106 protein-coding genes (1 of these 106 only partly in view) are annotated in these 112,200 nt (G+C 65.2%); 47 read left to right on the top strand and 59 right to left on the bottom strand.

Annotation, left to right across the window (positions count from 1 at the left end):
- A protein-coding gene (ilvA, locus tag ACQ5BL_RS12805; RefSeq protein ID WP_243804018.1) for a threonine ammonia-lyase, biosynthetic crosses the window boundary here: on the bottom strand, positions 1–165 show its 5' portion. It extends 1,350 nt beyond the left edge of the window; only the first 165 of its 1,515 coding nucleotides appear in the window; the start codon lies at positions 163–165; its stop codon lies beyond the left edge, outside the window.
- Positions 166–369: 204 nt separating this feature from the next.
- Between ilvA and rpiA the strand changes: the two genes are divergently transcribed.
- Both rpiA and ACQ5BL_RS12795 read left to right on the top strand, forming a co-directional pair.
- Complete coding sequence (gene rpiA, locus ACQ5BL_RS12800; RefSeq protein WP_243804017.1) at positions 370–1,041, top strand: ribose-5-phosphate isomerase RpiA; 672 nt, start codon at positions 370–372, stop codon at positions 1,039–1,041.
- Between the two features lie 91 nt (positions 1,042–1,132).
- Positions 1,133–1,465, top strand: coding sequence for a YegP family protein (locus tag ACQ5BL_RS12795; RefSeq protein ID WP_207886382.1), 333 nt, complete (start codon positions 1,133–1,135; stop codon positions 1,463–1,465).
- A 40-nt stretch (positions 1,466–1,505) separates the two neighbouring features.
- On the opposite strand, the gene ACQ5BL_RS12790 is transcribed toward ACQ5BL_RS12795, so the two are convergent.
- On the bottom strand, positions 1,506–2,435 hold the full coding sequence (locus ACQ5BL_RS12790) for an SdiA-regulated domain-containing protein (protein WP_243804015.1): 930 nt from the start codon (positions 2,433–2,435) through the stop codon (positions 1,506–1,508).
- A 135-nt stretch (positions 2,436–2,570) separates the two neighbouring features.
- Here ACQ5BL_RS12790 and ACQ5BL_RS12785 point away from each other — a divergent pair, with 135 nt between their 5' ends.
- The 7 genes from ACQ5BL_RS12785 to ACQ5BL_RS12755 all read left to right on the top strand — a co-directional run bounded on the left by ACQ5BL_RS12785 (position 2,571) and on the right by ACQ5BL_RS12755 (position 10,626).
- A complete protein-coding gene (locus ACQ5BL_RS12785; protein WP_243804013.1) occupies positions 2,571–3,587 on the top strand; it encodes an AraC family transcriptional regulator in 1,017 nt (338 codons plus the stop codon).
- Positions 3,588–3,882: 295 nt separating this feature from the next.
- Complete coding sequence (locus tag ACQ5BL_RS12780) at positions 3,883–4,932, top strand: ABC transporter ATP-binding protein (protein WP_243804012.1); 1,050 nt, start codon at positions 3,883–3,885, stop codon at positions 4,930–4,932.
- Positions 4,929–5,843, top strand: a complete 915-nt coding sequence (locus tag ACQ5BL_RS12775) for an ABC transporter permease (protein ID WP_430293162.1) — start codon at positions 4,929–4,931, stop codon at positions 5,841–5,843. The genes ACQ5BL_RS12780 and ACQ5BL_RS12775 overlap by 4 nt, the downstream gene beginning before the upstream one ends.
- A complete protein-coding gene (locus ACQ5BL_RS12770) occupies positions 5,840–6,628 on the top strand; it encodes an ABC transporter permease (protein ID WP_207886387.1) in 789 nt (262 codons plus the stop codon). Before ACQ5BL_RS12775 ends, ACQ5BL_RS12770 begins: the two co-directional genes overlap by 4 nt.
- A gap of 44 nt (positions 6,629–6,672) precedes the next feature.
- A complete protein-coding gene (locus ACQ5BL_RS12765; protein WP_207886388.1) occupies positions 6,673–7,722 on the top strand; it encodes an extracellular solute-binding protein in 1,050 nt (349 codons plus the stop codon).
- 388 nt (positions 7,723–8,110) lie between these two features.
- On the top strand, positions 8,111–9,496 hold the full coding sequence (locus tag ACQ5BL_RS12760; protein ID WP_243804008.1) for an APC family permease: 1,386 nt from the start codon (positions 8,111–8,113) through the stop codon (positions 9,494–9,496).
- Between the two features lie 98 nt (positions 9,497–9,594).
- Complete coding sequence (locus tag ACQ5BL_RS12755; RefSeq protein ID WP_243804006.1) at positions 9,595–10,626, top strand: histone deacetylase family protein; 1,032 nt, start codon at positions 9,595–9,597, stop codon at positions 10,624–10,626.
- A 107-nt stretch (positions 10,627–10,733) separates the two neighbouring features.
- On the opposite strand, the gene ACQ5BL_RS12750 is transcribed toward ACQ5BL_RS12755, so the two are convergent.
- From ACQ5BL_RS12750 to ACQ5BL_RS12735, 4 genes are all read right to left on the bottom strand, one after another.
- Entirely contained in the window at positions 10,734–11,111 is a 378-nt protein-coding gene (locus ACQ5BL_RS12750; RefSeq protein WP_207886391.1) for a NirD/YgiW/YdeI family stress tolerance protein, read from the bottom strand.
- Positions 11,112–11,229: 118 nt separating this feature from the next.
- Complete coding sequence (locus ACQ5BL_RS12745; protein WP_243804005.1) at positions 11,230–12,150, bottom strand: SdiA-regulated domain-containing protein; 921 nt, start codon at positions 12,148–12,150, stop codon at positions 11,230–11,232.
- An 83-nt stretch (positions 12,151–12,233) separates the two neighbouring features.
- Positions 12,234–12,899 carry a fumarylacetoacetate hydrolase family protein gene (locus ACQ5BL_RS12740; protein ID WP_243804003.1) on the bottom strand — a complete coding sequence of 222 codons (666 nt, stop codon included), beginning with the start codon at positions 12,897–12,899 and terminating at the stop codon, positions 12,234–12,236.
- A 155-nt stretch (positions 12,900–13,054) separates the two neighbouring features.
- On the bottom strand, positions 13,055–14,449 hold the full coding sequence (locus ACQ5BL_RS12735; protein ID WP_207886394.1) for an FAD-binding oxidoreductase: 1,395 nt from the start codon (positions 14,447–14,449) through the stop codon (positions 13,055–13,057).
- Positions 14,450–14,643: 194 nt separating this feature from the next.
- On the opposite strand from ACQ5BL_RS12735, the gene serA reads away from it, so the two are divergent.
- Complete coding sequence (gene serA / locus ACQ5BL_RS12730) at positions 14,644–15,873, top strand: phosphoglycerate dehydrogenase (RefSeq protein ID WP_207886395.1); 1,230 nt, start codon at positions 14,644–14,646, stop codon at positions 15,871–15,873.
- Positions 15,874–16,055: 182 nt separating this feature from the next.
- Here the strand turns inward: serA and ACQ5BL_RS12725 are convergent, their stop codons facing one another.
- Positions 16,056–16,487 carry a DUF4399 domain-containing protein gene (locus tag ACQ5BL_RS12725; RefSeq protein ID WP_243804001.1) on the bottom strand — a complete coding sequence of 144 codons (432 nt, stop codon included), beginning with the start codon at positions 16,485–16,487 and terminating at the stop codon, positions 16,056–16,058.
- 138 nt (positions 16,488–16,625) lie between these two features.
- Positions 16,626–17,120 carry a DUF523 domain-containing protein gene (locus ACQ5BL_RS12720; RefSeq protein WP_243804000.1) on the bottom strand — a complete coding sequence of 165 codons (495 nt, stop codon included), beginning with the start codon at positions 17,118–17,120 and terminating at the stop codon, positions 16,626–16,628.
- A gap of 254 nt (positions 17,121–17,374) precedes the next feature.
- Between ACQ5BL_RS12720 and ACQ5BL_RS12715 the strand changes: the two genes are divergently transcribed.
- Positions 17,375–17,923 carry a DUF6160 family protein gene (locus tag ACQ5BL_RS12715; RefSeq protein ID WP_243803998.1) on the top strand — a complete coding sequence of 183 codons (549 nt, stop codon included), beginning with the start codon at positions 17,375–17,377 and terminating at the stop codon, positions 17,921–17,923.
- A 10-nt stretch (positions 17,924–17,933) separates the two neighbouring features.
- On the opposite strand, the gene ACQ5BL_RS12710 is transcribed toward ACQ5BL_RS12715, so the two are convergent.
- The gene (locus ACQ5BL_RS12710) at positions 17,934–18,545 is read right to left on the bottom strand and encodes a 2OG-Fe(II) oxygenase (protein WP_243803996.1); all 612 of its coding nucleotides are present in this window, start codon (positions 18,543–18,545) and stop codon (positions 17,934–17,936) included.
- 127 nt (positions 18,546–18,672) lie between these two features.
- Between ACQ5BL_RS12710 and ACQ5BL_RS12705 the strand changes: the two genes are divergently transcribed.
- A complete protein-coding gene (locus tag ACQ5BL_RS12705) occupies positions 18,673–19,413 on the top strand; it encodes a hypothetical protein (protein WP_243803994.1) in 741 nt (246 codons plus the stop codon).
- A gap of 139 nt (positions 19,414–19,552) precedes the next feature.
- Here the strand turns inward: ACQ5BL_RS12705 and ACQ5BL_RS12700 are convergent, their stop codons facing one another.
- Positions 19,553–20,491, bottom strand: coding sequence for an alpha/beta hydrolase (locus tag ACQ5BL_RS12700; protein WP_243803992.1), 939 nt, complete (start codon positions 20,489–20,491; stop codon positions 19,553–19,555).
- 124 nt (positions 20,492–20,615) lie between these two features.
- On the opposite strand from ACQ5BL_RS12700, the gene ACQ5BL_RS12695 reads away from it, so the two are divergent.
- Both ACQ5BL_RS12695 and ACQ5BL_RS12690 read left to right on the top strand, forming a co-directional pair.
- Complete coding sequence (locus ACQ5BL_RS12695) at positions 20,616–21,194, top strand: DUF6436 domain-containing protein (protein WP_430293161.1); 579 nt, start codon at positions 20,616–20,618, stop codon at positions 21,192–21,194.
- A gap of 85 nt (positions 21,195–21,279) precedes the next feature.
- A complete protein-coding gene (locus ACQ5BL_RS12690; protein WP_207886403.1) occupies positions 21,280–21,780 on the top strand; it encodes a transcriptional regulator in 501 nt (166 codons plus the stop codon).
- A gap of 197 nt (positions 21,781–21,977) precedes the next feature.
- Here ACQ5BL_RS12690 and ACQ5BL_RS12685 read toward each other — a convergent pair whose 3' ends face one another.
- Positions 21,978–23,030 carry an AraC family transcriptional regulator gene (locus ACQ5BL_RS12685; RefSeq protein WP_243803990.1) on the bottom strand — a complete coding sequence of 351 codons (1,053 nt, stop codon included), beginning with the start codon at positions 23,028–23,030 and terminating at the stop codon, positions 21,978–21,980.
- 120 nt (positions 23,031–23,150) lie between these two features.
- Here ACQ5BL_RS12685 and ACQ5BL_RS12680 point away from each other — a divergent pair, with 120 nt between their 5' ends.
- Positions 23,151–25,538 carry a penicillin acylase family protein gene (locus ACQ5BL_RS12680; protein WP_430293160.1) on the top strand — a complete coding sequence of 796 codons (2,388 nt, stop codon included), beginning with the start codon at positions 23,151–23,153 and terminating at the stop codon, positions 25,536–25,538.
- A gap of 398 nt (positions 25,539–25,936) precedes the next feature.
- On the opposite strand, the gene ACQ5BL_RS12675 is transcribed toward ACQ5BL_RS12680, so the two are convergent.
- From ACQ5BL_RS12675 to ACQ5BL_RS12640, 8 genes are all read right to left on the bottom strand, one after another.
- Positions 25,937–26,812: an ABC transporter permease subunit gene (locus ACQ5BL_RS12675; RefSeq protein ID WP_207886406.1), complete on the bottom strand. Its 876-nt coding sequence runs from the start codon at positions 26,810–26,812 to the stop codon at positions 25,937–25,939.
- Entirely contained in the window at positions 26,809–27,690 is an 882-nt protein-coding gene (locus ACQ5BL_RS12670; RefSeq protein WP_243804662.1) for an ABC transporter permease subunit, read from the bottom strand. Before ACQ5BL_RS12670 ends, ACQ5BL_RS12675 begins: the two co-directional genes overlap by 4 nt.
- Before the next feature lie 26 nt (positions 27,691–27,716).
- Positions 27,717–28,871 carry an ABC transporter ATP-binding protein gene (locus ACQ5BL_RS12665; protein WP_207886407.1) on the bottom strand — a complete coding sequence of 385 codons (1,155 nt, stop codon included), beginning with the start codon at positions 28,869–28,871 and terminating at the stop codon, positions 27,717–27,719.
- 151 nt (positions 28,872–29,022) lie between these two features.
- Positions 29,023–30,057, bottom strand: a complete 1,035-nt coding sequence (locus ACQ5BL_RS12660) for a polyamine ABC transporter substrate-binding protein (protein ID WP_243434711.1) — start codon at positions 30,055–30,057, stop codon at positions 29,023–29,025.
- 280 nt (positions 30,058–30,337) lie between these two features.
- Positions 30,338–31,438 carry a polyamine ABC transporter substrate-binding protein gene (locus tag ACQ5BL_RS12655; RefSeq protein WP_207886409.1) on the bottom strand — a complete coding sequence of 367 codons (1,101 nt, stop codon included), beginning with the start codon at positions 31,436–31,438 and terminating at the stop codon, positions 30,338–30,340.
- A 116-nt stretch (positions 31,439–31,554) separates the two neighbouring features.
- The gene (locus ACQ5BL_RS12650) at positions 31,555–32,919 is read right to left on the bottom strand and encodes an aspartate aminotransferase family protein (protein ID WP_207886410.1); all 1,365 of its coding nucleotides are present in this window, start codon (positions 32,917–32,919) and stop codon (positions 31,555–31,557) included.
- Between the two features lie 61 nt (positions 32,920–32,980).
- Positions 32,981–34,339 (bottom strand): glutamine synthetase family protein, encoded by a 1,359-nt coding sequence (locus ACQ5BL_RS12645; protein WP_243803987.1) that lies wholly within the window; start codon positions 34,337–34,339, stop codon positions 32,981–32,983.
- A gap of 39 nt (positions 34,340–34,378) precedes the next feature.
- On the bottom strand, positions 34,379–35,128 hold the full coding sequence (locus tag ACQ5BL_RS12640) for a gamma-glutamyl-gamma-aminobutyrate hydrolase family protein (protein ID WP_430293159.1): 750 nt from the start codon (positions 35,126–35,128) through the stop codon (positions 34,379–34,381).
- Between the two features lie 278 nt (positions 35,129–35,406).
- On the opposite strand from ACQ5BL_RS12640, the gene ACQ5BL_RS12635 reads away from it, so the two are divergent.
- The 4 genes from ACQ5BL_RS12635 to aguA all read left to right on the top strand — a co-directional run bounded on the left by ACQ5BL_RS12635 (position 35,407) and on the right by aguA (position 40,155).
- On the top strand, positions 35,407–36,786 hold the full coding sequence (locus tag ACQ5BL_RS12635; protein ID WP_243803983.1) for a glutamine synthetase family protein: 1,380 nt from the start codon (positions 35,407–35,409) through the stop codon (positions 36,784–36,786).
- Between the two features lie 239 nt (positions 36,787–37,025).
- The gene (locus ACQ5BL_RS12630) at positions 37,026–38,087 is read left to right on the top strand and encodes a polyamine ABC transporter substrate-binding protein (RefSeq protein WP_430293158.1); all 1,062 of its coding nucleotides are present in this window, start codon (positions 37,026–37,028) and stop codon (positions 38,085–38,087) included.
- A 55-nt stretch (positions 38,088–38,142) separates the two neighbouring features.
- On the top strand, positions 38,143–38,778 hold the full coding sequence (locus ACQ5BL_RS12625; protein WP_430293157.1) for a TetR/AcrR family transcriptional regulator: 636 nt from the start codon (positions 38,143–38,145) through the stop codon (positions 38,776–38,778).
- Between the two features lie 267 nt (positions 38,779–39,045).
- On the top strand, positions 39,046–40,155 hold the full coding sequence (gene aguA / locus ACQ5BL_RS12620) for an agmatine deiminase (protein WP_430293156.1): 1,110 nt from the start codon (positions 39,046–39,048) through the stop codon (positions 40,153–40,155).
- A 177-nt stretch (positions 40,156–40,332) separates the two neighbouring features.
- Here the strand turns inward: aguA and ACQ5BL_RS12615 are convergent, their stop codons facing one another.
- From ACQ5BL_RS12615 to ACQ5BL_RS12550, 14 genes are all read right to left on the bottom strand, one after another.
- The gene (locus tag ACQ5BL_RS12615) at positions 40,333–41,691 is read right to left on the bottom strand and encodes an OprD family porin (RefSeq protein WP_430293155.1); all 1,359 of its coding nucleotides are present in this window, start codon (positions 41,689–41,691) and stop codon (positions 40,333–40,335) included.
- Positions 41,692–42,521: 830 nt separating this feature from the next.
- The gene (locus tag ACQ5BL_RS12610) at positions 42,522–43,643 is read right to left on the bottom strand and encodes a polysaccharide biosynthesis/export family protein (RefSeq protein ID WP_430293154.1); all 1,122 of its coding nucleotides are present in this window, start codon (positions 43,641–43,643) and stop codon (positions 42,522–42,524) included.
- Between the two features lie 42 nt (positions 43,644–43,685).
- On the bottom strand, positions 43,686–45,086 hold the full coding sequence (locus ACQ5BL_RS12605; protein WP_207886694.1) for an undecaprenyl-phosphate glucose phosphotransferase: 1,401 nt from the start codon (positions 45,084–45,086) through the stop codon (positions 43,686–43,688).
- A 38-nt stretch (positions 45,087–45,124) separates the two neighbouring features.
- On the bottom strand, positions 45,125–46,000 hold the full coding sequence (rfbA, locus tag ACQ5BL_RS12600; RefSeq protein ID WP_430293153.1) for a glucose-1-phosphate thymidylyltransferase RfbA: 876 nt from the start codon (positions 45,998–46,000) through the stop codon (positions 45,125–45,127).
- A 37-nt stretch (positions 46,001–46,037) separates the two neighbouring features.
- A complete protein-coding gene (locus ACQ5BL_RS12595) occupies positions 46,038–47,129 on the bottom strand; it encodes a glycosyltransferase family 4 protein (RefSeq protein ID WP_430293152.1) in 1,092 nt (363 codons plus the stop codon).
- Between the two features lie 31 nt (positions 47,130–47,160).
- Positions 47,161–49,791, bottom strand: a complete 2,631-nt coding sequence (locus ACQ5BL_RS12590) for a GH39 family glycosyl hydrolase (protein ID WP_430293151.1) — start codon at positions 49,789–49,791, stop codon at positions 47,161–47,163.
- Positions 49,760–50,995 carry a glycosyltransferase family 4 protein gene (locus tag ACQ5BL_RS12585; RefSeq protein WP_430293150.1) on the bottom strand — a complete coding sequence of 412 codons (1,236 nt, stop codon included), beginning with the start codon at positions 50,993–50,995 and terminating at the stop codon, positions 49,760–49,762. Before ACQ5BL_RS12585 ends, ACQ5BL_RS12590 begins: the two co-directional genes overlap by 32 nt.
- A complete protein-coding gene (locus ACQ5BL_RS12580; RefSeq protein ID WP_430293149.1) occupies positions 50,992–51,990 on the bottom strand; it encodes a glycosyltransferase in 999 nt (332 codons plus the stop codon). Before ACQ5BL_RS12580 ends, ACQ5BL_RS12585 begins: the two co-directional genes overlap by 4 nt.
- A 22-nt stretch (positions 51,991–52,012) precedes the next feature.
- Positions 52,013–52,531: a transcription/translation regulatory transformer protein RfaH gene (rfaH, locus tag ACQ5BL_RS12575; RefSeq protein ID WP_207886700.1), complete on the bottom strand. Its 519-nt coding sequence runs from the start codon at positions 52,529–52,531 to the stop codon at positions 52,013–52,015.
- A 164-nt stretch (positions 52,532–52,695) separates the two neighbouring features.
- Entirely contained in the window at positions 52,696–54,909 is a 2,214-nt protein-coding gene (locus ACQ5BL_RS12570) for a polysaccharide biosynthesis tyrosine autokinase (protein ID WP_430293148.1), read from the bottom strand.
- 31 nt (positions 54,910–54,940) lie between these two features.
- Entirely contained in the window at positions 54,941–55,870 is a 930-nt protein-coding gene (locus ACQ5BL_RS12565) for a glycosyltransferase family 2 protein (protein ID WP_207886702.1), read from the bottom strand.
- A 2-nt stretch (positions 55,871–55,872) separates the two neighbouring features.
- Positions 55,873–57,393, bottom strand: a complete 1,521-nt coding sequence (locus ACQ5BL_RS12560; protein WP_430293147.1) for a lipopolysaccharide biosynthesis protein — start codon at positions 57,391–57,393, stop codon at positions 55,873–55,875.
- A gap of 10 nt (positions 57,394–57,403) precedes the next feature.
- Complete coding sequence (locus tag ACQ5BL_RS12555; RefSeq protein WP_243803969.1) at positions 57,404–58,498, bottom strand: DegT/DnrJ/EryC1/StrS family aminotransferase; 1,095 nt, start codon at positions 58,496–58,498, stop codon at positions 57,404–57,406.
- Positions 58,499–58,550: 52 nt separating this feature from the next.
- A complete protein-coding gene (locus ACQ5BL_RS12550) occupies positions 58,551–59,963 on the bottom strand; it encodes a hypothetical protein (protein WP_243803967.1) in 1,413 nt (470 codons plus the stop codon).
- 237 nt (positions 59,964–60,200) lie between these two features.
- On the opposite strand from ACQ5BL_RS12550, the gene ACQ5BL_RS12545 reads away from it, so the two are divergent.
- Positions 60,201–60,398, top strand: a complete 198-nt coding sequence (locus ACQ5BL_RS12545; RefSeq protein ID WP_243803965.1) for a hypothetical protein — start codon at positions 60,201–60,203, stop codon at positions 60,396–60,398.
- A gap of 608 nt (positions 60,399–61,006) precedes the next feature.
- Here the strand turns inward: ACQ5BL_RS12545 and ACQ5BL_RS12540 are convergent.
- Positions 61,007–61,978 (bottom strand): GGDEF domain-containing protein, encoded by a 972-nt coding sequence (locus tag ACQ5BL_RS12540; protein ID WP_243803964.1) that lies wholly within the window; start codon positions 61,976–61,978, stop codon positions 61,007–61,009.
- 136 nt (positions 61,979–62,114) lie between these two features.
- Positions 62,115–63,296, bottom strand: a complete 1,182-nt coding sequence (gene desA / locus ACQ5BL_RS12535) for a delta-9 fatty acid desaturase DesA (RefSeq protein ID WP_207886707.1) — start codon at positions 63,294–63,296, stop codon at positions 62,115–62,117.
- A 165-nt stretch (positions 63,297–63,461) separates the two neighbouring features.
- On the opposite strand from desA, the gene ACQ5BL_RS12530 reads away from it, so the two are divergent.
- The 6 genes from ACQ5BL_RS12530 (at position 63,462) to ACQ5BL_RS12505 (ending at position 70,056) form a co-directional block, all read left to right on the top strand.
- Positions 63,462–65,735, top strand: coding sequence for a sensor domain-containing protein (locus tag ACQ5BL_RS12530; RefSeq protein ID WP_243803962.1), 2,274 nt, complete (start codon positions 63,462–63,464; stop codon positions 65,733–65,735).
- A gap of 140 nt (positions 65,736–65,875) precedes the next feature.
- Positions 65,876–66,058, top strand: coding sequence for a sulfur starvation response protein OscA (oscA, locus tag ACQ5BL_RS12525; RefSeq protein ID WP_152227217.1), 183 nt, complete (start codon positions 65,876–65,878; stop codon positions 66,056–66,058).
- A gap of 175 nt (positions 66,059–66,233) precedes the next feature.
- Positions 66,234–67,232 carry a sulfate ABC transporter substrate-binding protein gene (locus ACQ5BL_RS12520; RefSeq protein ID WP_243803960.1) on the top strand — a complete coding sequence of 333 codons (999 nt, stop codon included), beginning with the start codon at positions 66,234–66,236 and terminating at the stop codon, positions 67,230–67,232.
- Positions 67,233–67,354: 122 nt separating this feature from the next.
- Positions 67,355–68,173, top strand: coding sequence for a sulfate ABC transporter permease subunit CysT (gene cysT / locus ACQ5BL_RS12515; RefSeq protein ID WP_430293146.1), 819 nt, complete (start codon positions 67,355–67,357; stop codon positions 68,171–68,173).
- A 10-nt stretch (positions 68,174–68,183) separates the two neighbouring features.
- Positions 68,184–69,056: a sulfate ABC transporter permease subunit CysW gene (gene cysW, locus ACQ5BL_RS12510; RefSeq protein WP_243803958.1), complete on the top strand. Its 873-nt coding sequence runs from the start codon at positions 68,184–68,186 to the stop codon at positions 69,054–69,056.
- A 10-nt stretch (positions 69,057–69,066) separates the two neighbouring features.
- Positions 69,067–70,056, top strand: coding sequence for a sulfate/molybdate ABC transporter ATP-binding protein (locus tag ACQ5BL_RS12505; protein ID WP_243803956.1), 990 nt, complete (start codon positions 69,067–69,069; stop codon positions 70,054–70,056).
- Positions 70,057–70,209: 153 nt separating this feature from the next.
- Here ACQ5BL_RS12505 and ACQ5BL_RS12500 read toward each other — a convergent pair whose 3' ends face one another.
- The gene (locus ACQ5BL_RS12500) at positions 70,210–70,782 is read right to left on the bottom strand and encodes a TetR/AcrR family transcriptional regulator (RefSeq protein WP_430293145.1); all 573 of its coding nucleotides are present in this window, start codon (positions 70,780–70,782) and stop codon (positions 70,210–70,212) included.
- Between the two features lie 92 nt (positions 70,783–70,874).
- Between ACQ5BL_RS12500 and ACQ5BL_RS12495 the strand changes: the two genes are divergently transcribed.
- Both ACQ5BL_RS12495 and ACQ5BL_RS12490 read left to right on the top strand, forming a co-directional pair.
- Positions 70,875–71,606 (top strand): SDR family oxidoreductase, encoded by a 732-nt coding sequence (locus ACQ5BL_RS12495; RefSeq protein ID WP_430293144.1) that lies wholly within the window; start codon positions 70,875–70,877, stop codon positions 71,604–71,606.
- Positions 71,607–71,641: 35 nt separating this feature from the next.
- Positions 71,642–72,232 carry a 2-hydroxychromene-2-carboxylate isomerase gene (locus tag ACQ5BL_RS12490; protein WP_243803950.1) on the top strand — a complete coding sequence of 197 codons (591 nt, stop codon included), beginning with the start codon at positions 71,642–71,644 and terminating at the stop codon, positions 72,230–72,232.
- A 164-nt stretch (positions 72,233–72,396) separates the two neighbouring features.
- On the opposite strand, the gene ACQ5BL_RS12485 is transcribed toward ACQ5BL_RS12490, so the two are convergent.
- Positions 72,397–72,798 carry a hypothetical protein gene (locus ACQ5BL_RS12485; protein ID WP_243803948.1) on the bottom strand — a complete coding sequence of 134 codons (402 nt, stop codon included), beginning with the start codon at positions 72,796–72,798 and terminating at the stop codon, positions 72,397–72,399.
- A gap of 128 nt (positions 72,799–72,926) precedes the next feature.
- Between ACQ5BL_RS12485 and ACQ5BL_RS12480 the strand changes: the two genes are divergently transcribed.
- Positions 72,927–73,730: a helix-turn-helix domain-containing protein gene (locus ACQ5BL_RS12480; protein WP_243803947.1), complete on the top strand. Its 804-nt coding sequence runs from the start codon at positions 72,927–72,929 to the stop codon at positions 73,728–73,730.
- A 6-nt stretch (positions 73,731–73,736) separates the two neighbouring features.
- On the opposite strand, the gene ACQ5BL_RS12475 is transcribed toward ACQ5BL_RS12480, so the two are convergent.
- Positions 73,737–74,261 (bottom strand): DUF962 domain-containing protein, encoded by a 525-nt coding sequence (locus ACQ5BL_RS12475; protein ID WP_243803945.1) that lies wholly within the window; start codon positions 74,259–74,261, stop codon positions 73,737–73,739.
- A gap of 75 nt (positions 74,262–74,336) precedes the next feature.
- Here ACQ5BL_RS12475 and ACQ5BL_RS12470 point away from each other — a divergent pair, with 75 nt between their 5' ends.
- Positions 74,337–75,026 (top strand): Crp/Fnr family transcriptional regulator, encoded by a 690-nt coding sequence (locus tag ACQ5BL_RS12470; protein WP_243803944.1) that lies wholly within the window; start codon positions 74,337–74,339, stop codon positions 75,024–75,026.
- A 141-nt stretch (positions 75,027–75,167) separates the two neighbouring features.
- Positions 75,168–75,935 (top strand): hypothetical protein, encoded by a 768-nt coding sequence (locus ACQ5BL_RS12465; RefSeq protein ID WP_243803942.1) that lies wholly within the window; start codon positions 75,168–75,170, stop codon positions 75,933–75,935.
- Between the two features lie 39 nt (positions 75,936–75,974).
- Here the strand turns inward: ACQ5BL_RS12465 and ACQ5BL_RS12460 are convergent, their stop codons facing one another.
- Positions 75,975–76,943, bottom strand: coding sequence for a magnesium transporter CorA family protein (locus ACQ5BL_RS12460; protein WP_207886721.1), 969 nt, complete (start codon positions 76,941–76,943; stop codon positions 75,975–75,977).
- Positions 76,944–77,031: 88 nt separating this feature from the next.
- Here ACQ5BL_RS12460 and ACQ5BL_RS12455 point away from each other — a divergent pair, with 88 nt between their 5' ends.
- The 3 genes from ACQ5BL_RS12455 to ACQ5BL_RS12445 all read left to right on the top strand — a co-directional run bounded on the left by ACQ5BL_RS12455 (position 77,032) and on the right by ACQ5BL_RS12445 (position 80,547).
- Positions 77,032–77,307, top strand: coding sequence for a hypothetical protein (locus ACQ5BL_RS12455; protein WP_207886722.1), 276 nt, complete (start codon positions 77,032–77,034; stop codon positions 77,305–77,307).
- 68 nt (positions 77,308–77,375) lie between these two features.
- Positions 77,376–77,609: a TIGR02647 family protein gene (locus tag ACQ5BL_RS12450; protein WP_207886723.1), complete on the top strand. Its 234-nt coding sequence runs from the start codon at positions 77,376–77,378 to the stop codon at positions 77,607–77,609.
- A gap of 91 nt (positions 77,610–77,700) precedes the next feature.
- Positions 77,701–80,547 carry a class I adenylate cyclase gene (locus tag ACQ5BL_RS12445; protein ID WP_243803940.1) on the top strand — a complete coding sequence of 949 codons (2,847 nt, stop codon included), beginning with the start codon at positions 77,701–77,703 and terminating at the stop codon, positions 80,545–80,547.
- A 46-nt stretch (positions 80,548–80,593) separates the two neighbouring features.
- Here the strand turns inward: ACQ5BL_RS12445 and rnk are convergent, their stop codons facing one another.
- The 4 genes from rnk to ACQ5BL_RS12425 form a co-directional block, all read right to left on the bottom strand.
- The gene (rnk, locus tag ACQ5BL_RS12440; protein WP_207886725.1) at positions 80,594–80,998 is read right to left on the bottom strand and encodes a nucleoside diphosphate kinase regulator; all 405 of its coding nucleotides are present in this window, start codon (positions 80,996–80,998) and stop codon (positions 80,594–80,596) included.
- 179 nt (positions 80,999–81,177) lie between these two features.
- On the bottom strand, positions 81,178–81,384 hold the full coding sequence (locus tag ACQ5BL_RS12435) for a DUF1289 domain-containing protein (protein ID WP_207886726.1): 207 nt from the start codon (positions 81,382–81,384) through the stop codon (positions 81,178–81,180).
- Positions 81,362–81,697 (bottom strand): iron donor protein CyaY, encoded by a 336-nt coding sequence (gene cyaY, locus ACQ5BL_RS12430; protein ID WP_015479506.1) that lies wholly within the window; start codon positions 81,695–81,697, stop codon positions 81,362–81,364. Before cyaY ends, ACQ5BL_RS12435 begins: the two co-directional genes overlap by 23 nt.
- Positions 81,694–82,755 carry an AraC family transcriptional regulator gene (locus ACQ5BL_RS12425; RefSeq protein WP_243803938.1) on the bottom strand — a complete coding sequence of 354 codons (1,062 nt, stop codon included), beginning with the start codon at positions 82,753–82,755 and terminating at the stop codon, positions 81,694–81,696. The genes cyaY and ACQ5BL_RS12425 overlap by 4 nt, the downstream gene beginning before the upstream one ends.
- A 153-nt stretch (positions 82,756–82,908) precedes the next feature.
- On the opposite strand from ACQ5BL_RS12425, the gene lptM reads away from it, so the two are divergent.
- From lptM to ACQ5BL_RS12395, 6 genes are all read left to right on the top strand, one after another.
- Positions 82,909–83,049, top strand: coding sequence for an LPS translocon maturation chaperone LptM (lptM, locus tag ACQ5BL_RS12420; RefSeq protein ID WP_015479508.1), 141 nt, complete (start codon positions 82,909–82,911; stop codon positions 83,047–83,049).
- Between the two features lie 11 nt (positions 83,050–83,060).
- Positions 83,061–84,308, top strand: a complete 1,248-nt coding sequence (lysA, locus tag ACQ5BL_RS12415) for a diaminopimelate decarboxylase (RefSeq protein WP_243803936.1) — start codon at positions 83,061–83,063, stop codon at positions 84,306–84,308.
- Positions 84,309–84,321: 13 nt separating this feature from the next.
- Positions 84,322–85,152 (top strand): diaminopimelate epimerase, encoded by an 831-nt coding sequence (dapF, locus tag ACQ5BL_RS12410; protein ID WP_243803934.1) that lies wholly within the window; start codon positions 84,322–84,324, stop codon positions 85,150–85,152.
- A 52-nt stretch (positions 85,153–85,204) separates the two neighbouring features.
- Positions 85,205–85,906, top strand: a complete 702-nt coding sequence (locus ACQ5BL_RS12405) for a DUF484 family protein (protein WP_207886730.1) — start codon at positions 85,205–85,207, stop codon at positions 85,904–85,906.
- Positions 85,907–85,970: 64 nt separating this feature from the next.
- Complete coding sequence (gene xerC, locus ACQ5BL_RS12400) at positions 85,971–86,888, top strand: tyrosine recombinase XerC (protein WP_430293143.1); 918 nt, start codon at positions 85,971–85,973, stop codon at positions 86,886–86,888.
- Entirely contained in the window at positions 86,885–87,577 is a 693-nt protein-coding gene (locus tag ACQ5BL_RS12395; protein ID WP_243803932.1) for an HAD family hydrolase, read from the top strand. The genes xerC and ACQ5BL_RS12395 overlap by 4 nt, the downstream gene beginning before the upstream one ends.
- Before the next feature lie 158 nt (positions 87,578–87,735).
- On the opposite strand, the gene sutA is transcribed toward ACQ5BL_RS12395, so the two are convergent.
- The 4 genes from sutA to glnK all read right to left on the bottom strand — a co-directional run bounded on the left by sutA (position 87,736) and on the right by glnK (position 90,388).
- A complete protein-coding gene (gene sutA, locus ACQ5BL_RS12390) occupies positions 87,736–88,062 on the bottom strand; it encodes a transcriptional regulator SutA (RefSeq protein ID WP_207886733.1) in 327 nt (108 codons plus the stop codon).
- A 78-nt stretch (positions 88,063–88,140) separates the two neighbouring features.
- Complete coding sequence (locus tag ACQ5BL_RS12385; RefSeq protein WP_243803930.1) at positions 88,141–88,566, bottom strand: secondary thiamine-phosphate synthase enzyme YjbQ; 426 nt, start codon at positions 88,564–88,566, stop codon at positions 88,141–88,143.
- A 106-nt stretch (positions 88,567–88,672) separates the two neighbouring features.
- Complete coding sequence (locus ACQ5BL_RS12380) at positions 88,673–90,007, bottom strand: ammonium transporter (protein WP_207886735.1); 1,335 nt, start codon at positions 90,005–90,007, stop codon at positions 88,673–88,675.
- 42 nt (positions 90,008–90,049) lie between these two features.
- Positions 90,050–90,388, bottom strand: a complete 339-nt coding sequence (glnK, locus tag ACQ5BL_RS12375) for a P-II family nitrogen regulator (protein WP_003457590.1) — start codon at positions 90,386–90,388, stop codon at positions 90,050–90,052.
- A 402-nt stretch (positions 90,389–90,790) separates the two neighbouring features.
- Here glnK and ACQ5BL_RS12370 point away from each other — a divergent pair, with 402 nt between their 5' ends.
- The gene (locus ACQ5BL_RS12370; protein WP_243803928.1) at positions 90,791–91,072 is read left to right on the top strand and encodes an accessory factor UbiK family protein; all 282 of its coding nucleotides are present in this window, start codon (positions 90,791–90,793) and stop codon (positions 91,070–91,072) included.
- A gap of 40 nt (positions 91,073–91,112) precedes the next feature.
- Positions 91,113–92,603 carry a YifB family Mg chelatase-like AAA ATPase gene (locus tag ACQ5BL_RS12365; protein ID WP_243803926.1) on the top strand — a complete coding sequence of 497 codons (1,491 nt, stop codon included), beginning with the start codon at positions 91,113–91,115 and terminating at the stop codon, positions 92,601–92,603.
- Here ACQ5BL_RS12365 and ACQ5BL_RS12360 read toward each other — a convergent pair.
- Positions 92,600–93,079 (bottom strand): RidA family protein, encoded by a 480-nt coding sequence (locus ACQ5BL_RS12360; protein WP_243803924.1) that lies wholly within the window; start codon positions 93,077–93,079, stop codon positions 92,600–92,602. The genes ACQ5BL_RS12365 and ACQ5BL_RS12360 overlap by 4 nt on opposite strands.
- A 28-nt stretch (positions 93,080–93,107) precedes the next feature.
- Complete coding sequence (locus ACQ5BL_RS12355) at positions 93,108–93,338, bottom strand: DUF1127 domain-containing protein (RefSeq protein WP_243803922.1); 231 nt, start codon at positions 93,336–93,338, stop codon at positions 93,108–93,110.
- A 186-nt stretch (positions 93,339–93,524) separates the two neighbouring features.
- On the opposite strand from ACQ5BL_RS12355, the gene ACQ5BL_RS12350 reads away from it, so the two are divergent.
- On the top strand, positions 93,525–94,973 hold the full coding sequence (locus tag ACQ5BL_RS12350) for a PLP-dependent aminotransferase family protein (protein WP_243803920.1): 1,449 nt from the start codon (positions 93,525–93,527) through the stop codon (positions 94,971–94,973).
- 97 nt (positions 94,974–95,070) lie between these two features.
- A complete protein-coding gene (locus ACQ5BL_RS12345; RefSeq protein WP_243803918.1) occupies positions 95,071–95,874 on the top strand; it encodes a TlpA disulfide reductase family protein in 804 nt (267 codons plus the stop codon).
- Positions 95,875–95,996: 122 nt separating this feature from the next.
- Here ACQ5BL_RS12345 and ACQ5BL_RS12340 read toward each other — a convergent pair whose 3' ends face one another.
- The 3 genes from ACQ5BL_RS12340 to ACQ5BL_RS12330 form a co-directional block, all read right to left on the bottom strand.
- Positions 95,997–96,473 (bottom strand): BRO-N domain-containing protein, encoded by a 477-nt coding sequence (locus ACQ5BL_RS12340; RefSeq protein WP_243803916.1) that lies wholly within the window; start codon positions 96,471–96,473, stop codon positions 95,997–95,999.
- Between the two features lie 791 nt (positions 96,474–97,264).
- Positions 97,265–98,323, bottom strand: a complete 1,059-nt coding sequence (locus tag ACQ5BL_RS12335) for a haloacid dehalogenase-like hydrolase (RefSeq protein ID WP_243803914.1) — start codon at positions 98,321–98,323, stop codon at positions 97,265–97,267.
- A 161-nt stretch (positions 98,324–98,484) separates the two neighbouring features.
- Positions 98,485–99,405: a LysR substrate-binding domain-containing protein gene (locus ACQ5BL_RS12330; RefSeq protein WP_207886797.1), complete on the bottom strand. Its 921-nt coding sequence runs from the start codon at positions 99,403–99,405 to the stop codon at positions 98,485–98,487.
- Between the two features lie 148 nt (positions 99,406–99,553).
- Here ACQ5BL_RS12330 and ACQ5BL_RS12325 point away from each other — a divergent pair, with 148 nt between their 5' ends.
- On the top strand, positions 99,554–100,945 hold the full coding sequence (locus ACQ5BL_RS12325; protein WP_430293142.1) for a NorM family multidrug efflux MATE transporter: 1,392 nt from the start codon (positions 99,554–99,556) through the stop codon (positions 100,943–100,945).
- Here the strand turns inward: ACQ5BL_RS12325 and ACQ5BL_RS12320 are convergent.
- The gene (locus tag ACQ5BL_RS12320; RefSeq protein ID WP_243803910.1) at positions 100,935–102,614 is read right to left on the bottom strand and encodes a putative bifunctional diguanylate cyclase/phosphodiesterase; all 1,680 of its coding nucleotides are present in this window, start codon (positions 102,612–102,614) and stop codon (positions 100,935–100,937) included. The genes ACQ5BL_RS12325 and ACQ5BL_RS12320 overlap by 11 nt on opposite strands.
- Positions 102,615–102,901: 287 nt before the next feature.
- Here ACQ5BL_RS12320 and rep point away from each other — a divergent pair, with 287 nt between their 5' ends.
- Positions 102,902–104,911, top strand: coding sequence for a DNA helicase Rep (gene rep / locus ACQ5BL_RS12315; RefSeq protein WP_207886747.1), 2,010 nt, complete (start codon positions 102,902–102,904; stop codon positions 104,909–104,911).
- 285 nt (positions 104,912–105,196) lie between these two features.
- Positions 105,197–105,772, top strand: coding sequence for a xanthine phosphoribosyltransferase (locus tag ACQ5BL_RS12310; protein WP_207886748.1), 576 nt, complete (start codon positions 105,197–105,199; stop codon positions 105,770–105,772).
- 133 nt (positions 105,773–105,905) lie between these two features.
- Here ACQ5BL_RS12310 and ACQ5BL_RS12305 read toward each other — a convergent pair whose 3' ends face one another.
- The 6 genes from ACQ5BL_RS12305 to dadA all read right to left on the bottom strand — a co-directional run bounded on the left by ACQ5BL_RS12305 (position 105,906) and on the right by dadA (position 112,176).
- Positions 105,906–107,747, bottom strand: coding sequence for an acetyl-CoA hydrolase/transferase C-terminal domain-containing protein (locus tag ACQ5BL_RS12305; protein WP_430293179.1), 1,842 nt, complete (start codon positions 107,745–107,747; stop codon positions 105,906–105,908).
- A gap of 182 nt (positions 107,748–107,929) precedes the next feature.
- Positions 107,930–108,358: a c-type cytochrome gene (locus ACQ5BL_RS12300; RefSeq protein ID WP_347881004.1), complete on the bottom strand. Its 429-nt coding sequence runs from the start codon at positions 108,356–108,358 to the stop codon at positions 107,930–107,932.
- 172 nt (positions 108,359–108,530) lie between these two features.
- The gene (locus ACQ5BL_RS12295; protein ID WP_207886750.1) at positions 108,531–109,079 is read right to left on the bottom strand and encodes a cupin domain-containing protein; all 549 of its coding nucleotides are present in this window, start codon (positions 109,077–109,079) and stop codon (positions 108,531–108,533) included.
- Positions 109,080–109,384: 305 nt separating this feature from the next.
- A complete protein-coding gene (gene alr, locus ACQ5BL_RS12290; protein ID WP_243803908.1) occupies positions 109,385–110,464 on the bottom strand; it encodes an alanine racemase in 1,080 nt (359 codons plus the stop codon).
- An 88-nt stretch (positions 110,465–110,552) separates the two neighbouring features.
- The gene (locus ACQ5BL_RS12285) at positions 110,553–110,906 is read right to left on the bottom strand and encodes a RidA family protein (RefSeq protein WP_243803906.1); all 354 of its coding nucleotides are present in this window, start codon (positions 110,904–110,906) and stop codon (positions 110,553–110,555) included.
- Positions 110,881–112,176: a D-amino acid dehydrogenase gene (dadA, locus tag ACQ5BL_RS12280; RefSeq protein ID WP_207886753.1), complete on the bottom strand. Its 1,296-nt coding sequence runs from the start codon at positions 112,174–112,176 to the stop codon at positions 110,881–110,883. Before dadA ends, ACQ5BL_RS12285 begins: the two co-directional genes overlap by 26 nt.
- Between the last annotated feature and the right edge of the window lie 24 nt (positions 112,177–112,200).

The raw sequence follows: 112,200 nt of genomic DNA, 5'->3' as shown, positions 1-112,200 counted from the left end.
GGCGCCGCGAATCTTGAAGGAGAACACCGGCTGCAGGTCTTCGCGCTTGAGCAGAATCTGGTTGCCCAGGCGCTCGGAGAGCTGGCGGGCGGGCTGCAGGGGCGTTTCCACGGCAACGTCGTAGACACGCGAGGTGAGGATCTTCTTGACGTATTGTTCGAGCATCGGAAGGGCACATTCGGCGGCATTTTCGAGGATTTGCGAGTCTACTCCAGCCGGCGCCGGGCGGGCCACCGAACAATCCGCGCGCAGATGACCGTAACAGTTGCCCGGCGGCGCAACACCGGCGCGCCATCGACCGCTATAATCCGCCCTCTCGAACATTCTCCGGCGCTTTCGCGTCCACCCCAGGTAAGAAGACCCTTCGCCATGAACCAGGATCAGCTCAAGCAGGCTGTGGCCCAGGCCGCCGTCGACCACATCCTTCCGCACCTCGACAGCAAGAGCATCGTCGGCGTGGGCACCGGCTCCACCGCCAACTTCTTCATCGACCTGCTGGCGAAACACAAGGCCGAGTTCGACGGCGCCGTGGCCAGCTCCGAAGCCACCGCCGCACGCCTGAAAGGCCACGGCATCCCGGTCTACGACCTGAACACCGTCAGCGAGCTGGAGTTCTACGTCGACGGCGCCGACGAGACCAACGAACGCCTGGAACTGATCAAGGGCGGCGGCGCCGCGCTGACCCGCGAGAAGATCGTCGCCGCGGTGGCCAAGCAGTTCATCTGCATCGCCGACGCCAGCAAGCTGGTGCCGATCCTTGGCGCCTTCCCGCTGCCGGTGGAAGTCATCCCCATGGCCCGCAGCCACGTGGCGCGCCAACTGGTGAAGCTGGGCGGCGACCCGGTGTACCGCGAGGGCGTGCTGACCGACAACGGCAACATCATCCTCGACGTGCACAACCTGCGCATCGACAGCCCGGTGCAGCTGGAAGAGGCGATCAACAACATCGTCGGCGTGGTCACCAACGGCCTGTTCGCCGTGCGGCCGGCTGACCTGCTGCTGCTCGGCACCGCCGAAGGCGTGAAATCGCTCAAGGTCTGAGCCCGCGGGGCGCCATCCACCCGCTGGCGCCCTCCGTCCCGCTCGCGGCCGTCTACGCTGGGGGATACCTTCCACCCAACGGAGAAACGGCATGGCCGGCAAGTACCATCTCAAGAAGGCCAGTGATGGCCAGTTCCACTTCAACCTGCACGCCAGCAACGGCGAGATCGTGCTGACCAGCGAGCTGTACAAGGCCAAGGCCTCGGCCCAGGACGGCATCGAGTCGGTACGCAAGAACTCCCAGCGCGAAGGCGCCTTCGAGGTGAAGACCGCCTCCAACGGCAAGCACTACTTCGTGCTCAAGGCCACCAACGGCCAGGTCATCGGCCAGAGCCAGATGTATGCCAGCCAGGCCAATGCCGAGGGCGGCGTGGCCGCGGTGAAGCGCTATGCGCCGGAGGCTACGGTCAGCGACGAGACCTGAAACCGCTGCTGTCGGGTTCCGAAGAACGGGGCGGAGGCATTCAGGGCGTCTCCGTCTCGCGCTTCCTGAACACGTAGAACAGATTGGGTTCGCTGACCAGGTACAACGTGCCCTGTTCGTCCATGGCGATACCCTCCGCCTGCGGCACGCCGCGCCGCAGTCCCTGCATGCCGCGCAGCAACGACAGCGTGCTGATCGGCTCGCCATCGGCGCTGAGCTCCTGCACCAGCCGGGACTCGTCGGATAGCGCCAGCAGGTGCCCGCTGCGCTCGTCGTACTGCAGGCTGGAGAGGTCGCGGACGAACAGGTTGCGGTTGTGCTCGAGGTCTTCCACCACATGCACTGCGAAGGGCTGCTGCGATTGCTCGTAGGGGAAGCCGCGCACCTCATAGATATGCACCGGATTGCGCTCCTTGGCGACGAACAGGCGCTTGCCCTGTGCGTCGTAGGCCAATCCCTCGAAGCCACTGTTGCCGCCGCGTCCCAGCGCCAGGGCGAGCTGCTGGGCGTCTTCGGCGCGCAGCTCCTTCGTCTCGTCGCGCAATTCGACGCGGAGCAGGCGCTGGTGGGTTTCGTCGGTGATCACATAGACATTGCGGCTGATGTATTCGATGGCCTCGGTATCGCCGAAGCCGTGCAGCGCAATCCTGCGCAGCACCTTGCCCTCCAGCGACAACTCGATCAGTTCATTGTGCTTGTTGGTAACGGTGAACAGGGTCTGCCGGTCCGGATCGTAGGTCAGCGCCGAGACGTTCTCCTCGAGCCCCTCGATCGGCTGCGCCTCCAGCACCACCCGGTAGTCGGGCAGCCAGATGGACTTGCCCTTCCACTGCGCCGCGTGACGCCATTCGTTGAGCTTGAACCAGGCGCGTTCATACACGCGGAAGCTCTGGCCCAATGCAAGCAGCGAGGCCAGGGCGAGCAGCGCCAGCAATGGGAGTAAACGGCGCGGTTTGAGCAGACGGCGCATGGAGAGCTCGGGGTTGGGTTGGCGTGGCAGATTGGCAGTGGCGCCTGAAGCCAAACTTAAAGGCCATCGGTGGCTGCGGGCAGGCTAGAGTCAGGTTAGCGCAAGACCGTCCGATCCTTCGCAAGAGGTATACAGATGGCCCAGCATCTGCTCCCCGAACAACGCCAGCAAGCCACCCTGCACACCGTGGTGCTGGCGACCGAGGTGCTGCATCACGCCGGTATTCCGCGCCAACGGCTGTTGGAAGGCAGCGGCATCGGCGAAGCGGACCTGCTGACCCCGCACAAGCTCATCACCCACGCGCAGGAACTGCGGGTCTTCGCCAACGCCCTGAGTTGCCACCACGATCCGGCGCTGGGTCTCTATCTCGGTCTGCGCATGCACGTTTCGGCCTACGGCATCCTCGGCTACAGCATGCTCGCCAGCCGCACCCTGCGCGACGCGCTGCAACTGGCGCTGTCCTTCCCCGATCTGCTCGGCACCTACTTCCGCCTGGCGCTGACCCCGCAGGGCGATGAAGTCCACCTGACCGCCGACGGCTACCGGTACGCGCCGGAGCTGACGGTGTTCAACACCGAGCTGTGCCTGACCTCGCTGCTCACGGTGATCCGCGACCTGCTCGGCGAGTCGGTGCGCCCGCGCCGCCTGCTGCTGGCCTACCGTCCGCCGCTGCACGCGGAGACCTACACCGAACGCCTGGGTTGCCCCGTGGAGTTCGGTGCGCCGACCAGCGCGCTGTGCTTCAGCCCGGCGCTGCTCGACCGCCCGCTGCCGCTGGCCGACCCGGTGAGCTGCCACAACGGCGTGCAGCAATGCCTGCGCATGAGCGCGACGCTCAGCAGCCGTGGCGACGTGATCGAGCAATTGCGCCAGCACCTGGCCAGTCACCTGCAGGACACCGCCAACCTGGACACCGTGGCGCGCCACCTGCACCGCTCCACCCGCACCCTGCGCCGTCACCTGCAGCAGCAGAACACCAGTTATCAGCAGGTGCTCGACGAGGTGCGCTTCGACCGCGCGCGGCAACTGCTCAAGGACACCGACCTGCCGATTTACCTGATCGCCGAGCAGCTCGGCTACAGCGAGACGGCGAGCTTCCGGCATGCGTTCCATCGCTGGAGCGGGTCGAGTCCGAGCCTGTATCGGGGCTGAAGCCACGACCGGAAACGTCACTGTAGGAGCGAGCTTGCTCGCGAACCCGGCCCCACGGCGCTTGTTCGCGAGCAAGCTCGCTCCTACGAAAAGCCCTCGGAACGCCATCCCGCTGACGCCTGAAATCCCGCGCTCCAGGGGCTATTTTCAACTTGGCCTGATTTATCCCTTATTGGCCTGATCTATCGTTCTGCGTACCGGGCTGCTTGGTCATTATCAATCCGCAGCTAGGTGAAACGGTCTCAGAAACCGTAAAACCTCAACAATAACAACTGCTTAACTGCATGGTACCAGCATGACCAGCGCGATCACCATCGAGCGGATATGCATGGAGTTCGGTACACCCGGACAAGGCCTCAAGGCTCTGGACGACGTGTCACTGGAAATCCGCGCCAACGAATTCTTCACCCTCCTCGGGCCTTCGGGCTGCGGCAAGACCACCTTGCTGCGACTGATCGCCGGCTTCGAACAACCCTCCTCCGGCAGCATCCGCCTCTACGGCGATGCGATGGAAGGCCTCCCGCCCTTCAAGCGCCCGGTCAACACCGTCTTCCAGAGCTACGCCCTGTTCCCCCACATGACGGTGGCGGAAAACATCGCCTTCGGCCTGGAAATGCAGGGCAAGAGTCGCAACGACATCGACGCCACCGTGCAGAAGATGCTCGACCTGGTGCGCCTGCCGGACGTCGGCAAGCGCCGCGCCGACCAGCTCTCCGGCGGCCAGCAGCAGCGCATCGCCCTGGCCCGCGCATTGGCCAGCCGGCCCAAGGTGCTGCTGCTCGACGAATCGCTCTCCGCGCTGGACCTCAAGCTGCGCAAGGAGATGCAGATCGAGCTCAAGCGCCTGCAGCACGAGACCGGCATCACCTTCATCTTCGTCACCCACGACCAGGAAGAAGCCCTGACCATGTCCGACCGCATCGCGGTGATGAGTCGCGGCAAGGTCATGCAGATCGGCACGCCGACGGAAATCTACGAGGCACCGGTCAACCGCCTGGTGGCCGACTTCATCGGCGAGACCAACTTCCTCGAAGGCGAATCCAGCGGCGACGGCGTGCGCCTGCCCGACGGCCAGGTGCTGCCGGCCGCGACCACCCTGCCCGGCAAGGTGACCCTGGCGATCCGCCCGGAACGCACCGAGCTCGCCCAGGACGGCCAGCTCGAAGGCGTGGTGGAGAACATCGTCTACGTCGGCACCGACACCGTGTACCACCTCAACGTCGCCGGTCAGGGCGGCTTCCGCGTACGTCAGCAGAACCGCGACGGCGCCCATTCCACCCACGCCCCGGGCGCACGGGTACGGGTCCGCGTACCCGCCACCGCCATCCGGGTACTGGCCGAATGAGTACGCTGCGCGCACAAGCCGAACGCAAATCGCTGTTCAATCGCCTGGCCCTGACCAGCCCGGCGATGATCATGCTGCTGGTGTTCCTCGTCCTGCCGCTGGGCATCATGTTCGCCGTGTCGATCCAGGCACCGGGAGACTACGGCGGCGTGAAATGGGGCCAGCACACCGTCGAGGCTTACATCAACTTCCTCTGGGAGCGCGACCTGGACGACAGCCTGTCGTTCAACGCCGACTACCTGGGCATCTTCCAGCGCTCGTTCTGGCTGTCGATCCTGACCACCCTGGGCTGCCTGCTGATCGGCTTCCCCACCGCGCTGTACCTGGCGCTGCAGGACGAACGCCGGCGCAACCTGCTGCTGTTCCTGGTCACGGTACCGTTCTGGACCAACCTGCTGGTGCGGGTCTATGCCTGGATCCTGCTGTTGCGCAACGGCGGCCTGATCGACGAGGGGCTGCACGGGCTGGGCTTCTCCGACGCCTCCATCGGCCTGCTCTATACCGACAACGCGGTGATCATCGGCCTGCTCTACACCTACCTGCCGTTCATGGTCCTGCCCATCTACACCAGCCTGGAAAAGATGGACTGGCGCCTGGTGGAAGCAGCCTTCGACCTCGGCGCCAACCGCTGGAAAGCGCTCAAGCGAATCATCGTGCCGCTGGCCATGCCCGGCATCGTCGCCGGCTGCATCCTGGTGTTCATCCCCTCGCTGGGCAGCTACATCATTCCCGAGCTTCTGGGCGGCGGTAAGTCGCTGATGATCGGCAACCTGATCCAGCTGCAGTTCGGCACGGCGCACAACTGGCCGTTCGGTGCGGCGCTGTCCTTCGCCCTGCTGGCCTTCGTGCTGCTGGCGATGATGATCTACAGCATGCGCTTCAAGCAGGGCACCGCGGGAGGTCATCCATGAAGTCGGCCAACCCGCTCTGGCGCTTCACCGGCGTGCGGCCCGCCGCCTGGCTGTTCTTCGCCTTCCTCTACATCCCGATCCTCGTACTGGTGGTGCTGAGCTTCAACAGCGGCCAGTCGGCGACCCTGTGGGAAAGCTTCAGCCTGAAATGGTACTCGGTGGTGGCGGACGATCCGGAAATCCTCCGCGCGGCGAAGAACTCGCTGATCGTCGCCAGTCTCGCCACGATTATCTCCACCACGCTGGCCACCCTCGCCGCCCTGGGCATGCGCGGGCGGACCTTCCGTGGCCAGGGTCTGATGAGCGGCGTGCTGGGCCTGCCGCTGCTGGTGCCGGAGATCGTCACCGCCGTGGCGACCCTGATGTTCTTCGCCTTCATCGGCCTGAAACTGTCGCTGTTCACCATCCTGCTGGCGCACGTGGTGTTCTGCATCCCCTTCGCCTACCTGCCGATCCGCGCGCGTCTCGAAGGCATGGATCCCAGGCTGGCCGAAGCGGCGGCGGACCTCTACGCCTCGCCCTGGAAGACCTTCTGGAAGGTGACCTTCCCGCTGCTGATGCCGGGCATCCTCTCCGGGGCGATGCTGGCGTTCATCATCTCGATGGACGACTTCGTCATCACCTACTTCGTCGCCGGTGCCGGGGCCACCACCCTGCCGGTGTATATCTTCAGCTCCATCCGCATGGGGATTTCCCCGAAGATCAACGCCATTTCCTCAATAATACTGTTGATTTCCATCGCGTTCGTTGCGTTGTCGTACTACGTCGGCCAGCGTCGCCGCTGACCTCCTGCCGCCAAAACAAAACAACATTGCAAGGAGCTTCACCGATGAAATTCCGCCGTACCCCCATCGCCCGTGCGCTCGTCGCCGCCAGCCTGCTGCTGGCCGGCAGCGCCCATGCCGAAGGCACCCTGCACTTCGCCAACTGGTCGGACTATTTCCCGCCGGAGCTTTTGAAGAAGTTCGAGAAGGACACCGGCATCCACGCCACCCTGGACTCCTACGACAGCAACGAAACCCTGCTGGCCAAGCTCAAGGCCGGCGGTGGCGCCTATGACGTCGTGGTGCCCTCGGACAGCTTCATCGAAATCTTCGTCAAGGAAGACCTGCTGCAGAAGCTCGACAAGGCGCAGCTGCCGAACCTGGCCAACCTGAAAGACAAGTTCAAGACCCTGAGCTACGACCCGGGCCACGACTACACCATCCCCTACCTGTGGGGCACCACCGGCTACAGCTACGACAGCGCCAAGGTGCCGGGCGGCAAACTGGAGGAAAGCTGGAAGCCCTTCTTCGAGCCGCCGGCCGAGCTGAAGGGCAAGGTGGTGGCGCTCAACTCCATCGAAGAGCTGTACGCCCCGGCGTCCTACTACCTGGGCATCAACGAGTGCACGGAGGACCCGAAGGAAGCGGCGAAGATCCAGGAGCTGCTGCTCAAGCAAAAACCGATGCTGGCGATGTACAACAGCGACGGTACCATCGAGCGCATGGCCGCCGGTGAAGTCTCCATGCACCAGCAGTGGAACGGCGCCTTCCACCGCGCCCACGCCCAGCGCGCCAGCCTGGTCTACGTCTATCCGAAGGAAGGCATCCGCCTGTTCATCGACAACCTGGCCATTCCCAAGGACGCCACCAACATCAAGGAAGCTCACGTCTTCCTCAACTGGATGATGCAGCCGGAAAACATCGCCGCCGCCTCCAACTTCGCCAAGTACAACAACGCCATCGAAGGCTCGGACAAGTACATGGAGAAGGAGCTGTTCGACGACCCGGCGATCAACACCCCGGCCGACAAGCTGGATCGCCTGAAACCCTTCCAGCTGTGCTCGCCCAAGGCGCTGCAACTGCGCTCCAAGGTGTGGACCAAGCTGAAGAAATGATCCGGAAGGCACCCGGCGCGGCGGTGCGCGCCGGGTGACCCTGACAGTCATTTTGGCCATTTCGATCCCTTTTTGACCCTTTGCAGGGTTCTGCCCGGCCACCCCGGTTGCTAGAGTCGGGCCGCTCGCGCAGGGAGCGGCAGGAAAGGCGGCCAGCTCCGGCGCCACGATCAGTGGCGCGGGAATATCCCAAGGGAACGCGAGCGCGTTATCCACAAGAACAAATCCCCGAGAACGCCCATGACCAGCTTTTGCGTCACCCTGCAGCACAGCCCTTCATTCCTCGCGCGTCGTCATCGCTGCGGCTGAGCCGTAAGCCGACGACATCCGGACGGCCACCGAACGCCGCCCGCCCGCACCAGAACACAAGAATCGCGAGGAATCCCCCATGGCCAGCCAACACAGCGCCAGCACTGCACACACCAACAAGGGTGACACGGCCTCCGCCGATGCCCGCCTGAAACGCGTCCTGGGCCTGCCCGCCCTGGTCTTCTTCGGCCTGGTCTACATGGTCCCGCTGACCATGTTCACCACCTACGGCGTGGTCACCGAGATGACCGGCGGCCGTACCGCCACCGCCTACCTGATCACCCTGCTGGCGATGCTGTTCACCGCCGCCTCCTACAGCTTCATGGTGCGCAAGTACCCGATCTCGGGTTCGGCCTACTCCTACACCAGCCTGAGCTTCGGCCCGGCAGTCGGCTTCCTGTCCGGCTGGTCGCTGCTGCTCGATTACCTGTTCCTGCCGATGATCAATTACCTGCTCATCGGCCTGTTCATGAACATCGCCTTCCCGGAAATCCCGGCCTGGGTCTTCGTGGTCGCCTCCATCGCCCTGGTCACCGTGCTCAACGTGGTCGGCATCAGCCAGGTGGCCGGCATGAGCAACGTCATCGTCGGCGCGCAGCTGGTGTTCATCGTGGTGTTCGTCGCGATGTCGTTCAAAAGCCTCTCCGGCGCCCCGGCGCTGGACTTCGCCCTGCCTTTCACCGGTGACGGCAGCAAACCCGGTTTCGCCCCGCTGATGGCTGGCGCGGCCGTGCTGTGCCTGTCGTTCCTGGGCTTCGACGCGGTCTCGACCATGGCCGAGGAAACCCGTGACGCCCGCCGCGACATCCCGCGCGCGATCATCATCACCACCGTGATCGCCGGCCTGATGTTCACCCTGCTGGCGGTGATCAGCCAGCTGGTGTTCCCCGGCAGCGTGTTCCAGAACGCCGACTCGGCGGCCAACGAGGTCATGCTCAAGGCCGGCGGGCAGTTCCTGACCAACTTCTTCACCGCCGCCTACATCGCCGGCTGCATCGGCTCGGCGCTGGCCTCGCAGGCCTCGGTGTCGCGCATCCTGTTCACCATGGGCCGCGACGGCATCCTGCCGCGCAGCCTGTTCGGCGCGCTGCACGCACGCTTCCAGACGCCCGTGGTGGCGATCCTGGTGGTCTCGGCGATTTCCCTGCTGGCCGTGGTGCTGGACCTGACCACCCTGGCCTCGATGATCAGCTTCGGCGCCCTGGTGGCCTTCTCCGTGGTCAACCTGGCGGTGATCCGCACCTACCTGGGCGTCGAGCGCCGTCGCGGCGCAGCCAACCTGCTCAAGTACGGGCTAATCCCCTTCGTCGGCCTGTGCCTGACCCTATGGCTGTGGACCAGCCTGTCTCAGCTGACCCTGATCGTCGGCCTGAGCTGGTTCGCCGTCGGCTTTACCTACCTGGCGGTGCACACCGGCGGCTTCCGCCGCAAGGCACCGAGCGTGAACTTCGAGGAAAACGCCTGACCCTGTGTTCGACGCGCCCGGGCCTGGCCCGGCACGCGTCGAACGCGACCTGACAACCGGAACCAGCGGGCGCCGCCGGGCGCCATGAGGAGCGCGTGATGTTGACGATCTACACCGACGACCATCGCTTGCACCACGGTCAGCACGAGCTGATCGGCGGCCAGTTCACTCCCTGCTACGAGAAGCCTAGCCGCGCCGACATGGTGCTGGACCGGGTCAAGGCGGTGAAACTGGGCGACATCCAGGGCCCGCGCGACTTCGGCCTGGAGCCGATCCTGCGGGTGCATGACGAGGGCTTCGTGCGCTTCCTGCAACACGCCTGGCGCGACTGGCTGGCCACCGGCCGCACCCACGACATGCTGCCGATTGCCTGGCCTACCCGGCGCCTGCGGCAGAAGGAGCCGGACAGCATCGACGGCCGCCTGGGCTACTACTCCTTCGACGCCGGCGCACCGATCACCGCCGGCACCTGGCAGGCGATCACCAGCTCGGTGAACGTCGCCATGACCGGCCAGGCCGAACTGGCCAAGGGCGCGCGCTCGGTATTCTCGCTGTGCCGCCCGCCGGGACACCACGCCTCGGCGGACTTCATGGGCGGCTACTGCTTCCTCAACAACGCCGCCATCGCCGCCCAGTCGATCCTCGACCAGGGCGCCAGCCGGGTCGCCATCCTCGACGTGGACTACCACCACGGCAACGGCACCCAGGACATCTTCTATGACCGCGCCGATGTGCTGTTCACCTCGATCCACGGCGATCCGCGCTTCGAGTATCCCTACTTCCTCGGCTATGCCGACGAGAAGGGCCAGGGCGTGGGCGAAGGCTTCAACTTCAACTACCCGCTGGCCTCCGGCAGCGACTGGTCGGTGTGGAGCCTGGCGCTGCAGGCGGCGATCCGGCAGATTTCCGCCTTTGCCCCGGACGTGCTGATCGTCTCGCTGGGCGTGGACACCTTCAAGGAAGACCCGATCTCCCAGTTCAAGCTGGACAGCCCGGACTACCTGCGCATGGGCGAAGCCATCGGCAGGCTCGGCCTGCCGACCCTGTTCGTCATGGAGGGCGGTTACGCGGTGGAGGAAATCGGCATCAATGCTGTGAACGTGCTGCAGGGCTTCGACAGTATCGGCTGATGCCTGCCCGTAGGGCGTATAAGCGCGAACGGTTGTACGCCCTACGCAAAAACGAGAAAGCCGCGCCGGGGATGAGGTTCCCGGCGCGGCTTTTTATTGGGGCAGGCTTACTGCAGAACTTCGACGCGATCCACGTCGATATCGGTGGCCTTCTGCTTGTGGTGATCGACTTCACCCGTCAGACGCACCTTGGTGCTCTCGGAGACCGACGCGCCCGCCGGCCAGTCGTCGTGGTCGATCTCGACCTGGATGCTGCCGGTGGCATCCTTGAACTCGTAGTGCTCGCCACCGATGCGTTTGGTGATCACGCCCTCCAGCACCACCGGGGTATCGTCGGCGGCGGACTGCGCCTGCTTGACCGTGGTGACCTGCGTAGCGGCGGCAGCGGGCTTGGCGTCGCTGCCCGGGCCGGTGTAGCCAGCGGCCAGGGTGAGGGTGGAGAACAGGCCAGCGGCAGCGATCAGGGGGAGATGAGTCAGTTTCATGGATTGGCCTCCAGGGCGTTTTCGATGGGGTCAGCTTATTGCCGGTGGCTGAAACCAGCCTGAATCCGTGCTTAACCCAAACTTAAACGCCCCGGGCGCCACAGCCCCCCGACCTGTATCAGTCGGCCTTGGCCGGCACTGCTTCGCGCTTGAACACGTAGAACAGGTCGGGCTCGCTGACCATATAGATGGTGCCCTGCTCGTCGATGGCCACACCCTCGGCGCGCGGAATCTTCCCGTGCAGGCCGTTGAGGCCGCCGAGCAGGCTGATGAAGCTCACCGGCTGACCCTTTTCATTCAGTTCCAGCAGCAGGTGCGACTCCGCCGACAGCACCAGGGTATGGCCGGTACGCGGATCGATGCTCAGCGCCGAGACGTTGGTCATCAGCAGGTCACTGGCCAGCGGCTGCAGGGTGCCACTCACGCTCGGGCCGCCGTCGCTGGGCAGGCTGAACAGCGCCAGCGGATCACGCTCCTGCCCCAGGACCAGGCGGTGCTGGCGCGGGTCCCAGGCGATGCCCTCGATACCCTTGTTCTTCTTCCCGCGCGGGCCGAGGTCGAAGCTGGCCAGCTTCTCGGTGCTCAGCTCACGGGTCTGTGGGTCGACGTGGAAGATGGTCAGCGAGTTCTTGCGCTCGTCGGTCACGGCGATGTTGCCGTTCTCCAGCACCGCCACGCCCTCGGGGTTGGACATGCCCAGCAGCGGGATCACCCGCAGCACGTCGCCGGTCAGGGACAGCTCGGCCAGCAGCGGCTTCTTGCCGGTCACGGTGAACAGGGTGCGAGTCACCGGGTTATAGGCCAGATCCGAAGCCTCCTGGCCTTCGAGTCCGCCGGTCAATTGCTTGGCCTGGATTACGGCGCGGTAGCTGGGCAGCCAGACGCTCTCGGCACGCTCCTGCGCGCTGGTGTCCTGCTCACGCAACCAGAGACGGGCGCGGTCGTCCCAGTGGAAGCGCACGGTCAGCACGGCGAGCACGATCAGCAGGAGCAGCAGTGCCAGCAGCAGCCAGCGAGAACGAAGGACGGAGATGGTCATGGCGACTCTTGTGGGTGGTTTCGGACAAGGCACCCCGCAACGAACGAAGGCCGCACAAACGGCGGCCTTCGGCGGGACAACGGTTAAAGCACGCGGCTTTCGAAGCGGCTGGCGCCGGGAAGTTCCAGCACCAGTTCATTGCCGCTGGAAAGCGGCCCGACTCCGACTGGCGTGCCGGTGGAAACCACGTCGCCCGGCTGCAGCGAGAAGTGCCCGCAGATGTGCTGGATCAGCGGCACGATGGGGTTGAGCATGTCGCGGCTGTTGCCGTCCTGGCGGACTTCGCCGTCGATGGTGAGGCGGATGCCGATGTCGGTCGGGTCCGGGAAGTGGTCGGCGCTGACGAAGGGCGCCAGCACGAAGGCGCCGTCGAAGGACTTGGCCAGCTCCCAGGGCAGGCCCTTTTCCTTCAGCTTGGCCTGCACGTCGCGCAGGGTCAGGTCCAGCGCCGGTGCGTAGCCGGAGATGGCATCCAGCACCTCTTCAGCGCTGGGCTTGCGCGACAGCGGCTTGCCGATCAGCACGGCGATTTCTGCCTCGTAGTGCACCGCGCCGCGGTCTTCGGGAATGGCAAAACCACCGGCCAGCGGTACGGTGCAGGAGCCGGGCTTGATGAACAGCAGCGGCTCGGTCGGCACCGGGTTGTTCAGCTCCTTGGCGTGCTCGGCGTAGTTGCGGCCGACGCAGACCACCTTACCCAGGGTGAAATGGATCGGGGTGCCGTCGATGTACTGATGCTGGTAACTCATGACCGACTCCTGAACGGGTGGAATTAGGGTTCGCCGGAGCCCATGCTCCCGCGCGGCGGCCCGCACCTGCTGGCGGCACCGTCATATTCCGTGACGCGAACATGCAAAGGGCCGGCCCCTCTATCCAAAGAGCCGGCCCTTCTGAATAAAGCGACTTACTCGGCGAAGATCTTGCCGGGGTTCATGATCCCGTTAGGATCGAACACCGCCTTGACCGCCTTCATATAGCCGATTTCAGCCTCGGAGCGAGAGTAACCCAGGTAATCGCGCTTGGTCATGCCCACACCGTGCTCGGCGGAGATCGAGCCGTTGTACTTCTGCACGGTCTCGAACACCCACTTGTTGACGGTGGCGCACTTGCCGAAGAACTCGTCCTTGGTCAGGTTCTCGGGCTTGAGGATATTCAGGTGCAGGTTGCCGTCGCCGATGTGGCCGAACCACACGACTTCGAAGTCGGGGTAGTTGGCTTCGACGATGGCATCGATGTCCTTGAGGAAGGCCGGAACCTTGCTGACGGTCACCGAGATGTCGTTCTTGTACGGGGTCCAGTGGGAGATGGTCTCGGAGATGTACTCGCGCAGCTTCCACAGGTTCTGCAGCTGTTGCTCGCTCTGGCTCATCACGCCGTCGAGCACCCAACCCTGCTCTACACAATGTTCGAAAGTCGCCAGCGCCTCGTTGGCCACTTCCTCGGTGGTCGCCTCGAACTCCAGCAGGGCGTAGAACGGGCAGTCGGTCTCGAAGGCCGGCGGCACGTCGCCACGGGCCATGACCTTGGCCAGGGCCTTGTCGGAGAAGAATTCGAAGGCAGTCAGGTCGAGCTTGCTCTGGAAGGCGTGCAGCACCGGCATGATCGAATCGAAGTCCGGGGTGCCCAGGACCATGGCGGTGAGGTTCTTCGGCTGGCGTTCCAGGCGCATGGAAGCCTCGACCACGAAGCCCAGGGTGCCCTCGGCGCCGATGAACAGCTGGCGCAGGTCGTAACCGGTGGCGTTCTTGATCAGGTCCTTGTTCAGCTCCAGCAGGTCGCCCTTGCCGGTGACGACCTTCAGGCCAGCCACCCAGTTGCGGGTCATGCCGTAGCGAATGACCTTGATCCCGCCGGCATTGGTGCCGATATTGCCGCCAATCTGGCTGGAGCCGGAGGAGGCGAAGTCCACCGGGTAGTACAGGCCGTTTTCCTCGGCGAACAGCTGCAGCTGCTTGGTCACCACGCCAGGCTGGCACACCACGGTGCGGTCGAAGGCGTTGAAGTCGAGGATCTTGTTCATGTAGTCGAAGGCCACGACCACCTCGCCGTTGGCGGCGACGGCGGCGGCGGAGAGCCCGGTGCGGCCGCCCGAGGGGACCAGCGCGACCTTGTGCTCATTGGCCCAGCGAACGATGGCCTGGACCTGCTCGGTGCTCTTGGGGAAGGCGATGGCCAGCGGCGCCGGGGCGAAATGCTTGGTCCAGTCCTTGCCGTAGGTCTCGAGGGAATCGGCGTCAGTCAGCAGCTTGCCGGGCTCCAGCAGGGGCTTGAGCGATTCGATCAGGGCTTCGCGGGTCATGGGAGGAACTCTCAAAGGATTCATGGTCGTCCTGAGAACAGCTCAGGTCGCAACCGGGCAAGGAAAAGGGAGAACATGCTAGCATACGCACCCCAAGCAGATCGCCACTTGGCGCCGAGCTGCCTGGCACCGGCCGGTTCGGCCAGAGCTATTGGTTTTCTAGCCACTCTCCCGGGACTACAGGTTCAAAGCAGATGAGCAAGACTTCTCTCGACAAGAGCAAGATCAAATTCCTTCTCCTTGAAGGCGTACACCAGAACGCCGTGGACACCCTCAAGGCGGCCGGCTACACCAACATCGAGTACCTCAAGGGCGCGCTGTCCGGCGAGGAGCTGAAGGAAAAGATCGCCGATGTGCACTTCATCGGTATCCGCTCCCGCACCCAGCTCACCGAGGAAGTCTTCGATGCCGCCAAGAAGCTGATCGCTGTCGGCTGTTTCTGCATCGGCACCAACCAGGTCAACCTGGACGCCGCCCGCGAGCGCGGCATCGCGGTGTTCAACGCGCCCTACTCCAACACCCGCTCGGTGGCCGAGCTGGTGCTGGCCGAAGCCATCCTGCTGCTGCGCGGCATCCCGGAGAAGAATGCCTCCTGCCACCGCGGCGGCTGGATCAAGTCGGCGGCCAACTCGTTCGAGATCCGCGGCAAGAAGCTGGGCATCGTCGGCTACGGCTCCATCGGCACCCAGCTGTCGGTCCTGGCCGAGGCCCTGGGCATGCAGGTGTTCTTCTACGACACCGTGACCAAGCTGCCGCTGGGTAACGCCCAGCAGGTCGGCAACCTGCACGAGCTGCTCGGCATGTCCGACATCGTTTCGCTGCACGTGCCGGAGCTGCCGTCCACCCAGTGGATGATCGGCGAGAAGGAAATCCGCGCCATCAAGAAGGGCGGCATCCTGATCAACGCCGCGCGCGGCACCGTGGTCGAGCTGGACCACCTGGCCGAAGCGATCAAGGACGAGCACCTGATCGGCGCCGCCATCGACGTGTTCCCGGTCGAGCCCAAGTCCAACGACGAAGAGTTCGAAAGCCCGCTGCGTGGCCTGGACCGCGTGATCCTGACCCCGCACATCGGCGGCTCCACCGCCGAGGCCCAGGCCAACATCGGCCTGGAAGTGGCCGAGAAGCTGGTCAAGTACAGCGACAACGGTACCTCGGTATCGTCGGTCAACTTCCCGGAAGTGGCCCTGCCGTCGCACCCGGGCAAGCACCGCCTGCTGCACATCCACGCCAACATCCCGGGCGTGATGAGCGAAATCAACAAGGTGTTCGCCGACAACGGCATCAACATCTCCGGCCAGTACCTGCAGACCAACGACAAGGTCGGCTACGTGGTGATCGACGTCGACGCCGATTACTCCGACCTGGCGCTGGAGAAGCTGCAGCACGTGAACGGCACCATCCGCAGCCGCGTGCTGTTCTAAGCGCGGTTCAGTGGCAGGAAAAAAGGAGGCTTCGGCCTCCTTTTTTCGTTTCTGCATGGGTCGCAATGGCACGGACGTAGGAGCGGACTCCGTCCGCGATTGGCATCCGGCGCGATGCGAACCTATCGCGGACGAAGTCCGCTCCTACGCATATATCAACCCGAGGTTGAAACGAGAATCCGTCATTTGACGTTGACGGTGATCTGCTGCGACTCCACCGGCGGGTCCAGCGGGACGTGGTTCTTGTCGCCCACCAGCAGCTGCAGAGTGTGCCTGCCCGGCGGCAGGGTCAGTTCGGTTTCGGTCTGGCCTTTGCCGAAATGCTTGATGGTGTCGTTCATCGGCAGCGGCAGGTTCATCGCCGGCTGCTCCTTCAGGTCGATCAGCAGGTGGTGGTGGCCGGTGGCCGGCGAGTCCACGCCGGCGGGCGCAACGCCCATGCCCTTGAGGCCGAACTTCACGGTGAAGGTCTTGCCGACGGTGGCGCCGTCAGCCGGCTCGATGAAGTACACCTTGGCGCCTTCCGGGGCCGGGGTGCGCGGCATGTCGGCAGCAATCGCGGAAGACGCGGCGAGCAGCGCAGCGAGACCGAGGCAAGGCAGCATGGTTCTCATGGGATTCTCCTTCTTCATGGGATTCGGGGAACGCGCGCCCTGCAATGGCAACCGTTCACCCGCATGGAACCCACAAGCATAGGCGGCTCCCCCGTGGGCTCAAGAAAAAGAGTGCGTCTTCAAATGTCTTCGACCGCTCTAGCCTCCGGCTTCCAGGCCGGCCAGGCAGACCGCGGCGGCGTCCAGCTCCTCCTCGCTGAATACCAGCACCCCCATGCGCTTGAGCGCGGCGGCAGTAACGCCCTCGCCGGCGACCTTCCGCCCGCTGAAGCTGCCGTCATAGTTCTCGCGGTTGCCGCAGGACGGGCTGCGTGCCTTCAGCACGGCCAGGCGGATATCGTGATGCCGCACCAGCTTCACCGCCGCGTCGGCACCCAGCAGGAACGCCTGGCTGACATCCTCCCCATCCACCGTGACAACGGGCTTCACGCGTTCCAGCACGGCCATGCCCTGGCCACCGGGAATCTCCGCCGGCGCGCGCGGCGTTGGCAGGCCGCCGGCCACTTCCGGGCACAGCGGCACCACGCGCCCCTGGGCCAGCCAGCGCGCCAGCAGGTCGAACGGGCCATGGGCACCACCGTCGTAGCGAACGCGATGTCCGAGCAGGCAACGGCTGACGAGAACCTTCTGCATGGGCCAATCACTCCAAATCGAATGCCACAGACTAGTCGCTCGATTTCATTGGGTCACGCGGGGTAACACGACATTCATCGGCGATCCGTTTCGAGGGATTTCGAGCCCGCCAAAAGTCGGGACGCGCACGCTGCTACCGACCGTCGGCCCGTCGATGGAGCACAACCTTTGGCGGGAAACGTCGTCCGGCACTGGCCGGGCTGGCGGCGGCTGACCAGACTGACGCACCGGCCAAATCCCTCGGAGCCCTGACCATGTCCCGCCTGTTCGCCCTGTCCGCAGCCACCGCGGCGCTTCTCCACCTGTCGGTCAGCCAGGCCGCCCTCGAAGCCCTCGACAACGAGAGTCTCGGTACGGTCACCGGACAGGACGGCATCAGCATCCGTGCCGACGTGCTGGCCCACATCGGCAGCGCCGCCTGGAACGATGACGGCGGCAGCGTCTCGCTGCGCAACGTCTCCATCGACAACGGCTGCGTGAAGGCCGGCGACTGCCCCAATGGCCGTGGCGGCAGCCTGCCCTACGGCGCCGCGCAACTGGGACTGAGCCTGCCGATCTTCGGCATCGAGCAGCCAACCTTGCAGGTGGACGTGGTACGCAATGCCAGCGGCAAACAGCAGCTCGCCCTGACGTTGCCGGACCTCACCAGCATCAACCAGCAGCTCAATGCCAGCGGCCTGCCGGCGCAGACCATCCGCCTGCGGGTGATCGGCGATCTCTATGTCGGCAACGGGCGCCTGGGCACGCTGGAAATCCGCGACATCCAGGACATCAGCGGGACCCTGAAGGTCTGGGGACACTGAGCCGGACGGCTCAGAAGGACGAATCACCGCGCCGGCGGAACCAGCCGGTCAAGGACAGCCGCTCGTGGCTGGCCGGCAGCACTTCGTGGGGGAACTCGCTGGAGAGGAACAGCACCAGCCGACCGCCGATCGGCGCCAGGTCCAGCGTCTGTTCGTCGGGCAGGTACATGCGCAACGCGCCACCCTGCTCTTCCCGCCAGTCGGCATTGAGATAGAACACCGCCGAGAGGGTACGGCGATCGTCGTCGCGGAAGCGGTCCAGGTGCTTCTGGTAGAACGCCCCCGGCGGGTAGAGGGCGAAATGCCCCTCGAAGTCTTCCAGACCGAGGTAGAGCGAGCGGTTGATCAGCTGGCGCAGCGCATCCAGCGCGTCCAGATAGAGATCACAGGCCTCGGACTGGCCCGGCTCTATCCACTGGATACGGTCGCCGCGGATGCCTTCGCGCACCGCCTGCCCTTCACCCCGGCCGATGGCGGCGGCGGCCAGCTTGCCGGCTGCATCGCGGGCACGGCATTCCGTCGCCAGCCGGGCGATCAGGGCATCGGGAAGAAAGGCGTCCTGTTGCGACCAGCCCTTGTCGGCGAGGTCGTCAACGATGCGGTGCAGGAGGGGGCCTTGCATAAATGGAGAAGGGGCGTCGAAATCCATGACGCATTGTAACGTCCGACGCCAGTGGCTCGACAAGCGGGGCAAGCCTTGCCGACAATAGCCACCGGCGAGCGAACCCTGCCGCCCACAAGGAGTTGCAATGCGCGTACTGCTGGCCCTCACTCTTCTGGTACTGGGCATGCCTGCCCTGGCTGACAATTACCAGCGCCTCTACCAGGCCGCCGGTTGGCCCGAGCAGCGCGCGCACTTCAACGACGCCCTGCATACCGCGCAGAAGCGCTACCAGGGCAACCTGCCGCCAGCGCTCTACCAGGCCCTGGTGGACAACAGCAACCGCCGCTTCGCCGCCGCCGACATCGACCAGCGCGCCCTCTCCAGCCTGCGCCAGAACCTGCCGGACAGTATACCGGCGCTGACCTTCTTCGAATCCCCCCTGGGCCACAAGGTCGCCACCGCCGAGACCTTCGCCACCCGCAGCGACCAGTTGCTCAAGTACGCCAACGGCCTGCCGCGCCAGCAGGCCAGCGACGCCCGGCGCCACCTGGTACAGCGACTGGGCAAGGTGTTGCCGGCCCGCGAAGCCGGTGCGGAGGTAAGCCTGGCGCTGGCCAGCGTCGCTGCCGACAGCCTCAGCCAGATGCTCCCCGGCCTGCTCGGCGGCGGACAGGCCCAGGGCATGCTCGACGGCCAGCGGCAGAAGCTGATGGGACAGATCGGCGCCGACCTGGATAACACCCTGCTCTACGTCTATCGCGGGCTGGACGATGCCGAGCTGAGCCAGTTCGCCGCATTCAGCGAGTCCCCGGCCGGGCGCGACTACTATCGCGCCGCCCTGGCCGCCCTGCGCGCCGGATTGTCGGCTTCCGACGACGGTCAATGATCGGATTTTACCTACCGCGTTTGGAGACCACTCCGAGGAACGCCCCACTTAGAATCACTTCCGTCGTAGCGGGGGTGGCGCCTGAGGAGGATGGCGCAGGGAGTGAAGGACACACCCCCACTCGCTCCAGATTCCACCCTTATCCCAGTCTCTCGCTGAGAAACTCGAAGTAGCGCTGACGCAAGGTCTCGCTCTCGTTCGCCAGATGGTGCCGCGCGCCGGTGAGCAGCAGGCACTCGATCTTCTCGAACTTCTCCTCCAGCACCCTCAGGTTGTACTGCCAGTCCACCGTCTCATCGGCGTCGCCCTGCACCACCAGCAGGCTTTGCGCGCCCGGCGGGGCAGCCTCGATGCGCGGAATCCAGCGCGCCAGCGCGCCTACCCAGGCGGTCGGCAGGGTGCGCGGCTGCAGCGGATCGCGATCGCGCAGGAACGTCAGGAAATCCGGATCGGTCGAGTTTTCGGTAAAGCGCCGCGGAATCGAATCCACGAAAGGCCGCAGCACCTGATAGCTCAATTTCGACCAGCCCCAGGCACGCGGGCGCACCAGCGGCGCCAGCAGGATGGTTCGTCCCAGCTCCGGCCGCATCCCGCCGCTCAGCAGATAGTCCAGCAGGATCGCTCCGCCGGTACTCTGCCCGCACAGGTGCCACGGCTGCGGCAGGCCCAGTGCCTGGGCCTGGCCGAGCAGGCCGGCCAGCACCGTCTGGTACTCGGAGAAGTCGCCGATGCTCGCCGCCTTGCCTTCGGACAGGCCGTGTCCCGGCAGGTCGCAGGCCAGCACCGCAAAGCCCATGCCCACCGCCCAGTCGATCACATGGCGGTACAGGCCCATGTGGTCGTAATAGCCATGCATCAGCAGCAGGGTGCCGCGCGCCAGCGCCGGCCGCCAGAGCTGCACGGCGATGCGATAGCCGCCCGCCTCGAAGGTGCCCAGGCGGCTTTGCAGGCCGGGATAACGCCCGGCCAGGTCGAGGCCGTAGAAGCGCTGGTACAACGCGATGCCGCCCTCCATCGTCGCTGCGGTCAGTGGTCGCAGGAGCGGACGCAGCAGATCGGGCTGGAAGGCTTCAGGCATGGGCGATTCGCTTATTGACAGAAAATGAAAGGAGAGCGCGGCGCGCTGCTGGGATATTCAGCCGCGGGCGCCATCATGGCAAGCTTGGCGGCTACTTACCGGCCGCCGTCTTTCGAGAAATGCCATGTCCACCCGCCGCAAAACGCTCATCGGCTGGCTGATCGCCGCCCTCTGCCTCGCCGGCCTGCTCAGCACCTACGGGTGGTATGAGAAGCGCTACATCCGGCCGTTCAGCCACCAGCCGCAGCTGTTCTCCGGCGATCATCTGATGCTGCCGGCGCAGTTGGCCGGCCCCGGGCACATCCGCCTGGTGCATTTCTGGGACCCGGCCTGCCCGTGCAATGTCGGCAACCAGCAGCACCTCGCCGAACTGATCGCGCGCTTCGCGCCGCAAGGCGTGGACTTCTATGCCGTGCAGAAGGCCGGTAGCCACGGACAGCTGCCCGATACCCTGAAGTCCATGCGCACGTTGCCGACCCTGCCCGGCGCAGAACAACTGCCCGCCACGCCAGCCGTGGCGATCTGGGACGCCCAGGGCAATCTCGCCTACGTCGGCCCCTACAGCGAAGGCGCCGTGTGCACCTCCAGCAACAGCTTCATCGAACCAATCCTCGAAGCCCTGGTGCAGGGCCGCCGCGTACAGGCGACCCGTACCCTGGCGGTCGGCTGCTATTGCCCCTGGAGCGGCGCCACGCAGAAGTAGTGACGCAACACCTTAAATGCCGGCCAAACCATGGCTACACTTAGGCGCCGGCCCATGAAGGGCCGTTCGCTATCAAGGAGTTCACATGCGTCTTCATCCCGCCCTCGCCCTGTGCGCCGCTCTCGTCCTGCCCCTGGCCGCCCACGCGGACGACACCCCCAGCAGCAGCCAGGTCATGGAGCAGCACAAGCAGGCCATCAACAACCGGATCGCCGACATCGACTACAAGCGCAAGCGCCTGGTCGAAGCCAACATGAAGCTCACCCCGGAGGAAGGCGAGAAGTTCTGGCCGGTCTACAACACCTATCGCGCCGAAGCCGACAAGCTGAGCAAGAAGACGCTGGCGATCATCATCGACTACGCCGGCGCCTATAACACCGGCGCGGTCAGCAACGACGAAGCCACCAAGCTGCAGAAGCAGGTTCTGGACCTCCAGGACGACAAGCAGGACCTGAAGGAGAAGTACGTCAAGCGCATCGCCAAGGAGGTTTCGGCCACCCGCGCCCTGCGCTTCCTGCAGATCGAAGACCAGCTCGACGCCATGGCCCTGCTCGAAGTGACCCGCGAGATTCCGCTGGCCGACTGATCAGGCTCAGAACCTGTTTACGATCTCGCACGCTGGCGCAGAACAAGGCGCAACGACCAACGGGAGTAACAGCCGCAGGCTGGCCCGAAGGGTGAGCGCCAGCGAATCAAACAGGCGAGGACGCGGAGAGTAAATAAGCAGTTCGAGCCTGTTTTTAACGCAGTTATGCCGACGCGCAGCAGATCGTAAACAGGTCCTCAGGACTCGGCACCGCCCCCGCGTAATTGCTGCCGGTAGCGCTCCGGCGGCGCCGAGTACCAGCGCCGGAAGGCCCGGTAGAAGGGCGACAGCTCGGCGAAACCGCAGGCGCGCGCCACCTCGCGGATCGCCATGCCCTGATCCAGCATCTGCGCGGCACGCTGCCGCCGTACCTCCTCTCGCACATCCCTGAAGGTCTGCGCCCTGGCCGCCAGGCTGCGCTGCAGCAGGCCCGGACGTACGCCCAGTTCGGCCGCGCAACTGCGCAGCGAGCACTCCTCCGCCCCCAGCCGCACGCCGATCAGATAGCGCAGGCGGTTGAGCAGGTCATTCTCGTCGAAGGTCCCCAACTGCTCGCGGGCATGCGCACTGAGCACACGGTGCAGATCCGGGTTGGCCGTGCGCGACGGGCGCGACAGCAGCGCGCGATCGAACAGCAGCGCGTCATGGGACTGGTCGAATCGGGGCGTCAGTCCATACAGCCTCCGGTGCTCGGCGAGGCGACGCGGCGGCGCGTGGCGGAACTCGATGGCGTTGACGCGGAACTCGCCATCGGTGATCAGCGCCAGCAGCTTGAGGAACAGCAGCATCAGGCATTCCATCTGCTGGCGCAGGCTCGGCACGCCCAGATAGTTGAGGTCGAGGATCAGCCGCACCTGTTCGCCCTCCTCGAGCATCTGCGCGGCAAAGCCGCCGGAGAGAATGTGCTGGAAGCGCAGGAAGCTCGACAGGGCCTCGCGCAGGTCGGCGCTGGCCATCAGCAGGTAGCCGACCACGTCCAGCAGGCGCGGCTTCATCACCTCGCCCAGGTGCAGGCCGATATCGCAGTCGCCAGTGATCTCGTCCAGCGTGCTCCAGAACAGCGGCGCGTCGTCATGCACCAGGCGTCCGCTCTGCGCCGGTGCCGGCAGGCGGACCTTCTGCAGGGCCTGGCGATAGACGTCGGTGGGATCGAAGCCCAGGTCGGCGAGCGATTCATACAACAGTCGCCGCAGTGTGGCGGACTGGGTGAGCGCGGGGGTCGCCGGGAAATTCAGCTCGGGGGTGGGCATGGGCTCTTGGTGTTCGATCAAGGAAGTTTGACCAAAGAATTCCAGCCCTGAGACATTTGGTCAATGAACGACAACGGCCTTCCTTTGCAGAATCCGTGCATAACAACAAGGAGTTGCCGCATGAAACGCACTTTGACTGTCCTCGCCGTCGTCGTGGCCGCCGCTGCGGCAGGTACCGGCTGGTACCTGCACGGCAAGCAGCCGCAACGTGACGGACAGCTGCCCCTGGCCGGCCTGCACAGCGAGGTCACGGTTCGCTATGACGAGCGCGGCGTGCCGCACATCAAGGCCGGCAGCGAGGAAGACCTGTATCGGGCCATCGGCTACGTCCATGCCCAGGACCGCCTGTTCCAGATGGAGATGCTGCGGCGCCTGTCGCGCGGCGAGCTGGCCGAAGTGCTGGGGCCCAAGCTGGTGGACACCGACCGCCTGTTCCGCAGCCTGCGCATCCGCGACAAGGCCGCCGACTACGTGGCGCGCCAGGACAAGAACTCCCCGGCCTGGAAGGCGCTGGTGGCCTACCTGGATGGCGTCAACCAGTTCCAGGACAGCCATCCGCGCCCTCTGGAGTTCGACATACTCGGCATCCCCAAGCGCCCCTTCACCCCGGAAGACACCGTCAGCGTTGCCGGTTACATGGCCTACAGCTTCGCCGCTGCCTTCCGTACCGAGCCGGTACTCACCTATGTGCGCGACGAACTGGGCGCGGACTACCTGAAGGTCTTCGACCTCGACTGGCACCCCGAGGGCGTACTGAGTCCGAAACCGCTAGCCGCCGCAGACTGGCAGGACCTCAACGCCATCGCGCGGATCAGTCACGCTGCACTGGAGGAAGCCGGCCTGCCGCAGTTCGAGGGCAGCAACGCCTGGGCCATCTCCGGTAGCCGCACGAAGAGCGGCAAGCCGCTGCTGGCGGGCGATCCGCACATCCGCTTCGCGGTGCCGGCGGTGTGGTACGAGATCCAGACCAGCGCTCCGGGCTTCGAGCTCTACGGGCACTACCAGGCGCTCAACCCCTTCGCCTCGCTCGGGCACAACGAGCAGTTCGGCTGGAGCCTGACCATGTTCCAGAACGATGACGTCGACCTGGTCGCGGAAAAGGTCAACCCGGACAACCCCAACCAGGTCTGGTACCGGGGCCAATGGGTCGATCTGAAAAGCGAGGAGCAGAGCATCGCGGTCAAGGGCCAGGCGCCGGTGAAGATCACCCTGCGCAGCTCGCCCCATGGCCCGCTGGTCAACGACGCCCTCGGCACGGCCGCCGGCAAGACGCCGATCGCGATGTGGTGGGCCTTCCTCGAAACCCGGAACCCGATCCTCGACGCCTTCTACCAGCTCGACCGCGCCGACACCCTGGACAAGGCCCGCGCCGCGGCCTCGAAAATCCATTCGCCGGGCCTCAACGTGATCTGGGCCAACGCCCGCGGCGACATCGGCTGGTGGGCCTCGGCGCAACTGCCAGTGCGCCCGGACGGGGTGGTGCCCTACTTCCTGCTCGACGGCAGTACGGGCCAGGCCGACAAGAGCGGCTTCTACCCCTTCAGCGAAAACCCGCAGGAAGAAAACCCGGCGCGCGGCTATATCGTCTCCGCCAACTTCCAGCCGGTCCCGGCCAATGGCCGGCCGATTCCCGGCTACTACAACCTGCCCGATCGCGGCCAGCGCCTGAACGAGCGCCTGGCCGATACGTCGGTGAAATGGGACCTGCAGAACAGCCAGGCGCTGCAACTGGACACCGCCACCGGCTACGGACCGCGCGTCCTCAAGCCGTTGCTGCCGCTGCTGCGCGAGGCGGCTTCGACCGCCGAGGAGAAAGCCCTGGTGGAGCAACTGGCTGCCTGGCAGGGCGATCATCCGGTCGACTCGGTCACCGCCACCCTGTTCAACCAGTTGCTGTACCAGATCGCCGATGGCGCGATGCGCGACGAGACGGGCGACGCCTTCTTCGACAACCTGCTGTCGACCCGCGTGCTGGACGTCGCCCTGCCGCGCCTGGCCGCCGATGACGGCTCGCCCTGGTGGGACAACCGCAAGACGCCGGAAAAGGAAACCCGCGCCGATATCGTCAAGGCCGCCTGGAAGGCCAGCCTGGAACACCTGCGTACGACGCTGGGCCAGGACTCGGCGCAATGGCAATGGGGCAAGGCGCACACCCTGACCCACAGCCACCCGCTGGGCATGCAGAAGCCGCTGGACCGGATCTTCAACGTCGGGCCCTTCGCCGCGCCGGGTGGACACGAAACGCCGAACAACCTGTCGCACCGCGTGGGACCTGCGCCCTGGCAGGTGGTATACGGCCCGTCGACCCGCCGTCTGATCGACTTCGCCGATCCCGCTCACAGCCTGGGCATCAACCCGGTCGGCCAGAGCGGCGTCCCCTTCGACGAGCATTACGACGACCAGGCCCAGGCCTACATCGAAGGCCAATACCTGCCCCAGCACTACGAAGAAGCCGAAGTGAAGGCCAACACCCAGGGCCTGCTCAGGCTGGTACCGGCCAGGCGCTGAAGTACCGCTAAAACAAAACCCCGCGAAAGCGGGGTTTTGTTTTGGAGCTTGAAGAGAGTGCTGCGGGAGATGCCAAAGCTCCCTGGCGCGTTATTTCCCCTAGGGATAACTCTCGGGGTGTTGTATTGGGCGCCCTCTCCCGCACGTGTGCCAATGGTTCACTGGAAGTTGCCGTTGACGTTGCCGACCCTGGTTCGGGGGGAGGCCGGCAGACGACACCGAACGAGTTAAATATTAGTTGGCCATTTCACCTGAGAAGGGCCTTGTACTTACAGATTTTTCCGATAAACCGAGGAATTCCAGACACTTCGGAATAACGCGGGCACAAAAGACACGGGCCACCCGAAGGTGGCCCGTGGTTCGACAATCGCCGGAAGCAACCGGCCGACAAGACGGTGTCAGGCGGTGGCTGTCGAACCTTTTTGCTGCCAGTCGGTCGCGTTGGACTCCATGGCTTCCTGGATTGCGCGCTTGCGACGCTCTTCGGCCTGACGGGTGAAGTACCAGGCGAAGAAGGTGAACAGCGACACGGTCAGCAGGATCAGGCTGGCAACGGCGTTGATCTCCGGCTTCACGCCCAGGCGCACGGCGGAGAACACTTCCATCGGCAGGGTGGTGGAGCCAGGACCGGACACGAAGCTGGCCAGTACCAGGTCGTCCAGCGACAGGGCGAAGGACATCATGCCGCCCGCTGCCAGCGACGGCGCGATCATCGGGATGGTGATCAGCATGAACACTTTCCAGGGCTTGGCGCCCAGGTCCATGGCCGCTTCCTCGATCGACAGGTCCAGCTCACGCAGACGCGCCGACACCACCACCGCCACGTAGGACGAGCAGAAGCTGGTGTGGGCGATCCAGATGGTCACGATGCCGCGCTCCTGCGGCCAGCCGATCAGCTGGGCCATGGCCACGAACAGCAGCAGCAGCGACAGACCGGTGATCACCTCGGGCATGACCAGCGGTGCGGTGACCATGCCGCCGAACAGCGTACGGCCACGGAAGCGCGGGATGCGGGTCAGCACGAAGGCGGCCAGGGTACCCAGTGCCACGGAGGAGAACGCGGTGTAGACGGCGATCTCCAGCGAGCGGAACACCGAACCGATCAGTTGCTGGTTGTCGAGCAGGCCGACGTACCACTTGACCGACCAGCCACCCCAAACGGTCACCAGCTTGGAGCCGTTGAAGGAGTAGATGACCAGGATGATCATCGGCACGTAGATGAAGAGCAGGCCCAACACCAGCATGATGTTGGAGAACGACCAACGCTTGTTCATACCTTGCCCTCCAGCTCTTTCGCCTGGTTCTTGTTGAACAGGATGATGGGCACGATCAGGATCGCCAGCATCACCACGGCGAGGGCGGAAGCCACCGGCCAGTCACGGTTGTTGAAGAATTCCTGCCACAGCACCTTACCGATCATCAGCGTCTCGGGGCCGCCGAGCAGTTCCGGGATCACGAACTCGCCCACCGCCGGGATGAACACCAGCATGCAGCCGGCGATGATGCCGTTCTTGGACAGCGGCACGGTGATCTTCCAGAAGCGGGTGAAGTTGCGCGCGCCGAGGTCGGACGCGGCTTCCAGCAGGCTCATGTCGTGCTTCACCAGGTTGGCGTAGAGCGGCATGACCATGAACGGCAGGTAGGAGTAGACGATACCGATGTACACCGCGAAGTTGGTGTTGAGGATCGTCAGCGGCTCGTTGATCACCCCCAGCCACATCAGGAAGCCATTGAGCAGCCCGTTGTTGGAGAGGATGCCCATCCAGGCGTACACGCGGATCAGGATCGCCGTCCAGGTCGGCATCATGATCAGCAGCAGCAGCACGGTCTGCATTTCCTTGCTGGCGCGCGCGATGGCGTAGGCCATCGGGTAGCCGATCAGCAGGCAGAGCAGCGTACTGATCGCTGCCATCTTCAGCGAACCGAGGTAGGCGTCGATGTACAGCGGGTCGTCCGTCAGCATCAGGTAGTTGCCGAGGTTCATCACCACCTGCAACGTCTGGTCGGCGTACTGGAATACCTCGGTGTACGGCGGAATGGCCACGTCCGCGGCCGCCAGGCTGATCTTCAGCACGATGGCGAAGGGCAGCAGGAAGAACAGGAACAGCCAGAAGAACGGTATGCCGATGACGGCATGCCGCCCCCGGGGCATACGTTTCAGTATCGATGCGCCAATGTTCATGCTTGCAGTACCACGCCGCTGTCGTCATACCAGCTGATGTACACGGACTGGTCCCAGGTCGGGCGAGCCACGTGACGCTCGGCGTTGGCCATGAAGGCCTGTACGACCATGCCGGAGGCGAGCTTGATGTAGTAGACCGAGTGACCGCCCAGATAGGCGATGTCATAAACGGTGCCCTGGGCCCAGTTGCAGCCTTCGTGCTCCAGGTTCTCGGGTTTCTGCGCGCTGACCATGACCTTTTCCGGACGCAGCGCGTAGGTGATGCGCTTGTTCTCGGCACGGGTACTGATGCCGTGGCCGATGTAGATCGGGTTTTCCAGCTGCGGGCAGGCGATCACCGCGTGGTCCTGCACGTCTTCCACGATCTCGCCATCGAACAGGTTGACGTTGCCGATGAACTCGCAGACCAGACGGCTGGCCGGGGTCTCGTAGATGTCCATCGGGCTGCCGATCTGCTCGATGCAACCCAGGTGCATGATGGCGATGCGCTGGGCCATGGTCATGGCCTCTTCCTGGTCGTGGGTCACCATCACGCAGGTCACGCCCACGCGCTCGATGATCTCAACCAGTTCCAGCTGCATCTGCGAGCGCAGCTTCTTGTCCAGGGCGCCCATGGGCTCGTCGAGCAGCAGCAGCTTCGGACGCTTGGCCAGCGAGCGGGCCAGGGCCACGCGCTGACGCTGACCGCCGGAGAGCTGGTGCGGCTTGCGCTTGGCGTACTGGGTCATCTGCACGAGCTTGAGCATCTCGTCGACGATCTTGTCGATCTCGTCCTTGGGCAGGCCATCCTGCTTCAGGCCGAAGGCGATGTTCTGCGCCACGCTCATGTGGGGGAACAGCGCATAGGACTGGAACATCATGTTGATCGGCCGCTCATAGGGCGGCAGGTCGGTAATGTCCTGGCCATCGAGGAGGATGCGACCTTCAGTGGGACGCTCGAAACCGGCCAGCATGCGCAGCAGGGTCGACTTGCCCGACCCCGAACCACCGAGCAGGGCGAAGATCTCGCCCTTCTTGATTTCCAGGGACACGCTGTCCACAGCCAACGTTTCGTCGAACTGCTTGCTGACCCGGTCGATTTTTACCAGAACCTCTTTCGGTTTCTGGTCGCCACTGAGGGCTTTCTTGTAGGCACCGGAGGCTATTGCCATTACCACAACTCCCAAATCATAGAGGCCCGACCCCCGCGGCCGGGCATGCTTGGCATTACTAAGGGCTGGCGCAGTTTACGTGCGCCGGGAGGCCATTTAAGGACCTCCGCGACGCTCCGTGCCCGCGCGGACGGATTCGCAGGAATCCGCCTTACTTGCCCGACTTGATCTTGGTCCAGGACCGGGTCATGAGGCGCAGGATCTTCGGCGGCAGCTCATGCTGCACGAAGAGCTTGTCGAGAACCTCCTGAGGGGGATAGACCTCGGGATTGTTGCGCACTGACTCATCCATGAATTCGCCAGCCTTGGGGTTCGGGTTGGCGTAACCGACGTAATCGCTGACCTTGGCGATCACTTCGGGCTTGAGCAGGTAGTTGATGAACGTATGGGCGGCCTTGGGGTTGGAGGCATCCTTCGGAATGGCGAGGATGTCGAACCACAGGTTGGCGCCTTCCTTGGGAATGGCGTAGGCGATGTTCACGCCCTTGCCGGCTTCCTTGGCGCGGTTGGCGGCCTGGAATACGTCACCGGAGAAACCGGCCGCAACGCAGATGTTGCCGTTGGCCAGGTCGGAAATGTACTTGGACGAATGGAAGTAGGTGACGTACGGGCGCACCGCCATCAGCTTCTCTTCCACCTTCTTGTAGTCGTCCGGGTTGGTGCTGTTGGGGTCCAGCCCCATGTACTTGAGCACAGCCGGCATCATCTCGTCGCCCGAATCGAGGAAGGCGACGCCGCACTGGCTGAGCTTCTTCATGTTCTCGGGCTCGAACAGGATGGCCCACGAATCGATCTTGTCGACACCCAGAACGGCCTTGACCTTGTCGACGTTGTAGCCGATGCCGTTGGTGCCCCACAGGTACGGCACGCCGTACTGGTTGCCCGGGTCGTTCGCCTCGAGCTGCTTCATCAGGTGCGGATCGAGGTTCGACCAGTTCGGCAGCTGGCTCTTGTCCAGCTTCTGGAACGCGCCGGCCTTGATCTGGCGACCTAGGAAGTGGTTGGACGGCACGACCACGTCATAGCCGGTGCGGCCGGCCAGCAGTTTGCCTTCCAGGGTCTCGTTGGAGTCGAAGACGTCGTACACCGGCTTGATACCGGTTTCCTTCTCGAAATCGGCCAGGGTGGTCTCGCCGATGTAGTCCGACCAGTTGTAGATGTGGACGGTCTGCCCCGCCTGGGCCATCGAGGTCAGGCCAAGTACGGAGACTGCGGCGATCAGGGTTCTGCGGAAGGGAATGCGCACACGTTAGTCCTCTCGTTGTTTCGACTTCTTCTGTCGGTTGGCGGCGACGGCCGTTCCGTGGATAGCGCCAAAGCCTTCAGGTGCGCGAGAGCGCCTCGACTTGCGCAGCCATTCCACTGATGGAAGCTACGGATTTCCTGCCGGGAGAACGGGGGAGCGAACTCCCCCGCCACCTACCCGGTACATCGGCCGGCACGCGAGCGCGCCGGCGACTACCCGATTACTTGCCGGACTTGATGGTGGTCCAGCTGCGGGTCATTGCACGCTGGGTCTTCGCCGGCAGGTCCGGGAAGGCGTACAGCTTTTTCATCACGTCTTCAGGCGGGTAGATGCCCGGGTCGTTACGGATGGCTTCGCTCACCAGCGGGGTCGCAGCGGCGTTGCCGTTCGGGTAGGACACGGTGTCGGAGATCTCCGCCATGATCTGCGGCTCAAGAATGAAGTTGACCCACTTCAGAGCGGCTTCCGGGTTTTCGGAATCCTTCGGGATGGCGATGGTGTCGAAGAATGCACCGGCGCCTTCCTTCGGAATCTTGTAGCTGACGTTCACGCCGTTCTTGGCTTCCACGGCGCGGGACTTGGCCTGGTAGACGTCCCCGGAGTAGCCGATGGCCACGCAGATGTTGCCGTTGGCCAGGTCGGAGATGTACTTCGAGGAGTGGAAGTAGGAGATGTACGGACGGATCTTCAGGAACAGCGCTTCAGCTTCCTTCAGCTCTTTCGGATCCTGGCTGTCCGACTTGTAGCCCAGGTAGTGCAGGGCGGCCGGCAGCATTTCGGTCGGCGAGTCGAGGAAGCTCACGCCGCAGCCTTTCAGCTTCTGGATGTTTTCCGGCTTGAACACCAGGTCCCAGGAATCGACCGGAGCGTTGTCGCCCAGGGCGGCCTTGACCTTGTCCGGGTTGTAGCCGATGCCGATGGTGCCCCACATGTACGGGATGCCGTACTTGTTGCCCGGGTCGCTGACCTCCATGGTCTTCATGATGTCCGGGTTCAGGTTCTTCCAGTTCGGCAGCTTGGAGCGGTCCAGCGGCTGGTAGACGCCGGCCTTGATCTGCTTGGCGAAGAAGGAGTTGGACGGAACCACGATGTCGTAACCCGACTTGCCGGCCAGCAGCTTGGCTTCCAGCACCTCGTTGCTGTCGTAGACGTCGTAGACGACCTTGATCCCGGTTTCCTTGGTGAACTTGTCGACGGTGTCCGGTGCGATGTAGTCCGACCAGTTGTAAACGTGCAGCACTTTGTCGTCAGCCTGCGCCATACCGGCCACAGCGCCCGCCAGAGTCACAGCGAGCAGGGATTTGCCGAGGGTGTTGAACATGCGGGTAGCTCCGTTTGTTTTTTTGATGTTCCGGGTGGCGTGGTCAGTTCGACCGTCACCACCCGGTGAGCCTGGCCAACGCACAGGCGCAGTCTGTCAAAGGTCCGGTGAAAGACTCAAGACAGAACGGCTGCGGCGGTTTGATCGAGGCACTTGCGCGCCAAGGTAATCAGGTCGTCGATCTGCGATTTTTCGATCACCAGAGGCGGCGAAATGATCATAGTGTCTCCCACTGCGCGCATGATCAGGCCGTTGCGGAAGCAATGGTCGCGGCACACCATCCCCACGCCCTTGTCGAACCGCTCACGGGTCTTCTTGTTCTTCACCAGTTCCAGTGCAGCCACCAGACCGACGCCGCGTGCTTCGCCCACCAGCGGATGGTCGGCCAGCTCCTGCCAACGTTTTTGCAAATACGGTGCCGTTTCAGCCTTCACTCGCTCGACGATCTTCTCTTCCCGCAGGATGCGGATGTTCTCCAGCGCGACAGCCGCCGCAACCGGGTGACCAGAGTAAGTGAAGCCGTGGTAGAACTCCCCACCCTCATTCAGGGTATGGACGATTTCGTCGCGAACGATCACACCGCCCATGGGGATGTAGCCCGAGGTCAGGCCCTTGGCGATCGGCATCAGGTCCGGGGCGTTGCCGTAGTACTGGCTGCCGAACCACTCGCCGGTACGGCCGAAGCCGCAGATCACTTCGTCGGCGATGAACAGGATGTCGTACTTGGCGAGGATCTCGCGGATCTTCGGCCAGTAGGTTTCCGGCGGAACGATCACGCCGCCCGCGCCCTGGATGGGCTCGGCGATGAAGGCGGCGACCTTGTCTTCGCCCACTTCCAGGATCTTCTTCTCCAACTGCTCGGCGGCCCAGACGCCGAACTCTTCCGGCGACATGTCGCCACCCTCGCCGTACCAGTAAGGCTGCGGGATGTGCACGATGCCCGGAATCGGCAGGTCGCCCTGGCCGTGCAGCGCCTTCATGCCGCCCAGGCTGACGCCGGCGACGGTGGAGCCGTGGTAGCCGTTCCAGCGGCCGATGACCACTTTCTTCTGCGGCTGGCCCTTGATGGTCCAGTAGTGGCGGACCATGCGCAGCACGGTGTCGTTGGACTCCGAGCCGGAACCGGTGAAGAACACGTGGTTCATGCCTTCGGGGGCGATGTCGGCAATGGCCTTGGCCAGTTCCAGCGCCGGCGGGTGAGCGGTCTGGAAGAACAGGTTGTAGTAGGGCAGCTCCTGCATCTGCTTGTAGGCGGCTTCAGCAAGCTCTTTGCGACCGTAGCCAACGTTCACACACCACAGGCCGGCCATGCCATCGAGGATCTTGTTGCCCTCGCTGTCCCACAGGTAGATACCTTCGGCCTTGGTGATGATGCGAGCACCCTTCTCGTTCAGTTGCTTGTAGTCGGTGAACGGAGCTAGGTGGTGTTCGCGGCTGAGCGCCTGCCAATGCTGGGTCTTGGCGCTGGTCTGGTTAGTCATCTTGATAAAACCTCTCTCTAAGTAACACGAGGCCCGGACGGGGTTCCGGGCCCCACGCCGATCAGACGGAAAGCAGGAGGAACTCGCGTTCCCAGGAGCTGATCACCCGCTTGAAGTTCTCGTGTTCGGCGCGCTTGACCGCGACGTAACCACGAATGAACTTGTCGCCCAGGTAGCTCTCCAGGGTCTTGCTGCCTTCCATGCGTTCCAGCGCCGCCTCGATGGTCAGCGGCAGACGCAGGTTACGCCGTTCGTAGCCCCGGCCCTTGACCTGGGCACTGGGTTTGATGCCCTCGACCATGCCGATGTAGCCGCACAGCAGGCTGGCCGCCAGGGCCAGGTAAGGGTTGGCATCCGCGCCGGCCAGGCGGTTCTCCACGCGGCGGTTCTCCGGATTGGAGTCCGGCACGCGCAGGCCGACGGTGCGGTTCTCTTCACCCCACTCCACGTTCACCGGCGCCGAGGTGTCGGGCAGGAAACGGCGGAACGAGTTGACGTTCGGGGCGAACAGCGGCAGGGCTTCGGGAATGAACTTCTGCAGGCCGCCGACGTGGTGCAGGAACAGCTCGCTCATGCTGCCGTCGGCGTTGGAGAAGATGTTCTTGCCGGTCTTCAGGTCGACGATGCTCTGGTGCAGGTGCATGGCGCTGCCCGGCTCGCCGGTCATCGGCTTGGCCATGAAGGTCGCCGCCACGTTGTGCTTGAGCGCCGCCTCGCGCATGGTGCGCTTGAACACCACGATCTGGTCGGCCAGGTCCAGGGCATCGCCATGACGGAAGTTGATTTCCATCTGCGCGGTGCCTTCTTCATGGATCAGGGTGTCCAGATCCAGGCCCTGCAGTTCGCACCAGTCGTACATGTCCTCGAACAGCGGGTCGAATTCGTTCGCCGCGTCGATGGAGAAGGACTGGCGGCCGGTTTCCTGGCGACCGGAGCGGCCCACCGGGGCCTGCAGCGGGTAATCCGGGTCGTCGCTGCGCTTGGTCAGGTAGAACTCCATCTCCGGCGCGACGATCGGTTTCCAGCCCTTGTCGGCATAGAGCTTGAGCACGCGCTTGAGCACGTTGCGCGGCGACAGCTCGATGGGGTTGCCCATCTTGTCGTAGGTATCGTGGATCACCATCGCGGTCGGTTCGATGGCCCAAGGGACGAGAAACACGGCATTCTCGTCCGGGCGGCAGACCATATCGATGTCGGCCGGGTCCAGCAGGTCGTAATAGATGTCGTCCTCGACGTAATCACCGGTCACGGTCTGCAGGAGGACGCTCTCCGGCAGGCGCATGCCCTTCTCGTTGAGGAATTTGGCAGTCGGCGCGATCTTGCCCCGGGCGATCCCGGTCAGGTCGGCGATCATGCATTCCACTTCGGTGATCTTGCGTTCCTTCAGCCAGCTGCTGAGCTGGTCTAGCTTGGTAGTCATAAAGACCTCAGGGGTTGAGAGCCGGCACCCACGCCAGGCTCAACGGTTCCCCGCCCTCTTGCTGCAGGCCTTGCCGAAGGCCTGGAAGATAGCGAGATAGTTGGGGTTCGTTTCGACCTGCCACTCCGGGTGCCACTGCACCCCGACGGCAAAGGCCGCACCTTCGACGGAGAAGGCTTCAACCAACCCGTCAGGCGCCAGAGCTTCTACACGAAGGCCGGGCGCCAGACGTTCAACGCCCTGGCCGTGAATGGAGTTGACCTGGAACTGCGAGGGTAGCCCGATACCGGCGAATACGCCGCCCGGCTGCACGCTCACCGCGTGCCGCAGTCCATACTGAACCTCGAGCGGCTGGTCGGCCGGCTCGCGGTGATCCATGAAACCTTCGACCTCATGCACTTTCTGGTGCAGCGAACCGCCGAAGGCCACGTTCATTTCCTGGAATCCGCGGCAGATGCCCAGCACCGGAATCCCGGCCGCGACGGCGCGGCGAATCAGCGGCAGCGTGGTGCTGTCGCGCGCGGAATCATGAAGAGTGCCGGCTTCGCTTGCGGAGCCACTATAATGATGAGGCTCGACGTTAGATGACGAGCCAGTGAACAGCAGGCCGTCGAACGCGGCCAACATGGCTTCCTGGTCGATGGCATCGCCCAGGGAGGGAATGATCACCGGAATGCCCGCGGCCCCGGAGATCACAGCTCTGAGGTATTTGTCGCCAGTGACGTGGTAGGGTTTCGAACCGAGCTGCTTGAAGCAGGCAGACACGCCGATTAACGGCAGGCGAGACATGGGGCACCCGTGTTTGTATGTGTTATGGGCTTGAGGCCGAGCTTAGCCTTGTTCATTTTTTTACACAACAGAAATGTAAAAAATCAAACACGCCCCTCTGAACAGCCCGCCAAACAAGGCTTTCCGCTCGCCTGAAGCGACCTGTAACGCCCAAAAACCGGCCCATTGCGAATATGGCGCCCCATTTTGGTGCAACATTGACAACCCTTGCCAATTCGGATTGACTCACACCTCAGCCTTCGAATGATTGAAATTTTTAACAATAAAGGTGTTACATCATGTCGGTACCCCAGAGTGCCGTTTCGCTCGAAGAAGCGAGTGAGTTCCTGAAGGAACACCCCGAGGTCCAGTTCGTCGACCTCCTGATTGCAGATATGAACGGTGTGGTTCGCGGCAAGCGCATCGAACGCACCAGCCTGCCCAAAGTCTATGAGAAAGGCATCAATCTCCCCGCCTCTCTCTTCGCTCTCGACATCACCGGTTCCACTGTAGAAAGCACTGGCCTCGGCCTGGACATTGGCGACGCGGACCGCGTCTGCTTCCCTATCCCCAACACCCTGTCCATGGAACCCTGGCAGAAGCGCCCGACCGCGCAACTGCTGATGACCATGCACGAGATGGAAGAGCGCCAGCCGTTCTTCGCCGACCCCCGTGAAGTGCTGCGCCAGGTGGTGCAGAGATTCACCGACATCGGCCTGACCATCGTCGCGGCCTTCGAGCTCGAGTTCTACCTGATCGACCAGGAGAACGTGAACGGCCGTCCGCAGCCGCCGCGCTCGCCGATCTCCGGCAAGCGTCCGCAATCGGTCCAGGTCTACTCCATCGATGACCTCGACGAGTACGCCGACTGCCTGCAGGACATCATCGACGGCGCCCGCGCCCAGGGCATTCCGGCCGACGCCATCGTCAAGGAAAGCGCCCCGGCACAGTTCGAAGTCAACCTGCACCACGTTGACGACGCCCTGAAGGCCTGCGACTACGCGGTCCTGCTCAAGCGCCTGATCAAGAACGTCGCGTACGACCACGAGATGGATTCGACCTTCATGGCCAAGCCCTACCCGGGCCAGGCTGGCAACGGTCTGCACGTCCACGTCTCGCTGCTCGACAAGGACGGCAAGAACATCTTCACCAGCGAGGATCCCGAGCAGAACGCCGCGTTGCGCCACGCGATCGGCGGTGTGCTCGAGACCCTGCCGGCGTCGATGGCCTTCCTCTGCCCGAACGTCAACTCCTACCGCCGCTTCGGTTCGGCCTTCTTCGTGCCGAACGCACCGAGCTGGGGCCTGGACAACCGTACCGTCGCCCTGCGCGTTCCCACCGGCGCACCGGAGGCGGTTCGCCTGGAGCACCGCGTGGCCGGCGCCGACGCCAACCCTTACCTGCTGCTGTCCGCCGTATTGGCCGGCATCCACCACGGCCTGACCAATCAGGTCGAGCCCGGTGCGCCGATCGAAGGCAACGCCTACGAGCAGCTGGAGCAGAGCCTGCCGAACAACCTGCGCGACGCACTGCGCGAGCTGGACGACAGCGATGTGATGAACAAGTACATCAGCCCCGAGTACATCGACATCTTCGTCGCGTGCAAGGAGCACGAGATGCAGGAGTTCGAATATTCGATCTCCGACCTCGAGTACAACTGGTATCTGCATACCGTCTAAGTGGTGAATGAAACGCCGGCCCGAGTGCCGGCGTTTCTTTGTGCCTCTGGCACACCCTGGGGGACAGCGACATCGCAACGGCGAGGAGGGGCGCCGCGGCAACCCACACCCGCCTTTCCCTGGTGCTCGCGATGCTTCCATCCCGCCCGTCCGGGCGTGCATCGCACCTGTCGTCTTTGCTGTTGCGCCATCAGCGGCTCCGGCCGCATCCGCATGTGGTCAAATCAGGGAGATCGCCAATGCCACGCCTGTACGCCTTGATGTTGTTGCTGCTGTGCCCGTTGTCCGGATGGGCCGACCAGGTCATCCGTGTCTACAACTGGAACGACTACATCGCACCCGAAGTGCTCAAGGACTTCGAGAAGGACACGGGCGTTCGCGTCGAGTACCACACCTACAGCACCGACGAAGAACTCCTCAAAGCTCTGGAAGCAGGCGAACACATCGACGTCGCCGTCCCCTCGCACAACGACCTGCCCGCGCTGATCCGCAAGAACCTGATCCAGCCGCTGGACTTCGCCAAGCTCCCCAACCGCAGCCACCTGGACAGTCAACTGCTGAGCAAGCTGGCCGCGGTCGACCTCAACAACCGGCATGCCGTGCCCTACCTGTGGGGCGCAGTGGGCCTGGCGATCAACGAGCCGGAAGCCGAGAAGGCCTTCGGCGGCAAACTGCCCGACAGCTGGAGCCTGCTGTTCGACCCGCAACAGAGCCAGCGCCTGAAGAGCTGCGGCATGAGCCTGCTGGACGCGCCGGACGAAGCCTTCTCGGTGCTGATGAACTACCAAGGGCGCAACTTCGCCCGCAGCGCACCGTCGCAGATCCGCCGTGCCGGCGAGGCGCTCACCCAGCTGCGCCCGAACCTGCGCTACATCGACAGCGAGCGCTATATTCAGGACCTCAACAACGGCAAGCTGTGCGTCGCCATGGCCTGGGTCGGCGATGCGCTGAACGCCGCCAACGCCGGTCAGCCGGTGCGCTTCCTGGTGCCGCAGGAAGGCTCGGTGCTGTTCATCGACAACCTGGTGATCCCCACCGCTGCCGAGCAGCCCGACCTCGCCCACAAATTCATCGACTACCTGATGCAGCCCAAGGTCGCCGCGCAGATCACCGCCGCCACCCTCTACCCCAACGGCAACAAGGACTCCGCGCAGTTCCTCGATGCCGCCCTGCGCGAACAGCCCGGCCTCTATCCCGACCAGGAAACCAAGCGCCGCCTGTTCGCCCTGGAAACCGCGCCGGAGAAGACCGCTCCGGTGATCACCGAACTCTGGGGCAAGCTGCGCGCCGGTGGAGGCTGACTTGCCGAGCGCCCCGGAGCTGGCGTCCAATAGCCGACCCGCTCCGGAGATCGACATGCCCGCCCCCACTCGCAAGCCCCGCGCCAGCAGCCAGGCGCGCATCGCCGTGATCCTCGACGCCGCCCGCGCGCTGCTGGCCGAAAGCGGCGCGGCGAGCCTGTCGATCTATGCGGTGGCCGAGCGCGCAGGCATTCCGCCCTCCTCCGTCTACCACTTCTTCCCCAGCGTGCCGGCCCTGCTCCAGGGCCTCACCAGCGACGTCCATGCCGCCTTCCGCGCCTGCCTGGAACAGCCCGTCGACCACGGCGCCCTGCGCGACTGGCGCGACCTTGCGCACCTGGTCGAGCAACGCACCCTGGCGGTGTACACAGGCGACGCCGCCGCACGCCAGCTGATCCTCGCCAGCCACGGCCTTGCCGAAGTCACCCAGGCCGACAGCCAGCATGACGTGCAGCTGGGCGCGGCGATGCGTCAGCTGTTCGAGCGGCATTTCGAACTGCCGCCGCTGCCGCAGGACATCGAAGTGTTCAGCCTGGCCATCGAACTGGGCGACCGCGTCTACGCACTTTCCGTGCAGCGCCACGGGCAGATCACCGAACGACTGGCCGAGGAAGGCATGCGGGTGATCGATGCCTACCTGTCGCTGTACCTGCCGCCTTGCCTGCCGAAACGGCCCACACCCCTGCCTTAAATCGATTTTTATCCGATAAAAATCCGGATAGACGGGCGAAATATTTCATAAACGCCCTTCATAAACCGATTTTTATCGGCTATAAATTCTCCCAACCTGGGAGACGCCCAACGCGACGCCGCGACTACCGGCCTATACTGGCCCTCTTGCAACGCTCGCTGGCGACGCCCTCCCGACTGACACAACCCACTGCGTAGGATGGGTGGAGCGCATCGATAAGTATCGGCTTGCGCACCCTTCTGCGAAGCCCTCACCAAGGATCGCCCCATGACCACTCTGACCAGCACTCCCCGCGCCGATGGCTTCCGCATGCCGGCGGAATGGGAACCCCATAGCCAGACCTGGATGGTCTGGCCCGAGCGTCCGGACAACTGGCGCCTGGGCGGCAAGCCCGCACAGGCCGCCTTCAGCGCCGTGGCCCGCGCCATCGCCCGCTTCGAGCCGGTGACCATCGGCGTCTCCGCCGGTCAGTACGAGAATGCCCGCGCCCAACTGGCCGACGCGAGCAACATCCGCGTGGTGGAAATCAGTAACGACGACGCCTGGGTACGCGACACCGGCCCGACCTTCGTCACCAACGACAAGGGCGAAGTGCGCGGCGTGGACTGGACCTTCAACGCCTGGGGCGGCCTGGAAGGCGGCCTGTACTTCCCCTGGCACCGCGATGACCAGGTGGCGAGCAAGATCCTCGGTATCGAGCGTTGCGCCGGCTACCGCACCGAAGGCTTCGTGCTCGAAGGCGGTTCGATCCACGTGGATGGCGAAGGCACCGTGATCACTACCGAGGAGTGCCTGCTCAACCACAACCGCAACCCGCACCTGTCGCGCGAGGAGATCGAAGCCAACCTGCGCGATCACCTGGCCATCGACACCGTGATCTGGCTGCCGGACGGCCTGTTCAACGACGAGACCGACGGTCACGTCGACAACTTCTGCTGCTACGTGCGCCCCGGCGAAGTCCTGCTGGCCTGGACCGATGACGTCAACGACCCGAACTACGCGCGCTGCCAGGCCGCCATGCGTGTGCTGGAAACCGCCCGCGACGCCAAGGGTCGCCAGCTGACCGTGCACAAGATCGTCATTCCCGGCCCGCTCCATGCCACCGAGGCCGAGTGCGAAGGCATCGACATGGTGATCGGCACCCAGCCGCGCGATCCGTCGATCCGCCTGGCCGGTTCCTACGTCAACTTCCTGATCGTCAACGGCGGCATCATCGCCCCGCGCTTCGACGACCCGGCGGATGCCGAGGCCGAAGCCACCTTGAAGCGCATCTTCCCCGAGCACGAAGTGGTCATGGTGCCGGGCCGCGAGATCCTCCTGGGCGGCGGCAACATCCACTGCATCACCCAGCAGCAGCCGGCGCCGCAGAAGCGCTGATTCGCCGAAGCAGGAAAAAAGGCCGTCGTTCCCACCGGAGCGACGGCCTTTTTCATGCGCAGCGGATCACCTTGCAGGAGCGAGCTTGCTCGCGAATCGCCTCACAACGGGACTTGTTCGCGAGCAAGCTCGCTCCTACGAAAAGCACGAAGCGCAGACATGAAAAAGCCGCGGGGCTTAGAGCAGCGGGATGGTGTAGCTGACGATCAGGCGGTTCTCGTCCTGGTCACGCTGGGTCGCGGTGCCCTTGCCGCTGACCGGCAGGCCGCTGCGCAGGGCAGCGTTCTTCCAGGTGAAGCCCAGGCCCTTCAGGGTGCCGTCCGGGATCACGTAGGCCAGGGAAACGTCGCGCTCCCATTCGCTCTTGTCGCCGTACTTGGTGTCAATGTTGTCGCCGTGCAGGTACAGGGTCTGGAAGGTCAGGCCCGGCAGGCCGGCCTGGGCGAAATCGTAGCCATAGCGGACCTGCCAGGTGCTCTCGCCGGCGCGCAGGAACTTGCCGATCTGCACATCGGTGATCAGGTAGGCGGTGGCGCCGTCGCCGTTGTTGATGAACGGGAAGTCGCTGTCGCCGCTGAGTTGCTGGTAGCCGGCGCCGAAGCTGTGGCCGCTCAGGGTATAGGTGAACAGGCCGCTCCAGGCGCGGTTGTCGACTTCGCCCTTGGTCACGCCGTTGCCGTAGTAGCCGGTGGTGTAGAAGTTCTTGTCGTGGCCGTTCTTGCCGTCGTCGCTGCTGTTGAAGTAACGCAGGTCGGATTTCAGCACGCCCGGACCGATCGCCCAGTTGTGCTGCAGGCCCAGGAAGTGCTGCTTGTAGAAGTCTTCCAGGTTGCCGTAGTAGTACTGCAGCGTCAGGTCCTTGGTCAGCTTGTAGTCGGCGCCGCCGTAGTAGAACTTGTTGACGAACTCACCGGTGCGGGCGTTGTTGGCACCGGCGATGGACAGCCCTTCGTTGTTGCTGGAGCTGCGGCCCTTCATGTGTTCCAGCTGGCCGCCGATCAGGGTCAGGTCCTTGAACTCGTTGGAGGTGACCTGGCCGCCATCGAAGGTCTGCGGCAGCAGTCGGCCGTCGTTGTAGGTCACCACCGGCAGCTTCGGCAGCAAGGTGCCGTAGCGCAGCTCGGTAGCGGACACCTTCACCTTTCCGGTGGCGCCCAGGTGGGAGAAATCATCCACCGCGCGGCCATCGCTGTCGGTGGGGAAGACAGTCCCGGAAAAGTTCGAGCTGGTTGGGTTGTAATGTGTGCCCTTGCCGCTGTCGAGACGAACCCCCAGCAGACCCAGCGCATCGACGCCGACGCCGACGGTGCCTTCGGTATAGCCGGAGGTGTAGTTGAGCAGGAAGCCCTGGCCCCACTCTTCCTGCTTGCTCGGCGCGGCGGTGCCGTTGCGGTTGTCGGTATTGATGTAGAAGTTGCGCAGGGTGAGGCTGGCCTTGCTGTCCTCGACGAACCCGCCGGCGAAGGCCGACTGGGCCAGGCCCGCGGCAGCGATGGCGAGCGCCAGGCTCGATTGCGTGAGAGTGCGGCTTTTCATTGGAATTTCCCCATTTATTGATCTTGGAAAACAGGCCATTCAGCGCGACAGCTGACTCCCCCGGAGCCCAACCGAACGGCAAGCAGAGGCCACGGCGCGTACGTGCGGACACGCGCGGCAACGGTTATTCAGTGGTGAAGCAACGCTCCCCTAGGCAGGGGTGATGCGCAGGCAAGCAGGCGGGAAGGCAATAGCTGAAAGGGAGGGCATGGTCTGTTCTCGTGTCTTGTTGTCGTGGCGATGCACTGGGCATGCGTCACTGGCTAGGCAATCCCCAGGCCAACCGGCCTTGCCTGCCAAATCCCCCGTCAAATCTGACGTTCAGACTTGCCAGCGGATATTTTCCTCCAGACCACTAAGCGGGAAACCGCCACGAACATCGCCCATCCTGGCGAAAAACCGCCACCCCAACCGCATTTGCCAGTCGTCCTCGCGACAGCGCAGGGGCAACGATAAAAGAAGCTCTATAAATCAAAAAAGAATTAATTATTACTATGTAATTTCTATATGGAATATAGAGTAGCACGCCGCACCCTTGCGGGACTGCTCCTCTGACGAGGTACCCCCACTGGCTGAAGGGACTGGTTGAAGGTTTCCAGGGACGGAAAAAAAAGAAACCCGCCCGTGCTGCAACACGGGCGGGTTATGGGCATTGCTAGGGGATGCCCAAGAAAATGCAGAAACACAGTGCTGAGTTCTGCTTGTCCGAAAGAGCGTGCACAACCCTGTGCAAGCCGGCGGATGGTCGCCAGCCGGGCACCCGGCCGTCCATGTGGCCAGTCCGACTGCAACGTGCGAATTTTCCCTTCGGGCGAAACGTCCGCCTCTGGTTACTTGTGGCCGACGGTGGCGCTGGTGCCGATGAAGGATGCCGATGGCAGCAGCTGGCTGATGAAGCGGTTCCACCGGGTGATGTTGGCCGGGCCGATGAACACCACGTCCTGGGGCTGCATGGCGAAGTCACGGGCCAGGGCGAAGGCCGTGGGTTTCTTCGCTTCCAGGTGGAAGACCTGTGCCGTGAGGGCATTTTGACCGCCATTGGCGCCCGGCTGCAGGTCGCCGGCGCGGATCACGTAGACGGCATCGGCGTCGGAGGTTTCCTGGCTGAGACCGCCCGCGTTGCCCAGCACTTCCAGCAGGCTCAGGCCGGTGGTGCGGTAGGTCACCACGGTCGGCTGGTGCACCTCGCCGACGATGTAGACTTTCTTGCGGTCGTTGTACGGCAGGTGGATCTGGTCGCCGTTCTTCAGGTAGACGCCGCTCAGGCTGGAGCCGCTGCGGTTGAGCGCGTCGACGTCGATCAGGTATTCACGCCCGTCGCGCTTGAGGGTCAACCCCGAGAGGTCCGCCTCGCCGGCCACCACGCCGGCCTTGCTCACCGCCTGCACCAGCGTCGTCGGCGTGTTGTTCAGTTCCACCTGCCCACCGTTCTGGAAGGCCCCGGACATCACGATGTGCTGGCTGGCATAGCGCAGCACGGTCACGTCCACCTGCGGGTCGACGATGCCCTTCTTCGCCAGCCGGCTGGCCAGTTGTCCCCGCAGTTGCGTCGGCGTCTTGCCCGCCGCCGCCACGGTGCCGGCGTAGGGGAAGAACATATTGCCGTCGGCGCCGACCACGCGGCCGTTGGCTTCCATCTGCTGCGTCGAGCCGGGGCTGGTCAGTTCCGGGTGATCCCAGACGGTGACCAGCAGCACGTCCCCTGCGCCGATCACGTACTCGCCCTGCTGCGGCCGGTAGCTGAGCAGTTCCGCCGGCAACTGCTGATTGGCACGGGCCATGTCCTGGCTTTGCAGCACCTGCGGGGTGATGGGGACGAGGGTGATGCGCATGCCCTGGTCCCGTGCCTCTTTCTCGATATCGGAGTCCGTCATGTGCTGACCGGGGGAAAATACACAGCCTTGTAGCGTCAGACTGCCGACAACAAGACCGATCACGAACAGAGTTTTCATGGTGATCATTCCTTGAAGCAGGGTGTTGATAGGGGGACTGCCTCAGAACGCGTTGCGGTTGACGAAGCCCTTGAAGAGGGTCAACCCAACGATCTTCAGGTCCCACCAGACGGACCAGTTCTCGATGTAGTCCAAGTCGAACTCGATGCGTTTCTGCATCTTCTCCAGGGTGTCGGTTTCCCCACGCCAGCCGTTGACCTGGGCCCAGCCGGTGATTCCCGGCTTGACCTTGTGCCTGAGCATGTAGTGGTTGACCTGACGGCGGTACTGCTCGTTGTGGGCGACCGCATGGGGCCGCGGCCCCACCACCGACATTTCGCCGCGCAGCACATTGATGAACTGCGGCAGCTCATCCAGCGAGGTGCGTCGCAGGAACGCGCCCAGCCGGGTGACGCGGCAGTCGTTGCGCGAGGCCTGGATCACCTGCGCGCCATCTTCCATGACGGTCATGCTGCGGAACTTCCACACGCGGATCGGCCGGCCATCCATCCCGTATCGGGTCTGGCGGAACAGCACCGGGCCGCGCGAGGTCAGCTTGACCGCCACGGCGATCAGCAGCATCGGCACCGACACCAGCAGCAGGATCAGCGAGGCGAGGACCACGTCCTCGATGCGCTTGAGCACCGCGTTGGGCCCGTCCATGGGGGTGTCGAAGATGCTGATGGTTTCCAGGCCGTTGATGCTCTCGCTGCGTGCATGCAGCAGGTCGAACATGAACAGGTCGGGAATCAGGTAGACCGACACCGTGGTGTCGGAGAGTTCGCGAATCAGTTCGTTGAGCAGCGGCTCGCGGGACAGCGGCAGGGTCAGGTAGACCTTGTCGATCTGCCCGCTGCGCGCCGCCTCGATCAGCGCCAGGCGCCCGCCCTTTACCGGCACCCGCTCCTCCAGCGCCATCTGCTGCGGGCGATCGTCGTAGAAACCGACCAGGCGCAGGCCCATCCACGGCGCTTCGAGGATGGTCGAGGCCAGGTGCGCGCCGACTTCCCCGGTGCCGTAGATAGCCACGTTGCGGCTGTTGAAGCCATGCCGGCGCGCCAGGCGCAGGAGCATGCGCAGCAGCAGGCGGTAGGTGCACATCACCAGCAGCGCGGTGGCGAACCAGGCCAAGCGGCGCGCATCGATGACGATGCCGTGGCGCAGCGCCGCGTCCAGCAGCAGCACGGCGAAGAAGGTCAATGACCAGTAGCTGGTGACCAGCAGCGACTCGCGCAACATCGACTCGCCCCGCCAGGAGCCATAGAGCCGGTTGAGCTCGCCCAGCCAGTGGAACAGCATCACGCACAGCAGGACCGACACCCAGACGCGGGCGTCCGGCATACCGCTGCCGTCGCTCAGGAGAATCGCCCCGGACAGGACGATGACCAGCAGATCGAGCAGACGGTGAGCCAGCGCCAGGAGGGACTGGTTGGCCCGCAGTATTCCCTTGGAATGAATGGACATGGAAAACCTCACGGCGCCCGGATGGGCGGCGAGCAGGCTCAGGGCCGGGCATCGCGCAGCAGTTGCTGCAGGTAGCGGCCATAGCAGGTCTTGCCCAGACGCTCGGCCTGCAGGGCCAGGCCCTCGGTGGACAGCCAGCCCTGCTGGAAGGCGATTTCCTCCAGGCAGGCGACCTTCAGCCCCTGCCGCGCCTCGATGGTCTGGACGAAGTGGCCGGCCTCCATCAGCGATTCGTGGGTGCCGGTGTCCAGCCAGGCGAAGCCGCGCCCGAGCAGGCTCACGCGCAATTCGCCGAGTTCGAGGTAGAGGTTGTTGATGTCGGTGATCTCCAGTTCGCCCCGCGCCGAGGGGCGGATCTGCCGGGCCATCTCCACCACCCGGTTGTCGTAGAAATACAGCCCCGTCACCGCGTAGTTGGAGCGCGGCACCCGTGGTTTTTCCTCGATGGAGAGCACGTTGCCGGCGGCGTCGAATTCCACCACGCCGAAGCGTCCGGGATCGGCCACCTGGTAGCCGAAGACGGTGGCGCCGCGCTCGCGCGAGGCGGCCTCGCGCAGGGTCGCGGTGAAGCTCTGGCCGTAGAAGATGTTGTCGCCCAGCACCAGGCAAACCGAGTCGTCGCCGATGAACTCCTCGCCGATCAGGAAGGCCTGTGCCAGGCCGTCCGGCGAAGGCTGCACCGCATAGCGCAGGTGCAGGCCGAACTGCTCGCCGCTGCCGAGCAGTGCGCAGAAGTTGGGCAGGTCGGTAGGGGTGCAGATCAGCAGGATCTCGTCGATACCGGCGAGCATCAGTACCGACAGTGGGTAGTACACCATCGGCTTGTCGTAGATCGGCAGCAGTTGCTTGGACACCCCGAGGGTGATGGGGTGCAGGCGGGTGCCGGAGCCTCCGGCGAGAATGATGCCTTTCATGGGAATTGCCTTCGTGGGGCGGCAGCCGGAAACCGGGCTACTCGAGCGGTCTGAAGCGCGGCAGATAGTCCGCGCGTTCGGCTAGAAAGGAGTCGATGAGGGTGGAAAGACGCAGGGCGGAAAGGTCCCAGGAGAAGCGCAGGACGTTCTCCAGCCCGGCGTGGCGCAGGCTGGCGCGCAACTTTGCGTCCCTCAGCACGTGGCGCATCGCCGCGGCCAGGGCCTGGGTATCGGTGGGGTCGAAGTACAGCGCCGAGGTGCCCAGCGCTTCGGGGATCGACGCACTGCGCGCGGCGATCACCGGGCAGCCGCAGGCCTGTGCTTCCAGCGGCGGTATGCCGAAGCCTTCGTACAGCGAGGGGAAGACGAAGGCCGACGCCCCCCGGTACTCGTCGATCAACTGGCGGTCTTCGATTCGCCCCAGCCAGCGCACACGCTCGCTCTGCCCGCTGGACTGCAACCGGTTCTCGGCGAAGCTGCGACCGGCGGAGCCGACGATGTGCAGGTCGACGTCCAGGTCATGCAGCAGGTCGAACGCCTCGATCATCCGCGCGAAGTTCTTGTGCGCCGCCGGCGAGGACACCGCCAGCAAATAGGGCCGCCCGCCCATGGCCACGGGACCTGGGCAGAACGCGGAGGACACCGCGTTGGCGATCACATGGATGCGCTCGCGGGGGAAGTGGTAGTACGAGGCGATCTCCTCGCGGGAGAACTCGCTGACGCTCACCAGCGCCAGCACCCGCCGCAGCATCAGCGGGGTCAGCGTCCGGTACAGCGCGCGAAAGCGCCAGGCATAGCTCTCCGGGTGCCGCACGTAGGCAATGTCGTGGTGCGTCGCCAGTTGCGGGCCGTAGGCCAGCGGCGCGGTGTTGCCCAGCGACACCAGCAGCGGCCGCCCATTGCGCAACAGCCACAGCGGCAGGTCGACCTGCTCCCACAGGTGCCCATGGTTGCGCCCGATGCGCTCGACATGCAGGCGCCGGGCAACCTCCTCCCGCGGCAACGGACCGGGCGGCGCGACGAAGCGCACGTCGCCGCGCAGGCGCGCCAGCGACAGCGAAATCTGCTCGGCGAAGCGCTGTACGCCGCTGATTTCCTGGGACAGGAAGCGCGCATTGATAACGATCATGGAAGCCCTCTCGCGCGTCGTCGCGCTGCACTCAGCGCAGCGACAACTGGTAGCCCGGAGCGCTGCGCAGCAGCGTCGGTGCGTTATCGATAAGGATCTCGGCCTGGCAGGGACCGCCGCTTTCGGGGCAGATCCAGGGGACCTTCCGGCCCTGGCGGTCGCTCACGCCGTCGAAGTCCCGCAGGCGCCAGAGGGTGTCGGAATGGCCCGGCTGGCTGGTGACCTTCAGGGTCTGCTCGCGGCCCAGGGTCCAGGCCACCAGCACTTCGTCGCCGGCCTTGGCGAAGCGCATCAGGTAGACGTTCGGGTCGGCATTGGGCACCCGGCCAAGGAAGCGGTAGTGGCCGATGATCCCGGCCACGCTGGCCATCGCGTGGTAGGCCGGCTTGGGCCGGCCATCGGCGGTGAGCAGGCCGAAGTTGTGCTCCATTTCGCGGCGGTCGATGCCGTCGTCCACCAGGTCGTACCACCAGGAGCCCTTCACGTTGGGCACGCTGCGCACCAGCACGTAGGCACGTGCGAGATAGGCAGCCTGGCGTTCAAGGCTGAGCCCGCACCCCCCTTCGTTGGAGGGCCAGCTGAACTCGGTGAAGTACAACGGCACCGGCTTGCCGGCACTGCGCTCGAACTGCTGATTGACCCCCTGGAACCACGCCAGCCAGTTCTCCGGGGTCGCCAGTGCGCCCTCGCAATACACCGAGGGGTGCAGCGACAGACCGTCCACCAGGTCCAGCAACCCACCGGCGAGCAGACGGTCGGCGAAGCCCTCGCGGATACCCCGCAGGGTCACCGCGCCGGCGATGATCCGAGCCTGCGGGTCCTCCTCGCGGATCGCTTGGGCGGTAGCGCGGATCAGGGTCAGGTAATCGTCGCTGAAGCGCTTGTCGGTGGGGTTTTCCACATCCCATTCGTTCCAGATTTCGTAGATCGCCACCTGTCCCTTGAAGTTGCGCACCACGTAGCGCACGTAGCGCAGGTAGGCGGCGCGGGAAGCTTCGTCGCGCGGCTTGCCATTGCCGTGGAACTGGTTCTCCACACCCAGGATCAGCAGGGTGCTGATGCCCAGGCTGCGGGTGCTGCGCAGTTGCGTGCGCCAGGTGTCGTAGATGGACAGCACGTTGGGCTCGCGCTCGACGCTGGACCAGAAGGCATCGTCGCGGAAGGACAGGATGCCGGCCTGCTGCGCCAGGCGGTTGATGGCCTCGCGGTTGCCCGGACGCATGTTCTGGTGCGTGCTGGCGCCGACGATGAACTCCGGCGCAACCGGCTCGGCCACCGGCGTTGGCGTCTCATTGGCCAGCGCACGGGGCACCGGCCCTGCCCCGGCGAACAACAGCAGCCCGCCCAGCAGCAGGCTCATCAGTCCGCCCTTGCCCTGCAGACGCCAGGCCTGGGGCGCCGGCGGCGTGGCCAGCTCTTGCGGTGAGCGCACTGCCCGGCCGATGGCCAGGCCGAGGAACAGGCTCGGCACTTGCGCCTCCAGCACGTCGCTGGTCCAGCCCATCAGCAGGATGCAGTAGGTGATGCCCAGCAGCGCGCGCGCCTCGCGCCCCGGCTGGAGTTGCAGGCGCATCAGCAGCGGAATCGCCAGGGCGTAGAGCCCGACGCCGGCAACACCGAACAGCAGCCAGAGATAGAGCAGCGTGTTGTCCGATACCGCCAGCTGGTCGATGCCGAACACCGGGAACTGCGCGAAGGCGCTGCCGGTCATGCCCAGCCCGGCGCCGGTGAAGGCCCAGTCGTTGACCATCATCACCCTGATCACCCCCGGCCAGGTGTTGACCAGGCGATCCACCATCGAGCCGAGCAGGTTTTCGCTGCTGGAGCTGGCCAGGTACGGCTCGACATCGCCGAACAGGCCGTAGAGCGGCAGCGCCAGCGCGCCGAATACCACCATCAGCACGGCCAGCAGGAACAGCAAGCGGTGGTGGGCAAGGTTCATCACCAGCAGGACGATGACGAAGGCAACGGCGGAGGTCTTGTTGGTGGTCAGGACTATCCCCACCAGCGCGACCAGGTAGATCACCCAGCGCAGCAGCATCGACAGACGGAACGAGCCCAGGTACAGGCTGAAGATCGCCAGCATGATCGCCAGCGCCGAAGACATCCGCGAAAAGCCGGCGATGCGGTCCAGGCCGTAGGCACTCCAGGCGCGGTTGGCGCTGATCTGTACGCCGCCCATGGCGTAGGTGTAACCCTTCCACGGCACGTGGCCGGTCATGTCCAGCGCGATACCCCCCAGCGAGGCGACGAGGCAGAAGAAGATCGTCCAGCCCAGCACCTTGCGGTGCATCTCGAGGTAGGGACCGCAGAGCAGGCCGAACAGCAGCGGCGCATAGATGAAGATGCTGAAGGCCCCGGCCTGCGCGGACGCGCCATGCAGCAGGCCGAGCATCAGGGAGGCCGCCGCCAGTATCAGCAGCAGCCACAGGCCCCGATGCTGCGGACGGGTGAACAGCTCCCAGGCCACCGCGACCACACAGCCCGCCTTCGGCACGTAGATCAGCGCCGACAGCCCGACCTGATCGCTGTAGAAGCGCAGGGCCCCGTTGAAGGTCTCCACCAGCAGCACCGAAATCACCACCGCCAGCGCCAGCAGCGAGCGGTCGAAGGTGATCCCGGCCGTGGGCTCAAAGCGCGGATACGGCGATTGCAGATCCATGGCGAACTCCACGGCTGAGCAGGGTGTGCTGCAGGACGGTTTCGTACTCATCGAGCATCCTCTCGATGCTGAGCATCGATGCGACGCTCTCCCGCGCGCGGGAGGCCAGGCGCTGGCGCAGCGGCGCATTCTCGGCAAGACGGCGGATCGCCTCGCCCAGCGAGTCGGGGCGTTCCGGCGAGCAGTGCAGGCCGTTGAGCCCGTCGCGGACGATCTCGACCAGGCCGCCACGGGTCGAAACGATCACCGGCAGGTGCTGGGCGCAGGCCTCCAGCGCCACCAGGCCGAAGGATTCCGGCCCGATACTGGGCACCACGGCCACGTCGATTTCAGAGAAGAAAGCGGAGGAATTGCGATAGCCGACGAAGTGCACGTGCTGGGGGTCGGCGACGGATTTCAGCATGTTCACGTAGGTCGCCTCACCGCGTCCGGCAATCAGCAGCGAGGCGTCCAGGGACTGCTTCTGGAACTGTTCGATCAACCACTCCACGCCCTTGTTCGGGGTCAGCGAGCCGATGAAGCCGAAGCGCAGCGGACGACGCTCCGGCAGCGGAGCCGGCGTCTCCTGCCAGGGGGCGAACGGCGCGCAGTTGTAGACGACGTAGCGCTGGCTGTAGGCGAAGTAGCCCGCATCGACCAGGGCCGCCAGCTGGTAGCGGCTGACGCCGACCACCGTGTCGACCTGCGCCGACGCCTGCGCATGGGAGCGCCGCAGCAGCGCGCAGGAGGTGCATTGCTGCTGGCACTGCCGGCCATTGTGGAAACGCATCCCGCGCGGGCAGGTGAGGTACTGGTCGTGCAGGACCTGCACGATGGGCACCCCGGCCGCGCGGACCGCGTCCCAGGCGGCAATCGACCAGCCCGCCAGGTTGTGGCACACCACGAGGTCCGGCTCGCTCTGCGCCAGCACCTGCGCCAGCACATCGCGCATGCCCCGGTTGTAGCGGTCCAGCGCATGCCAGGCGAGCCGCCGCAACGTGCCGGGACGCTGGCCGCCGTACGGCCAGTAGAGGTTGCGCAGGCCGGCGCGCAGCACCGGCACGCCATTGTGCGATTCGCTGTGCAGGCCGGCGTCAGGCCCCGTGCTCAGGACCTGCACCGCATGACCGCGCCGTTGCAGGCCCTCGACCATGGACTGCACTATCACCTCCGCGCCGCCGACGATGTGCGGGGCATAGAGGGTGTTGAGGAACAGCAGCTTCATAGCGGATAGCTCTGGCTCATGCCCAGCGTGCCGGACTCGCCGTCACGAATGGCGCGCAACAGCAGTTGCAAGCGACCTTCGCGGCCGTGCCGGTGGGCGAAGAAGTGCAGCAGGCGCAGGAACAGCCAGCGGTTGAAGCGGTACATCAGGGGCGACGTGATCCACAGGTTCTTGTCGAACCAGGCCTGGTTGCGCGCGGCGTAGTAGGCGCGCAGGTCGGAGCTGCCGAGCAGGTAGGTTTCGTAGATGTTGGAGGTGCGCTGCTTGAGGTTCCAGGAGCGCTCCAGGTCATCCAGACCGGCGCCGGGCACCAGGTAGAGATGGCCGCCGCCGGCGCTGATGCGGAAGGTGTACTCGGTGTCGTCGGCATACAGCACCAGCTCGCGACGCGGCAGGCCGATGCGCTCGATCAGCCGACGGTGCGCCAGCAGGCCGCCGTAGTAGGCGAACGGCAGCTCCAGCAGCGGCTCCATGGGGCGCGGATGGGGCTTGCCCCAGGGCGTGCGGCGCCAGAGTTTGTAGGGCAGCTGGCGCACATGGAAACCGAAATAGCTGGAGCGCGGCGGCGTGAGGAAGCACTTCGGCACGCCGGCGGCCACGTCCGCCTGGTGCTCCGCGCGAAAGCCCAGCACCGCGGTCTGGTCCGCCCCATGGCATTGCACGCAATCGAGCAGGCGCTGCTTGAGCAAAGGGAAGGCTCCCGGCATCGGCGCGTTGTCGTCGTCCATCAGCCAGATGTAGTCGCAGCGGGTCTTCAGCGCCGCGGCGATGCCCACGCAATAGCCATTGGCCGAGCCGGTGTTGCTGCTGAGCTCGATCACCTGGACACGATTGGGCCAGAGCTTGAACAGGTGGTCCAGCTCGGCCACCGAGGCATTGCTGACGACGATGGCACGGGCGATGTCGGGCTCGCGAAAGGCCCTTGCCAGCAGCTCCTCCAGGTACTTCAGGCGATCGCCATAGGTCAGCGTCACCAGGACAGTCGATCCACTCATGATGGTGAGTCTCCCTCGTCGATCACCGGGCACTCAGGCCCGCCATCTTTGCCCCGGAGACCGCCGAGAGCTGGTTCAGGGGGACGCGCACGCGCTGTTCGCGCTGCAGCAGGTTGAGCAGTATCAGCGCCCGCTCGGCGCCGTCGTCGCAGAGGAAGATCGCCTCCACCTCGCAGTCGCCGGCGCAGTGCAGGTGCACCACCTGGCCCTGCTCGAAACGCCTGGCCGGGCGCTCGGGCATCTCCCGCGAACGTCGGCGGATGTCTTCCACCAGCTCGTCGGCCACCGGCAGCGGTTGCGGGCCGAAGCTGACGATGCGCGCCACGCCACGGGTGGAGCGGATCGGGAACCAGTTGTCGTGCTGCTGATCCAGGTTGATGAACAGGTAGCCGGGGAACAGCGGTTGCGGCCGCGGGCCCTGCCCGACCACCGGCCGATAGCAGGTGAAGCCCTGGCGGGTCAGGTTTTCCTCGGCGCGCAGCTCCTGGTGCGGTTTGGTCTGGATCAGGTACCAGCGGTGAAGGGGGTCGGCGTGACTCATGATGCGTATGCCTCGGCGCCCGGGCGGGCGATGAGTGAGGACGGGGCCGGGCGTTCCAGGGAACGGCACCCCGAGGTGAGTGGAAGTTGCCTGGCGGTTCGCACCCTGGCCCGTCATGAGCGGCGGGCCGGGCAGGAAGACGCCAGAGGTTGGTGAGTGGGGTTTCACTCGCGGTTGTCGTAGCGGTAGGCGTAGGCACCGTAGTCGTAGGCAGCGGTCGAGGCCTTGCGCATGACGCCATTGAGGATCGCGCCCTGCAGCTGGATACCGTTCTGGCCGAGGCGGCGGCGAGCGGTGTCGATCTCGCTGGCCGGGCTCTGGCCGAAGCGGGTCACCAGCAGGTTGATGCCGCACAGCCGGCCGACCAGCGAGGCGTCGGTCACCGCCAGCACCGGCGGGGTGTCGATGATGACCAGGTCGTACATCGCCGAAGCGTCGCGCAGCAGCTGGGCGAAGTTTTCGTTCATCAGCAGCTCCGATGGATTCGGCGCGGCAAAACCGCAGGAGATGAAGTCCAGGTCCGGCACCTCGGTCGCCAGGATCACCTCGCTCAACGGGCGACCGGAGCTCAGCGCATCGGACAGGCCATGCCGCGGGATCAGCCCGAAGACCCGGTGCAGGTAGCCCTTGCGCATGTCGGCGTCGACCAGCAGGGTGCGCAGGCCGGACTGGGCGATGATCGCCGCCAGGTTGCAGGAGACGAACGACTTGCCGGCGCCGGGCGCGGGGCTGGTAAGCATCACCACGTTGTTGCGCGCTTCCAGCAGGGCGAAATGCAGGTTGGTGCGCAGGCTGCGCAACGCCTCGTTGGCCAGGTCGCCCGGATTGGCGGCGGCCAGCAGCTTGGGCGCATGGGCGGTGATATCGCCCTTGCGCTCCCGCTCCAGGCGCTCCTGCTGACGCGAGTACGGCACCGCCGCGAGCACCGGCAGGCCAAGCTGCTCGATCGCCTCGGGATTCTCCACGCCCCGATAGAAGGCCTGGCGCAGGAACAGGATGCCCATGGCGACGCAGAAGCCGACCAGGGTGGAGAGCAACACGATGATCTTGCGCATCGGCTTGGCCGGCTTCTCGACGTCGGCCTGGGCGGTGTCGATCACCCGGACGTTGCCGATGGTGCCGGCGCGCAGGATGTCCTGTTCCTGAGCCTTGTCCAGCACGTTGGTATAGGTCTGCTGGGTGACGCGCATGTCACGGGAGAGACGCAACAGTTCCTGCTGGGTGGACGGCAGGGCCTGGATGCGTCCCTGCAAGGCGACCTTGCGTGCCTCCAGGCTGCTCACCTGCTTGAGCAGCGCCTGGTAGGTCGGATGGCTGGGCGCGTAGAGGCGGTCGTACTCGGCGCGCTTGAGCTTGAGGTCGGAGAGCTGGTTGTCGATGCCCACCACCTGGTCCAGTACGCCACGGGTCTCGACCGTGATGTCGGCGGACTTGGCGCTGGTCTGGTAGGCGTTGTAGGCGGCTTCGGCGCGTTCCAGTTCCATGCGCACCGCCGGCAGCTGCGAGCGCAGGAACTGCAGGCGCTGGGAGGCTTCGGCGGAACTGCGCTCGACGTTCTGCAGCACGTAGAGATGGGCGATCTTGTCGAGGATGAGGTCGGCCTGCCCCGCGTTGGGGTCCTCCAGGGTCATGTAGATGATCCCGGAATCCTTGCCGGCCTCGACCACCTTGAGCAGCTTCTGATAGGCCAGGGTGGCGGTCAGCAGACGGTCACGGGTGAGGATGAATTCGGTGCCCGGGTGCGCCACGAGCTCGTCCACCTCAATGGTGAAGCCCTTGTCGATCACGGTCTTGTTCACCTCGCCGCGCAGCAGCTGTTCGCCGTCGGCATTGAGCAGGACGTAGGCGCCGCCGTTCTCGGCAACCAGGGTCAGCGGCTCGCCGAGATACTCTTCGGGCACTTCCAGCTGGTACACCTTGATCTGCTCGCCCCCCCAGGCGAAGGCGCCCATGCCGAACAGAGGCGGTGCCAGCGGTTGCTCCGGAGTCGGCTTGAAATGCCGCGCCAGGAAGTCCCCCACCAGCGGCATATGCCGGGGCTTGGCGGTGATGTAGAGCTTGAGCATCTCCACGGCCTTGCCGAGCACCGCGCGGGACTTCAGCAGCTCGATCTCGGTGGAGGCAAGGGAGACCGAGTCGGGACGGTTGATCACCTCCGGCGTGCCATTGAGGCCGTTCTTCTTCTGCTCGACCTGGATCATCGCGCCCGACACGTAGATCGGCGTGGCGAGCAGCGCATAGATCAGGCCCAGGGTGGCGAACAGCCCGGTGACGACGATGATCATTCGCTTGTGGTCGAAGAGCAGGCGCAGCAGACCCGCCACGTCGATACGAGTGTCCTGGACGTTCTCCAGGGACGAGTGGGGCATGATACTCATGGACATCCATCCTCCAGTGAGATGACGCGGCTCAGCGTGCGTGGATCGGGTTCAGTCGCTTGAGCAGGTTCAGGCCGTGGTTGCCGATCAGCAGCAGGAACGCCTCGATCTTGCGTGGCACGGGAATCGCGGCCATCGACAGGCGGCAGACCTGGACCAGGAAGTACTCGTGGAGCGCCTGGTCGCCAATGCGCTGGTAGTAGCGCGACAGGCAGTAGTAGGTGTGCAGCGCCATCCGCTGCTGCACCTGTTCGGCCTGCATGGAGAAGATTCCGCCCTCGTGCTGGCGGTAAGCCGCAGGGCCGATCTGTCCGAGGAACTTGCCCTTGCCATAGGCGCCCAGCAACGACCACCAGCACAGGTCACCCATGCGGATGCTGCGCAGCTCCTCGGGCATTTCGCCCAGGACATTGCGGAAGCAGGCGGTCAGGGTCGAAATGGCCCGCGCCTGTTGCAGCTCCCGGCGGCTGGCGTCGCGGCGGTTGCGGCCGGTGAGTTGCGGCGACTTGACCACCCCGCTCTCGTCGAAGACGTAGGCGTCGTGATAGGTGATCACGTAGTCGGCGTTGCGTTCGAGGAAGTCGACCTGGATCTGCAGCTTGTGCGGGTCGGTCCAGAAGTCGTCGCCCTCGCAGTAGGCGATGTAGCGGCCGCGCGCCTTGCGGAAGACCAGGATGCCCTGGGACACACCCTTGGAGTACTGGTTCTCCTTGTGGAAGATCGGCTTGATGATGTGCGGGTAACGCGCGGCGTAATCGGCGATCACCTCGGTGGTGCCATCGGTGGAGGCGTCGTCGTTGACCAGCACCTCGAAACGGAAGTCGGTGATCTGCTCAAGGAAACTGTCCAGCGTACGGCCGATGTAATCCACCTGGTTGTAGGCCAGGCAAACGATGCTCAACAGGGGTTCGGGCGCTGCCGGCCAGTTGGAGAGAATCTGCAGCTCGGAACGGATGCCCATCTCTAGACACTCGGTTTCTGGAACGGTTTGAACAGACGCAGCAGCGCGGCAGCGCAGCCCACGCCCACCAGGCCCTGGGTGATCGCTCCGCAGGCGGCCAGCGCCAGCAGCAGGGACAGGCGCTCGCCGGAACGGGCCAGCAGGGCGTAGACGGGCTCGCTGAGCAGCAACCCGACGCCGCTCAGTGCGGCGATCGACAGCGTGTCGCGCAGCCAGGGCCAGTGCAGCTCATTGCCGAAGCGACGGTGCACGAGCGGCGGCAGGATCAGGAAGGACGCCACGCGCAGGCCGAACCAGCACAGCGCCACGCCTTGCACGCCGTACAGGTAGGCGGTGGCCACCACCAGCGGAATGCTCACCAGCGCGGACGCCACGGTGTACCAGACATGCAGCTGCAGCTGGCCATGGGCGTACTGCAGGTAGAACTGGAAACTGCCCACCGCCATCAGGCCGGCGCCGAGCACATACCAGACCAGTACCGGCTGGCACCAGCTGGCGGCCACGGCATCGCCGCTCCAGGCCAGCACCAGGTCATGACCATGAGCGGCGATCACCGCGACCATCGGTAGCAGCAGCACACAGACGAATCGGTTCGCCTTCAGATAGAGCTGCTGCATGTCTTCGTGGCGCCCCTCGGCGACCAGCATGGTCATGCGCGGCAGCAGCGACTGCGCCAGCGGATTGACCAGACTGAGGATGCCGCCGCTGATCAGCGCCACCAGGGAGAAATAGCCGTAGTCCCGCAACGGCATCAGGCTCGACAGCAAGACCTTGTCGAGCTGGGTCAGGACGATCCACAGGCCGGAGGTGAAGCTCATGCCCAGGGCGAAGGGAATCACCGGCCGCAGCGTATCCCAGCAGAAACGCGTGAACAGCCGCACTTCCATCCACAGGTAGGCCTTGCTGCCGAGCATCAGGGTCTCGAGCAGCGACACCGCCACCTGGAACTGGAAGAACACCAGCGGGTCCTGGCTGACCCGGGCCACCAGCAGCAGGCCGCCGAAGTAGCGCAGGGTGGTGATGAAGATGTTGATCCCGTTGATCCAGCCGTGCAGCTCCAGCCCCTGCAGCGCACTGCGGTACAGGGTGCCGTACAGGCGCAGGGCGACCAGCAGGCCCATCAGGCTGATGCACTGCGCCACCAGCATCGGGCTCAGTACATGGACGTTCAGCCAGCGTCCGGCGATCCACGGGCTGCCGGAATACACCGCCAGCGAGCTGAGCAGGGTCAGCGGCAGCAGGATCAGCTCGAAGGAGCGCAGCAGGCTGGCCTGGCCATAGGTTTCGCCCTGGGCGCCACGGACATGCGCCACCTGCCGCACCAGGGCCGGCGACAGGCCGACGTCCAGCAACAGCAGCCAGGACTGCAGCACCGCGAAGAAACCGATCAGGCCATAGGCTTCGGCGCCCAGGTGGCCCAGGTAGAACGGCTGGATCAGGATGCCGATGACGATCGCATAGGCCTGCCCCGCGTAGTTCAGCAGGGTATTGCGGATCATCGACAGCGAGCGTTTGGCCGGCATGACCGCTTCCTCACACCGCCACGGCGACCCGGCCGGCTTCCATCTGCAGCACCTCGATCACCGCGTGCTGCACGTCCTGCGGCAGCCCCGGGTATATCGGCAGGCAGAGGATGCGCTGGCTCAATTCGCGCGAGATGGCTTGCGGTTGCTGTGGCGCGAGGTAGTCCAGGGTGTCCAGCGAGGGGTAGAAGTAACGCCGCGGATTGACCCCGATGGCATTCAATCCGCTGCGCACGCGCAGCAGCTGTGCCTCGTTGCGCAGCCCGATCGGGTAGTAGCTGTTGTTCTGTCGGCCGCCGGGCTGGAGGCTCTGCAGGTCGTAGTAGTCGCCCAGGGCGGCGTTGTAGCGGGCGGCGATTTCCTCGCGCTGGGAAAGGATGCTGTCGATGTCGTCGAGCAGGCACAACCCCATGGCGGCGGAGAACTCGTTCATCTTGGCGTTGATCCCGGGGCCCACGATCTTGTCCACCCCGGCGATGCCGAAGTTGCACAGCAGGCGGATCTGCTTGGCCATCTCGTCATCGGCGGTGACGATGGCGCCGCCCTCGATGGTGTGGAACAGCTTGGTGGCGTGGAAGCTCAGGGTGCTCAGGTCGCCCCAGGCCAGCACCGAGCGGTCGCGGTAGCGCGAGCCGAAGGCATGGGCGCCGTCGTAGATCACCTTCAGGCGATTGCGCTGGGCCACCGCCTGGATCTCGTCCACCGCGCAGGGGTTGCCGAACACATGGGTGGCGACGATGGCTGTGGTGTCCGGCGCCAGGCTTGTCTCGATCAGTTGCGGATCGAGGTTCCAGGTCTTCGCGTCGATATCGGCGAAGCGAGGCCGGATGTGTTCCCACTCCAGGGTGCTGCTGGTGGCGACGAAGCTGAACGGCGTGGTCACCGCGCTCCCGGTCACGCCCAGCGCGCGGTAGGCCACTTGCAGGGCGATGGTGCCGTTGCAGGTGACGATCACATTGCGCACGCCCAGGAAGTCCTGCAGGCGTTCTTCCAGCTCTATGGAGAAGGGACCGTGGTTGGTCAGCCAGCCGGTGGCATAGATCTGCTCCACGTAGCGCTTGAACTTGTCCAGATCCCCCAGATACGTCTTGGTCACATTGATCACAGTCGCATCCCTCTGATGGATGAAAGTGCGTTGCGGGCCGCTGGCGCGCCAATCAGCCCAGCGCGGAGAGCGCGAAGGGCGCGCCGTCGAGCGGGGCGTCCAGGGCCGGCTCGGGCGCCTGCTGGGTGCGGCCGGCCAGGTGTTCCTGCAGGGCTTCGATGACCCGTCCGCTGGCGTCGTGGTGGAACTGCCAGACGCCGTAGATGCGGCTGTCGAAGGAGCGCTCGCTGCCCAGCATCGGGTTGGCCGCCAGTCCCGAGCCAAGGCCGAAGCTGTACAGCCCCGGGATCGGCTGGCCGTCGCAATCGCGCAGACAGCCGGCGGCGTCGGAGTCCAGCCCGCCCTTGCTCTCGCGCACCTGCAACGGCTCGCCGTTGGCGTGGCGCATCGCCGGCAGGCACGGCTGGTAGCCGATGGCCTGGATCATCACGCCCGGCTCGCTGCAGCAGCGTTCCAGGCGCTCGCGGTTGGCCGGCGAACGGTCCTCCATCCGCAACAGCTCGACCTTCACCCGGGTGCCGCTGACATGGCCGTTGGCGAGCACGTCGGTCCCCACCTGATGGGCGCGGTAGCGCAGCCCGCCGGAGCGGTTGACCCGGCCGGACACCGGGCACACGTCCATGCCCTCGTCCACCTTGTAGCCGGCGGCCAGCGCTTCCTCGACGCTCTCGAAGAACAGGCGGATCGGCGCGCGGTGCATCAGGGTCAGCCGTTCGAGGCCCAGGCAATCGAGGGCGCAGGCCAGGTTGTCGAGTACCGAGAAGGCGCTGTGGGAACCGCCGACCACGGTGAAATGGCTGTCCGGGGTCACGCGGTCGCCAAACAGCTCCACCAGTTCGGCGGGACTCAGACTGAGCAAGGCGTCGGAGGAATAAACGATGGGACCGTCGTGGGCCAAGTGCAGGTCCTGCTCGGCCAGACTCCAGTGCAGGTACTCGCGGGTCTGCCGGCCACCGAGATTGAGCACCAGTCCACCCGCCTCCACCTGCCAGGAACAGGAACCACTGCGCAGGGCCAGTTGGAAGCTGCCGTCGCCGTGGGCGGTGATCTTTTCGATACGGGTACCCAGTGCGACCTCGACGCCGAGGTGCTGGGTGACATAGCGCATGAACAATGTCGAGGCGTGCGCCAGCAACTCGCCCACTTGCGTGAGCATCGGCGCGCCGTGGGGATCGTTCTGCAGGGCGCGGAAGGCCGGCGAATGTTCCAGCGGAGCGAAGATCGGCAGCAGCGCCGGATCGCGCAGGCAGTCGAGGAACACGTCGCCCACCGAGTTGGCGGTGATGTGGTAATCCCCCAGCCGGCCGCGGCCAACCGCCAGCGCGGCATCCACAACCAGCAGGCCGGAACGCGCCAGGCTCGCCAGCGCCCCGGTCTTGTAGGCATTGAACAGAAACCCCATGCCTGCCGGGCCGGCACCACCGACCACACAGGCGTAGCTGGAACGAAAGGATTGATCGGTCATCAGCCTGACTCCCTAGCGAGCTCGGGGCGCGCGGGCCGCGCGGCTCTCGTCGTGATACCGGCACCACCGGCCGGCAAGCGGCGCGCATTCGCGCCGGAACTCCGTCACACACTGCGAGCACTGCGCGGGGACGGGGTGCATGAACGGCAAGTCGCCGCGGGCGAGTGCCGGAGAAAGCACTTCGGAAGCTGGCCGAAGTTGCACTTTCTGCGATAACGGAAATAGCGATTGGTGCTTATGAAGTTGCGCTGGAAGTTCATCCGCAACAAAAAGTCGCATAATGAGATGAATACGATTGGCGATATGTCCGAAGGTCGTATAAAACTTCAGTCGGGACTTATTATCACGCGCGAAACTCTCTTTTCTGGCACACCTGCCGGAGGCGCATATCTGCGCAACTGCGCTGGACTTCCCGCGTACATCGGCAGCCGTTGAAGGCGCATCTGCCGCTTCGCTTGTTTCGGTCATCTACAGTGGCTCCGCTAACGGAGATCGCTGCGTAACCGGGCTTTTGGCAAAATTCGAAGACAAAGCTACCGCCCGAGTTCGAATGACCCGATTCCGTCAACGATTCATCGACTGCTTATCCCTGTAGTGGCCGTTATTTTTCAGCGGGCAAAGCTACCGCCCCTCGGCCGATTCCGAAAATCTGGAAAACGACAGCAAAAAAGCCTCGCTTCCGTTGCGTTGAGCGCGACGGAAGTGCTCGTGCTGAGGACAGGAGGTGGTGGAAAGACAGGGGGGAAGGATCAACTCTTCCCTGACACGACGCTCGTGAGACAACTCCCCTGGTGTCTCATCCAGACACCATTCGATATTGCTATGGGATTAGTAATAGTGGGGGGGGTGGAGGTATGTCAATCAACGATGTACCGAACCGCCAATAATCCGACAAAAGGCAAATTGAACTTCATAACTCATTGATTGTTAAGCCGCCAATTAAATGGCATTCCGGGATGAATGGAACGCCTTATTCTCCACGGTGTAACAATGGTATTAGTCGAAAAGTATTACTTTTGCCACCTGACGTAAACGGCAGTGTTTCATCCCTGAACTATGCGGTCCTTGCCGGTGCGCTTGGCCTCATACAAGGCCGCATCCGCGCGGCTGTATAGCGCCGACAGGTTCTGGTCGTCCGGCTGCAGCAGGGTCAGCCCCTGGCTGATGGTCACGCTGAAGTACTGCTCACCCTCGTTGAAGCGCAAGCGCTGAACTTCCCGTTGCAGGCGCTCGCCGATCTGCCGCGCCATTGTTTCGTTGCAGCCGGGCAACAGCACCGCGAACTCCTCGCCACCGATACGGCCGAACAGGTCGCCCCGGCGCAATGCGCCCGCCCCGCTCTGGGCAATGCGTTGCAGCACCACATCGCCCACCTGGTGGCCGTAGGCGTCGTTGATCTTCTTGAAGTCGTCGACATCCAGCAGCAGGAAGGCCAGCGACGTGGAGGTCGCCTTGCAGTCGCGGAAGGCCTGCTCGGCACTGTCGAAGAAGTAGCGGCGGTTGCTGCTCTGGGTCAGCACATCGGTGGTGGCCAGGCGGTGCAGCTCGGTCTCCATGTGCTTCTTGTCGGTGATGTCCTCGGCGACCCCGACGATCATCTGCGGCAGGCCGGCGTCGCCGTGCTGGCTGAGGTAGCACTTGTCGCTCAGCCAGCGCACCTCACCGTCGGCACGCAGGATGCGGTACTCGCGCTGTTCGATGACGCCGCGTTCGAACACTTCCTGCAGGCTGCTCTGGGCGTAGTCCAGGTCATCGGGATAGATGCAGTTTTGCCATTCGCTGTAGTCCGCCAGCAGCAATGCCGCGGAGCGGCCGAAGATGCGCTCGTAGGCTGGGCTGACGTAGACCATGCGCTGCGCCTGCCAGTCCAAGGCCCAGAGGACCGAGTTGATGCTGGCCAGCAGCGCGCTGAAGAGCTGCTCGCGTTCCTTGAGCCGCTGCACCTCGGCGCGGCTGTGCAGCAACGCCAGCAGCGCTTCGTCCTGATCCACAGGCATCTTGTTCTGTTCATCCATGGTTTGGCGCCTCCCGCTCATCGACCGGGGCTATGACCGCAAACTACGCCAAGCGGTTGCAAAGTAAACAAAAAGCCCGCCGAACGGCGGGCTTTCTTGCGACAGACTTCACATCGTCCTAGGACGACGCTGTCAGCTACACGGCGGGGCGCAGCGAGTAGGTCTTGAGCTGCTCGGCGAATTCCTTCAGCGACTGGATGCCGCTGGCTTCCGCCTCCTGCACCCACTGCTTGATCGCCGCCAGCATGTCGTGGCCGTTGGCGCTGGTCTTCACCCAGATCTGCTGCAGCGCCAGGCGCTTCTCGTAGATCACCTGCAGGGACTGGCTCTGCGCGAGCAGATCCTGGATGCGCGCGTGGTGGCGCTCTTCCAGCAGGCTGGTCTCCCGCGACAGCAGGCGCTTGGCGCGGCGGAACAGGTGGCGCACCGATGCGTCGGCCTTGGCCAGTTCCTGTTTCACCAGCGGGCCGATCACCAGCTTGCGGTACTGGGCCATGATCTGGAAGCGGTTGTTGAGGATGGCCATGGCGGTGTCCATGTCCAGGCTGCCCTTGCCTTCCACCCGGTGGGCGATGGGCGCTACGCGGGCCACCTTGGCCAGGCGGAGGAAACTGAACAGCTTGATCCAGGCCCAGCCCAGGTCGAACTCCCACTTCTTCACCGACAGCTTGGCCGAGTTCGGGTAGGTGTGGTGGTTGTTGTGCAGCTCTTCGCCACCGATCAGGATGCCCCAGGGCACCAGGTTGGTGGCGGCGTCGCGGCACTCGAAGTTGCGGTAGCCGATGGCATGGCCCAGGCCATTGATCACGCCGGCGGCCCATACCGGAATCCACGCCATCTGCACCGCCCAGACGGTCAGTCCGAGAGCGCCGAACAGGGCCACATCGATCAGAACCATCAGCACGATGCCGCCCAGCGGGTAGCGGCTGTAGACCTTGCGCTCCAGCCAGTCGTCCGGGCAGTTCTTGCCGTAGATGCGCAGGGTGTCCTCGTTCTTCGCTTCTTCGCGATAGAGCTCCGCGCCGCGCCGCAGGACGGTGCCCAGGCCCTTGTACACCGGGCTGTGCGGATCGTCGGCGGTTTCGCACTTGGCGTGGTGCTTGCGGTGGATGGCGGTCCACTCGCGGGTGTTCATGCCCGTGGTCATCCACAGCCAGAAACGGAAGAAATGTTGCAGCGCGGGGTGCAGTTCGAGGGCGCGGTGCGCGGAATAGCGATGCAAATAAACGGTGACACTGACGATGGTGATATGCGTCAGGACCAGGGTGACCGCCACCAGTTGCCATGGCGACAGGTCAAGGAAACCGTTGTACCACATGGTCGATAATGAACCTCGGAAGTGGTGAAAGAGCGACCTTGCCGGACAAGGCCAGCTCGCATTATCACCAAGCGGGTCCGGAAAACCATCCGGTCTTTTAGATAAGAACGACCGCCTGCGGGCATCCTTTATACTGCGTAGCCAATACCTTCACCTCGCCACCGCATGAACCCTCGACTTAGCGCCCTCCGCATCAGCCTGCTGTACCTGGTGCTCGCCGCCCTCTGGATGCTGCTGGGTGACCATTGGTTACAAATGGTCTTCCCCGAGCCGGTCCAGCTGCTGCGTTGGATGACCGTCAAGAAGTTCGTGTTCCTGGGTATCAGCGCCCTGCTTCTGTTCCTGCTGCTGCAGCGGCACTTCCACCGCCAGCACGCTACCGTCAATGCCCTGGCCAACCGCGAGGAACGCCTGAGCCGCGCACTGAGCGTGGTCGAGGATGGCGTCTGGGACTGGGACCTGCGCACCCACCGCGTCTATTACTCGCCGGGCTACGCCAACCTGATCGGCCTCCCCTGCGAGCACCTGAGCGACGACTTCCTGCTCTGGGAGAACCGCCTGCACCCCGAGGACCGCGACACCATTCTCGCCGCCTGCCAGAGCCACATCGACGGTCTCGGCGACCAGCTCGACTGCGTCTACCGCATCCTCCACAGCGACGGCGGCTACCGCTGGGTCCACGCCCGCGGGCACGTCGAGCGCAGCGCCAGCGGCGAAGCCCTGCGCATGACCGGCGTCAGCCGCGACGTCACGCGCCAACGCAGCAACGAGGACCACCTGCGCCAGGCCGCGGCGGTGTTCGAGGCGACCCAGGAAGGCCTGCTGGTCACCGACAGCCGCGGCATCATCGTGCACACCAATCCCTCGTTCTCGCGCATCACCGGCTATGCGGCGGAAGACGTGCTCGGCGGTCAGCCGTCGCTCCTCAAGTCCGGCCGCCAGGACGCCGCCTTCTACCAGCGCATGTGGGAAGCCCTGCTGCGCGACGGTGTGTGGAGCGGCGAGATCTGGAACCGCCGCAAGAGCGGCGAGGTGTACCCGCAGTGGCAGCACATCCGCGCGGTGCGCAACGACCAGGGCCAGCTGACCCATTATGTGGCGGTGTTTTCCGACCTCAGCAGCCTCAAGCGCTCGCAGCACGAACTGGACTTCCTCGCCCACCACGATCCGCTCACCGGCTTGCCCAACCGCCTGCTGCTGCGCGAGCGCATCGAGCAGGCCATCGCCCGCGCCGAACGCGAACAGGGCGGAGGCGCCCTGCTGGTGATCGACCTCGATCACTTCAAGCACATCAACGACAGCCTTGGGCACAGCACCGGCGACCGGCTGATCAAGGCCATCGCCGAACGCCTGCAGGCCGTCCTCGACGAACGCTGCTCCCTGGCGCGCCTGGGCGGCGACGAGTTCGCGGTGGTTCTCGAAAGCCCGCAGCAACAGCACGCCAGTAGCCTCGCCCAGCGCCTTCTGGAGGCGATGCACGCGCCCTTCGAGGTCGACGGACAGACCATTTACATGTCCGTCAGCCTGGGCGTGAGCCTGTTCCCCGAGGACGCGCGCAACGTCGACCACCTGATGCAGCACGCCGACGCCGCGCTGTTCCAGGCCAAGGCCAGCGGCCGCAACCTGTATGCCTTCTACACCCCGGAGCTGACCGCCCGCGCGCGTTCCCATGTGCAGGTCGAAGCGGCGCTGCGCCACGCGCTGGACCACGACGAACTGCGCATCTACTTCCAGCCGGTACACGACCTCGCCAGTGGGCGCATGGTCGGCGTCGAGTCGCTGGTGCGCTGGCAGCACCCGCAGCGCGGCCTGGTGCCGCCCAGCGAGTTCATCCCCGTGGCGGAGGAATCCGGGCTGATCACCGCCCTCGATGCCTGGATGCTCGACCAGGCCTGTCGCCAGATGCGCGCCTGGCTCGATGCCGGCATCACCCTGGACTTCATCGCGGTGAACGTTTCCAGCCGCCTGTTCAGCCGTGGCGGGCTGGAAGAGCGCGTCGCCCTGGCGCTGCAGCAGAGCGGCCTGGAGCCCCATCACCTGGAACTGGAGGTCACCGAGAGCGCGGTGATGCAGAACTTCGACCAGGGGCTGGAGCTGCTCTGCCAGCTGCGCCTGCTCGGCGTGCACCTGTCCATCGACGACTTCGGTACCGGCTACTCCTCGCTGATGCGCCTGAAACGCATGCCGGTGCACAAGCTGAAGATCGACCAGGGCTTCGTCGCCGGCCTGCCCGATGACGCCGAGGATGCCGCCATCGCCTGCGCGGTGATCGCTCTGGGCCAGAGCATGGGTCTGCAGGTGGTCGCCGAAGGCATCGAACGCCCCGACCAGGCCGCCTTCCTCCTCACCCACGCCTGCGACTTCGGCCAGGGCTACTGGTACGACAAGCCGCAACCCGCGCAGGCCCTGCTGGCGAAGCTGCCGCGCCAGAGCGGCTAACCGCTCTAAAAACTTTCTGATATATAAAAATTCTTAAACAGTATTTTTAAGAATATCCAGCTCCTGCCTATGATGCGCCCACACCGCACGAACGGCGCCCGGAAGCGACCTCGCGGTCAACCCACTAGGAGCAGATACCCATGAGCGCAACCCTCCGTAGCCTGGACGGTCAGGAAGAAGCCAACATCCTGCGCGAAGTGCAGAGCGCCTTGCGTGGCCTGCGTTTCGGCGCCGTCGAGATCACCGTGCACAACGGCCAGGTGGTGCAGATCGAGCGCAAGGAAAAATTCCGCCTGCAGCAGAGCCCCGGCAAGCAAGCCTGAGCCTGAGCCTGAACCGCACCTCATAACAAGTGCATGACTGGACAACCGGAGCGTCGCCATGACCGCCCTGCCCCACCGGTACTGCAGCAGCCAGCCGCGAATGCGCGGCTGATATAGCCCCCCGAAAGACCTGCCAAACAAACACTAAAAAATCTGTATTTTTCAGGAGCTGCACATGTCCATCCGCCGTTTCGCCCTGGCCGCTCTCGCCAGCGCACTGATTGCCGGCCCGGTTTCCGCCGCCACCCAACTGCTGAACGTTTCCTACGATCCGACCCGCGAGCTGTACCAGGCCTACAACACCGCCTTCATCAAGCACTGGAAGGCCCAGGGCGGTGACGACCTGACCGTGCAGCAATCCCACGGTGGCTCCGGCAAGCAGGCCCGCGCCGTGATCGACGGCCTGAAGGCCGACGTGGTGACCCTGGCCCTGGCCGGCGACATCGACGAACTGAACAAGCTGGGCCAGCTGCTGCCCGCCGACTGGCAGGCACGCCTGCCCGACAACAGCACCCCCTACACCTCGACCATCGTGTTCCTGGTGCGCAAGGGCAACCCCAAGGGCATCAAGGACTGGGGCGACCTGACCAAGCAGGGCGTGGAAGTCATCACCCCGAACCCGAAGACCTCCGGCGGTGCCCGCTGGAACTTCCTCGCCGCCTGGGCCTGGGCGAAGAAGCAGTACGGTAGCGAAGAGAAGGCGCAAGCCTACGTGAAGGACCTGTACAAGCACGTCCCGGTTCTGGACACTGGCGCCCGCGGTTCGACCATCACCTTCGTCAACAACAACATCGGCGACGTGCTGCTGGCCTGGGAGAACGAAGCCTTCCTGGCCAAGAAGGAACAGGGCGGCGAGAACTTCGAGATCGTCGTTCCGTCCGTGTCCGTCCTGGCCGAGCCGCCGGTGGCCGTGGTCGACAAGAACGTCGACAAAAAAGGCACCCGCAAGGTCGCCGAGGAATACCTGAAGTACCTGTACAGCGAAGAAGGCCAGCGCATCGCCGCGCAGAACTTCTACCGCCCGCGTAACGCCAAGGTCGCCGCCGAGTTCGCCAACCAGTTCCCGAAACTGAACTTGGTGACCATCGACAAGGACTTCGGCGGCTGGAAGGTCGCGCAGCCCAAGTTCTTCAACGACGGCGGCATCTTCGACAAGATCTACCAGGCGCAGTGATGCGCCAACCGCCCGGCCTCGCGCCGGGCGACCCGATCCGCGCGGGCCGGTGCACAGCCCGCGCGGAACGAAAACCCCCGCCCCATGGCGGGGGCTCAACGCGTTCATAGAAAGGACAGCCAATGTCACGACGCATCTCCCCGGTCATACCCGGCTTCGGGCTGACTCTGGGCTACACCCTGGTGTATCTCAGCCTGTTGGTGCTGATTCCGCTGGGGGCCATGTTCCTCAAGACGACCCACCTTTTCTGGGATCAGTTCTGGGCCATCATCACCGCACCGCGGGTCATCGCCGCGCTCAAGCTGAGCTTCGGCACCGCGCTGATCGCCGCCCTGATCAACGGCGTGATCGGCACCCTGCTGGCCTGGGTGCTGGTGCGCTACCGCTTCCCGGGGCGCAAGATCATCGACGCGATGATCGACCTGCCCTTCGCCCTGCCCACCGCCGTGGCCGGTATCGCGCTCACCGCGCTGTACGCGCCCAGCGGCCTGGTCGGCCGCTTCGCCACCGAGATCGGCCTGAAGATCGCCTACACCCCGCTGGGCATCACCCTGGCGCTGACCTTCGTGGTCCTGCCGTTCGTGGTGCGCACGGTGCAGCCGGTGCTGGCGGACATCCCGCGTGAAGTGGAAGAAGCCGCTGCGTGCCTGGGCGCCAAGCCGTTGCAGGTATTCCGCCACGTGCTCCTGCCGGCTCTCCTGCCGGCCTGGCTGACCGGTTTCGCCCTGGCCTTCGCCCGCGGTGTCGGCGAGTACGGCTCGGTGATCTTCATCGCCGGCAACATGCCGATGAAGACCGAGATCCTGCCGCTGCTGATCATGGTCAAGCTGGACCAGTACGACTACACCGGCGCCACCGCCATCGGCGTGCTGATGCTGGTCGTCGCCTTCGTCCTGCTGCTGTTGATCAACCTGCTGCAACGCCGCATCGAAACGCCCTGAGGAGCGCGCCATGAGTACCGCAAGCCTTTCCGCCGCGGCCGCTGCCAACGCGGCTCGCCGGGGTAATGTCTGGGGCCGCCGCGCCCTGATCGCGCTGGCCTGGCTGGCCTTTGCCCTGTTCCTGCTGCTGCCGCTGTTCGTGGTGCTGAGCGAGGCGCTGAAGCAGGGCTTCGGCACCTTCTTCGAAGCCATCCTGGAACCCGATGCGCTGGCCGCGCTGAAGCTGACGCTGATCGCCGTGGGCATCTCGGTGCCGCTGAACCTGGTGTTCGGTGTCGCCGCCGCCTGGTGCGTGACCAAGTTCGAGTTCCCCGGCAAGAGCATCCTGGTGACCCTGATCGACCTGCCGTTCTCGGTCTCGCCGGTGATCGCCGGCCTGATCTACGTTCTGCTGTTCGGCGCCCAGGGCTACTTCGGGCAGTGGCTGTCGGACCACGACATCCAGATCGTCTTCGCCGTGCCCGGCATCGTCCTGGCCACCATCTTCGTCACCTTCCCCTTCGTCGCCCGCGAACTGATCCCGCTGATGCAGGAACAGGGCACCCAGGAGGAAGAGGCCGCGCGCCTGCTCGGCGCCAACGGCTGGCAGATGTTCTGGCATGTGACCCTGCCGAACATCAAATGGGGCCTGATCTACGGCGTGGTGCTGTGCACCGCGCGGGCCATGGGCGAGTTCGGCGCGGTGTCGGTGGTCTCCGGACACATCCGCGGCGTCACCAACACCCTGCCGCTGCACGTCGAAATCCTCTACAACGAATACAACCACGTCGCCGCTTTCAGCGTCGCCACCCTGCTGCTGCTGATGGCCCTGGTCATCCTGCTGCTCAAGCAGTGGAGCGAATCGCGCCTGACCCGCGCCAAAGTAAAAGCTGACGAAGAGTGAGAGCCACGCCATGAGCATCGAGATCCGTAACGTCAGCAAGAACTTCAACGCCTTCAAGGCGCTGAACGATATCAACCTCGACATCCACAGCGGCGAACTGGTCGCCCTGCTCGGCCCGTCCGGCTGCGGCAAGACCACCCTGCTGCGCATCATCGCCGGCCTGGAGACCCCGGACGCCGGCAACATCGTGTTCCACGGCGAGGACGTCTCGCAGCACGACGTGCGCGATCGCAACGTCGGTTTCGTGTTCCAGCACTACGCGCTGTTCCGCCACATGACGGTGTTCGACAACGTCGCCTTCGGCCTGCGCATGAAGCCCAAGAGCGAACGCCCGAGCGAGTCGCGCATCGCCGAGAAGGTCCACGAGCTGCTCAACATGGTGCAGTTGGACTGGCTGTCCGACCGCTACCCGGAGCAGCTCTCCGGCGGCCAGCGCCAGCGTATCGCCCTGGCCCGCGCACTGGCGGTGGAACCGAAGATCCTGCTGCTGGACGAACCCTTCGGCGCCCTCGACGCCAAGGTGCGCAAGGAGCTGCGCCGCTGGCTGGCGCGCCTGCACGAGGAGATCAACCTGACCTCCGTGTTCGTCACCCACGACCAGGAAGAGGCGATGGAAGTCGCCGACCGCATCGTGGTGATGAACAAGGGCGTGATCGAGCAGATCGGCTCGCCGGGCGAGGTCTACGAGAACCCGGCCAGCGACTTCGTCTACCACTTCCTCGGCGACTCCAACCGACTGCATATCGGCGGTGACGAGCACGTGCTGTTCCGTCCGCACGAGGTCTCGCTGTCGCGCTCCGAAGTGGCCGAGCATCGCGCCGCCGAAGTCCGCGACATCCGCCCGCTGGGCGCGATCACCCGGGTGACGCTGAAGGTGGAAGGCCAGGACGAACTGATCGAGGCCGAAGTGGTGAAGGACCACGACAGCCTGACCGGCCTCGCCCGCGGCGAGACGCTGTACTTCAAGCCGAAGGCATTCCAGCCGGTGGCGAATATCTAACCCAGCGTATCCCTGTAGGAGCGGGCCATGCCCGCGAATTGCGCCCATGGGGCGCTCCTACAGGCAACGCTGCGGCTTTCCCTGCGACACGGATGAATCCGTCCTGCCCCCGCAGGAGCGGACTTTGTCCGCGATCGCGGGCATGGCCCGCTCCTACAGGTCCGTGCCTTCGTCCAGATGCCGCAGCAGGAAATCCCGGCTCGACTCGATGATCGCCTTCTGCGTCTTCTCGCCGGCAACCATCCGCGCCAGCATCAGCGCCCCCACGCACTGCGCCAGCAGCGCCCAGGCATCTTCCGGCGACCCCAGCACCTCGGCCCACGCCTGCTGCAAGTCCACCAGCGCGTCCTCGGCGCTCTGCCGCACGGTTTTGTCGGCGCGGGCGATCTCCGCCCCGAGCGCGGGAATCGCGCAACCGGCGCTGGCGTCCTGTACGTGGGTGACGCTCAGATAACGCTTCAGCCCACGTTCCAGTCGCGCCCGGTCCAGCACCTTGCCCTTGGCCGCCAGCCGTTCGACGCTCTGCTGCAACTCACGCTCGACGATGGCCGCAAACAGTTCGTCCTTCGAACCGAAGTGGTTGTAGAACGCCCCGCCGGACAAGCCCACCGCCTTCATCAGCCCATCCACGCCAGTAGTGGCGAAGCCGCCCTGCTTGGCGAGCGCGCCGCTGCTGTCGAGCAGGCGCTGGCGGGTTTCTTCCTTATGGGTGGCTGAGTAGCGCATCGGGGCGACTCCGGCGAAGCGGTTGACGATGAGCTGGAGAGTAACATAACGTTCGTTTACCTAACGACCGTTTACCAAAGAGGAAAACGAGGATGCCGCAGAACAAGAAAGTCGTACTGGTCATCGGCGCGGGTGACGCTACTGGGGGCGCCATCGCCCGTCGTTTCGCCCGCGAGGGCTATGTCGCCTGTGTCACCCGCCGCTCGGCCGACAAGCTGCAGCCGCTGGTGGACGCCATCCGCGCCGAAGGTGGCGAGGCCCACGGCTTCGCCTCCGACGCGCGCAAGGAAGAGGCGGTGATCGAGCTGGTGGAAACCATCGAGCGCGACATCGGCCCCATCGAAGCCTTCGTCTTCAACATCGGCGCCAACGTGCCGTGCAGCATCCTCGAAGAGACTGCGCGCAAATACTTCAAGATCTGGGAAATGGCCTGCTTCTCCGGTTTCCTCACCGGCCGCGAAGTGGCCAAGCGCATGGTCAAGCGCCAGCGCGGAACGATCCTCTTCACTGGCGCCACCGCAGGCCTGCGCGGTGCTTCCGGCTTTGCCGCCTTTGCCGGGGCCAAGCACGGCATCCGCGCGCTGGCCCAGAGCATGGCTCGCGAGCTGGGGCCGATGGGCCTGCACGTCGCCCACGTAGTGGTGGACGGTGCCATCGACACCGAATTCATCCGCGAGACCTTCCCCGAACGCTACGCGCTGAAGGACCAGGACGGCATCCTCGATCCCGAGCACATCGCCGACAGCTACTGGTATCTGCACTCTCAGCCACGCGATGCCTGGACTTTCGAGCTGGATCTGCGCCCGTGGATCGAGCGCTGGTGATCGCCCCATAACGACAACAAGAAAGAGAGCCACTCATGAGCAAGAGCGTCGAGTTCTACTTCGATTTCGGCAGCCCGACTACCTACCTGGCCTACACCCAGTTGCCGAAAATCTGCGCCGAAACGGGCGCCGAACTGGTCTACCGCCCCGTGCTGCTGGGCGGCGTGTTCCAGGCCACCGGCAATGCCTCGCCCATCGCCATCCCGGCCAAGGGGCGCTACACCCTGATCGACATGCTGCGTTTTGCCCGCCGCTACGGCGTGCCGCTGAAGATGAACCCGCACTTCCCGATCAACACCCTCACCCTGATGCGCGCCGCCGCCGGCATTCAGATGCGCCAGCCGGAACGCTTCGAGGCGCTGCTGGCCTGCGTGTTCAAGGGCATGTGGGTGGACGCATTGAACCTGGGCGATCCGGCTGTGCTCGGCCCGTTGCTCGCCGAGGCGGGCTTCGATCCACAGGCGCTGCTGGCGCTGACCGCCGAACAGGAGGTGAAGGACGCGCTGAAAGCCAACACCGAGGCGGCGATCAAGCGCGGCATGTTCGGCGCGCCGACGATGTTCGTCGGCGACGAGATGTTCTTCGGCCAGGATCGCCTCGACTTCGTCCGCGAGGCGTTGGCATAAAGCGGTTCGCGAGCAAGCTCGCTCCTACGAAGAGCCCACCCTGTAGGAGCGAGCTTGCTCGCGAACATCAGAGCACCGTAGGGCGCATAACCTGGAACAGGTTATCCGCCGGCCACTATCCGGCGGATAACGCTGGCGCGTTATGCGCCCTACGGGTGTTGCAGTTACAGGGCAAGAACCGCCGACCGCCGCAGGCCGAAGAACTCGAGCTCGGCCAGCAGCAGGACCACCAGCGCCTGCCCAATGACGAAGGCGTAGCCCAGGGTGGTCGGCTGCACGTAACCGGTCACCAGCAGGGCCGCGCTTTCCACCACCCACAGCGCGTTCAAGGCGATCACCGCCCAGACGCCGGTGCGCGACAGCAGCGGCTGGTTGCTCATCCAGTAGAGCACCAGCCCCAGCGGCAGGAGCACGATGCCGGCCACCATCAGCAGGACGAACGGCAGACCGAAAAGCTCGCCCAGCGGTTGCGCGGCCAGGGCCATCAGCAGGCCCATGGCGCCGCCGGCGATGGCATCGACTTTCAGGGTGAGACGAAGCAGCGGGGAGGGTTGCAGCAGAGTCATGGCGAAGCTCCTTCAGGGATCGCCACCGGTTGGCGGCGTGTGGCTGAAGAATCCGCCGCAGACGTAGGTGCGTCGATTACCTGCCAGGTAATGGCCGTACCGCCTGCGCAGGTCTATCGTTCGATCCCATGAACAGTCCAGCCCAGAACAACCCAGCCCAACCAGTCGGCGCCCTGCTCCGCCAATGGCGCCAGCGCCGCCGGCTCAGCCAGCTCGACCTCGCCTGCGACGCGGAGATTTCCACGCGCCACCTGAGCTTCGTCGAAACCGGGCGAGCCTTGCCCAGCCGCGAGATGCTCCTGCATCTGGCCGAACAGCTGGACATCCCCCTGCGCGAACGCAACCGCCTGCTCAGCGCCGCCGGCTACGCCCCGGTGTACTCGGAGAAGGGTCTGGACGACCCGGCACTGACCGTGGCGAAACAGGCCATCGACCAGTTGCTCAAAGCCCACGAGCCGAACCCGGCGATGGTGGTGGACCGCCATTGGAACCTGCTGGCGTCCAACCGCACGGTGGATATCTTCCTGATCGGCGTCGATCCGGAGTTGCTGCAGCCGCCGATCAACGTGCTGCGCATGAGCCTGCACCCCAAGGGGCTGGCGCCGCGCATCCTCAATCTGGGGCCGTGGAAGGCGCATGTGGTGGAGCGCCTGCAACGCGACTTCGAAGCCAGCGGCGATCCCGCGCTGGCAGCGCTGCGTGACGAGGTGGCGGCCTACCCGGCGCCGCCCTACGACGAGGCGGCCAATGGCGACATGGTGCTGATCCCGGTGCAGCTGCAGACGGAGCTGGGCGTGTGCAGCCTGATCGGCACTATCACGGTGTTCGGCACGCCGGTGGACGTGACGCTGTCGGAACTGGCCCTGGAAACCTTCTTCCCGGCCGACCCCGACAGCGCGCGGATCCTGCGCCAGCTCAGCGGCACGGACTGAACCGAATCAGGCGGTCGCCTTTTTCTCGCGGATGCAGGTGGGGCCGGCGCGCTCTTCCACGGCGTGGCGCACTTCGTCGCGCAGACCAAGCAGGAAGGCCGCCTCGGCGGCGACGAACAGCGGGCCGACGATCAGCCCGGTGAGGTCGTCGACAAACGCCGGCTTGCGCCCTTCGTACCAGTGGCCGACGAACTGGATGACCCAGCCCACTACGAACAGGCCGATGCCCCAGCTGAGCCAGTAGGCGGTGGTGCCGGCGGCGAGCGCCGCGCCGATCCACAGCGACAGCGCCAGCAGCGCCGTCATCAGCAGGCCGAAGCGCAGGTCCAGGCGCAGGTAGAAGACCACCGAAGCCAGCGCCAGCAGCGCGGCCGGCGAGACCAGCAGGCCGGCCAGCTCGAAGCCGGGGCGCGACAGCAGGGTGGCGATGGCCAGCACGATCATCGGGATACCGATGAAGTGACTGACGATATTCCGCCGGTCCCGGTGATAGGCGGCATATTGGGCAAGGTGATCGACGAGCGTTTTCATTGTTGTTCTCCCGCAAGGTGCTGGCATGATGGCGTTTGCGCGCAGCTCCACTCTGTCAATTAGCCGACAAAGCCCATGACCGCCAACCGCTCCTACCTGCCCCGCCTCGATGAAGGCCGCTGGTTCCAGGCCCTGCCCGAGAACCTGCGCCACGCGCTGTGCGATGCCGCCGTGGTGCGCCGACTGCCGGCCGGGCAGCGTCTGTTCGCCCGTGGCGACGCACCCTGCGGCGTGTATTGCGTGGTGGAAGGCGCGATGCGCGTCAGCGTGGTCGGCGAGAGCGGCAAGGAAGCGCTGCTGGCGCTGGTCGAGGCGCCCAACTGGTTCGGCGAGATCTGCCTGTTCGACGGCCAGCCGCGCACCCATGACGCCTACGCCGAGGGCGCCACCGTGCTCCTGCAGGTCCCGCTGGCCCCGTTGCAGGCACTGCTGGCGCAGCACCCGGAATACTGGCGCGACTTCGCCCTGCTGATGAGCCACAAGCTGCGCATCACCTTCGCCGTACTGGAAGAGCTGTCGCTGCTGCCCGCCGCGCCGCGCCTGGCCCGGCGCCTGCTGATGATCGCCGAGGGCTATGGCGAGTCGGCCACCTGCAAGCGCGAGCTGCACCTGCCGCAGGAGCAGTTGGCGGCCATGCTGTCGCTGTCGCGGCAGACCACCAACCAGATCCTCAAGGACCTGGAGGCCCAGGGCATCCTCCGCCTGAGCTATGGCGGCATCGAGATTCTCGACCGCGAGCGCCTGCGCCACGCCGCGCATGCCTGAGCACTCGACCTGACGAATCCTCCTTTTGGATGGTTGCAGCGGCTCCGTTCGGCGCTAGCCTTGGAGTGGCTGCAACCCCGGCGCCGAGAAAATGCCCCGGCGCCTCGCGCGGCACACAATAACAACAAGGAAACGCCCGCCATGCTCCGAAAGCTCGATGTGCTTCGCGGTATTCTGCTGTGCTGTTTCGGACTCCTCGCCCTCAGTGCCCACGCCAACCTGCCCAGTGATGAACTGCAGCTGCAGACGATGCAGGTCTACACCTGCCGCTCGATCAACAGCCTGCTGTTGCTGCGCGGCGAAGGCTTCCAGGAAGACCACGCCGCCCAGTTGGAGAAGGACCTGGCCACGCTGGACCAGGCGATCAAGGCCTACCCCAAGTCCGACGGGGCGCTGAAAAAGGCCCACGCCGACTTCGTTACGCAAATACGCAATGGCGTTTCCTACGGACCCAAGGAAGAGGACCTGCCCTGGCGCTACAACCAGGACCTCAGCCGCGCCCTGCGCGAACTGCTGACCCAGATCGAACGCTTCGTCCCGGCCAGCGCCGATCCCAGCCAGATTCCGCTGTGGCAGCTGCCGGTGCGGGTCGAATTCCTCGCCACCCAATACCTGGGCCGCTCCTACCTGAGCGGGCTGGAACTGGCGCGCGAGCAGCCCCAGTCCTATCTGGGCCAGGACGAGAGCGTACTGGTGCCGCTGCTCTCGCAGCGCATCGCGCAACTGCCGGACAACGATGCGACCAAGAAGCTGCACACCCGCTGGGAGTACCTGAGCAAGGCGCTGGCGGACATGAACAGCAAGAACAACACCGTGGTCAGCGCCTCGGGCCGGCCCTGGGCGCCGATCATCGTCGATCGCAACGCCCGGGCGGTGTCCGGCCAGTTGATGCAGTTGAGCCAGCAGTAGACCCGGCTGGAACCGGCGCCCCGCGCCGGTTCCAGCACCTTAGAGCCAGCCTTTGAACTTGAACCAGTAGTAGGGAATGATTGCCGAAACCACCATCGCCACCAGCGCCATCGGGTAGCCTGCCGTCCAGGCCAGCTCCGGCATGTGCTGGAAGTTCATGCCATATACAGTGCCCACCAGGGTCGGCGGTAGGAACAGCACGGCGGCGATGGAAAACACCTTGATGATGCTGTTCTGCTCGATGTTGATCAGACCGAGCGTGGCATCGAGCAGGAAGGTGATTTCCCCGGCCATCTTCGACTGGTACTCGCTCAGCGAACGCACGTCGCGCTCCACCGACTTCATGCCCAGCTTCACTTCCTCGCTGATCCAGCCGTTGCTGCCCTGGCGGAAGTAGGCCAGCGGCCGGCTGATGCTCAGCAGACTCTCGTTGAGCTTGGACAGCAGCGAGTTGCCGCGCCCCAGTTGCTTGACGATGCCCTGCAGGTCGGTCTTGTCGCCCTTGGCCTGACCTTCCTGGAAGATGCCGTTGGACAACGAATCCAGTTGCTGCTGCACCGTCTCCAGCACGTCGGCGATGCGGTCGACCACGCTGTCCATCAGGGTCACGAACAACTGGTCGCTCTTGCCCTCGCAGCCGCCACGCTGGGTACGTGCCTCGAAGGTGCGGAAGGCCAGCAGGTCAGTGTAGCGCACCGTCACCAGCCAGTGCGGGGTCAGCACGCAGGTGACTTCCGAGGTGCTCGGCTTGTGCTCGCGGATGCCGCCGACCACGGTGGTGGTCATGTACAGCGCACCGTTGCTCTCGTAGAAGCGCGAGGAGTCCTCGATCTCGGCCATTTCCTCGCGGGTCGGCACGTCCACCGCGATGATCGACTCCAGCAGCTGCTCCTCCTCGAGGGTGGGCTGGAACAGGTCGATCCACAGGGTGTCCTTGGGCATGCCATGGCACTCGCTGCCGTTGTGGCGCACCAGGCGGTCGCCGACGAGGGTGTAATAGGTGATCATGTCGCCCGACAATCCATTTACAGCCTGAAGTTGACCCGCAGGTTGGCCAACTTCGGGCTGCTTCACAAGCCCACCGGAGCGCAATGTGATGACCGACCAAGACGATGGCGACGAGTCCTTCGCCGAAGACACCCTGATCCAGGCCATCGAGAACCAGATCGAGAGCGAGAGCCCGCCGGCCGCCCGCGCGGTGTTCAACAAGCTCACCCTGGTCGGCTACGAGCGCGAGGATGCGCTTCACCTGATGGCCCTGGTGCTCGCCCACGAAATCGAAGCCATGCTGGCCGAAGACCGCGCCTTCAACGGCGAGTGGTACGAGCAAGCCCTGCGCGCCTTGCCGACCCTGCCCGGCGAAGACGAGTAACGGTGCTTGCCGAACAGGTCGGACTTGAGACTACACTGGGGGCTCACTGATCATTGGGAGTTGCGCATATGGCTTTCACCAAAGATATGGTTGCGGAACTGGACTTGCTGGCGCTCTTCGATCTGGAGAACAGCCAGGCGGGATTGAAAGTCCACCATGACGCCTCGCGGGACACCGTCGCGGCCGCCGAACGCCTGCATGCCAAGGGGCTGATCGACAAGCCCGATGGCGGCTACCTGACCAGCCTGGGGCTGGACGCCGCCGAGCATGCCCAGGTCCTGCTGGGCATCCTGCGCAGCTGATCTCAAGATTCGCCACGAGCGGGCGATAACCTGGCAAATTTCCGAGCGCCGCACCCCTGATGCGGCGCCGCTGGCCAGGCCGCAGCAAGCCATGACGCTCACCCCCGAGATTCGCCCGGACATCGACGACGGCATCGACCGCAAGGTACTGGCACAGTTGCGCCAGCGCTTCCTGAAGGTCAATGCCGGCCGTCTGCGGCGCGCCAGCGAGGCGCTGTCCACGCGCCAGCAACTGGTGCTGAAGCTGCTGCCGCTGCTGCTGGACGTGAACCATCCGCTGCTGCCCGGCTATGTGTCGGCGGCCACCCCGGCGGGCCTCGCCAACTTCGTCCCGGACGACGAACTGCTCGCCGAAGCCCAGCGCCTGACCCGCTCCTTCACCTACAAGCCGCGCCGCGGCGACCCGCCGTTGCCGATCCACGGCCTGTTCCTGATGGGCAGCCTGGGCACCGTCGCCCAGGCCGAACAGAGCGACCTCGACCTGTGGGTCTGCCACGCCTCCGACCTTTCCCCGCAGGAGCTCGCCGAGCTGCAGCGCAAGTGCAGCCTGCTGGAACAGTGGGCCGCGACCCAGGGTGCGGAGGTGCATTGCTTCTTCATCGAGGCGCAGCGCTTCACCCAGGGCGCGCGCGATGCCCGCCTGACCTCCGACGACTGCGGCACCAGCCAGCACTACCTGCTGCTCGACGAGTTCTACCGCACCGCCATCTGGCTCGGCGGGCGCACGCCGCTCTGGTGGCTGGTACCGGTCTATGAAGAAGGCCGCTACGCCGAATATTGCGAAACGCTGCTGAACAAACGCTTCGTCCGCGCCGAGGAAGTGATCGACCTCGGCCATCTGGCGCGCATCCCGCCGGGCGAGTTCATCGGCGCGGGCATGTGGCAGCTGTTCAAGGGCATCGAGTCGCCCTACAAGTCGGTGCTCAAGCTGCTGCTCACCGAGGTCTACGCCAGCGAGCACCCGAACGGCGCCTGCCTGAGCCTGCGTTACAAGCAGGCGATCTACGCCGGCCGGCTGGACGAGGAAGAGCTCGACCCCTACGTGATGCTCTACCGCCGCCTGGAGGAATACCTCACCGCGCGTGGCGAGCGGGAGCGCCTGGAGCTGGTTCGCCGCTGCCTCTACCTGAAGGTCGGCAAGAAGCTCAGCCGCCCGCCCCGCCTGGGCCACAAGAGCTGGCAGCGCAAGCTGATGGAGCGCCTGTCCGCCGAATGGAACTGGGACAGCCGCACCTACGGCCTGCTCGACAGCCGCAGCCAGTGGAAAGTCCGCCAGGTGCTGCTGGAGCGGCGCTCGCTGGTCAACGAACTGACCCACAGCTACCGCTTCCTCTCCCAGTTCGCCCGCCTGCAACAGGCCGCCAGCGGAATCAACCCACGCGACCTGAGCGTGCTTGGCCGCCGCCTGTACGCCGCCTTCGAGCGCAAGGCCGGCAAGGTCGAGTTCATCAACCCGGGCATCGCCCCCGACGTCGCCGAAGACATCCTCACCCTCGCCCAGTTGCCCGCCGAAGCCGGCAAGCCGCCCTCCTGGGCGCTGTTCAGCGGCAGCCTGGCACGGCAGGAAATGCCCGACTTCGCCCCTCTGCGCCGCGCCCGCGACCTGATGGAGCTGCTGGCCTGGAGTCACCGCAACGGCGTGATCGACGCCAGCACGCGCCTGTCCCTGCAACCGGGCGCCAGCGATCTCAACGAATTCGAACTGCAGAACCTGCTGGGCAGCCTGCAGCAGGCCTTCCCGCTGCCGCTCGCCGAGGTGCCGGAAAGCGCCCTGCTGCGCAGCAGCGTGCCGGCGCAGACGCTGATCCTGGTGAATGTCGGCCTCGACCCGTTGCGCCAGCACAGCCAGATGAACGTGCACATGACCACTGAGCGCACCGACTCGCTCGGCTATTCCGGCGTGCGCGACAACCTGGTGCTGACCCTCGATCAGATCACCCTGAACAGCTGGAACGAACTGGTGGTCAGCCGCTTCGCCGGGCCCCACGCGCTGCTCGACTGCCTGCGCGATTTCCTCAACGGCCTGCCCACCGATGCCCCACCGCCACGCCTGCTGGTGCGCTGCTTCTGCCGCAACCGCGCGGTGGCCATCGCCCAGCGCGTGGAGGACCTGATCCGCGACGCCCACGGGCAGCTCGCCAGCGGACGCGGTGGGCGCTTCCTGCTGCAGGTGCAGCAGCACTTCCACCTGCTGCAACTGACTCCGGGCGAGGTCAGCCACCGGGTGGTGGAAGGTTTGCCGGCGCTGATCGAACACCTGGGCGACACCCAGCAGGACAACGGTTTCCTGCAACTGGACCGGCATGCACTGGAAGGCGAGGACCTGGGACTGATCCTGCCGCTGGGCCGGGCCAATTGCGTGCAGGTGTTCTATCGCCTGGACGAGGGCAATGCCGAGATCAGCGTCCTCGACGAACGCAACGCACTCTGGCGCCGCCGCCAGTCCTACGACAGCGAGGAAAGCCTGCTGCTGCCGCTGCAACGCTTCCTGCAATCGGTGCAGTACCGGCGCAACGCGCTGCTGCCGCTGCCCGATGGCCAGCGCACGGTGGGCGCGGAGATTCTCTTCTATGAGGTCCTGCCCAACGGTCACCAGCAGGCGCAGCGGATCGAACGGCGCACCCCGGCACAGGCGCTGGTTCCGCTGCCGTACTACAACGTGCAGGCGATCATCGAACCGGGCGACGGGCAACGCGCGCGCACCACGCTGTACTGCAACCACCGCGAGTTCTCGGAACTTGAGTACGGCGACGGGCTGTTCCAGGCGGTGGCCAAGCACATCCTCGGCCAGCGTAGCGGCCAGGAGCGCTATCCCTGCTACATCACCGACCTCGACCTGTCGGCGATGCAGGAGGGCGGCGAGCTGCAGACGGTGCATTTCCTGCGTTACAAGCAGAGCCTGGAGCAGGCTCTGAACCGGGCGCTGGCCGAGGCCTGAACGGCCACGCCGGGCACCCGGTGGAGGGGTCTTGCGGGGCGGCGGATCAGCGATCGTAGTCGCCGGCTGCCTCGGGCTGGTACTCCACTTCCAGCAGGGTCAGCTTCAGCGTCTTGCCGCTGGGCGCCGGCCAGTCGATGCTCTGCCCGGTGGTCAGCCCCAGCAGCGCGGTGCCCACCGGCGCCAGGATCGAGACTTTGCCTTCACCGCCGGCATCGGCCGGGTAGACCAGCGTCAGGTGGTATTCCTTGCCGCTGCCTTCCTCGCGGCAACGTACGGTGGAGTTCATCGTGACCACGCCCGGCGGTACCTCGTTGTGGCCAACGACCGTGGCACGGGCCAGTTCGGCCTCCAGTGCCTCGGCAGCGGGACCGTACTCATCCAGGCTGTCGAGCAGGCGCTCCAGACGTTGCAGGTCGAGTCGGGTAACGGTGATGGGTGTCGTGGTCATGATGGTTGGCAGTCTCCTTACAGGAGAGCCCCGGACGCTCGCGCGTTCGGGGCCCTGGGTCAATCTCGTGTGAAAGCTCGTGTTGAAGCGATCGGGTTTTCGAAAAATGAAAAACCCCGCCCTAAGGCGGGGTTTTTCCGGACACTAACACAGCACAGAAAATAAGCAACACCAACCCGTCACCACTTCGGCGAGCGGTTGTTTCGGCGCTTTTCGCAGTCCGCCAGGATCGCCCGGCGTCGCTCGCCGTCCGCCTTGCCCCACTCCAGGATCTCGCTCAGGGTGCGGCCGCAGCCGAGGCAGATGTCCGCCTCGTCCAGGCAGCATTGCCGGCAGCAGGGCGAGGCGACGCTCGCCTGCGGCTCAGATGCCGGGGAAGTCGACATCCTCGCCCGCCTGTTCCAGCGTCGCGCGGTTGAGCAGCGCGCCCAGCGGCTCGCGGGTACTGTCGCTGATCCACAGCGAACCGGATTCGTCATAGTCGAAGTGGAAGCCACCGGAGCGCGCCGCCACCCACAGCTGGCGAAGGGCCGGCTGGCGACTGAGGATCAGCTGGGTGCCATTCTCGAAGCGCACCGTCAGCACGCCGCTGGAGTTCTCCAGGTCAACATCCAGGTCGCTGTCATCGAAGGCGTCCTCCACCGTTACCTGTACGGCATCCACCAGGTCGTGGAAGCGGGCTTCGCTCAAAGTGCTCATGCATCGTCCTCGGGATCGGTCAAAGGCGTCAGTTTACGCCGGTATTGGCCCAGACTCTGCCCCGTCCAGCGCCGGAATGCACGGGCGAGCGAGCCGGCCTCGCTGAAACCGAGCAGATAGGCGATGTCGGCGCTGTCCAGCGCCGGGTCGCGCAGATAATGCAGCACCAACTGCTGGCGGGTTTCGTCCACCAGTTGGCTGAACGACAGGCCGGTGTCACGCAGGCGGCGCTGCAGGGTACGCGGGCTCAGGGCGAGCATCTGCGACAGGCGTTCGAGGTCCGCGCCCTGTTCCGGCAACTGGCGCGCCAGTTCGAGGCGGGCGCGGTCGAGCACGTTGTCGCCCTTGTTGATCTCCGCCAGCAGCCGCTCGGCGTAGGCATCCAGGGTGCGCCGTACCTGGGCGTCGGCCTGGGCCAGCGGCAGACTCAGCAGGCGCCTGGGGAAAACCAGCGCGTTGTCCGGCTGATCGAACAGCACCGGGCAACGGAAGATGCGTTCGTGCTCGCGGGTGTCCGCCGGAGCACTGTGGCGGAAGCGAACCTCGAACGGCGCCTCGTCCACGCCGCTGACCCAATGGCCGAAGCTGACCCAGCCGGCCAGCGTCTCTTCGCTCATCTGTCGCTGCTGTTGCGGCAGCAAGGGCTCCCAACGGTGCCTCACCAGCGGCTCGCAGCCCGCACGCGGCGGCTCGTCGGCCAGGTCGACACGGCCCAGGTTGCCTACCAGCGCCGCGTAGCGCGCCTGGCGGTGCAGGGCATCGGCGAGGGTCGCGCAGCTCATGATCAGGTAGCCCAGCACGCCGTAGTAACCGGGGCGCACCGCTTCGCCCAGGTGCAGGCCGAGGTTGTCGTCGCCGCTCAGCCGCACGCCGGCGCCCACCAGTTCCAGATAGGCACTGGCGGCGATGCGCTGGTCGCGCTGGATGAGGATCGAGGGGGCCAGGTGCACCGTCGCCAGCAGCCGCGCCGGATCGACACCCTGGCGCTGCAGATGCTCCACCAGGCCCTGCAGGTAGGCCACCGACACCGAACTGGGCAGGGGATCGCAATAGTCCATCGGCACGTCCGTTTTTTGCCCGCAATCATAGGGCCAGTTGTTCGCCCGGCGCGAGCCGCAAGCCCCGCCGGGCGGGAGCCCGCTTGAATAGGCAAGCCGGCGGGGGGCCGGTATACTCCGGTCCAATTGACGCTTTATTACAAGGATTCCGCCATGAAGCGACTGCTGCTTCCCTTCGTCGCGCTGGCCGTGCTGACCGCCGCGCTGGCCGGCTGTGGCCAGAAAGGCCCGCTGTACCTGCCGGACGACGAGAAGGCCAAGAGCGAACACAGCAAGGACCGCTACGGTCTCTGAGGGCAGCTCCCATGGACGCCTTCCCGGTCCGCGACGGGCAACTGTTCGCGGAGGACGTACCGTTGTCGGCGATCGCCGAGCGCTTCGGCACGCCGACCTACGTCTACTCCCGCGCGCACCTGACGCAACAGTACCGCGCCTACGCTGACGCCCTGGCGGGTGTGCCGCATCTGGTGTGTTTCGCGGTCAAGGCCAACTCCAACCTCGCCGTGCTGAACGTGCTGGCGCGCCTGGGCGCAGGTTTCGATATCGTCTCCCGCGGCGAACTGGAGCGCGTGCTGGCCGCCGGTGGCGATCCTTCGAAAGTGGTGTTCTCCGGCGTCGGCAAGACCCGCGAGGACATGCGCCACGCGCTGGAAGTGGGCGTGCACTGCTTCAACGTCGAATCCGAGGTCGAGCTGGACCGCCTGCAGGCGGTCGCCGCCGAGCTGGGCGTGAAGGCGCCGGTGTCCCTGCGGGTCAACCCGGACGTCGACGCCCAGACCCACCCGTACATCGCCACGGGCCTGAAGGAAAACAAGTTCGGCATCGCCATCGACGCCGCCGAGGCGGTCTACGCCCGCGCCGCGCAACTGCCGAACCTGGACGTGATCGGCGTCGATTGCCACATCGGCTCGCAGCTGACCAGCCTGGACCCCTTCCTCGACGCCCTCGACCGCCTGCTGGTACTGGTCGATCGCCTTGCCGCGCGCGGCATCGCCATCCGCCACCTGGATCTGGGCGGCGGACTGGGCGTGCGCTACCGCGACGAGACGCCGCCTGCGCCGGGCGAATACATCCGCGCCCTGCGCGAGCGCCTGGGCAACCGCCCGCTGGCGCTGGTGTTCGAGCCGGGGCGCAATATCGCCGCCAATGCCGGCGTGCTGCTGACCCGCGTCGAATACCTGAAACACACCCCTGACAAAGACTTCGCCATCGTCGATGCGGCGATGAACGACCTGATCCGCCCGGCGCTGTACCAGGCCTGGATGGACGTCACCCCGGTCGTCGCCCGTGATGGCGAAGCACGCACCTACGACCTGGTCGGACCGATCTGCGAAACCGGCGATTTCCTCGCCAGGGAGCGCAGCCTCGCCCTGGAAGAAGGTGACCTGCTGGCCGTTCGATCGGCCGGCGCCTATGGTTTCGTGATGAGTTCCAACTACAACACCCGGGGCCGCGCCGCCGAGGTGCTGGTGGATGGCTCGGCCGCGCACGAAGTGCGTCGCCGCGAGACACTACAAGAGCTGTTCGCCGGCGAAAGCCTGCTGCCGGACTGAGGCCGAGACGACGATGCTTCTGCGCTTTACCAAGATGCATGGGCTGGGTAATGACTTCATGGTCCTGGACCTGGTCAGCCAGCACGCCCATGTGCAACCGCGCCATGTGAAACAGTGGGGCGACCGCAATTTCGGGGTCGGTTTCGATCAGTTGCTGATCGTCGAGCCGCCGAGCACGCCGGAAGCGGACTTCCGCTACCGCATCTTCAACTGCGACGGCACCGAGGTCGAACAGTGCGGCAACGGTGCGCGCTGCTTCGCCCGCTTCGTGGTCGACAAGCGCCTGACGGTGAAGAAGACCATCCGCGTGGAAACCAAGGGCGGGATGATCGAGCTGACCCTGACCAACGATGGCCAGGTCACGGTCAACATGGGCGCACCGCGCCTGGCGCCCGAGCAGGTGCCGTTCCAGGCCGACGCCGAGGCGCTGAGCTACCCCGTCGAGGTGGACGGCCAGCGTTTCGACCTCGCCGCGATCTCCATGGGCAACCCCCACGGCGTATTGCGCGTGGATGACGTGGACAGCGCACCGGTACGTACCCTGGGGCCGAAACTGGAAATCCACGAGAGCTTCCCGCAGAAGGCCAACATCGGCTTCCTGCAGGTGGTGAACCCGAACCAGGCGCGCCTGCGCGTCTGGGAGCGCGGCGTCGGCGAGACGCTGGCCTGCGGCACCGGCGCCTGCGCCGCCGCGGTCGCCGGCATCCGCCAGGGCTGGCTGCAATCGCCGGTACAGATCGAGCTTCCCGGCGGACGGTTGTCCATCGAGTGGGCAGGACCGGGTCAGCCCGTTATGATGACCGGGCCCGCGGTGCGGGTGTTCGAAGGCCAGGTACGTCTATAAGGCCTGTTTCCAACGCCGCATGAACCGGCGCAGGCAATAAACCGGGACGCTTATGACCGATACTCCGCAGGAACCCACCGTTACCCTCGAAGCCGACCAGGTTGCCGACTATCTCCGTCGGCACCCGGAGTTCTTCGTCGACCATGACGAGCTGATCCCGGAGATGCGCATTCCGCACCAGCCGGGCGATGCCGTGTCGCTGGTGGAGCGCCAGGTGCGCCTGCTGCGCGAGCGCAACATCGAGATGCGCCATCGGCTGTCGCAACTGATGGACGTGGCCCGCGACAACGACCGGCTGTTCGACAAGACCCGCCGCCTAGTGCTCGACCTGCTCGACGCCACCAGTCTCGAGGAAATCGTCAGCACCGTCGAAGACAGCCTGCGCCACGAATTCCTCGTGCCCTTCGTCAGCCTGATCCTGTTCAGCGACAACAACCTGCCGGTGGGCCGCTCGGTGAGCAGCGCCGAGGCGCACCAGGCCATCGGTGGCCTGCTGTCGGGCGGCAAAACCGTCTGCGGCGTGCTGCGCCCCCACGAGCTGGCATTCCTTTTCTGCGAAGATGAACGCGAGCAGGTCGGCTCCGCCGCCGTGGTGCCGCTGACCTTCCAGGGCCTGCACGGCGTGCTGGCGATCGGCAGCCCCGATCCGCAGCACTACAAGAGCTCGCTGGGCACCCTGTTCCTCGGCTACGTCGCCGAAGTCCTCGCGCGGACCCTGCCACGCTTCTCCACGCCGCTGCGGTCGGTCCGATAACAGCAGCGGCACGCGTCTCCCTGTAAGCTGCAAGAACACGCATGCCTGTACCTGGAGCTGACGCTTGAAGCTTGAAGCCGACATCGACGCCTACATGGAACACCTGCGCAGCGAGCGCCAGGTGTCCGTTCATACGCTCGACGGCTATCGCCGCGACCTGATGCGCCTGGCCACACTCTGCGAAAAATCCTCGATCAGCGACTGGCCGGCGTTGCAGGTGCGCGAGCTGCGCCTGTTCGTCGCCCGCCTGCACCAACAAGGTCTCGCCAGTCGTAGCCTGGCGCGCTTGCTGTCGGCCACCCGCGGGCTGTTCCAGTACCTGATCCGCGAAGGCCGCTGCCGGCACAACCCGGCCGACGGCCTCTCCGCTCCCAAGGGCGCGCGCAAGCTGCCGCGCACCCTCGATACCGACCGCACCGCACAGCTGCTCGACGGCGGCGTCGAGGACGACTTCATCGCCCGCCGCGACCAGGCCATGCTGGAGCTGTTCTACTCCTCCGGCCTGCGCCTGTCAGAACTGGTCGGCCTCGACCTGGAGTGGCTCGATCTGAAGGACGGCCTGGTGCGCGTGCACGGCAAGGGCAACAAGGTCCGCGAACTGCCGGTAGGCCGCGCGGCGCGACAGGCCATCGAAGCCTGGCTGCCCTTGCGCGCGCTCGCCTCGCCACAGGACAACGCGGTGTTCATCGGCCGCAGCGGCAAACGCCTGACGCCGCGCGCCATCCAGCTGCGGGTGCGCGAAGCCGGCGTGCGCGAGCTCGGCCAGCACCTGCACCCGCACATGCTGCGGCACTCCTTCGCCAGCCACATGCTGGAGTCGTCGCAGGACCTGCGTGCCGTACAGGAGCTGCTCGGCCATGCCGACATCGCCACCACGCAGATCTACACCCATCTGGATTTCCAACACCTCGCCTCGGTCTACGACCAGGCGCACCCGCGGGCTCGCCGCAAGCACGACGGCGAGCCGGGAGCTGAAGAATGAATATCCGTCTGGTCACCTTCGACCTCGATGACACGCTGTGGGACGTCGCCCCGGTGATGAACAGCGCGGAGGCCACCCTGCGCGAATGGCTGGCGGTGAATGCCGCACGGCTCGGCCCGGTACCCATCGAACACCTGTGGGCGATCCGCTCGCGCCTGATGGAGCAGGACCCCATGCTCAAGCACCGCCTGAGCGAACTGCGCCGGCGCATCCTGTTCCACGCGCTGCTCGACGCCGGTTATCCACAGGCCGAGGCGGGCGAGCTGGCCGAAGCCGGTTTCCAGGCCTTCCTCCACGCAAGGCACCAGGTGGCGCTGTTCCCCGAGGTGCATCCGACGCTGGAACGGCTGGCCAACCAGTTCATCCTCGGTGTGCTCACCAACGGCAATGCCGACGTGCGCCGGCTGGGGCTGGCCGACTACTTCCAGTTCGCCCTGTGTGCGGAAGAGCTGGGCGTCGGCAAGCCGGACCCGCATCCGTTCCGGGAAGCGCTCAAGCGCGGTGGCGTGGCGGCGGAGCAGGCGGTGCACATCGGCGATCATCCCAGCGACGACATCGCCGGCGCACGGCGCGCGGGGATGAAGGCGATCTGGTTCAACCCGGGGCGCAAGGACTGGGAGGGTGAAGAAGCACCCAGCGCGATCATCCACAACCTGTCGGAGTTGCCGGGGGTTCTGGCACGCCTGTAGGAGCGGACTCCGTCCGCGATAGGTCCGCATCGCGCCGGATGCCATCGCGGACGGAGTCCGCTCCTACGCACATGACAGGCCGCCCCAACAAAGGGACATGAAAAAGCCCCGCCACTCCCTCTCGGGAATGGCGGGGCTTTTTCATGTCGCGTCGGATATCAGATAGGGCGGCTGCCGTATTTGCTATCCGGCTTCTTGGGCGGATCGGCGACCACGTTGGGCTCGATCTCCTGCACCTTGCCGCCACGATTGAGGAACTCCTCCATCGCCTTGGCCAGGGCATCGCGTTCCTTCTGCTTGGCTTCGACCGAGGGCAGTTCCTCTTCCTCTACCGCGGCCTTGGCTTTCTTGCCGCCACCGGAAGAAGAAGGGGCTTCATCCCCATCGCTGCCTTCGGCTTCGCCATCGTCAGCCGCGGCGAGTTCCTCGCCATCGTCCTCGTCGGCGCCGTCCAGCTCGTCCTGTTCCAGTTCTTCGTCGCTCATTATTCAACCTCTGTGGTGCTGCAAAGCACGTTAGTTATAGCCCAGCTGCGCGCTTTGACGAACGCAGCTGGAAAAAATTCATACAAGCTCGCCCTGCCAGGTCGCCACTACCCTGCGCGGGCCCCCGTGGTCACGGTGCTCGCCGAGATAGATACCCTGCCAGGTGCCCATTGCCAAGTGGCCATCCTGTATCGGCAGGGTCAGCTGGCAGCCCAGCAGGCTGGCCTTGAAGTGCGCCGGCAAATCGTCCGGGCCTTCGTAGTCATGTTCGTAGCCGCCCTCGCCCTGCGGTACCAGGCGATTGAAGAATCGCTCGAAGTCGCGGCGCACCGAGGGATCGGCATTTTCATTCACCGTCAGCGATGCCGAGGTGTGCTGCAACAGCAGGTGCAGCAGACCGACGCGGTACTTCGCGAGTTCCGGCAATGCCGCCAGGACTTCGTCGGTGACCAGGTGGAAGCCCCGCGAACGCGGGCGCAGGGTGATGGATTTCTGCTGCCACATGGCGGGCTCTCCTCCGTCCGTAACGGTGATGCGCGCGCATTCTAGCGTGATGTTCAAAAAAGCAAAGGGCGCCCGCAGGCGCCCTTTGTCGAACTTGCGCGAACCCTTACAGGTTGTAGCCGCGCTCGTTGTGCAGGGAGAGGTCCAGACCCATGGTTTCCTCTTCCTCGGTGACGCGCAGGCCCATGACCAGGTCCAGCACCTTGAGGATCACGAAGCTGACGATCGCGGTGTAAACGATGGTGAAGGCCACGCCCTTGAACTGGGTGAACAGCTGGGCGCCGATGTCGGTGACGGTGCCGAAGCCGCCCAGGGCGGGCGCTGCGAACACACCGGTGAGCAGGGCGCCGACGATGCCGCCGACCGCGTGCACGCCGAAGGCGTCCAGGGAGTCGTCGTAGCCGATGGCGCGCTTGAGGCTGGTGGCGGCGAAGAAGCAGATCACGCCGGCAGCCAGGCCGATCACGATGGCGCCCATCGGGCCGCAGGTGCCGGCGGCCGGGGTAACGGCGACCAGGCCGGCCACCACGCCGGAAGCGATGCCCAGGGCGCTCGGCTTACCGTGGGTGATCCACTCGGCGAACATCCAGCCCAGGGCAGCGGCGGCGGTGGCGATCTGGGTGACCAGCATGGCCATGCCGGCGGTGCCGTTGGCGGCGGCGGCGGAACCGGCGTTGAAGCCGAACCAGCCGACCCACAGCAGGGCGGCGCCGATCAGGGTGTAGCCCAGGTTGTGCGGCGCCATGGCGGCGTTCGGGTAGCCCTTGCGCTTGCCCATTACCAGGGCGGCGACCAGGCCCGCGACACCGGCGTTGATGTGCACCACGGTGCCGCCGGCGAAGTCCAGCACACCCCAGTCCCACAGCAGGCCACCGTCACCGCTCCACACCATGTGGGCGATCGGCGCGTAGACCAGGGTGAACCACAGGGTGGTGAAGATCAGCAGGGCGGAGAATTTCATGCGTTCGGCGAAGGCGCCGACGATCAGGGCCGGGGTGATGATCGCGAAGGTCATCTGGAACATCACGAAGACGCTCTCGGGGAACAGCGCGGCGGCGGAAGTCAGGCCGGTGGAGGTCAGGCCGCTGAGGAAGGCCTTGTCGAGTCCGCCGACGAAGGAGGCGAAGTTGACCACGCCCTTTTCCATGCCCACGGTGTCGAAGGCCAGGCTGTAGCCATAGACGACCCAGAGGATGCTGACCAGCGCGGTGATTGCGAAGCACTGCATCATGATCGACAGGACGTTCTTGGCGCGCACCATGCCGCCGTAGAACAGCGCCAGGCCGGGAATGGTCATCAGCAGCACCAGTGCGCTGGAAATCAGCATCCAGGCGGTGTCGCCGCTGTTCAGGACGGGGGCCGCGGCTTCGTCAGCCAAAGCCAGACCGGGCATTGCGAGAGGCAATAGGGCGCCTAGCCCTGCGTATTTGCGCAGAGTCATTGTTGTTTCTCCTGGGGCGTGTGGGTTCGGTGTGGGCTTGGCTTAGATCGCGTCGGTGCCGGTTTCGCCGGTACGGATACGAATGGCCTGTTCCAGGTTTACGACAAAGATCTTGCCGTCACCGATCTTCCCGGTGTTGGCGGCCTTGGTGATGGCTTCGATAACACGATCCAGTTGGTCATCGGCGATGGCGACGTCGATCTTCACCTTAGGCAGGAAGTCGACGACGTATTCCGCGCCACGGTACAGCTCGGTGTGGCCCTTCTGCCGGCCGAAGCCCTTGACTTCGGTCACAGTGATGCCCTGCACGCCGATCTCGGACAGCGACTCACGAACGTCGTCCAGCTTGAACGGCTTGATGATGGCTGTGACTAGCTTCATGTAACTCTCTCCCGTGTTTTGGTGGACCCGCCCCAGGAAGAACGAACCCGGGGACAAGTCTAAGCGCAGTGTCTGGCTTTTGTAATGCGCCGGCCGCCCTACCTCAGCACTCCGACTGCCTCAACGAAGCGATCCACCGCCTCGACTGCCGCACCGGTACTGCATCGGTGCACGCCATGCATGCCCCAAAGCATGAACCTTGCCAGCTCGGTGAAAAGCCCGTGGTTTCAGCCACTTGCTGGAATCACGGGAGTTCTGGCCAGTCGCCAGCCCGCTCCGGCCGCACCGAAAGCGCGCACGTGCAGCGGGCATACTGCTCAAAAAGCGTGCAATCCCCCGCGCCGCTGCCGGTGTCGGCTGCGTGATAGACTGCGCTCTGATTCAATCCGGAACCCATGAACCATGCTGCCGCCCAAAGCCTTCCTCGATGCCATCAGCCAACAAGCCGGACGCCTGTTCGGTGGCGAATCGCCCCTGCCGAAGGCCGAGCTGGAAGCCCAGTTCAAGGTTCTGATGCAGAGCGCCTTCAGCAAGCTCGACCTGGTCAGCCGTGACGAGTTCGACAGCCAGATGGTGGTGCTCGCCCGCACCCGCGCCCGCCTCGAGGCCCTGGAAGCCAAGGTCGCGGAAATGGAAACCAGGCTCTCGCCGCCCGCCGACGCCCCGGCCGAACCAGCCGAATAAATCCCCTCCGGCGGGGCGGCATGCGATCAAGGAGTGATCCATGTCCCTCGCCATCGTCCACAGCCGCGCCCAGGTTGGCGTCGAAGCGCCCGGCGTCACCGTCGAGGCGCACCTGGCCAACGGCCTGCCGTCGCTGACCCTGGTCGGCCTGCCCGAAGGCGCCGTAAAGGAGAGCAAGGACCGCGTGCGCAGCGCCCTGCTCAATGCCGGCTTCGACTTCCCCGCCCGCCGCATCACGCTCAACCTCGCCCCGGCCGACCTGCCGAAGGATGGTGGGCGCTTCGACCTCGCCATCGCCCTGGGCATCCTCGCCGCCAGCGGGCAGCTTGCCGATGCGAGCGGCCTGGATGATCTGGAATGCCTGGGCGAACTGGCGCTCTCCGGCACGCTACGACCGGTGCCGGGCGTACTCCCAGCCGCCTTGGCCGCCCGCGCCGCCGGACGGGCGCTGGTAGTACCCAGGGAGAATGCTGAGGAAGCCAGCCTCGCCAGCGGGCTGACGGTCTATGCGGTCGGCCATCTGCTGGAGCTGGCCGCGCACTTCAGCGGCCAGGAGCGCCTGCGCCCCTACGAGGCGAACGGCCTGCTGCGCAGCACGCCGCCCTACCCCGATCTCGCCGAAGTGCAAGGCCAGGCCGCCGCCAAGCGCGCCCTGCTGGTGGCCGCCGCGGGGGCGCACAACCTGCTGCTCAGCGGCCCACCCGGCACCGGCAAGACGCTGCTGGCCAGCCGTCTGCCGGGCCTGATGCCACCGCTGGACGAGGACGAAGCCTTGCAGGTGGCAGCCATCCACTCCGTCGCCGGACGCGGCCCGCTGACCCACTGGCCACAGCGTCCCTTCCGCCAGCCGCACCACACGGCGTCAGCGCCAGCGCTGGTCGGTGGCGGCAGCCGTCCGCAGCCGGGCGAGATCACCCTGGCCCACGAAGGCGTGCTGTTCCTCGATGAGCTGCCGGAATTCGATCGAAAAGTGCTGGAAGTCCTGCGCGAACCGCTCGAAGGCGGCGAGATCGTGATTGCCCGCGCCAACGGCCGCGTCCGCTTCCCGGCGCGCTTCCAGCTGGTGGCGGCGATGAATCCCTGCCCGTGTGGCTATCTCGGCGACCCCAGCGGCCGCTGCCGCTGCACGCCGGAGCAGATCCAGCGCTACCGTGCCAAGCTCTCCGGGCCGCTGCTGGACCGCATCGACCTGCACCTGACGGTCAGCCGCGAAAGCACCAGCCTCGCCCCCAGCGGCCCCAGCACCAGCAGCGCCGAGCTGGCGGTGCAGGTCGCCGCCGCGCGCCAGCGCCAGCTGGACCGGCAGGGCTGCGCGAATGCCTTCCTCGACCTGAAGAAGATGCACCAATACTGTGCACTGAGCCCGGAAGACCAGGCCTGGCTGGAGAAGGCCGGCGAGCGCCTGAACCTGTCACTGCGCGCCCTGCACCGGATTCTCAAGGTGGCGCGCACCCTGGCCGACCTGCAGCAGGCACAGGCCATCGGCCGGGCGCACCTGGCTGAAGCCTTGCAGTACCGCGCGGGGCACTAGCCTTCTGCAACGGCAACGAGATTCAGCTCGACCGTCGCATTCTTCGGCAGCTGATAGACACCAACGGAGGTGCGCGTGTGCACGCCGGCATCGCCCAGCACTTCGTACAGCACAGCAGATGCCGCATCGGCCACCTCGCTCTGTTGCGTGAAGTTCTCGGCTGACTGCACGAACACATTGAGTTGCAGCACCTTGCGAACGCGTTCGAGATCGCCCAGCGCCTGCCGCAGCAACGCCAGCGCCCGCATCACGCAGACCTTGGCGGCGAGCTGAGCGTCGGCCAATGACGCATCGCCGCCCGCCCGGCCGGTGACGACGACCTCGTTGCCCACCCGAGGAATCTGCCCGCTGACATGCACCTGGTTTCCCTCGATCAGGAACGGCACATAATTGCCGCCGATCCTGATCTCGCCTGCGAAGTCGTAGCCGAGTTCGCGGGCGATCCGTTCAAACGCGACAGCGCGCGTATCGCTCATAAGTGCTCCCCGAATGGTCAACTGGTGATCAGCAGCGCCAGAACGGCCGCATCGCTTCGAGCTTCGCCTGCTCGCGGCTGATGCCGATATCGCGAAGCTGCTCGTCACTGAGCTCCAGCAATTGCTTGCGGGTGCGCACGCGGCGCCAGAACTGCTGCCAGCGGCTTTCCTGCCGGCCGCACGGGATCACGCGAGCCTCGGGAAGGCCCAGCAGCTCCTGTTGGTACAGGGTCAGGCGCACATCGCTCATGCCGGTCATGTCATCGTTCCTCCACGTTCGGGTTCACCGGATGTGGAACTAGCCTGACGAATCGGCGAAAAGCATCACAGATTCAACACAGAAGAATTTTTTCCATACAGAGGCGAGCGAAATCGGTCTGAATGGCGTATTTTTCCCCAATCTGTACTGCATGAAGTCGAATCAGCCCGAAGCTGGAGATCTGTCATGAAGCGCTATGCACAGCTCGCCGCCACCCTTGGCGAACGCATCGAGCAGGGGCTGTACCGCCCCGGCGACCGCCTGCCCTCGGTGCGCGCATTGAGCGAGGAGCATGGCGTCAGCATCAGCACGGTGCAGCAGGCCTATCGCGTGCTGGAAGATTCGGGATTGGTGGAGCCACGGCCAAAGTCCGGCTACTTCGTGCCCGAACGCCGTCACCTGCCGCCGCTGCCGGCGATGACCCGGCCGGCACAGCGGCCAGTGGAAGTCTCGCAGTGGGACCAGGTGCTGGAACAGGTACGGCGCGCGCCCGGCAGCGACCTCATCCAGCTCGGGCGCGGTACGCCGGATATCTCCAGCCCCTCGCTCAAACCGCTGCAACGCGCCATGGTTCACGCGGCGCGGCGCACCGACATGCACAGCCTCGGCTACGAAGGCATCCAGGGTTCGCTGGACCTGCGCGAGCAGATCGCCCGGCTGATGCTCGATTCCGGCTGCCAGGTGCCGCCCAGCGAGATCGTCGTCACCACCGGCTGCCAGGAGGCGCTGGCGATCACCCTGCGCGCCATCTGCCAGCCGGGGGACATCGTCGCCATCGACTCGCCGAGCTTCCACGGCGCCATGCAGGCGCTCAAGGCGTACGGCCTGAAGGCGCTGGAAATCCCCACCGACCCGGTCAACGGCGTCAGCCTGGAAGCGCTGGAGCTGGCCATGGAACAGTGGCCGGTGAAGCTGATCCTGCTCACCCCCAACTGCAACAACCCGCTGGGCTACATCATGCCGGACGCGCGCAAGCGCGCCCTGCTGTCCCTGGCGGCGCGCTACGACGTGCCGATCCTGGAAGACGACGTCTACGGCGAGCTGGCCTATGCCTTCCCCCGCCCACGCAGCATCAAGTCCTTCGACGCCGACGACCGCGTGCTGCTGGCAAGCTCCTTCTCCAAGACCGTGGCGCCGGGCCTGCGTACCGGCTGGGTGGTGCCGGGGCGCTACCTGGACCGCATCCTGCACTTCAAGTACATCGCCAGCGGCACCTGCGCGCCGCAACCGCAGATGGCCCTGGCCGAGTTCGTCGGCGGCGGCCACTACGAGCCGCACATCCGCCGGATGCGCGCCCAGTACCAGCGCCACCGCGACCTGATGACCGAATGGGTCGGCCGCTATTTCCCCGAAGGCACGCTGGCCAGTCGGCCGCGCGGCGGCTTCATGCTCTGGGTGGAGATGGACGAGCAGTTCGACAGCGTGCGGCTCAACCAGGAGCTGCGCCGCGACAACGTGCAGGTGGCGGCGGGCAATATCTTTTCCGCCTCCGGCAAGTACCGCAATTGCATCCGCATGAACTACTCCAGCCGCGACCTGGCGCGTATCGAGGACGCCGTGCGCAAGGTCGGCGCCTGCGCCACGCGGCTGACCGCCGAGCGCCGCGCGCAGGACGAGGAGCTGCTGCCGGCCTGACGGGAAACATTTATCCACAGCCTGGCGCTGCCGCGCGGCGCCGGGCTGCTGTACCTTCCCTTCCTTCTGCAAGGCACTTCGATTCAAGGCGCTCGCGTTGACCAGTCTCACCCTCGGCTCCCTGGCCATTCCCCTGCCCCACGTGCTGCTCTACCTCGGCTTCTTCGTCGCGCTCTTCGCCGGCTGGCTGGTCGGACGCAAGCGTGGCGCCAACCCCGAGGGGGCGTTGTTCAGCATGCTCCTTGGCGGCCTGCTGGTGGCGCGGCTGGCCTTCGTCGCCCGCTACGCCGAGCAGTATGCGGCGACGCCGCTGGGCATCGTGGATATCCGCGACGGCGGCTTCCTCGCCCTGCCGGGTATTCTGGCGGCGGCGCTGATCGGTGGCCTGCTGGCCTGGCGCAAGGCTGCGCTGCGCCGACCATTGGCGGTGGCTGCGGTGGTCGGAGCCTGCGTCTGGGGCGGCGGCAATGCCGTGGTTTCGGCGCTGGACCGCAGCCAGCAGATTCCCGCACTGACGGTGCAGGACCTGCGCGGCCAGCCGGTGGACCTGCGTGCCCTGGATGGCCGGCCGCTGGTGGTCAATCTCTGGGCCAGCTGGTGCCCACCCTGCCGGCGCGAGATGCCCGTGCTGGAGGCCGCGCAGCGGCAACGCAGCGACGTGCGCTTCCTGCTGGTCAACCAGGGCGAGTCCGCCGAGGCAGTGCAGCGCTTCCTCCGCGACCAGGGCCTGAGCGAGTCGGCGGTACTGCTCGACAGCGGCAACCACCTGGGCCAGGCCACCGGCGCCTACGGCATGCCCACCACGCTGTTCTACGACGCGCAGGGCCGCCTGAAGCACAGCCAGATGGGCGAACTCTCCGCCGCCAGCCTGGAGTACGGGCTGGAGCGACTCAAGGACTGATACGCCACCTACCTGTAGGAGCGAGCTTGCTCGCGAACCCTGGCGTTGCGCCGAATCGTCCGGCGTGTGTGGGTAGTTTTTCGCGAGCAAGCTCGCTCCTACAAGGGGGCACACCTCCGGTATCAGCTGTGAAGGCTGTCTTCCATCAGGCGTACGGCATCGCCCCAGCGCACCCACAGCTTGCCCTGCCAATCCAGCACCGACAGCGATTGCCCCAGCAGTTGTTCCATGCGACGGCGCGGCAGGCGCAGGTCGTGGCTAGGCGAATCGCGCAGGACCGGCAGCACGTCGTTGCTCAGCCATTGGCGCAGGCTGCGGTTTTCCGCGTGGTAGCAGTAGATCAGCAGCAGCGCGTAGAGGCCGCTTTCACTGACCAGTAGTTCCGCGTCCTCCACGCCGACCAGGCGTTCGTGGCGGCGCTGGTCCGCATCGAGCCGGGCGATGATTTGCGGCGGCACCGGCCGGCTGAGCAGCTTGCCCAGATCGCGGACCACGAACCATGCCTGCTGCTCGATCAGCAGCGCGCGCAGGCGGCGGTTGTAGCGGGTGAAACTGATGGGGAACAGGCCGTCGGCGGACGGGGAAATCGAACTGTTCATGCTGTAGCTCCTTGCTCGCTCAAGAAGCCGCCGCCCGAAACATCCGAAAGAGGGAGGCGGACCGTGCAAGGGTGGAAACCGGCACATCACCGGTCGAGCCGAAGCCCGCCTCACACGGTCCGCCATAGGAAGACAGGGAGCATTGGACCAATAAGCCCAACGCTCCCAACTACAACGAACCAATGTGCAGGTTTCCACACCTGACCACGATGACGCTGTGGCAGGCGAAACGCTAAGCAGTGGACTTGTAGGACCGCAACGCCGCTGGAGTGTAGGGGCGTTCCCAAGCTCGCCGCCGCCAAAACCTCGAATGTGTCGGACGACTTTCGGGAACTGAGAGGCTGTCGGGAAATTCGGAGGAAAGTCCTTTCGACGGTGCCGTTCTGAGGGATTGGGGACGGGGAGTGTTCGCGAGCCGGGACAGGGCCGGTCCTACAGGCTTCTGCCCGTGGATTGCGGCGTGCTGGGATCGCTCTTGTAGGAGCGGATCTTATCCGCGAATCGCACGGTTCGATGTTGGGCTGGGAAATCGCGGACAAAGTCCGCTCCTACGGGATTTCCCCTGTGGCTCGCAGCGCCGGGGTCGTTCGTAGGATGGGTAGAGCTTGCGATACCCATCAGCGAAGCCTGCGCGGCCACCGATGGGTATCGCTTCGCTCCACGCCATCCTACGCATCCGCCCTACCAAAACGCGCGTGCTGCTCTTGTGTAGGAGCGGACTTCGTCCGCGATTTGCCCCGCGCAAGGTGGGATCGCGGACGGAGTCCGCTCCTACGAAAGGCTGCCCAGCGTTACTGGATCTCTTCAGGCTTCACGATCACCCAGTTCTTGTCGGCGGTGACCGTCTGGCCCAGCTTGGCCTGGGTTTCGGCGTTCTTCTTGATCATGCCGTTGAGCTGGTCCATGTACTTGGGCTTGCGGTTGATCCACAGGTGGATGCCATTGTCGGCAGTACCGTTGAACAGCATGTAGCCATCGCTGCTGGGGGTGTCGCCGCCGACCAGGATCGGGCGCTTCCACTGGTCGATGTAGGTGAGGATCGCGGCCTGCTTGCCGGCCATCCAGGTCGCCGGGGTCCACAGGTAGGGCGTGACTTCCAGGTCCAGGTTGGCCTTGGGATCGTACTTGCCGGCGGTGATCTGCTTGCGTGCGGTGGTCAGCTCGCCGCTCTTGCGGTCCTTGAGCAGGGTGGTGACGCCGATGACGTTCTCCGGCTTCACGTTGTAGCCGTACTTCGGATCGGAGGCGACCATGCGCACCAGCTCTTCATGGGCGGCGGTCATCACGTAGACCTCGATGCCGTTCTCCATCAGCTTGTTGTACAGCTCGGTCTGGCCGGTGAAGACCTTGGGCGGGTTGATCTCGATGGTCTTGACCGCATCACCTTCGTAATAGGTGCTGGGGATCGGCTTGCCGTAGGCCATCAGCTCGTCGACGTAGCCCTTGAGTTCCTTGAGGGTGAAGCCGGAGAACACCTGGGCGACCCAGGGGTAGCAGACCATGTCGTCGATTTCGCAGAGCCGGTAGTAGTAGCTGTTGAGGCTCTCCTTGTGGCCGTTCACGTCCTTGAACGGGATCAGCTTGAGCGAGGGGTCGAGCTTCTCGCGGGTCAGCAGGCCCTTCATTTCCAGGAAGGGCAGCAGCGACTCTTCCAGGTCGTAGCGGTAGCTGGTGTTGTCCATGTCGAAGACCGCGAAGGCGCCCTTGTTGGCGTTGGCGGCGATCAGGGCGTCGAGCTGTTTCGCGGCCGGCTCCGGCCAGTGCTTGAGCTCCGTGGCGGCGTTAGCGGTGGCGGCAACGGCGGTGCTGGCGAGAAGCAGGCTGGCAAGCAGAGTACGCATGGGCTTCATGGGGTTCCCCCGAGGTGGTCTTTTGGGTTGGGGAAAACCCGTTGCGGGCCCTCCCCTGGACTAGTCCACCACTGACCCTAGCAAAGCCTTGTTTCAACTCGGCTACCAAGGCCGACGTGAAACATCGTGTCCACGCCAGGACTTGTCTGTTCGCGGCAGCTCTAGTCGAGAAGCGCCACCGGCGGCAATTGCATGGCCTGAACCTCGGCCAGGAGGAAGTCGCGCAGCCGGCGCAGGCGTTCCTGCTGCCGGCGCGCGCGGGGCCAGACCAGGTAGTAGCTCTCGCCGCTGGCCACCGCGCTCGGCCAGGGCAGCGCCAGCCGGCCCTGGTTGGCGTCTTCGGCGACCATCACCAGGTCGCCGATGGACACGCCGTAGCCCCGCGTCGCGGCGACGATACCCAGTTCCAGGGTGTCGAAGACCTGCCCGCCCTTGAGCGAAACCTGCTCGCTCAGCCCCATGCGCTGCAGCCAGCGACGCCAGTCGCGGCGGTCCAGCGTGGGGTGCAGCAGTTCGGCGCCGGCCAGGCGCTCGGCGTCCCACGGGCCATCGTCGAGCAGCGCCGGCGAACCCACCGGAATCAGCCACTCGGGGAACAGCAGGGTGCCTTCCCAGTCCGGGGGGAAGTGCCCGGTACTGAGCAATACGGCGCAGTCGAAAGGCTCATTGAGAAAATCCACCTGGTCCACGTCCATCCAGGCGCTGGTCAGTTGCACCTCGATGTCAGTGTTGCGCATGCGGAAGTTGCTCAGCCGTGACAGCAGCCAGCGCATGGTCATGGTCGAAGGTGCCTTCAGGCGCAGCACGCCCTCTTCCGCCCGCAGGCTGGAACAGGCGCGTTCCAGCGAATCGAAGCCATCGCGCAGGCCGGGCAGCAGCAGGCGCGCCGGCTCGGTCAGCTCCAGTTGCCGGCCACGCCGCTGGAACAGGCGGCAGGCGAAGTGCTCTTCCAGGGTCTTGATGTGCCGGCTCACCGCACTCTGGGTGATCGCCAGCTCCTCGGCGGCGCGGGTGAAGGACGCATGCCGGGCGGCGGCCTCGAAGGCACGCAGGGCATAGAGGGGCGGCAACTGGCGGTTCATGGCGGACTCCGGATTCATCCTGGCATGAGTATGACTCATGAATCACATCGTTTTTTTCCTTTTGTGCCCGCCCGTACACACACCAGAGAATGAGGCACTTTCCATTCGGAAGGCCCCGCTGCGGGCCGCCGCAGACTGAGCCTGACTCATGAAACGCCTGTACCGCGACGAACTCACCGCCATCCTCCGCCTGGCCGGCCCGCTGATCGCCGCCCAGCTGGCCTACGTGGCCATGGTGTTCACCGACACCGTGATGATGGGCAAGCTCGGCCGCGAGGCGCTGGCCAGCGGCGGCCTGGGCGCGTCCAGCTACGCGCTGGTTTCGACCTTCTGCGTCGGCGTGGTGGCCGCCACCGGCAACCTGGTCGCGATCCGCCACGGCGCACGGGACAGCGCTGGAGTAGTCCAGGCGACCCAGGCCGGCCTGTGGATCGGCCTGGCGCTGTCGCTGCTGGCGGGACTGCTGCTGTGGAACCTGGGGCCGATCCTGCTGACCTTCGGCCAGGCCCCGGAAACCGTCGCCGGGACGATGAGCTTCCTGCACAGCATCGTCTTCGCGCTGCCCGGTTACATGGTCTTCATGGTGCTGCGCGGCTTCACCAGCGCCATCGAGCGCAGCGGCCCGGTGATGGCGATCAGCGTGCTCGGCGCGCTGGCCAACTTCGCCCTGAACTACGCCTTCATCGAGGGCTTGTTCGGCCTGCCACGCCTGGGGCTGGCGGGGATCGGCCTGGTCACCGCCGTGGTGATGAACGCCCTGCCGGTGATCCTTGCGCTGTACCTGCGCTGGCACCCGGCCTACCGCGACTACCCGCTGCTGCGCGGGCTGTCGCGGCCGGACTGGCGGGTGATCGGCGAGTCCCTGCGCCTGGGCCTGTCCATCGGCGGCACCTACGCGGTGGAGTCGGGGATGTTCACCGTGGCCACGCTGTGCATGGGCGCCATCGGCAGCACCGCGCTGGCCGCGCACCAGATCGCCATCCAGTCGGTGTACGTGGCCTTCATGGTGCCGGTGGGGATTTCCTATGCGGTGACCTTCCGCATCGGCCAGCACTACGGCGCCGGCCGGCTGGTCGACGCGCGTCGCGCCGGACGCCTGGGGATCGGCTTCGGCGCCGCCTGCATGTTCGCCTTCGCCGCGCTGTTCTGGCTGGCGCCGGATCTGGTCATTGGCCTGTTCCTCGACCATGACGACCCGACCAACCAGGAGGTGGTGCAACTGGCCGTCAGCCTGCTGGCGATCGCCGCCTGGTTCGAGCTGTTCGATGGCACCCAGAGCATCGCCATGGGCGCGATCCGCGGCCTGAAGGATGCGCGCACCACCTTCCTGGTGGGGCTGGCCGGTTATTGGCTGGTCGGGGTGCCGATGGCGTTGCTGCTGGCCTTCCCGCTCGGCTGGGGGCCCAGCGGCGTGTGGTGGGGGCTGGCCTCGGGGCTGGCGTGCGCGGCGATCGGCCTGTGCCTGGCGTTCGAGGCGAAGACGGCCCGACTGTTGCGTCCACAGGCAGCAGGCGCCGCCCCGGTTCCGGTCAGCTGTTGATCGAATCCTGCAGGCGCAGCGCGCGGGTACCGCCGAACACCAGGAAGCGCGCCAGCTCCGCCAGGGGCAGCGGTCGGCTGATCCCGTAGCCCTGGACCTGGTCGCAGCCGAACTGATTCAGCTGCTCCTGCTGCTCGGCGGTCTCGACGCCTTCGGCCACCACCTCGAGGTTGAGGTTGTGCGCCAGGTTGATCATGGCCCGCACCAGTTGCAGGCTTTCCGGGCTCTCGTGCATGTCGCCGACGAAACTCTTGTCGATCTTCAGCAGGGTGATCGGCAGGCTGCTGAGGTGCACGAAAGAAGAGAAGCCGGTGCCGAAATCGTCCAGCGAGAAGCGCACGCCCAGCCGGCCGAGGACCTGCATGGTCTGCAGTACCTTGTCGCTGCGACGCATCACGGCGGTTTCGGTGAGTTCGAACTCCAGCCAGCGGGCATCGACGCCGCGCAGGCGGATCAGCCGCTCCAGGGTGGGCAGCAGCTGGCCGTCCTGGAACTGGCGGAACGACAGGTTGATCGCCATGTGCAGCGGCGGCAGGCCGCGTCCGCGCAGCCACTGCATGTCGCGCAGGGCGCGGGAGATCACCCAGTAGCCGAGCGGTACGATCAGCCCGCTTTCCTCCGCCAGCGGCACGAAATCCCCCGGCGTCAGCAGACCGCGTTCGGGGTGACGCCAGCGCACCAGCGCTTCCAGCCCCACGATGCGGCCCGCCTTCAGGTCCAGACGTGGCTGGTAGTGCAGCTCCAGCTCGTCGCGGCGCAGCGCCCGGCGCAGTTCGCTCTCAAGGTCCGCGAGGCTGCGCGCGCCACGGTTGATGCGCTCGTCGAACACATGGAAGGTGCAGCCCTGGCGGGCCTTGGCCTGCTGCATGGCGATGTGCGCGTGCCACATCAGCGGGTCGGCGCCATCGCCGGCGATGGCGTGGGCCATGCCCAGGCTGCAACCCAGCAGCAGGCTTTCACCCTCCACCCGGTAGGGCTCGCCGAGGACCTCGATGATGCGTTCGGCGACCCACTCCACCCGCGCCGGATCGCGGCGGGTATCCAGCAGCAGGGCGAACTCGTCGCTGCCCAGGCGGGCGATGAGGTCGCCGTTGTCCAATTGCGCCTTGAGGCGCTCGACCACCTGCAGGATCAGCCGGTCGCCGCCCTGGTGGCCGAGGGCGTCGTTGACGTGGCGGAAGTTGTCCAGGTCCAGGTGCCCGAGCGCGAGACCATGGCCACCGCACTCGTTCAGGCGGGCGGCGAGCAGGGTCTGGAAGCCCTGGCGGTTGGCGATGCCGGTGAGCGGGTCCTGTTCGGCCAGGACCTGCAGCGTGCTCTGCAACGAGGCGCGCTCGCGCACATAGCGCAGGCAGCGGCGCAGCACTTCGGTGTTGAGGCTCTCCGCGACCAGCCAGTCGGTGACCCCCATGGGCTCCTGCGCGGGCTCGCGTTCGAGCAGCAGGACCAGCGGCAGGTGGCACTGATGGGAAGATGGCAGCTTGTCGGGGGTGGCCAGGACCAGGCCGACCCGGCCTTCGTCGAACAGGCTGCTGGCGGCCTGCCAGGACGGCGCCGTGATCAGGGAATAGCCCTGTCCCAACGCGTCCAGATGTCCGCGAAGCAGCTGGGCCCACTGCGGCGCTTCCGCCAGCAGGAGCAGGCGCGCTGGTTCAACCGACGCTACCACGCGACCCCCGTGTTCATGCGATGGAAGCAACCTGGCGCCATCCCTGTGCCCGTCCTTCCGGTTGTGAAGCCTTCGTCGCATCCGGCTCCCCGGGCACAAACGACACTTCAGAGAAACTCTTAAGAGTTTTCTTCAAGTATTGCTCACACAAGCCTAATACATGTACGGATTTATCCAAAACCAGGAAGCACGATCCCGTCACACTTCGTCGCTATTCCGAGCGGCACCCCGACGCCCGGCACGGCCTGCTAGAATACGCGCCCGCTTCGCTACAGACCCCGCCCTTCATGTCCCGACTCAATCCCCGGCAGCAAGAGGCCGTGAACTACGTCGGCGGCCCGCTCCTGGTGCTGGCCGGCGCCGGCTCCGGCAAGACCAGCGTGATCACCCGCAAGATCGCCTACCTCGTGCAGCAGTGCGGCATCCGCGCCCAGTACATCGTCGCCGTGACCTTCACCAACAAGGCCGCCCGCGAGATGAAGGAGCGCGTCAGCACCCTGCTGCGCCCCGGCGAGGGCAAGGGCCTGACCGTCTCGACCTTCCACAACCTGGGCCTGAACATCATCCGCAAGGAACACGCGGCCCTGGGCTACAAGCCCGGCTTCTCGATCTTCGACGAGAGCGATGTGAAGGCGCTGATGACCGACATCATGCAGAAGGAATATTCCGGCGATGACGGTCTGGACGAGATCAAGAACCTGATCGGCGGCTGGAAAAACGATCTGATCCTTCCGGAAGAGGCGCTGGAAAAGGCGCGCAACCCCAAGGAACAGACCGCCGCGATGGTCTACCTGCATTACCAGCGCACGCTCAAGGCGTACAACGCGGTGGACTTCGACGACCTCATCCTGCAGCCGGTGAAGCTGTTCCAGGAGCACCCGGAGATCCTCGACAAGTGGCGCAACCGCGTGCGCTACATGCTGGTGGACGAATATCAGGACACCAACGCCAGCCAGTACCTGCTGGTGAAGATGCTGGTGCAGCAGCGCGCGCACTTCACCGTGGTGGGCGACGACGACCAGTCGATCTACGCCTGGCGCGGCGCGCGCCCGGAAAACCTGATGCAGCTCAAGGAAGACTTCCCCTCGCTGAAGGTGGTGATGCTGGAGCAGAACTACCGCTCCACCAGCCGCATCCTCAAATGCGCCAACATCCTCATCGCCAACAACCCCCATGTGTTCGAGAAGCAGCTGTGGAGCGAGATGGGCGAAGGCGACCCGATCCGGGTGATCCGTTGCCGCAACGAAGAAGCCGAGGCCGAGCGGGTGGCGATGGAAATCCTCACCATCCACCTGAAGACGCAGCGGCCCTACAGCGAATTCGCCATCCTCTACCGGGGCAACTATCAGGCGAAGCTGATCGAGCTGAAACTTCAGCACCACCAGATTCCCTATCACCTGTCAGGCGGCACCAGCTTCTTCGGACGCCAGGAAGTGAAGGACCTGATGTCCTACTTCCGCCTGCTGGTGAACCCGGACGATGACAACGCCTTCCTCCGGGTGATCAACGTGCCGCGCCGGGAAATCGGCTCCACCACCCTGGAGAAGCTCGGCAACTACGCCACCGAGCGCGGCTGCTCGATGTTCAATGCCATCGAGGAGATGGGCCTGTCCGAACGCCTGGACGCTCGCTACGTCGAGCGCCTGCAACGCTTCAAGCGTTTCATCGACAAGGTCCGCGAGCAGTGCGCCGGCAATGACCCGATCGGCGCGCTGCGCAGCATGGTGATGGACATCGACTACGAGAACTGGCTGCGGCAGAACGCGTCCAGCGACAAGGTCGCCGATTTCCGCATGGGCAACGTCTGGTTCCTCATCGACGCGCTGAAGAACACCCTGGAGCGCGACGAAGAAGGCGACATGACCATCGAGCAGGCCATCGCCAAGCTGGTGCTGCGCGACATGCTGGAGCGCCAGCAGGAAGAGGAAGAAGGCGCCGACGGCGTGCAGATGATGACCCTGCACGCCTCCAAGGGGCTGGAATTCCCCTACGTGTTCATTCTCGGCGTGGAAGAAGAAATCCTCCCGCACCGCTCCAGCATCGAAGCCGACACCATCGAGGAAGAGCGGCGTCTGGCCTATGTGGGCATCACCCGGGCGAAGAAGAACCTGGCCATGACCTTCGCCGCCAAGCGCAAGCAGTACGGCGAGATCATCGACTGCTCGCCCAGCCGCTTCCTCGACGAGCTGCCGCCCGAGGACCTGGTCTGGGAAGGCCAGGAAGACGCGCCGCAGGAGGTCAAGGTGGCCAAGGGCAATTCCGCGCTGGCGGACATCCGGGCGATGCTCAAGCGCTGAGCCAGGTTTTTCCTACGGCGGATAACCCGTTCCGGGTTATTCGCCCTACGTCTATTGCGGGCTTGGGCGTAGGAGCGGACTCCATCCGCGATTGTCACCCGGCGGCCACCGACCTACCGGCCGGATCGCGGATAAATCCGCTCCTACGTCGAGGTGTGCCTTTCCACCCATCGAAAAACTGTCCAATCGATCAGCAATTGCATTGGTCGGAACGTCGCGCAGAAGGCCACTGGCGTTGTAGAATTACGCGCTTCATCAGCGGCAGCCGCTCCGGAAGCAACCCCCGTGAACACTCTCAAAGACAAAATTCGCAGCGAAGGCATCGTTCTTTCCGAACAGGTCCTCAAGGTAGACGCCTTCCTCAACCACCAGATCGACCCGGCGCTGATGAAGCAGATCGGCCACGAGTTCGCCGAACGCTTCAAGAATCAGGGCATCACCAAGATCGTCACCATCGAAGCCTCGGGCATCGCTCCGGCGGTCATGGCCGGCCTCGAACTGGGCATCCCGGTGATCTTCGCCCGCAAGTTCCAGTCGCTGACGCTGAAGAACGACCTGCTGATCTCCAAGGTCTTCTCCTTCACCAAGCAGACCGAAAGCACCATCGCCATCTCCGCCAAGCACCTGACCGCCGCCGACCATGTGCTGGTAATCGATGACTTCCTCGCCAACGGCCACGCCGCCAAGGCGCTGATCGACCTGATCCAGCAGGCAGGCGCCAGCATCGCCGGCCTGGGCATCGTCATCGAGAAGTCCTTCCAGGAAGGCCGCGCCCTGCTGGAAAGCGAAGGCTACCGCGTCGAATCCCTGGCCCGGGTGAAGTCCCTGGCGAGCGGCAAGGTCGAGTTCCTCGAGGACTGATCGATCCACGCGCAAAAAAGGGCGGGCACCGAAAGGGCCCGCCTTTTTTCATGCCTGCGATGGGGTATCACCCTGTAGGAGCGGGCCATGCCCGCGATCGCGCGCATGGCGCGCTCCTACAGGGAGCGTCCCATCATGCGTCGGGCTCCCCGCTGGCCTTAAGCCCCGCCAGCACCAGCCGCTGATACAACTCCTCCCGCATCCCGTCCGGCTTCGCCAGCCCCATCCGCTCCAGATGCACCGGGAAGGCCTCGGGCTCCGGCGCATCGAGTGTCGCCTTGCCCAGCTCGAGGATTTCGCTCAGGCGCAGCTTGCTCTTCAACCAGCCCAGCGCCCGCAGCAGGTCGCGTTCCTCCGCGCTGAAGTCGCAGCCCAGCGGGAACTCCGGTAGCAGCCGACGCAGCCCGCGAGTCGCTTCGCGCAGGCGTTCCGGGGTGTTGTCGCGGTAGCGCGCGTCCAGCTCGAAATCCTCCGGCAGCTTGCCGGCGTCCTTCGCCTGGGCGATCAGCCCGTCCTGGAAGCGCGAGTCGGCGATGGACAGCATCGCCGCGATCACCTCGGCGTCGCTCTTGCCGCGCAGGTCGGCAATACCGTACTCGGTCACCACCATGTCGCGCAGGTGACGCGGGATGGTGGTGTGGCCATAGCTCCAGACGATGTTGGAGCTCAGCTCACCCTCGGACTCGCGCCAGCTGCGCAGCATCAGGATGGAACGTCCGCCCTCCAGCTCATGGGCCTGGGCGACGAAGTTGTACTGTCCGCCAACGCCGCTGAGCACCCGGCCGTCTTCCAGCTGGTCGGCCACACCGGCGCCCAGCAGGGTGACGGTGAAGGCGCTGTTGATGAAGCGCGCATCGCGGCGCTGCTCGCGCTTGAGCGCCTCGTCGCGGTACAGGTTGTTGACGAAGCCGATGCCGGTCATGCCGATGCCTGCCCGTTCTTCATGGGGCATCTCGCGCAGGCGCCGGTAGAACGCCTGCGGCCCGAGGAAGAAACCGCCATGCAGCCACACGCCCGGCTCGCTCGGTGCGGCGCCGGGCCGTGCGGCCACCCGCCGTTTGAGCACACCGGCCTCGGCCAGCGCCAGCAGGCCGGGCACGAACATTTCGCTGCAGCCGTACAGGCCCTTGGCGAAGGTGTCGGTGCCGCCATCCCGCTCGATCAGCCCAGCGTGCCGTGCGCTGGCGTCGATGCGCTCCAGCAGTTCGCGGTACGCGGTGTTATCACGCTGGCGGGTGAGCAGTGCCGAAGTGAGCGCGTCGCCCATCGCGCCGATGCCGATCTGCAGGGTGCCACCGTCGCGCACCAGGGTGCTGGCGTGCAGGCCGATGCAGTGATCCTGCAATCCCACCGGCAGGTTGGGTGTGGAGAACAGTGTGCTGCTGTCACCCGGCGCATCGACCAGCAGGTCGAAGACGTCCTCGTCCACTTCGGCGTCGCCGGGCATGTAGGGCAGTTGGTCGTGGACCACGCCGATGGTGACGATGGTCTCGACCGCCGCGCGTCGGCGCTGCAGCATCGGCAGCAGGTCGAGGGTGATGTCCGGGTTGCAGGCCAGGCTCAGCTTGCCCGGCCGCGACGGATCACGGGCCACCAGCTGGGCGATGGCATTGACGCCCTTGGCGTTGATGTCCCGCGCGACGTGGCTGTAGTTGCAGCTGATGTAGTTCTGCTGCGCCGGTGCGCTGTCAAGCAGGCTGCCGGGCTGCAGGTAGAACTCCTCGACACGGATGTTCTCCGGCAGCGAGCCGTTGCGCAGATCGTGCAGGTAGTCCAGTTCGGGGTAGTCGCCGTAGATGCGCTCGACGAAGGGCTCGAGGAAGCGCCGCTGCAATTCGCCGCCGGCCAGCGGGCGGCCCAGGGACAGCGCGGTATAGAGCGTCAGCTGCCGGCGCGGGGTCTCGCGGATGTGCCGGTACAGTGCATTGGCCAACTGGTTGGGCTTGCCCAGGCCCAGGGGCAGACCGAGGCGGATGTGCCCATCCAGGCGCTGGAGCAGTTGTTCGACGGCGCTATCGAGTGAGCAGGATTGCACGGGATTTCCCTCCTGATTCGTCCACGACAGGAGTTTGGACCCTGTTTCGTCACGCAGTGCTCCGGCAAATCGCAGGCATGAAAAAGCCGCCCGGAGGCGGCTTTTTCGGCACAGGTCGGCGATTACAGGCCGGACATGTGGCGAATCGCGGCTTTCAGCTCGTCATCGGTGCAGTCAGCGCAAGTGCCCTTCGGCGGCATGGCGTTGATGCCGGAGATGGCCTTGGCCAGCAGGCCGTCGAGGCCGCCCTGCTCTTTCGCGCGCTTGCCCCAGTCAGCCTTGTCGCCCACTTTCGGCGAGCCCAGCAGGCCGGTGCCGTGGCAGTTGGTGCAGACCTTGCCGACGATCTCTTCGCCCGAACGCGGAGCACCGCCGCCACCGGCCGAAGCCACGGCGCCAACGCCCGCGCATTCCTGACCCTGTACGCAGACTTTCCCCACTGGCTCGAGACGCTTGGCAATGGCGTCATCGTTGGTCGCGGCCTGAGCGCTTACTGCCCACAGGGCCAGCACGGCAGCTTGAGCTACCAGCATTTTTTTAATCAGGTTCACCCTTTCACCCTCATCGTGGCTTATCACGCCCGGTCGCGGTGCAGTCACAGTCTCGGGCCGCGCGAGCGGGCGCAAGTATAACGGCAAAGCCCGCTAGCTCGAAACAATTGCTCCACCTTGCCGGGTCTTGCGGCATTAGGTCGCAGCTGGTCTGGCCGGTCCTACCGGCTGTTCAAAAATTTGCCGGTGTGGTGGCGCTGATCAGCCGCGCCGGAGCATCGAACGGATTGCGGAAGCGGTGGGGCTTGGTGCTGTCGAAATAGTAGCTGTCGCCACGTTCGAGCACGAAGGTCTCGTCACCGACGGTCAGCTCCAGTCGGCCTTCGACCAGCACGCCGGTCTCTTCGCCTTCGTGGGCGTACATGTCGTCGCCGGTGTCGGAGCCTGGCGGATAGGTCTCGTCGAGGAGGGTGATGGCGCGGCTGGGATAGTCCTTGCCGACCAGCTTCATGATGATCGAGCCGCTGGACAGGTCGCTGAGTTCGTCTGCCTTGTAGACCACCGGGGTGTTGCTGTTCTGCTCCAGGTCCAGGGAGAAGAACTCGACCAGAGACATCGGAATACCACCCAGCACTTTCTTCAGCGAGCTGATGGAGGGGCTGACGCTGTTCTTCTCGATCATCGAGATCGTGCTGTTGGTCACACCCGCCCGTTTGGCGAGTTCGCGCTGGGACAAACCTTTGAGCTTACGGATGGCTTGCAGACGAGCACCGACGTCCAAGGGCTGGGTCCTCCTTATTTTTGTGTTCAGGCAGGCTCACGACCCTGCTCATGATCTGCTGCGCGTCGGCATAACTGCGTTGAAAGCGCCCTCGGGATGCTCATTTACAAAAGTAAATTCCGCTCCCTCGGCCGCTTTCGCCTTGTTCTGCTCTAGCTCACGAGATCATAAACAGGCTCTGAAAGGCAGAACCCGCCAACGGCTTGAGCCGAGCGGGTTCCAAGTGCCACGTATCATGGCAACACCGTTCAGTATTTACAACAGATCGGCTGTCGATCCTGCGCAAACTTTACGGACGGTCTCCGTCACTCGCCGCTATAGACCCGCGGCACGCGCTTGAGGTTGCAGAACAGCTGGTAGGGAATGCTGCCGCAGAGTGCGGCGAGCTCGCTGGCGGGAACGTTCGGCCCCCAGAGTTCGACGCGGCTGCCCAGGCCGGCAGTCGGCAGGTCGGTCAGATCGACGGTGAGCATGTCCATGGAGACGCGGCCGATGATGCGGCTGGGCTTGCCATCGATGAACACCGGGGTGCCGTCCGGCGCATGGCGCGGATAGCCGTCGGCGTAACCCATGGCGACCACGCCGACACGCACCGGGCGGTCGGCGATGAAACGCGCGCCGTAGCCCACCGGCTCGCCGGCCGGCAGTTCGCGGATGCTGATGACCTTGGATTCCAGGGTCATCACCGGGCGCAGCTGGTCGGCCAGCGGGTGCGCCTGTTCGAACGGGGTGGCGCCATAGAGCATGATGCCGGGGCGTACCCAGTCGCTGGGCACCTCGGACCAGCCGAGGATGCCGGGGGAGTTGCGCAGGCTGACTTCATGGCCCTGGCCAGCGGCTTCGCGCACGGCCTGGAAGGCGGCAACCTGCTCTTCGGTGCGCGGGCAGTCCAGTTCGTCGGCGCGGGCGAAGTGGCTCATCAGCACGACCTTGGCCACGTGCGGCAGCGCCTTCAGGCGCGCCAGGGCGGCGGCGTAGTCCTGCGGGAAGAAGCCGACGCGGTGCATGCCCGAGTCCATCTTCAGCCATACAGTCAGCGGCTTGCCCGGGCGGGCGCGCTCGATGGCTTCCAGTTGCCAGGCCGAGTGCACCACGCACCAGAAATCATGCGCCTCGATCAGCTCCAGCTCGCTGGCTTCGAAGAAGCCTTCCAGCAGCAGGATCGGCGCGCGGATGCCGGCTTCGCGCAGTTCCAGTGCCTCTTCGATGCAGGCCACGGCGAAACCGTCGGCCTCGCCTTCCAGCGCGCGGGCGCAGACCACCGCGCCATGACCGTAGGCATCGGCCTTGACCACCGCCAGCGCTCGGGCGCCGCTGACTTCACGGGCCAGGCGGTAGTTGTGGCGCAGGGCGGCAAGATCGATCAGGGCACGGGCGGGACGCATGGCGAGACTCTCTTTTTAGGTTGAAACGAGACGCGGATAAAGCGAGCGAAAAAAACCCGGCGCTACGGCCGGGCCACGCAAAAAACAATCAGGGCAGTGCGGCGACGATGGAGATCTCGACGAGGATCTCCGGGTAGCACAGCGCCGCCTGGACGGTGGCGCGGGCCGGGGCGCAGCCCTGCGGGACCCACTGGTCCCAGACGCCGTTCATGCCGGCGAAGTCGGCGGCGACGTCCTTCAGGTAGATGGTTGCCGAAAGGATCCGCGATTTGTCGGTGCCGGCTTCATCGAGCAGGCGCTCGATGCTGGCCAGGACTTCGCGGGTCTGCTGTTCGACGCCGGCGGAGAGATCGTCTGCCACCTGGCCGGCGAGGTACACCGTGCCGTTGTGGGTGACGATCTGGCTCATCCGCTGGTTAGTGTGCAGGCGCAGGATGGCCATTCTGAGCCTCCGAGGCAGAGCCGTAGCGGGAGATGTCCAGACCTTCAGTGCTGATCTGCGGGCGCTTCTTCGCCATCAGGTCGGCGAGGTAGCGGCCCGAGCCGCAAGCCATGGTCCAGCCGAGGGTGCCGTGGCCAGTGTTGAGGAACAGGTTGCGGTAGCGGGTGGCGCCGACGATCGGGGTGCCATCCGGGGTCGCCGGGCGCAGGCCGGTCCAGAACTCGGCCTTGCTGACGTCGCCGCCTTCCGGGTACAGGTCGGTGGTGATCATTTCCAGGGTGGCGCGGCGACGCGGGTTCAGCGACAGGTCGAAGCCGGCGATTTCCGCCATGCCACCGACGCGGATGCGCTGGTCGAAACGGGTGATCGCGACCTTGTAGGTCTCGTCGAGGATGGTCGAGGTCGGCGCCATGTCCGGGTTGGTGATCGGCACGGTCAGCGAGTAACCCTTGAGCGGGTAGACCGGGGCGTCGATGCCCAGCGGCTTGAGCATCTGCGGCGAGTAGCTGCCCAGCGCCAGCACGTAGCGGTCGGCGGTGACCAGTTGGCCATCGACCCACACGCCGTTGATGCGGTCACCGGCGAAGTCCAGGCGCTGGATGTCCTGGCCGAAGCGGAATTCCACGCCCAGGGCCTTGGCCATCTCGGCCAGCTTGGTGGTGAACATCTGGCAGTCGCCGGTCTGGTCGTTCGGCAGGCGCAGGGCGCCGACCAGCTTGTCGGCTACCTTGGCCAGGGCCGGCTCGACGCGGGCGATGCCGGCGCGGTCGAGCACTTCATAGGGAACGCCGGTGCTTTCCAGCACTGCGATGTCCTTGGCGGCGGAGTCCAGCTGGGCCTGGGTGCGGAACAGCTGGGTGGTGCCCAGGGAGCGGCCTTCGTAGGAAATGCCGGTCTCGGCGCGCAGTTCGTCGAGGCAGTCGCGGCTGTACTCGGACAGGCGAACCATGCGCTCCTTGTTCACCGCGTAGCTCTTGGCGTTGCAGTTGCGCAGCATCTGCCACATCCAGGTGTACTGGCTCGGGTCGCCGGTCAGCTTGATGGCCAGGGGTGCGTGGGTCTGCATCAGCCACTTCATGGCCTTGAGCGGAATGCCCGGGGCGGCCCAGGGCGAGGCATAGCCAGGGGAGACCTGGCCGGCGTTGGCGAAGCTGGTTTCCAGGGCCGGGCCAGGCTGACGGTCGACCACGACCACTTCGAAGCCGGCACGGGCGAGATAGTAAGCACTGGCGGTACCGATCACACCGCTGCCAAGCACCAGAACACGCATTCTTGCCTCCTACGCCGTATCAGG

It is taken from the genome of Pseudomonas sp. B1-22 (genome assembly GCF_050474425.1).
Classification (GTDB): domain Bacteria; phylum Pseudomonadota; class Gammaproteobacteria; order Pseudomonadales; family Pseudomonadaceae; genus Pseudomonas.
The sequence above is the reverse complement of the archived record's forward strand: the minus strand, read 5'-3'. Positions and strand labels throughout refer to the sequence as shown.

Coding starts and splice junctions, on each gene's coding strand:
- rpiA (WP_243804017.1), top strand. CDS start 370: ATGAACCAGGATCAGCTCAAGCAGGCTGTGGCCCAGGCCGCCGTCGAC.
- ACQ5BL_RS12795 (WP_207886382.1), top strand. CDS start 1,133: ATGGCCGGCAAGTACCATCTCAAGAAGGCCAGTGATGGCCAGTTCCAC.
- ACQ5BL_RS12790 (WP_243804015.1), bottom strand. CDS start 2,435: ATGCGCCGTCTGCTCAAACCGCGCCGTTTACTCCCATTGCTGGCGCTG.
- ACQ5BL_RS12785 (WP_243804013.1), top strand. CDS start 2,571: ATGGCCCAGCATCTGCTCCCCGAACAACGCCAGCAAGCCACCCTGCAC.
- ACQ5BL_RS12780 (WP_243804012.1), top strand. CDS start 3,883: ATGACCAGCGCGATCACCATCGAGCGGATATGCATGGAGTTCGGTACA.
- ACQ5BL_RS12775 (WP_430293162.1), top strand. CDS start 4,929: ATGAGTACGCTGCGCGCACAAGCCGAACGCAAATCGCTGTTCAATCGC.
- ACQ5BL_RS12770 (WP_207886387.1), top strand. CDS start 5,840: ATGAAGTCGGCCAACCCGCTCTGGCGCTTCACCGGCGTGCGGCCCGCC.
- ACQ5BL_RS12765 (WP_207886388.1), top strand. CDS start 6,673: ATGAAATTCCGCCGTACCCCCATCGCCCGTGCGCTCGTCGCCGCCAGC.
- ACQ5BL_RS12760 (WP_243804008.1), top strand. CDS start 8,111: ATGGCCAGCCAACACAGCGCCAGCACTGCACACACCAACAAGGGTGAC.
- ACQ5BL_RS12755 (WP_243804006.1), top strand. CDS start 9,595: ATGTTGACGATCTACACCGACGACCATCGCTTGCACCACGGTCAGCAC.
- ACQ5BL_RS12750 (WP_207886391.1), bottom strand. CDS start 11,111: ATGAAACTGACTCATCTCCCCCTGATCGCTGCCGCTGGCCTGTTCTCC.
- ACQ5BL_RS12745 (WP_243804005.1), bottom strand. CDS start 12,150: ATGACCATCTCCGTCCTTCGTTCTCGCTGGCTGCTGCTGGCACTGCTG.
- ACQ5BL_RS12740 (WP_243804003.1), bottom strand. CDS start 12,899: ATGAGTTACCAGCATCAGTACATCGACGGCACCCCGATCCATTTCACC.
- ACQ5BL_RS12735 (WP_207886394.1), bottom strand. CDS start 14,449: ATGACCCGCGAAGCCCTGATCGAATCGCTCAAGCCCCTGCTGGAGCCC.
- serA (WP_207886395.1), top strand. CDS start 14,644: ATGAGCAAGACTTCTCTCGACAAGAGCAAGATCAAATTCCTTCTCCTT.
- ACQ5BL_RS12725 (WP_243804001.1), bottom strand. CDS start 16,487: ATGAGAACCATGCTGCCTTGCCTCGGTCTCGCTGCGCTGCTCGCCGCG.
- ACQ5BL_RS12720 (WP_243804000.1), bottom strand. CDS start 17,120: ATGCAGAAGGTTCTCGTCAGCCGTTGCCTGCTCGGACATCGCGTTCGC.
- ACQ5BL_RS12715 (WP_243803998.1), top strand. CDS start 17,375: ATGTCCCGCCTGTTCGCCCTGTCCGCAGCCACCGCGGCGCTTCTCCAC.
- ACQ5BL_RS12710 (WP_243803996.1), bottom strand. CDS start 18,545: ATGCAAGGCCCCCTCCTGCACCGCATCGTTGACGACCTCGCCGACAAG.
- ACQ5BL_RS12705 (WP_243803994.1), top strand. CDS start 18,673: ATGCGCGTACTGCTGGCCCTCACTCTTCTGGTACTGGGCATGCCTGCC.
- ACQ5BL_RS12700 (WP_243803992.1), bottom strand. CDS start 20,491: ATGCCTGAAGCCTTCCAGCCCGATCTGCTGCGTCCGCTCCTGCGACCA.
- ACQ5BL_RS12695 (WP_430293161.1), top strand. CDS start 20,616: ATGTCCACCCGCCGCAAAACGCTCATCGGCTGGCTGATCGCCGCCCTC.
- ACQ5BL_RS12690 (WP_207886403.1), top strand. CDS start 21,280: ATGCGTCTTCATCCCGCCCTCGCCCTGTGCGCCGCTCTCGTCCTGCCC.
- ACQ5BL_RS12685 (WP_243803990.1), bottom strand. CDS start 23,030: ATGCCCACCCCCGAGCTGAATTTCCCGGCGACCCCCGCGCTCACCCAG.
- ACQ5BL_RS12680 (WP_430293160.1), top strand. CDS start 23,151: ATGAAACGCACTTTGACTGTCCTCGCCGTCGTCGTGGCCGCCGCTGCG.
- ACQ5BL_RS12675 (WP_207886406.1), bottom strand. CDS start 26,812: ATGAACAAGCGTTGGTCGTTCTCCAACATCATGCTGGTGTTGGGCCTG.
- ACQ5BL_RS12670 (WP_243804662.1), bottom strand. CDS start 27,690: ATGCCCCGGGGGCGGCATGCCGTCATCGGCATACCGTTCTTCTGGCTG.
- ACQ5BL_RS12665 (WP_207886407.1), bottom strand. CDS start 28,871: ATGGCAATAGCCTCCGGTGCCTACAAGAAAGCCCTCAGTGGCGACCAG.
- ACQ5BL_RS12660 (WP_243434711.1), bottom strand. CDS start 30,057: ATGGCCCAGGCGGGGCAGACCGTCCACATCTACAACTGGTCGGACTAC.
- ACQ5BL_RS12655 (WP_207886409.1), bottom strand. CDS start 31,438: ATGTTCAACACCCTCGGCAAATCCCTGCTCGCTGTGACTCTGGCGGGC.
- ACQ5BL_RS12650 (WP_207886410.1), bottom strand. CDS start 32,919: ATGACTAACCAGACCAGCGCCAAGACCCAGCATTGGCAGGCGCTCAGC.
- ACQ5BL_RS12645 (WP_243803987.1), bottom strand. CDS start 34,339: ATGACTACCAAGCTAGACCAGCTCAGCAGCTGGCTGAAGGAACGCAAG.
- ACQ5BL_RS12640 (WP_430293159.1), bottom strand. CDS start 35,128: ATGTCTCGCCTGCCGTTAATCGGCGTGTCTGCCTGCTTCAAGCAGCTC.
- ACQ5BL_RS12635 (WP_243803983.1), top strand. CDS start 35,407: ATGTCGGTACCCCAGAGTGCCGTTTCGCTCGAAGAAGCGAGTGAGTTC.
- ACQ5BL_RS12630 (WP_430293158.1), top strand. CDS start 37,026: ATGCCACGCCTGTACGCCTTGATGTTGTTGCTGCTGTGCCCGTTGTCC.
- ACQ5BL_RS12625 (WP_430293157.1), top strand. CDS start 38,143: ATGCCCGCCCCCACTCGCAAGCCCCGCGCCAGCAGCCAGGCGCGCATC.
- aguA (WP_430293156.1), top strand. CDS start 39,046: ATGACCACTCTGACCAGCACTCCCCGCGCCGATGGCTTCCGCATGCCG.
- ACQ5BL_RS12615 (WP_430293155.1), bottom strand. CDS start 41,691: ATGAAAAGCCGCACTCTCACGCAATCGAGCCTGGCGCTCGCCATCGCT.
- ACQ5BL_RS12610 (WP_430293154.1), bottom strand. CDS start 43,643: ATGAAAACTCTGTTCGTGATCGGTCTTGTTGTCGGCAGTCTGACGCTA.
- ACQ5BL_RS12605 (WP_207886694.1), bottom strand. CDS start 45,086: ATGTCCATTCATTCCAAGGGAATACTGCGGGCCAACCAGTCCCTCCTG.
- rfbA (WP_430293153.1), bottom strand. CDS start 46,000: ATGAAAGGCATCATTCTCGCCGGAGGCTCCGGCACCCGCCTGCACCCC.
- ACQ5BL_RS12595 (WP_430293152.1), bottom strand. CDS start 47,129: ATGATCGTTATCAATGCGCGCTTCCTGTCCCAGGAAATCAGCGGCGTA.
- ACQ5BL_RS12590 (WP_430293151.1), bottom strand. CDS start 49,791: ATGGATCTGCAATCGCCGTATCCGCGCTTTGAGCCCACGGCCGGGATC.
- ACQ5BL_RS12585 (WP_430293150.1), bottom strand. CDS start 50,995: ATGAAGCTGCTGTTCCTCAACACCCTCTATGCCCCGCACATCGTCGGC.
- ACQ5BL_RS12580 (WP_430293149.1), bottom strand. CDS start 51,990: ATGAGTGGATCGACTGTCCTGGTGACGCTGACCTATGGCGATCGCCTG.
- rfaH (WP_207886700.1), bottom strand. CDS start 52,531: ATGAGTCACGCCGACCCCCTTCACCGCTGGTACCTGATCCAGACCAAA.
- ACQ5BL_RS12570 (WP_430293148.1), bottom strand. CDS start 54,909: ATGAGTATCATGCCCCACTCGTCCCTGGAGAACGTCCAGGACACTCGT.
- ACQ5BL_RS12565 (WP_207886702.1), bottom strand. CDS start 55,870: ATGGGCATCCGTTCCGAGCTGCAGATTCTCTCCAACTGGCCGGCAGCG.
- ACQ5BL_RS12560 (WP_430293147.1), bottom strand. CDS start 57,393: ATGCCGGCCAAACGCTCGCTGTCGATGATCCGCAATACCCTGCTGAAC.
- ACQ5BL_RS12550 (WP_243803967.1), bottom strand. CDS start 59,963: ATGACCGATCAATCCTTTCGTTCCAGCTACGCCTGTGTGGTCGGTGGT.
- ACQ5BL_RS12545 (WP_243803965.1), top strand. CDS start 60,201: ATGAAGTTGCGCTGGAAGTTCATCCGCAACAAAAAGTCGCATAATGAG.
- ACQ5BL_RS12540 (WP_243803964.1), bottom strand. CDS start 61,978: ATGGATGAACAGAACAAGATGCCTGTGGATCAGGACGAAGCGCTGCTG.
- desA (WP_207886707.1), bottom strand. CDS start 63,296: ATGTGGTACAACGGTTTCCTTGACCTGTCGCCATGGCAACTGGTGGCG.
- ACQ5BL_RS12530 (WP_243803962.1), top strand. CDS start 63,462: ATGAACCCTCGACTTAGCGCCCTCCGCATCAGCCTGCTGTACCTGGTG.
- oscA (WP_152227217.1), top strand. CDS start 65,876: ATGAGCGCAACCCTCCGTAGCCTGGACGGTCAGGAAGAAGCCAACATC.
- ACQ5BL_RS12520 (WP_243803960.1), top strand. CDS start 66,234: ATGTCCATCCGCCGTTTCGCCCTGGCCGCTCTCGCCAGCGCACTGATT.
- cysT (WP_430293146.1), top strand. CDS start 67,355: ATGTCACGACGCATCTCCCCGGTCATACCCGGCTTCGGGCTGACTCTG.
- cysW (WP_243803958.1), top strand. CDS start 68,184: ATGAGTACCGCAAGCCTTTCCGCCGCGGCCGCTGCCAACGCGGCTCGC.
- ACQ5BL_RS12505 (WP_243803956.1), top strand. CDS start 69,067: ATGAGCATCGAGATCCGTAACGTCAGCAAGAACTTCAACGCCTTCAAG.
- ACQ5BL_RS12500 (WP_430293145.1), bottom strand. CDS start 70,782: ATGCGCTACTCAGCCACCCATAAGGAAGAAACCCGCCAGCGCCTGCTC.
- ACQ5BL_RS12495 (WP_430293144.1), top strand. CDS start 70,875: ATGCCGCAGAACAAGAAAGTCGTACTGGTCATCGGCGCGGGTGACGCT.
- ACQ5BL_RS12490 (WP_243803950.1), top strand. CDS start 71,642: ATGAGCAAGAGCGTCGAGTTCTACTTCGATTTCGGCAGCCCGACTACC.
- ACQ5BL_RS12485 (WP_243803948.1), bottom strand. CDS start 72,798: ATGACTCTGCTGCAACCCTCCCCGCTGCTTCGTCTCACCCTGAAAGTC.
- ACQ5BL_RS12480 (WP_243803947.1), top strand. CDS start 72,927: ATGAACAGTCCAGCCCAGAACAACCCAGCCCAACCAGTCGGCGCCCTG.
- ACQ5BL_RS12475 (WP_243803945.1), bottom strand. CDS start 74,261: ATGAAAACGCTCGTCGATCACCTTGCCCAATATGCCGCCTATCACCGG.
- ACQ5BL_RS12470 (WP_243803944.1), top strand. CDS start 74,337: ATGACCGCCAACCGCTCCTACCTGCCCCGCCTCGATGAAGGCCGCTGG.
- ACQ5BL_RS12465 (WP_243803942.1), top strand. CDS start 75,168: ATGCTCCGAAAGCTCGATGTGCTTCGCGGTATTCTGCTGTGCTGTTTC.
- ACQ5BL_RS12460 (WP_207886721.1), bottom strand. CDS start 76,943: ATGATCACCTATTACACCCTCGTCGGCGACCGCCTGGTGCGCCACAAC.
- ACQ5BL_RS12455 (WP_207886722.1), top strand. CDS start 77,032: ATGACCGACCAAGACGATGGCGACGAGTCCTTCGCCGAAGACACCCTG.
- ACQ5BL_RS12450 (WP_207886723.1), top strand. CDS start 77,376: ATGGCTTTCACCAAAGATATGGTTGCGGAACTGGACTTGCTGGCGCTC.
- ACQ5BL_RS12445 (WP_243803940.1), top strand. CDS start 77,701: ATGACGCTCACCCCCGAGATTCGCCCGGACATCGACGACGGCATCGAC.
- rnk (WP_207886725.1), bottom strand. CDS start 80,998: ATGACCACGACACCCATCACCGTTACCCGACTCGACCTGCAACGTCTG.
- ACQ5BL_RS12435 (WP_207886726.1), bottom strand. CDS start 81,384: ATGTCGACTTCCCCGGCATCTGAGCCGCAGGCGAGCGTCGCCTCGCCC.
- cyaY (WP_015479506.1), bottom strand. CDS start 81,697: ATGAGCACTTTGAGCGAAGCCCGCTTCCACGACCTGGTGGATGCCGTA.
- ACQ5BL_RS12425 (WP_243803938.1), bottom strand. CDS start 82,755: ATGGACTATTGCGATCCCCTGCCCAGTTCGGTGTCGGTGGCCTACCTG.
- lptM (WP_015479508.1), top strand. CDS start 82,909: ATGAAGCGACTGCTGCTTCCCTTCGTCGCGCTGGCCGTGCTGACCGCC.
- lysA (WP_243803936.1), top strand. CDS start 83,061: ATGGACGCCTTCCCGGTCCGCGACGGGCAACTGTTCGCGGAGGACGTA.
- dapF (WP_243803934.1), top strand. CDS start 84,322: ATGCTTCTGCGCTTTACCAAGATGCATGGGCTGGGTAATGACTTCATG.
- ACQ5BL_RS12405 (WP_207886730.1), top strand. CDS start 85,205: ATGACCGATACTCCGCAGGAACCCACCGTTACCCTCGAAGCCGACCAG.
- ACQ5BL_RS12395 (WP_243803932.1), top strand. CDS start 86,885: ATGAATATCCGTCTGGTCACCTTCGACCTCGATGACACGCTGTGGGAC.
- sutA (WP_207886733.1), bottom strand. CDS start 88,062: ATGAGCGACGAAGAACTGGAACAGGACGAGCTGGACGGCGCCGACGAG.
- ACQ5BL_RS12385 (WP_243803930.1), bottom strand. CDS start 88,566: ATGTGGCAGCAGAAATCCATCACCCTGCGCCCGCGTTCGCGGGGCTTC.
- ACQ5BL_RS12380 (WP_207886735.1), bottom strand. CDS start 90,007: ATGACTCTGCGCAAATACGCAGGGCTAGGCGCCCTATTGCCTCTCGCA.
- glnK (WP_003457590.1), bottom strand. CDS start 90,388: ATGAAGCTAGTCACAGCCATCATCAAGCCGTTCAAGCTGGACGACGTT.
- ACQ5BL_RS12370 (WP_243803928.1), top strand. CDS start 90,791: ATGCTGCCGCCCAAAGCCTTCCTCGATGCCATCAGCCAACAAGCCGGA.
- ACQ5BL_RS12365 (WP_243803926.1), top strand. CDS start 91,113: ATGTCCCTCGCCATCGTCCACAGCCGCGCCCAGGTTGGCGTCGAAGCG.
- ACQ5BL_RS12360 (WP_243803924.1), bottom strand. CDS start 93,079: ATGAGCGATACGCGCGCTGTCGCGTTTGAACGGATCGCCCGCGAACTC.
- ACQ5BL_RS12355 (WP_243803922.1), bottom strand. CDS start 93,338: ATGACCGGCATGAGCGATGTGCGCCTGACCCTGTACCAACAGGAGCTG.
- ACQ5BL_RS12350 (WP_243803920.1), top strand. CDS start 93,525: ATGAAGCGCTATGCACAGCTCGCCGCCACCCTTGGCGAACGCATCGAG.
- ACQ5BL_RS12340 (WP_243803916.1), bottom strand. CDS start 96,473: ATGAACAGTTCGATTTCCCCGTCCGCCGACGGCCTGTTCCCCATCAGT.
- ACQ5BL_RS12335 (WP_243803914.1), bottom strand. CDS start 98,323: ATGAAGCCCATGCGTACTCTGCTTGCCAGCCTGCTTCTCGCCAGCACC.
- ACQ5BL_RS12330 (WP_207886797.1), bottom strand. CDS start 99,405: ATGAACCGCCAGTTGCCGCCCCTCTATGCCCTGCGTGCCTTCGAGGCC.
- ACQ5BL_RS12325 (WP_430293142.1), top strand. CDS start 99,554: ATGAAACGCCTGTACCGCGACGAACTCACCGCCATCCTCCGCCTGGCC.
- rep (WP_207886747.1), top strand. CDS start 102,902: ATGTCCCGACTCAATCCCCGGCAGCAAGAGGCCGTGAACTACGTCGGC.
- alr (WP_243803908.1), bottom strand. CDS start 110,464: ATGCGTCCCGCCCGTGCCCTGATCGATCTTGCCGCCCTGCGCCACAAC.
- ACQ5BL_RS12285 (WP_243803906.1), bottom strand. CDS start 110,906: ATGGCCATCCTGCGCCTGCACACTAACCAGCGGATGAGCCAGATCGTC.
- dadA (WP_207886753.1), bottom strand. CDS start 112,176: ATGCGTGTTCTGGTGCTTGGCAGCGGTGTGATCGGTACCGCCAGTGCT.